We start from the raw sequence: 95,359 nt of genomic DNA, 5'->3' as shown, positions 1-95,359 counted from the left end.
GTAAGCGTCCGGTGAACCCACCTTGAATTGAAGTCTGGTATCTCGCAAGATCGTGTGCACGTAACTCATCGTGCACACCATGCTCAAAGAACCAGACCTTGCCAGATATTCGACCCGGCGTACCCACCGCACCTACACGCGCCAGTTCAAAGCCGAGTTGGTTGCGGCCTGCCAGCAACCGGGTGCTTCCATTGCCGCCATAGCCTTGCAACACGGCATGAATGCCAACGTATTGCACCGCTGGCTCAAGGAGCATGAGCGTGACGGGCGCCACCGACCTATCGGGCCAGCTCCGATGGGTGTCGCTGTCGTAACTTCACCTCGCCCCGCATTCATCCCCTTGAAGCTACCCACCGGTGGCATGCTAGAGCCCACAGCCTGCGACATCAAGGTAGAGCTTCGCAAAGGTGCAGTCTCGATGATCGTCACCTGGCCCATCAGCGACGCTGGCGACTTGGCGCAATGGACGCGGGCGATTCTCAAGTGATCCGCATCGATACCATCTGGCTGGCAACAGCCCCCATGGACATGCGAGCTGGCACCGATACCGCCTTGGCGCGTGTCGTATCCGTCTTTGGTGCTGCCCATCCGCACACAGCCTATCTATTCGCCAACAGAAGAGCAAACCGATTGAAGGTTCTGGTGCATGACGGTATCGGCATCTGGTTGGCGGCACGCCGACTGCACCAGGGCAAATTTTTCTGGCCAATGGGAAGTGCAAGCCAACAATTGAGTCTGAACCGTGTCCAATTCGACGCCTTGGTGCTCGGACTGCCCTGGCAGCGCATGGGCGCAGCAGGCATCATCGGCGTAGTTTGAATCATCAAAATATGTAGCGCACAAGTCAATAAGTAAAAGCACCAATGGTGCATTTCGTTCGCCAATGAGACACTGCGTTTCATGGTGATCGCTTCTGAGCAACTCCCCCACATGAGCGCAGACGAACTGCGCGAAGTGGTGCAGTCCCTGCTCAAGACGGTCACCTTCAAACAAGCCACCATCGACAAGCTCACGCATGAGAATGCCATGCTCAAACGCCTGAAGTTTGCCGCCCAGAGCGAGCGCTTTGGCGCCGAGCAAAGAAGCCTGCTGGAAGAAACCCTCGATGAAGACTTGCAGGCGGTGAACGACGAGATCGAACAACTCAGCTCCTGCGATGCGCCTGCGCCCCGCGTCAAGGAACAACCCAAACGCCAGCCGCTGCCCGCGAATCTGCCCCGCATCGAGATCCACCACGAGCCTGACGCCACCACCTGTCGCTGCGGCTGCCAGATGAAACGCATCGGTGAAGATGTCGCCGAGAAGCTGGACTACCAGCCCGGCGCCTTCAGTGTGGAACGTCACATCCGCGGCAAATGGGCATGCGCCAAGTGCGAAACGCTGATCCAGGCCCCGGTTGATGCGCACATCATCGACAAAGGCATTCCCACCACAGGTCTGCTGGCCCAGGTGCTGGTGGCCAAGTTTGCCGATCATCTGCCTCTGTACCGTCAGGAGGCCATCTTTGGTCGTGCCGGTTTGGCCATTGCCCGCTCCACGCTGGGAGCCTGGGTGGGCAGCTGTGGTGTGCAGTTGCAACCCCTGGTTGATGCACTGAAGGCCGACATCCTGCAGCACAGTGTCATTCATGCCGATGAGACTCCGGTGCAGATGCTCAAGCCCGGCAATGGCAAAACACACCGGGCCTACCTGTGGGCTTACGCTGCGGGTGCCTTTGAAGACACCAGGGCGGTGGTCTATGACTTCTGTGAAAGCCGTGCCGGTGAGAATGCAAAGACCTTTCTGGGTGACTGGCGCGGTAGCTTGGTCTGTGATGACTTCAGTGGCTACAAGCAACTGATGACCCAGGGGGTGACCGAAGTCGGTTGTCTGGCGCATGCCCGGCGCAAGTTCTTTGACTTACATGCCGCCAACAAGAGCCAGATCGCACACAGTGCGCTGGAGCAGATTGGCAGGATTTACGAGGTTGAGCGGGAAATCAAAGAACTGCTGCCCGATGAGCGAAGGCGGATGCGCCAGGAACGATCCAAACCACTGCTCGACACCTTGCACCAGTGGATGATCCTGAATCGGCAGAAGATCACGGATGGAACGGCTACGGCCAAGGCGCTGGATTACAGTCTGCGTCGCTGGGGCGCACTCACGCGCTTTGTCGGTGACGGTCAGCTGCCGGTGGACAACAACCATATTGAGAATCAGATCCGTCCGATTGCCATCGGTCGCAACAACTGGCTGTTTGCCGGTTCACTGCGTGCGGGCAAGCGTGGTGCTGCGGTGATGAGTCTGATCCAGAGTGCCAAACTCAATGGGCATGATCCATATGCCTATCTCAAGGATGTCCTGACGCGCCTGCCAACACAGCGGGCCAGTCAGATTCATGAGTTGTTGCCGCACCGCTGGCAACCACAAGTTCACGCTCTTTGATTCTCAGCCACAGTCGCTGCCCTGTGGTCAAGATGGGTTCGCTGCGCGCTTACCTTTGACGGAAAACGGGTGGTGATGCGCGGCAAGAAGGCGGCTTTGCTGGCTGCGGCGGCACAAAAAGAAAAGGGCACTGCGGGAGTGCCCATCTCTGCATCTAATTGGCTCCTCGACCTGGGCTCGAACCAGGGACCTACGGATTAACAGGGGATAAAACCCTTATTTATCAATGATTTAGGCTCGTCTTCGCTCGTCACGTTTCGTTGGGAATCGTCAAGATTGTCACGCTGATCCCTGTCGCTCTCGCAATTCGATCTTTTTGCGAAGGGCCTCAAAAAAATCGTTTTCGAAGCCACCTAAAATGTGAAGCGCCTTTACTCTGCTACTTGGGTTTTTCGAGTCTAGTGAGATGCCTTGTCGTTCTGCCTCTCGCTGATAGGCTTGTGAGATATCGCCAACAAGCTCCTGCATTTCCATTGCATACGCTTCATCATATGATTGCAAGGCTTTGTTAACTAAGAATTCTCGTACACGAGATGTCTCGTCAGATGGGGCTACTCCCCACAGTAGACCTACGGCTCCAAAGTATGATGGCTCGTAATCGGACACAAAGTCTACAAGTTCTGCCAGACCGAAATGACTAATCATTTGATCTGCTATTGCGTCAAATCGTGCAGCTACAAGTTTTTGCTTCAGCTTTTTATCCGCCGTTACCCAAATCGACCGGAGTCCTTTACTGGCCTCCCTTTCAAGTGCCGAAAGCTGAACGGCATCGTGTTCGATCAGGGTTGGGTTCTTTATCCGATCACCATCTTGAGCGTATGCTTTTGTCAATTCGAACGAAATCTCGCTATACCCGTCGCCAATGATTTCGTTCTTTTTAAGAGTTAGGATGTTGAGTTTCTTGATGTACTGCTCAAGCTCATTTTCTGTCCTATAGGGCGCATAACGTGCAAGAAATTCAGAGAAGTCAAGTGTTGGCTCTGACAATAGGTGCTGTGCAAATGCACCTATGTAAACGTTCATATTCTGAGGCCCATCCAACGTCGCTAGACGGATCGCGAAGTCATTAAATCCTTCTCCTTCCATTTCGTATTCTGAAACCGCCCGCCGGCGATGGCTGACCACCTCGTTCAGGTAGCCGTCATAAACAAGTACTGAAAACGTCCTTCCCACTTTGCGCGAAATCTTGTGCAATGCACGGATGGTCGACTGATATAGGTCGTGAAATTTATGACCAGGAACCAGGGCTGGAAGGAGGACACTCGCGTCTAAGTAGACACGTTCTGGAAGTAATGAGCCATGACTTATAGCGGTCCTTGGAGCGGCGAAAATTAGCGCAATTGAAAAGCTGACTCTCCCAATTTCTGCCAGTAACTTGGCTTCGGCCGGTGTCGGAGAAACAAGAAGGTGTTTCATCGCAGAGGTAATGTGGTTCAACTGCGCTTGCGTCAACAGACGGCACCCGTCTCGAACATGATGTTCAATATCGATGTCTGGTGGCGTCGAATTGTGTATGAACGCTGCACCTAGGTCCCATCCACGACTTTCAATTAATCCTTGAATAGTGTTCGCAATGCCTGTCCTCATGTCCGAAGTGGACCCGACGCCAAACATAACCTTAATTCGATCTACAACGGCCCGACCTAGGGATTCTGTTGCAACTTGAAGTGGGTTGACGACGACTTCATCCGATTTGAAAAATACATCGCCTCGATTTGGTTGTTTCTGTCGGGTGACTAGTTTTTCTCCACGCAACTTTTCAAGTGCGCTCTTTAGAATTTCGTTGGTGGTTTGCCGGTCCAATCCAAAGTGGGAATTAAGTCTTCCATGTAGTTCTTCCAGTGAGATTCCCTTTTCCTCATCAATAATTGTTCCAAGAATGACTCCTTCGAAAGTGACGTTTCGTAGAGTTTCTGCATCCTGTCGAAGATCCAATCTGGCAAAGGTGGCAGCCAAAAATCGCTTCATAGGATCAAGTGGTCCCACCATTTGTACTGTTGGTGGACTCAGCTCTTTGCTTGGCGATTTTGTGCCGTTCTTTGATGACACGAATTCATCGATTGCCTGCCACAACTCTGCGTGATTGTCAGCATGGGAATAAGTTATCTTGCGTATGTTGTATCGTGCCAGCTTTGAGACGAAGGAATCATCGGCATCCTCTGGTAACAGTGCAAGATGCTCCCCCATACTTCGTCCACCATACATTTTTTCGACAGCGGACAGGACTGCTTGAAGCGCAGGGTCCAAGAACGAAAATCCGACGATCAACAAAGTTCGTTGTGTGAATAGGTACCGAATTACATCTAGATAATGAGGATCTACCAAAGCATGTTGGTATTGTGAATCCGTGAATACTATTGGTTCCTGACCCTCTATACGGCCATGAATGCGACTTATAAAAAATTCCTGTTCCAAAGTCGTTGAGATGAACTCTGCGGATCCATAGTGATATTCGATTGCTGATTTTCCAAGTGCGGCTGCATAGGCATTAGACAAAGTACGATCAAAATTCGTCGTTGCGATCGCGCTGACCGGTAGGCTTGCCAATGAGCGCAAGCGATCTACATTTTCCTGGCTTAGTAATTTTCGCAAAATCTTTCGTTTTGCAACGGGGGTAAGCGCCGGATTCGCATCAAAAATAGTCGCTGCGTACAGTAGTTGATTAGATGCGACGGCTTGATCAATGTGGGCAGCAGCAAGGGGATCATCATCTCTTATTTGGTTGGCAATGTCTTTCAATAACTTGGGCCAACTTGGTAGCCCAACCCTCATAGAAACACCTGCACCAGCAAACAGTACAGGATTCTTTGCCGTCAGAAAGAACGCCTGTAGGGCTTCGGCCAATTTCATCATTCCCTCCCGTTTAATTGTTGTTGAACGTCATTTTGCGTGAAACAGTATTGCCATGCCCATTATTTTGATTCTAGAGGCACAAACCGCTGGCGAAGGGAGTTCGTGTGTGAGTGCGCTATCCTCCCCAGCAAATGGAAAAAGAATACGGAAAACTCACCGCCGATCAGTTTCACGAGTTGCTGCAATTCCTGCCCGAACTGTTGTCGATGTTGCGTGGCATGAATGCTCACCTCGCAAGTACCCCCGCTGCAAAATTCGACAGCGTCATGCCTGGGGACTATGGCCTTTACAGCAATGTGTACGAATTGTCATTCATTGATCACTTGAGCCTGGTAACTGTTGCCCTGAATCGGCACGAGGAAGTTCATGACATGGCGACCTCCCATGATCCCCAGGAAGCGGTCCTGGAACTGATCAGAAAACGGGATGATGTCGAAGATAAGCCGCATCATCCAGAGTTCGACAAAGAGGTTGTTATGGTTCTGGTGTACTCCCTGGGCCGTACCATTCAAAGTATGGCAACCTATGGCCGCAGCATTTCTAGCCTACTCCAGGACGTGCGCGAAAACAACAACCAGGATTCACTGTTGAAGGCCATCCGAATGGATCGCGCTGTCATCGGTTGTCCCACAGCCATGACGTTGATTGCCCGTGCTCAGATCAGGGATAACAAAGCCTTCTTCAAGAACTTGCGCAGCGCCCTGGCTGGCCCTGGGAACAAGCAACAGGCCGGGCTCGATCTGTTGCGGTACGCCATGCTCATCCTGCGCGAAATTGGCATCAAAGACATTCCCGAGGCTGAATTGGAAGCGCTCATTGTGGACAAGCTCGGCGTCTATCCCAAAAACCAGCCCAATGCCCGCAAGAACATCCGTGCCCACTACCAGTGGTCGCGGAAGCTGCCAACCATCTGAAATCGCGATTTGAGATGGTGGCCCAAAAGGGCCGACATGCATAACTTCGGTATCCAGCCCAGGTAGTCAATTCGACATGCTGGTATGGATGAAAGAAGTTTGTATGTCTTCCAAAAGCTCTCCAGCTAGCCGCGTTGCTGGCGGTGTTAACGACCCCAAGCCAACCGACCGGGATTCGCTGCGCGACGCGCCAGCGGCGCTCTGCGAATCCAGGCCGGAAGGTATTTCGGGTGCGCCGCCTAGTAACACAGCACCCCATAACAGCAATACAGCATTACCAGATGGTTTCAAGCTGCTGCGCCTGGCTGTTGACAGTCTGTACCTGTCCTTCCCTGGTGAACTCAATGATGCTTCGTTCTCAGCCCTGCAAAAGCTCAAGATCAATGCCCAATCTGAGAACCTGGAACAGTTAGCCAGTGCCCAATACCCGATTGGCTCCCACATCTTCGAGGTCAAGGATCGGGGGGCCGGATTGTTTCCCTTTGTCCTGGTGGATAACGCCTACCGGATACAGCTCTCCAGACCAGGCAAGAAGCTGCCCATGGCCTACGTCCAGGTGTCGGCCCACTACCTGGCCCACAAGACCCCCAGGAACATCCAAGAGGAGCTCCATGCGCTGCTCCTGGAATTGGGAGACCTGGAAGGTCATAACACCGTAAGCCGGATCGACCTGGCTGCCGATTTCAGCACGCCGGTGGTGATGGACTCCTGGCACCGTTCTGCCTGGGTGACCCGTGCCATGGAAATTCACAATTACGCCAAAGACCAACAGTTCACTGGCTGGACCATCGGCATGGGCGGTGTCATTGGTTGTCGTCTGTACAACAAGATTGCCGAAATCATTCACAGTGGCAAGACATGGGCCATGGACCTTTGGCTCCCCATGGGCTGGAAGCCTGGAGAAGACGTCTGGCGGCTCGAATTCGAGTTCAAGCGGGATTTCCTCAAGGAACGCGGTTTGGGCTCTCTGGACAGCGTTCTAGACAGCCAGAACAGCCTTTGGCGTTATGCCACAACCGAATGGCTTCGCCTGACCATTCCCAACGAGGCCGACAGCACGCGTTCACGTTGGCCAACGCATCACTTATGGTCATCGCTGGCCTCCGTCGATTGGGAAGGGCCACCAGGAGTCCCCTTGGACAAGTACAACAATACCCGCACCCCGACAGAGATTCGTTTGATCACGGTGGTCCTGGGCGCGTTGACCTCGTACATGGCCATGCACAAGATCGACAACCGGGCCGAGGCTATTGATCAAATCCTGGCCAAACTTTATGAGCACTATTCGCTGGTCGCGTCCAGGAAAGAACTCACCTTTGATGAATACCTGGCGCAACGGGTGGCAGTCAAGGGCCGGGAGTTCAACACTGCCGTCAACTCTCCAGGCCTTCCCGACAACTTGAAACAGGATTTTCTGGATCAAGGCGTGGATGCCTATCGCCGTGCCTCCAGGGGCTAACAGGACCAAGCAATGGAAGATCTCAGCCTGCCTTTGCCCCCTGTGCGTTGTCTGTCCAAAGAACAAGCGGCCATCTACCTGGGGATCGGAGTCACCCTCCTGGCTCAGTTGGAAGTGCCCCATGTTCGCCTGGGTCGGCGCTGTGTCTATGACCGTCTTGACTTGGATGCCTGGCTCGACGAACATAAGGGGGAGCGAAGGCGGGCCGGAAAGGAGAATTTATGGCCCGAAATGAAGGAATCTACAAGCGGCCCGATTCCGGCAACTGGTGGATTTGTGCAACGCTCCCCAACGGCAAAAGAGTACGCCAAAGCGCTGGGACTGAAATCAAAGAGGATGCCGCTGCCTATCTAGCCAAACTCAGGCTGGATGCGTACCGCGAAACCCACTTTGGCATCAAACCCCAACGCAGTTGGCAAGAAGCTGTGGTTCGGTATCTCGAACTGAAACGGAACTTGAGAAGTTTTTCGGATGTGCAGCGGATATGCCGCTTTCTTGATCCCTACCTGGGGTCGATGATGCTGAACCAGATCAATGGGGATGTCATCTGGTCCATCGTCCAGGGCGAGACCAAGCGCGGCAACAAACCTGCCACGGTGAATCGAACGCTGTCGACACTGCGTGCCCTGCTGAGAATGGCGCGTGATGAATGGCAGTGGATCGATACCTTTCCGAAAATTCGCATGTTGTCCGGTGAAGTCGAGCGGGATCGCTGGTTGTTGAAGGAAGAAGCAGAACGGTTGATCCGTGTCTGTCCTCCTCACTTAGCGGCCCTGGTACGGTATGCCCTGGCAACAGGCTGCCGCGCCTCCGAGATCACGGGCTTGGAGTGGAAGCGGGTGGACCTGGATCGAAAGACTGCCTGGTTAAACCACACCAAGAATGGAACGCCGCGGGGAGTGGCGTTAAATGAAGATGCGATTGAAGTATTGAGGGAGCAGATTGGCAAAAGCCTGACGCATTGTTTTACCTACGAAGGTAAACCGATACGCTGGCAAGTTACCAACACTGCATGGCATACCGCGTTAGCGGCTGCTGGCATCAAGGACTTTCGGTTTCACGATCTGCGCCATACCTGGGCATCGTGGCATCGCCAGGCGGGGACGTCTTGTGATGAACTCAAAGACCTTGGCGGCTGGAAGTCGCGGATCATGGTGGATCGGTATGCCAAGTTTTCGACGGAAAACCTGTTGTCTGCAGCGTCTCGAATTGAGCGCAATAGAGGGGAAGGGCGCAACGTGCTGGATTTGTCACGTTTTCGTCACGCTTAGAAAGACGAAAGGCCTGCACTTTCGTGCAAGCCTTTGTTTTTTATGGCTCCTCGACCTGGGCTCGAACCAGGGACCTACGGATTAACAGTCCGGCGCTCTACCAACTGAGCTATCGAGGAACAAGCCCTGAATTATAGGGGAGTTTTTTCGCTGTTTTGGCTGGCGTCGGCAAAATTTGCGAACTTTCAGTTGGTTTCAGTTGGGGCTGCCAGCTGGCTTAGATGCGAGTGGTCTGTCAAGGTGGGCGACTCGGTCATAATTTGAAGCCGTCAATAGCGCGTCACATGCCATGCCCCGAACCACTCAGCAACTTTTCGACATCACCGGCCAGACGGCCGTGATCACGGGCGGATCGCGCGGGCTGGGTCTGCAAATGGCGCACGCGCTGGGGGAGGCGGGTGCGCGCATTATGCTTTGCGCGCGCAATGCCGACGAACTTGAAATTGCCTGCGCCGACCTGCAGGATGCCGGTATTGACGCGCGCTGGGTGGCTGCCGATTGCGCGGTGGAGGCCGACCTGCAAAAGCTGGTGTCCGAGACCCTGCAGCGCATGGGCGATGTCGACATTTTGGTCAACAACGCCGGTGCCACCTGGGGTGCGCCGGCGCAAGACCACCCGGTAGCCGCCTGGGACAAGGTGATGGCACTGAACGTGCGTGGTTATTTTTTGCTCAGCCAGCTGGTGGGCAGGCACAGCATGATCGGGCGTGGCGGGCGCATCATCAATGTGGCCTCCATTGCCGGGCTGGGTGGCAACCCACTTGGCATGACCACCCTGGCCTACAACACCAGCAAAGGCGCAGTGATCAACTTCACGCGTGCGCTGGCCTGCGAGTGGGGTCGCTACGGCATCAACGTCAACGCCATTTGTCCGGGGATGTTTCACAGCAGGACGACCGCCAGCACGATTGCTGCGCTGGGTACCGACGCGCTGGCAGCCAGCGCACCGCTGCAACGACTGGGCGATGATGAAGACCTGAAAGGCGCCACGTTGCTGTTTGCCAGTGCGGCAGGCAAGCACATCACCGGCCAATGGCTGGCGGTGGATGGCGGTGTGAGCGCAGTCATTGGAGGCTGAATGACAACTTCACTGTCTTTTGGAAAAAGTCGGCGTGGTGCAGGTGCACTTTCTGCAAATTGACGATGCGCTTAAACAGGAGCTAAAACCATGACATTCAAACTTTGGTCGGTGGGATCATCAAGGTCTCGTGAAATGCACATCCCGGTGTGGCGCTTGATGTCGTTTGAGGATTTGCGTGTGGGCGAGCTGTACGAAGTATTGCGCCTGCGCAGTGAGGTGTTTGTGGTGGAGCAGCAATGCATTTACCAGGACATTGACGGCGCCGACCGTGAAGCCATGCATTTGCTGGGCGTGCAGGGGGAAGAGTTGAAGGCTTATGCGCGCTGCTTTGCGCCAGGAGTCAAGTTTCCCGAAGCCAGCATTGGCCGGGTCTTGATACGTCAGTGCGCCCGCGGCACCGGGCTCGGTCACACGTTGATGGAACAGGCGGTGGCTGCCATCAGCCAGGTGTGGGGGCCGCAGGCCATACGGATTGGGGCCCAGGCGCATTTGCAGGGGTTTTATGCCAGACACGGCTTCAAGGATGTCGGCAAGCCCTACATGGAAGACGGCATTGCGCACCTGGAAATGCTGCTGGAGGCATGATCGCCGGCACCCTGTGGCACACTCGCAGCCTTGTGTTTTTTCAGCCAGCCGGGCGTTGGCTTTTCATTGACCCATGCAAAAAATCATCGCTCAAATTGCGCAAGAAATCAAGGTGCAGGTGCATCAGGTCGTTGCTGCCGTGGAGTTGCTCGACGGTGGCGCCACCGTGCCTTTCATTGCCCGCTACCGCAAGGAAGTGACCGGTGGCCTCGACGACATCCAGCTGCGCGAACTGGAAGCCCGCCTGGGCTACCTGCGCGAATTGCGCGACCGCCTGCAGACGGTCATCAAGGCGATTGACGAGCAGGGCAAACTGACGCCTGCGCTGCTGGCCGCGCTGCACGCCGCAGCGACCAAGCAGGAGCTGGAAGACTTGTACCTGCCGTTCAAGCTCAAGCGCCGCACCAAAGGCCAACTGGCGCGCGAAGCCGGGCTGGAGCCGCTCGCCGATGCCTTGTTTGCCAACCCGGCCCTGGTGCCAGCCGATGAGGCGCTGACCTATGTGGTCCCCTTGCGCCCGGTGGTGGAGGGTGAAGACAAACAACCCGACTTTTCCACCGTGCCGGCGGTGCTCGACGGTGTGCGCGACCTGTTGAGTGAGCGCTGGGCCGAGACCCCGGCGCTGGTGCAGGACCTGCGCGAGTGGCTCTGGACCGAGGGCTTACTGCAAAGCAAATTGATGGCCGGCAAGGACGAGAACCACGTCGATGTCGCCAAGTTTCGCGACTATTTTGATTACGAAGAGCCAATTTGTCGGGTGCCCTCGCACCGGGCGCTGGCCGTGTTTCGCGGCCGTAGCCTCGACATCCTCGAAGCCAAGTTGGTGCTGCCCGAGCCGGATCTGCCCGCGCCTGCCCCCACTGCTGCGCTCAAATCCAGGGCCGCACCCGTCGTGTCGCTCGCCGAAGGCCGCATCGCCCTGAAACTGGGCTGGTGCCACCAGGGCCGCCCGGCCGACGACCTCATCCGTAAATGCGTGGCCTGGACCTGGCGCGTCAAGCTCAGCCTGTCCACCGAGCGCGACCTGTTTGCCCGGCTCCGGGAAGAAGCCGAACGCGTCGCCATCAAGGTCTTTGCCGACAACCTGCGCGACCTGTTGCTGGCTGCACCGGCCGGCCCGCGCGTGGTGCTGGGGCTCGACCCCGGCATTCGCACCGGGGTCAAGGTGGCGGTGGTCGATGCCACCGGCAAGCTGCTGGACACCACAACGGTCTACCCGCACGAGCCACGCAAGGATTGGGACGGCGCACTCCACATCCTGGCCACATTGTGCGAAAAAAACGGTGTCAACCTGATCGCCATTGGCAACGGCACGGCCAGCCGCGAGACCGACAAGCTGGCCGCCGACCTGATCAAGCTGATGGCCCGGTCCTCAGCGCGTCAGATGGAAAAAGTGGTGGTCAGCGAAGCCGGGGCGTCGGTGTATTCCGCCAGTGAATTTGCCTCGCAGGAAATGCCCGATGTCGACGTCAGCCTGCGTGGTGCCGCCAGCATTGCCCGGCGCTTGCAGGACCCGTTGGCCGAACTGGTCAAGATCGATCCCAAAAGCATTGGTGTCGGCCAGTACCAGCACGACGTGAACCAGAGCGATCTGGCCAAAACCCTCGACGCGGTGGTGGAAGACTGCGTCAATTCGGTCGGCGTCGACCTCAATATGGCCAGTGTGCCGTTGCTCAGCCGGGTCTCGGGCCTGAGTGCCAGCGTGGCCAAGGCGGTGGTGCGCTGGCGTGAAGCCAACGGTGCTTTTGCCAGCCGCCAGGAGCTGCTCAAGGTCACTGGCCTGGGCGCCAAGACCTTTGAGCAAAGCGCCGGTTTTCTGCGGATTCGTGGTGGTACCAACCCGCTCGACATGACCGGCGTGCACCCTGAAACCTACCCGGTGGTGGAGCAGATCATTGCCAAAACCGGCAAGCCGGTGACCGAACTCATGGGGCGCGCCGACATGCTGAAAGCCCTGCGTCCCGAGCTATTTGCCAACGCGCAATTTGGCGTCATCACGGTGAAAGACATTCTGGGCGAGCTGGAAAAACCCGGCCGTGACCCGCGTCCTGACTTCAAGGTGGCGCGTTTCAATGACGGCGTCGAAGACATCAAGGATTTGAAAGAAGGCATGGTGCTTGAAGGCACGGTCAGCAACGTGGCGGCTTTTGGTGCCTTTGTTGACCTGGGTGTGCACCAGGACGGCCTGGTGCATGTGAGCCAGCTCAGCCACAAGTTTGTTACCGACGCGCGCGAGGTCGTCAAGACCGGCGACATCGTCAGGGTGCAGGTAGTCGAAGTGGATGTGGCCCGCAAGCGCATTGCGCTCACCATGAAACTCGGTGCCGCCCCGGCGCGCAGCGGCAGTGCTGGTGACAATCGTTTCCAGGGTGCCAAATCGCAGCCGCGCGCGCATGCGCCACAATCCACAGCCATGTCTTCTGCATTTGCCAAGCTCAAAAACCTGGGTCACTAGCCGTTATGCAATTGGTTGACCTGCTGGCCCATCCAACCCCACTGCCGAGCAGCCCGCGGGTGCAGGCCTTGCTGTTGACTGAGCTCAGGCAGTTGCAACCTGACCTGCGCCGCATCGACCAGTTCATCAAGGCCGATCCAGTGCTGAGTTTGCGCGTATTGCAGGCGGCCAACGAGCCTTCCTTGGGACTGTGTGGCCAGGTGAGCAGTGTCTCGGAGGCCCTGGCGCTGCTGCATCTGGATCAGGTGCAAGGCATGGTCAATCGGGCCATTGGTCAGGCCTCTTTCAAGGTGGGCACCGGTTTGCCTTTGGCGCAGTTCTGGGACTACAGCCAGGACTGTGCGCGTGTGGCACGCGCTCTGGCCGGCTTGTTGCAGTACAACCAGCAGGCCGCCTACGTGGCCGGGCTGATCCATGCGCTGGGTGAGTTGACCATGCGCGCGGCCTTGCCGCAAATTGCCGAACTGGATGAAAGCTGTCCGCCGCTGGATCTCAACCGTGCCTTTGTTGAGCGCCAGGATTTCGGATTTTGTTATCTGGATGTCAGTTCGGCCCTGGCCAGTCAGGCGCAATTGCCGCAGATTCTGTGCGATTCGCTGGCCTATGCCGACGCACCCTTTGACAACGATGCCTGTGAGCCCCTGGCGGCAGTGATGCACCTGGCTCAATGGCGAGCCCGTGCCAACCAGTTGGGTTTGCAAAAGAACGCCCTGACGGTCACTTTTCCATCGCTTGTGGCTGAAATGCTGGGACTCGACATCGACATGGTGCTGCAGCAGGACCCCATTGACTGGTCGTCCCAGGCGGGCGGGCGCGTGGCCGCCGTTGCCCCAACCTGATCGACCGCGATGCGGGCGCTTGACATTGATGCCAGCCCGCATCTGCCCGCGTCGGAGGCTCGGTTTTCTGCCATTCATGGCCTGATACCTGCGCTGCTCGGCTGGTTGTTGGGCAACGCCTTGCAGTTGCAGCAGACCACGCTGATGCCGGCCGGTGATTACCTTCTCGGACTTTTGCTGGGCTTGCTGTTGCTGGGCATGAGTTTGCGCACACGCTGGCCGGCCTGGCGCTGGAGCCTGCTCGGGGCTGCGTTTGTCGTGTTGGCATTTGCCAGTACAGGCTGGCGCGCCCAGGTCTTTGGCAGCCAGGCCCTGGCCCCCGAGTTGGAAGGACGTGACATTGCCGTGACCGGGGTGGTGGCGGCGATGCCTCAGCACTTTGAAGGTGGCGTGCGCTTTCTGCTGGATCTGGAAAGCGCCAGCCTGGAGGGCGAGCAATTGCGCTTGCCACCGCGGCTGGAGCTGGGCTGGTATGCCGGTGTTTATGCCCGTGGCGAAGGCCCCGGCGAATCCCTGGGTGAATTGCAACGCCGGCCGGCACCGTTGCAGGCGGGAGAACGATGGCAAATGACGGTGCGCCTGAAGGCCCCGCACGGCACCATCAACCCGCATGGTTTTGATTACGAGTTGTGGCAGTGGGTGCAGGGCGTGCAGGCCACTGGCTATGTCCGAGCCGGCCCGCGTGATTCAGCGCCGATGCGGCTGGTAGTGACCTGGCAACGCCCGGTGCAATGGCTGCGCGGCCAGGTGCGCGATCAGATTTTGCTGCGACTCGCCGACTCGGATGCCGCCGGGCTGATCGCTGCGCTGGTGGTGGGCGATCAGGCCGCCATTGAGCGCGCCGACTGGGATGTTTTCAGGGCCACCGGGGTGGCCCATCTGATGAGCATTTCGGGCTTGCACATCACCATGTTTGCCTGGGCCGCGGCGCTGGCACTGGGCTGGTTGTGGCGGCGTTCGGCCTGGCTGTGCCTGCGCGTGTCCGCTCCCACGGCCGCCTTGCTTGGTGGCATGGTGCTGGCCACGGCCTATGCCTTGTTCAGCGGTTGGGGTGTACCTGCGCAACGCACCGTGCTGATGCTGGCCACGGTCGGTGCCTTGCGTCTGCTGGGCGTGCGCTGGCCGTGGCCGCAGGTCTGGTTGCTGGCCTGTGCGGTAGTGGTGGCGGTGGACCCATGGGCACTGCTGCAAGCGGGTTTCTGGTTGAGTTTTGTGGCGGTGGGCGTGCTGTTTGCGACCGATGCGGGTGTTTTCCAGGCCGGGCGCTCTGGCTTCAGGGTACGATTCCTGGTATTGATGCGGGAGCAATGGGTCATCACGCTGGCGCTCACCCCCTTGAGTTTGCTGCTGTTTGGTCAGGTGTCGCTGGTGGGCTTGCTGGCCAATGCACTGGCGATCCCGTGGGTCACCTTGGTGGTGACACCGCTGGCCATGCTGGGCGTGCTGCTGCATCCGCTGTGGGACCTTGCAGCCTGGTCCATCGGGCTGTTGGCGCAGGTGTTGCGCGGCCTGGCGCAATGGCCCTGGGCCAGCCTGAGTATGGCGCAGGCACCCTGGTGGGCCGGTGTGGCGGGTGTGCTGGGTGGTTTGGTACTGGCGCTGCGCCTGCCCTGGCCACTGCGCCTGGCCGGGGCACCGCTACTGCTACCGGTGCTGCTCTGGCAGGTGCCGCCGATCCCACAGGGTGAATTCGACCTGCTGGCGGCCGATGTCGGGCAGGGCAACGCGGTGCTGGTGCGCACCGCGCATCACGCCTTGCTTTATGACGCTGGTCCCATGTACAGCCGCGAAAGTGATGCCGGGCATCGGGTGCTGGTGCCATTGTTGCGATCCCTGGGGGTGCGGCTCGATACCCTGGTACTGAGCCACCGTGACAGCGACCACACCGGTGGTGCCATGGCGGTCTTGCAAATGCAGCCACAGACAGGTTTGTTGAGTTCGATCGAGTCGGAGCACGCGCTACAGGCCCTGCGGCCGGGCACGCGCTGCCTGGCGGGTCAGCGCTGGCAGTGGGATGGCGTGGACTTTGAAGTGCTGCATCCGCAGGCCGGCAACTATGACGATGTGCGCAAACCCAACGCACTGAGTTGTACCTTGCGCATTTCCAATGGTGCCCAGGCCGTGCTGCTGGCAGGCGACATCGAGCAGGCGCAGGAGGCGCAACTGGTGGCGCCGGTCCAGGACAGGCAAGCCATGCCAGGTCAGCCTTCAGGGCGCCTGCACGCCGATGTGCTGCTGGTGCCGCATCACGGCAGCAAAACCTCCAGCAGCGAGGCTTTTCTGGATGCGGTGCAACCGCGCTTTGCCATCGTGCAAGCGGGCTACAGAAATCGTTTTGGTCACCCTGCAGGCCCTGTTTTGGTGCGTTACGATGTACGTCACATCAAGCTGATTGACACGCCTCATTGTGGTGCGGCGAGTTGGCAGTCGTGGGTCCCGAATGAAGTGCAATGCGAACGCAAGGTGCAGAAACGTTATTGGCATCATGCGCTGCCATGAGGGGTCATGAACCCAGGAACATCGCGGCGAGGGCGCCGCTCCCACAGGGACCCCGATGGCCCTGTAGGAGGCCCGACCCCGAGCCGATGGATGTCGTGGGGCCGTGTTGTCGTGGCGCGCTGGCCCAAAGTTTGCTAAGTGAGTTACAGGAGTAATAGACGATGCAGAAATTCGACGAGATGTACACCAGGTTGCCCTATGAGTTTTTCACGCATGGAGCACAGATCCGGGACCATTACAAGATTTACGACGAATGGCTGGCGCGTCAGCCCGGCAACATGATGGCCAAGCGGCGCGAAGAGGCCGAAATGATCTTTCGCCGCGTCGGCATCACCTTTGCGGTCTACGGGGAAAAGGACGAGGACGGTGCCGGCACCGAGCGCCTGATTCCTTTCGACCTGATTCCCCGCATCATCCCGGCCCACGAATGGCGCAGCATGGAGCGCGGGCTGGAACAGCGTGTCACGGCCCTGAACCGTTTCCTGCACGACATCTACCACGACCAGGAGATCCTCAAGGCGGGGCTGATACCGCGTGAGCAAATCGAGCAAAACGCCCAGTTCCGCCCGCAAATGATGGGCGTGGACCTGCCCAACAGCGTTTATTCGCAAATATCGGGTATCGACATCGTGCGTGCGCCGGACGCCACGGGCCGTGGCGAGTACTACGTGCTTGAGGACAACCTGCGCGTGCCCAGCGGGGTCAGTTACATGCTGGAAGACCGCAAGATGATGATGCGGCTGTTTCCCGACCTGTTTTCTGCCCATCGCGTGGCGCCCATCGCCCATTATCCGGACCTGCTGCTTGACACTCTGCGGCAAAGCAGCCCAGCCACCACCGCCGAGCCCACCGTGGTGGTGCTTACGCCCGGCATGTACAACAGTGCCTATTTTGAGCATGCCTTTCTGGCGCAGCAAATGGGGGTGGAACTGGTCGAAGGCCAGGATTTGTTCGTCAAGGACAACTTTTGCTACATGCGCACCACCCGCGGACCGCAGCGCGTGGACGTGATCTACCGCCGTGTCGACGACGACTTTCTGGATCCCAAGGTATTCCGCCCCACGTCCACACTGGGCTGTGCCGGGTTGCTGGACGTCTACAAGGCGGGCCACATCAACATCTGCAACGGTGTCGGCACCGGCGTGGCCGATGACAAGTCGGTTTACCCCTACGTGCCCAAGATGATCGAGTTCTATCTGGGTGAAACCCCCATTTTGAACAACGTGCCGACCTACATGTGCCGTAACAAGGACGAGTTGTCTTATGTGATTGCCAACATGGAAGACCTGGTGGTCAAGGAGGTGCATGGCGCGGGCGGCTACGGCATGCTGGTGGGGCCTGCAGCCACCAAGGCCGAGGTCGAGGACTTCAAAAAGGCGGTGCTGGCCAACCCTGGCGGCTACATCGCCCAGCCCACGCTGAGCCTGTCAAGCTGCCCGACCTTTGTGGAAAGCGGCATTGCACCGCGCCACATTGACCTGCGACCGTATGTGTTGTCTGGCAAGACTGTGCAAATGGTGCCGGGTGGCCTGACCCGTGTGGCGCTCAAGGAGGGGTCGCTGGTGGTCAATTCGTCCCAGGGCGGCGGCACCAAGGACACCTGGATTCTGGAAGACGAAGCCTCGCCGGTGTTGGCCGCGCTGTCGCAGACCCAGGCCGAAGCGTCATAGTCACGGAGAATAAACATGCTTTCACGCACCGCCGACCACCTTTTCTGGATGAACCGTTACACCGAGCGTGCCGAAAACACGGCACGACTGCTCGATGTGAATTACCAGACCTCGCTGTTGCCGCAGTCCACTGCCACCGCGCAAGCTGGTTGGCAGGGCTTGTTGTCAATCAGTGAACTGCTGCCCGCCTACAAGGAAAAGCACGACGCGATTGTGGCCCGCGAGGTCATGGATTTCATGGTCAAGGATGAGCGCAATCCGTCGTCCATCGTGTCTTGCCTGAGCGCGGCGCGTGAAAACGCCCGGGCGGTGCGCGGCACGCTGACCACCGAAGTCTGGGAAACGCAGAACCAGACCTGGCTCGAAGTCAAACGCATGATCAAGCAGGGTGACTTCGAGGCCGACCCGTCGCAGTTTTTTGAGTGGGTCAAGTTCCGCTCGCACCTGTCGCGTGGTGTCACCGTGGGCACCATGCTGATGGATGAGGCGCTGCACTTCATGCGCCTGGGTACCTTTCTGGAGCGCGCCGACAACACCGCGCGTCTGGTCGATGTGAAATTTCATGCGGTCGAAAGTGACTTTTACGGCACGGCCAACAGCAAGGACCAGGAATACGACTTCTACCACTGGAGTGCCATCTTGCGCAGCGTCAGTGGTTTCGAGGTTTACCGCAAGGTCTACCGTGACGTGATCCGGCCCGAACGGGTGGCGGACCTGTTGATCCTGCGCTCCGACATGCCGCGCTCATTGCACGCCAGCCTCAACGAGGTGGTGAACAATCTGGCGCTGGTGGCCAATGACCAGTCGCATGAAACTCAGCGCCGCGCAGGCAAATTGCGCGCCGAACTGCAATATGGCCGTATCGACGAGATTCTGGCCACCGGCCTGCACGCTTACCTGACCCAGTTCCTGGACCGTGTCAACGACCTCGGGGCCCACATCAGCCGCGACTTCCTGGTGCCGGTGCCGGTCTGAGCGGCCGGGCTCAGGGCCGCATGGCCTGGGCCACGGCCTGGCCGAGCTCGATCACGGCCAGCGCGTAGTAGCTGCTCCAGTTGTAGCGGGTGATGGCGTAAAAATTGTCGGTGCCCGCCACATAGCTGGGCGCGGCATCGCCGTTCTGCAATTCGATCAGGGCCAGCTTGCCCGTGTGTTTGAGCGCCTCGCCACTGAGCACCACACCCTTGGCCTGGAAATTTTCCACGCTGAAGGTGGGCAGAATGTCGGGGGCCATGAGCGTGGCCATGTCGAGCCGGCTTTCATCGAAGCTCAGCGGAAAATGGGTCGGCAGGCCAGGTTGCCAGTTGAAGAACTTGAGGTAGTTGGCGACCGAGCCAATGGCATCAGCCGGACTGTTTTGCAAATCCACCAGGCCGTCGCCATCAAAGTCGACTGCGTATTTGACCCAGCTCGATGGCATGAACTGGGGCAGGCCCATGGCGCCCGCGTAGCTGCCTTTGAACGTCAGCGGGTCGCGCCCGCTGTTGAGCGTCCAGCTTAAAAACTGTTCAAGTTCGGTCCTGAAATAGGCGCTGCGTTCTGTTGCGCGTGGGTGGCTGGCCGGGAAATCAAACGCCAGCGTGGCCAGCGCATCGATCACCCGGAAGTTGCCCATCTGCTGGCCATAGATGGTTTCCACCCCCAGGATACCTACGATGATTTCAGTGGGCACGCCGGTCTCCTGCTCGGCGCGTCGCAGCGTGTCCCGGTGGGTCTGCCAGAAAGCCACGCCGGCACCAATGCGCAGTGGTTCAATAAAGCGGCTGCGGTAGAGCCGCCAGTTCTTGGCGACACCCACAGCCGGGGGTGTGACTGCCTTGGCAATGGCGGCCACATAACGCGCCTGGCCCAGCACCTCGCGCACCCGGTGGACGTCAATCTGGTGGCGCAGCGCGATGTCATCGGCGGTTTGCATGGCATCGAGCCGCTGACCGTAATCGGGACCGGGCAGGGCGGCTTGACTGGTTGCGGCCCGGACCGGCTTTTTACCCTGTTTTGCGGCTGTCGCAGTGATCGGAAGCATCGCAGCCGCCACCAGCAGCAAGCAGGCAAGGGGCACGTGCTGGGACCAATGTTTTGAAGTTGGGGGTGAATTCACTTGGGCCAGTGCAGGTGTTTAAGTTCGTCACGCAGTGTAGCGAGCTGGTGTTTGAAATGACCGGCCCGCCCGGGGTCTGGTGGGGCATAACGCAGGGCTTCCATCCGGTTCAGCCAGTCGTGCCAGGCTTGCAGCCCGGCGTCGTTTGTGCGTTCAGCAGTGCTGCACGCGGTCATGAGTTGTTGCCCGATTTGGCGCGGTGTGCGGTTGGGGGCGAGTAGCAGGCCGGAGGCGCGCAGTTTCAACATGGCCTGCTTCAACAGGCGCAGCCAGGGGTCTTGCTGATGCCGTTCCCAGGCGCTCCAGGCGGCACCGCCCAGGCTGGCTGCAACCACAAGGGCGCACAGCACATAAATGAGGTCTTGCCAGTTGGGTTCCTTGAAGCCAATGTTTTTCAACAGGTCGAGTTGCCGGGTCTGGGTGTAGTTCAACACCCACTGGTTCCAGCGGTTGTTGACGGCGTCCCAGGCGGCGCGCAGATTGAGCATCAGCGCAGGATTCACGGTGGCAAAAATGGCGTTGGCAATCACTCCGCGCGGCGGCGTCAGGCGCTGCAGTGTGCCGGTGCGACCCGGGGCGACGGCCGAGGTCGGGTCCACGCGCTGCCAGCCCCGGCCTTCCAGCCAGACCTCGGTCCAGGCGTGGGCATCGCTTTGGCGCACGGTCCAGAAACCATCGACGCTGTTTCTTTCGCCACCCTGGTAACCGGTGACGATGCGGGCCGGCACGTTGAGGGCCCGCATCAGGATGACAAAGCTCGAAGCAATGTGCTCGCAAAAACCCTGCTTGCGGTCAAACCAGAATTCGTCGGCGCTGTGCTGGCCATAGACGCCCGGCTCCAGCGTGTAGCTGTAGCCCCCGCTGCGCAGCCGTTGCATCGCCACGTCCACCCATTGGGCGTTGCTTGCGCCGGCATGGCGCGGGTCGCGCTGCCACTCGGCTGCCAGTTGCAGGGTACGCGGGTTGTAACCATTGGGCAGCGCCAGGTACTCTTCCAGGCCCGGCACGCGCTGGCGCGGACCGTGCTGGAAAGCAGGGTAGCTCAGGACGTCGTAGCGCAGCAGGTCGGTGACGGGCTGGTCAAGAATCCATTGCAGCTCGCGCGTCATGCGCGCTGTCTTGTCCGCCAGCACAGGGGCTTGCGGCGTGGCATCAAGTACCAGCAGCCAGGGCAGCCGGTTGGGCTCCAGCGTGATCTGGTAGCGAATCGGCGCGCCGCTGACCTGCAGGTCAGCGGGCAGCCGCAAACGGTGGGGGAGGGGCGATGGCCTGGCCTGCCAGGCGCGGCCGTCAAAGTGCGACAGCACCGGGCCGCGAAAGTAGAGCGCCGACTGCGGCGGAGGCGTGCCGTCAAAGTGCACCCGCATGGCGACACTGCCGTCCAGCGCCAGGCTGGCAATGTTGCCCACCGTCATGCTGGCCGACAGGCCGCTGCGTCCGGTCATGGCGTCGCTGGGCAAGCCCCACAGCGGTGCCATACGTGGAAACAGTACAAACAATATCACCATGATGGGCGCGCCCAGCAGCGCCATGCTGCCGGCCAGACGCGCCGCCTGCCACAGCGGGGGTTTGCCCACCGGCATGTGGGCGTTGACCAGCGCCGTTAGCAGGCCCAGCAGCGCCACCAGCATGGCGGCGGCGGTGAGCAGCGACTGAGAGTAGAAAAAATGGGTCAGTATTAAAAAGAAGCCCAGGAAAAACACCACAAAGGCATCCCGGCGGGCGCGCAATTCAAGCGTTTTGAGCGCCAGCAGGGCCACCACCATCGTCACGCCGGCGTCGCGGCCCAATAGCGTCTTGAAGCTGATCAGTGTTGCGCCCAGACAGAGGGCCAGCAAACCCAGCAGCCACCATCTGGAGGGCAGGGACTGGCCACGCCAAGCCAATACCCCGCGCCATGCCATGACGGCCATACTCAGCAGGCTGCACCAGAGCGGGAGTTCCGGGGTCAGCGGGGCGATCACCCAGGCGATGACCGCGAGCACAAACAAGGTGTCCCGGGTGTCGCGGGGCAGGTGGCTGCAGCTTGGCAAAGTCATGAGGGTGGTCAGGCCAGGGCCAGGGCGCGCAGGCAGCGTTGCTGGTGGACCAGGCCGCTGGCGGGCGCGATCTCCTGGTGTTTCAGGCGCAGTCCGTAGATCAGGCCCAGCTGGTCGGCTTGCAGCACCCAGGCGCACAGGCGGCTGAGTTGTGCTTCGGGCTGGTTCAGGCCGGTTTGTTGCTGGTCCAGCCACAGTGTTTGCTGCTGCAGAATCTGGCTGTCGCGGCTGACCAGTTCGCCAGTTTTGGCGGCCTTTTTCCAGACAATGGTTTTCAGCGCATCGCCGCGGCGGTAGGCGCGCAGGCCATCGGGCTCGCCCTGCACGCTGGTGGCGCTGGCATGGGCGCTGCCTTCATGGGCCTGGCCGGCAGGCAGGGGTGCTGCGGGCACTTCGGGCGCCGGGTAAACCAGTACTTGTGCGGCCGGGCGCCACAAGGTCCAGACCCGAAAAGTGCCCAGTGGAAAGTGCGTCTCGGCGGTCAGGGTCGGCAGCCGGTGCACGCCACGCCGTTCGGGCAGGTAGGCCAGTTGCACCGTACTGCTGGCCTGGCCGGCTACATCGGTCCAGGCCCATTGCCTGGTGTCCAGCACCGCCAGCCCGATGCCGTAGCGGGTGCGCTTGCGGGTGTTGTGCAAGTGGACGCTGAAAATGGCTTTGGCGCCTGCGTGGATGGCCTCGGGTGCTGTCAGGTTCAGGCTCAGCCCATGCAAGGTGCCGTGTCCCACATGCATGCCCACCAGGGCGCTGCCAGCCAGCAAAAAAGTCAGCAGATAGCCCAGGTTGAGCTGGTAGTTGATGGCGGCCACCAGCAGCACCAGCAGGGTCAGGCCCAGCATGAACCCGGCGCGGGTGGGCAGGATGTACACATTGCGCTGGGTCAGTGTGACGCTGTCGCTCAACGGCAGACGGTGCTGCCACCAGCGTGTCAGGCGGGCTTGCACATGGGCCAAGGGGTGGCGCAGCGGATGCGGCAAAAGGTTCACAGGGTAGGCATTTCGAGGGAGATCAAGGCAGTGGCACAGCATCGAGCATGGCGCGCACCTGTTCACTGGCGCCACGACCAGCCTGGCTCAGCGGCAGCAGCCGGTGGGCGATGGTTTGCGGCAGGATGGTCTGGACATCGTCAGGGGCCACATAGCTGCGCCCGTTCAGCAAGGCGCGGGCTTTGGCAGCGCGCAACACCGCGATGCCAGCGCGCGGGCTCAAGCCCTGCATGAACCACTCTCCCGAGCGGGTGGCCTGGATCAGGTCCTGCACATAGTCGAGCAGCGGCCCGGCGGCATGCACCGCCAGCACCTGACTTTGCAGTGCCTGCAGTTCTTCCAGACTCAGCAGGCTCGGCAGTGCTTCGACCAGTTCGCGCCGGTCATGTCCCATCAGCAATTCGCGCTCGGCACTGCGGTCGGGGTAGCCCAGCGAGATGCGCATCAAAAACCGGTCCAGTTGGGATTCTGGCAGCAGGTAAGTGCCCAGCTGGTCGTGCGGGTTTTGCGTGGCGATGACAAAGAAGGGCGCCGGCAGGGGCCGCGTTTCACCTTCGATCGTGACCTGTTTTTCTTCCATGGCCTCCAGCAAGGCGCTTTGTGTTTTGGGACTGGCCCGGTTGATTTCGTCGGCCAGCAGCACCTGGGCAAACAGCGGCCCGGGATGAAAGATAAATTGCTCCAGCCCACGGTCATAGATCGAAACGCCTGACAGGTCGCTGGGCATCAGGTCCGAGGTAAATTGCACGCGGGAAAACTGCAGGCCAAAAGTGCGGGCCAGGGCATGGGCGAGGGTGGTCTTGCCGACGCCCGGCACATCTTCGATCAGCAGGTGTCCGCCGGCCAGCAGGCAGGCGACACAATCTTGCGTTTGATCAGGCTTGCCAACAATGACCGTGTTAAGCTGATCAATAAGAGATTTAAGTTTGTGCTGTGTATCCATGGGCTGCACCATATCAAAAATTCAACGAGGAAACAGACGCATATGACGATGACCGGATACTTTACTCACCCAAGTTGCCGCCTGCATGAGATGATGCCGGGCCACCCCGAGTGCCCGGAACGGCTTGATGCCATTGAAGATCGCCTGCTGATCTCCGGCTTGGACGTGGCCCTGGACCGACGCGAAGCCACGGCGGCAGCGGTATCCGACATCGAGCTGGCGCATGACCGCATGTACGTGGCCGCCATTCGCGGCTTGCATGCCGAACTCAAAGAACAAATTGCGGCGGGGGGGCATGATTGGCTGCAGGTCGACCCCGATACCAGCATCAATGTCCACACCTGGGAGGCGGCACTCAATGCGGCTGGCGCCGCCATCGATGCCACCGATGCCGTGCTGGCGGGTGACTTTAAAACCGCTTTTTGTGCGGTGCGTCCGCCAGGTCACCACGCCACTCGCAACCAGGCGATGGGTTTTTGTTTTTTCAACAACGTGGCGATTGCCGCCAAGTACGCGCTGGAGCGGCACAACCTGCAGCGTGTGGCCATCGTTGACTTTGACGTGCACCACGGCAATGGCACCGAAGACATCGTGGCGGGTGATGACCGCATTTTGATGGTGAGCTTTTACCAACACCCGTTTTACCCGATGGACTGGGTGCATTCCAGTGCCAAAAACCTGATCAACCTGCCGGTGCCGGCTTACACCAAGGGCATGGACATCCGCGACATGATCGAGGCCGCCTGGATACCCCGGCTCGAAGAATTCAAGCCAGAAATGATCTTTATCAGCGCCGGCTTTGACGCGCACCGCGAAGACGACATGGGGCAACTCGGCCTGGTCGAGCAGGACTACGCCTGGATCACCAGCCGCATCGTGGATGTGGCACGGCGCCATGCCAGGGGTCGCATTGTGAGTTGCCTGGAAGGCGGTTATGTGATGAGTGCGCTGTCGCGTAGTGTGGAAGCGCATATCCGGGTGCTGGCCGATGTCTAAACCGGTGATTACTGACTTGCAGGACTGGCTGGCGGCCTTGAGCCAGACCAGTGTGTTGATCGAGTTGGGTGTACTGCTGGCTTGCGGACTGCTGGCCTGGTTGCTGGCGCGGCTGGTGTCCAAAGCCTTTGTTGAGCGTGAGCTCAACTCCATCATGTTCGGTCGCCGGATTGTCGACGGTGTGCTGTTCCCGGCGCTGTGGCTGTGTCTGGCTTATGCCGCCCGCAAGCTGCTGGCTTACAGCATGCCGCTGGCGCTGTTCAAGCTGGCCATTCCCGTGCTGATCTCCTTGCTGGTGATCCGGCTTGGCGTCAAGGTGTTGCAGGCAGCGTTCAACAACACGCCCGCGATCCGCTTGCTGGAGCGCAGTATTTCCTGGATCGCCTGGCTGGCCATGGTGTTGTGGGTCAGTGGCTTGCTGCCGCTGCTGATGGAGGAGCTCGACCAGATCAGCTGGACCGTGGGCGGCGCTTCTTTGTCCGTGCGAAAAATCATTGAAGGTACCTTGACAGCAGGGCTGGTACTGATCATCAGCTTGTGGATTTCGTCGGCCATCGAAACCAAGTTGCTGCGCAGCGCGAAGGGTGGCGAGTTGAGTCTGCGCAAGGCATTCAGCAATGCTGCCAGGGCGCTGCTGATGTTTGTCGGCCTGTTGCTCGCGTTGTCTGCGGTCGGCATTGACCTGACGGCTTTGTCTGTACTGGGAGGTGCCATTGGCGTCGGTATTGGTTTTGGCCTGCAGAAGCTGGCGGCCAACTATGTGTCTGGTTTTGTCATTCTGACCGAGCGCAGCATGCGCATTGGTGACAGTGTGCAGGTAGACAATTTCAGTGGCGTCATCACCCAGATCAATGCGCGCTATACCGTGATCCGTTCGCTGGCCGGGCGTGAATCCATTGTGCCCAACGAGATGCTGATCACCAGCCGGGTCGAAAACCTGTCCTTGGCCGACCCCAAGGTCTGGCAGTCCACCAACGTGTCGGTGGCATATGACAGCGATGTGGACCTTGTGTCGCGTTTGCTGTTGCAGGCGGCTGCGACGCAGGAGCGGGTGCTGGCTGATCCTGGTCCTTCGGTGGTGTTGCTGGCCTTTGGCGCCGACGGCCTGGAGTTCAGGCTGGGTTACTGGATGGGTGATCCCGAGAATGGCAGCGACAACCTGAGGTCATTCATCAATCTGGAAATCTTGCGGCTGTTGCGCGAGCATCGGGTTGAAATTCCGTTTCCGCAGCGTGTCATTCACACGCGCCAGGTTTGAGAGCAGCAGTGCAGCCATGTGTACAATAAAAGCACGATCGTTCTTTTATTGGTCTTTTCGGAAAATGTTGATGTGGCGATCTGGCTGACAGAAGTGGCCGCATACAATGCACAAGTTGACGTGAACGTCAATTGAATTGACGTTGTTGCAGTACGTATTTGCCTATTTTTTTAACCTCTGGAGAAAGAAAGTCATGAAAGTCCTGGTCGCAGTCAAACGCGTGGTGGACTACAACGTGAAGGTCCGGGTGAAGACGGACAACACGGGAGTAGACACCGCCAACGTCAAAATGAGCATGAACCCTTTTGACGAAATTGCCATCGAAGAAGCCGTGCGCCTGAAAGAAAAAGGCGTGGCCACCGAGATCATTGCGGTCTCCTGTGGTGTCACCCAATGCCAGGAAACCCTGCGCACGGCCATGGCCATCGGCGCGGACCGCGCCATCCTGGTCGAAACCGCTGAAGAACTGCAACCCCTGGCCGTGGCCAAACTGCTCAAGGCGCTGCTCGACAAGGAACAACCCGGCCTCATCATCCTGGGCAAACAGGCCATTGACGACGACTGCAACCAGACCGGCCAGATGCTGGCAGCCCTGGCCGACCTGCCGCAGGTCGCCTTTGCCAGCAAAATCGACGTGGCCGATGGCAAAGCCACCGTCTCGCGCGAAATCGACGGTGGCCTGGAAACCCTCTCGGTCAGCCTGCCGGCCGTGGTCACGGCCGACCTGCGCCTGAACGAACCCCGCTACGTCACCCTGCCCAACATCATGAAGGCCAAGAAAAAGCCACTCGACACCCTCAAGCCCGAAGACCTCGGTGTGGATGTGAGCCCGCGCATCAAGACGCTCAAAGTCAACGAGCCGCCCAAGCGCAGTGCCGGCATCAAGGTGCCCGACGTGGCCACCCTGGTGGCCAAACTCAAAACGGAAGCCAAGGTCATCTGAGACCTTGGGGTCGGATCCAGATGTGCGCAGCACATTGGCTCTGACTCCAACCGATCAAACAGTCAACCGATCAAAGGAATCCCCATGACATCTCTCGTCATCGCCGAACACGACAACGCTTCCCTCAAACCCGCCACCCTCCACACCGTCACCGCCGCCGTTCAATGCGGAGGCGACGTCCATGTGCTGGTGGCTGGCTTTAATGCCGGCGCGGCCGCCACTGCGGCGGCCCAGATTGCCGGCGTCAGCAAGGTGCTGCACATCGACGCTGAAACACTGGCCCACGGCATCGCAGAAAACGTGACCGTGCAAATCGTCGCCCTGGCTTCGGCCTACAGCCACCTGCTGTTCCCGGCCACCGCCTCGGGCAAGAACGTCGCGCCCCGCGTGGCCGCCAAGCTCGACGTCGGCCAGCTCTCGGATGTCACCAAGGTGCTCGGTGCCGACACCTTCGAGCGCCCCATTTATGCCGGCAACGCCATTGCCACGGTGCAAAGCACAGACGCCATCAAGGTGCTGACGGTGCGCACCACCGGCTTTGACGCCGCCGCACAAGGGGGCGCAGCGGCCATTGAAAGCGTGCCCGCGCTGGCCGTTGCCGGCAACACCACTTACCTGGGCTCGGAGATCGCCAGGAACGACCGCCCCGAGCTGACCGCCGCCAAGGTCATCGTCGCTGGTGGCCGGGCGCTGGGCTCGGCGGAGAAGTTTGCCGAACTGCTGACCCCGCTGGCCGACAAGCTCGGTGCGGCCATTGGCGCCAGCCGTGCTGCGGTGGATGCGGGTTATGCCGCCAATGACCTGCAAGTGGGCCAGACCGGCAAGATCGTGGCGCCCCAGCTCTACATTGCCGCGGGCATCAGTGGGGCCATCCAGCACCTGGCGGGCATGAAGGACTCCAAGGTGATCGTGGCCATCAACAAGGACCCCGAGGCACCGATCTTCAGTGTGGCCGACTACGGCCTGGAGGCCGATCTGTTTGTCGCCGTGCCCGAACTCACGGCTGCACTTTAAGCTGAAAAAGGCTGACGTCATTGCGAGGCGCATAGCGACGGGGTAATCCATTACCGCCTGGATGGCCGCGCTCCGCTCGCAATGACAGCCTGGTTCAGTTTCATGCGCCCATTTTTTTAAAATTCTGGAGACGTCCCATGAGCTACACCGCCCCCGTCAAAGACATGTTGTTCAACATCGAGCATCTGGCTGGCATTGACCGGATTGCCCAACTCCCCGGCATGGAAGATGCCGGTCTGGAAACTGCGCAAGCGGTACTTGAGGAAGCAGCCAAGTTTTGCGAGGGCGTGCTGGCTCCCCTGAACTGGGAGGGCGACAAAAATCCCAGCAGCTGGAAAGACGGCGTGGTCACCGCCACACCGGGTTTCAAGGACGCTTTCAAGCAGTACACCGAAGCCGGCTGGCAAGGCCTGCAACACCCCACCGACTTCGGTGGCCAGGGCCTGCCCAAGACCATTGGCTCGGCCGTCGGTGAAATGCAAAACTCGGCCAACCTGAGCTTTGCCCTGTGTCCGTTGCTGACCGATGGCGCCATTGAAGCTTTATTGACTGCAGGCTCACCTGAACTCAACGCCATCTACCTCGAAAAACTTGTCAGTGGCGAGTGGACCGGCACCATGAATCTGACCGAACCGCAAGCCGGCTCTGACCTGGCTGCGGTGCGCACCCGCGCCGAACCTCAGGCAGACGGCAGCTACAAGGTGTTTGGCACCAAGGTCTTCATCACCTGGGGTGAGCACGACATGGCCGGAAACATCGTCCATCTGGTGCTGGCCCGCGTTGCCGGTGCGCCCGAGGGCGTGAAGGGCATCAGTCTCTTTGTGGTGCCCAAATTCATGGTCAATGCTGACGGCTCGGTTGGCTTGCGCAATGACGTGCACTGCGTGTCCATCGAACACAAGATGGGCATCAAGGCCAGCCCCACGGCCGTGCTGCAATTTGGCGACCACGGTGGTGCTGTGGGCTACCTCGTCGGCCAGGAAAACCGCGGCTTGGAGTACATGTTCATCATGATGAATGCCGCGCGCTACGGCGTCGGTGTGCAGGGCATCGCCATTGCCGACCGGGCCTACCAAAAGGCGGTCGAATTTGCCAGGGAGCGTATTCAAAGCCGCCCGGTTGATGGCTCGCTGCCTGGCGCCGGCCCCATCATCCACCACCCCGATGTCAAGCGCATGCTCATGACCATGCGCGCCTACACCGAGGGTTGCCGCGCCTTGTCATCAGTGGCCGCTGCCGCCTATGACGCAGCGCACCATCACCAGGATGCAGACACACGCAAACAGAACCAGGCCTTCTATGAATTCATGGTGCCGCTGATCAAGGGTTACAGCACCGAGATGAGCCTCGAAGTCACCTCCCTTGGCGTGCAGGTGCATGGCGGCATGGGTTTCATTGAAGAAACCGGTTGCGCCCAGTATTACCGCGACGCCAAGATCCTGACCATCTACGAAGGCACCACGGCCATCCAGGCCAACGATCTGGTGGGCCGCAAGACTGCACGCGATGGCGGCCAGACCGCCAAAGGCATTGGCGCGCAGATTGAGGCCACCGAAGCTGCCCTGCTGCAAAACGGCAGCGACGATGCCCTGGCCGTGGCCAAACGCCTGAAAGTAGCACGGCTGGCGTTTCTTGACGTGGTGAACTTTGTTGCGGCCAACACCAAAACCAGGCCCAACGACGTCTTCGCCGGTAGTGTGCCTTACCTGATGCTGGCGGGTAACCTGATGGCGGGCTGGCAACTGGCGCGTGCCTTGCTGGTGGCCCAGGGGCTATTGGCCCAAGGGCAGGACGCGGCCTTCATGCAAGCCAAGATCACCACCGCACGCTTCTATGCCGACCACCTGCTGACCAAGGCCCCGGGCCTGCGCGACAGCATTGTGGAGGGGGCAGCCTGCGTCACGGAGTTGGCGCTGGAGGCGTTTTAGTTTCGTCTCGCTGTTGCCTCACGGCTCAAACACCAAGGTCTGCGGCTGCCCCGGCTGCCACGGTGGGTGTTTGACCATGACAATTTGAAACAGCGCCGAAGCCTCAAAGTCAGCCAGCCAGTTCTGCAGGTTCGGCCAGGGCTGGCTGGCAAACCAGGCGCTGTCGGTGTGCGCGCATTGGCGCACAAAGGGCCCAATGGCAGCATCTGCCAAGCCCCACTGGGTACCTGACAGGCAGGTGGTTTCAGTCAAACGCTGCTGCAGGTCAGCGAGGAACCGGGCGACTGCGTTGCGGGGCTCAGACCGATCAGCAAGCTCAAATCGGGTCGGGTATTTGTAGCGGTCCAACTGCGGCTTGAATTCATCGTCACAGCGCTTGATCCAATGCATGACGTCGGCCAGATGCTCCGGTTCTGGCAACCATTGCAAGGGGTCATGGCGTTGCAGCGCCCACAGCATGATGTCGAGACTTTCTTCCAGGACGCGCCCGTCTGTATCCACCAGCACCGGCACCGTGGCCTTGGCTGAGGCTTGGTGCAGTTCAGCCGGTTTGCGGCTCAGCACCACCTCGCGTAATTCGCAGGTTTGATGGCTGACCGCCAGCGCCAGGCGGGCGCGCATGGCGTACGGGCAGCGGCGAAACGAGTACAGAACCGGGTAAGCGTTTACTTGCACGCCCCAACCCAGTCCAGTCCGCGCGCTTTGGCCAGGCCCCATTGGCGCTTGCGTTCGCGGGCGCCGGCTTTTTGGCTGTCGCTGGTCACAGCGTGGCAGCGGGCGCAGCTGACGCCGTCCTCAAACAGCGGCGACAACTTGTCGGCCTCGCTGATCGGCATGCGGCAAGCACGGCACAGGCCATAGTCGCCTACTTCGAGTCCGTGACCGACTGACACACGTTCGTCAAAGACAAAGCAGGCTCCTTGCCATAGGCTTTGCTCCGGTGGCACCGTTTCTAGGTATTTCAGAATGCCGCCTTCAAGGTGGTAGACCTCATCGAAGCCCTGCGCACGCAGCAGCGCCGTGGATTTTTCGCAGCGGATGCCACCGGTGCAAAACATCGCCACTTTCGGTTTTTTGCCGCTGGCCGGGTTCAGTGCAGCCGTCTGTTCGACCCATTGCGGCAGTTCCGAAAAACTGTCGATGTGCGGATTGAGCGCGCCGGCGAAGCTGCCAATGTCCACCTCATAGTGGTTGCGGGTGTCAACTACCACCACCTCGGGGTCAGAAATGAGCTGGTTCCAGTCGGCTGGTTTGACATAGGTACCCGCCAGTTTGGCCGGGTTGGCCTCGGGTACCCCGAGCGTGACGATCTCACGTTTCAGGCGTACCTTCATGCGGTAGAACGGCGCCTTGTCCGACCAGGCTTCCTTGTGCTGCAGGTCGGCCAGTCGCGGATCCTGGCGCAAATAGGCCAGTACCGCGTGCACGCCTTCGGCCGGGCCGGCAATGGTGCTGTTGATACCCTCGGTGGCCAGCAAAATCATGCCTTTGACGCCGTGTTGCTGGCAAAACGCCAGCAGGGGTTCTTTCAGCGCTGTGTAGTCGGGCAGCTCGACAAATTTGTAAAAGGCGGCAGTCAGGAATTTCGACATGGATTTTTTTAGAGGAACTTGCGGGTCAGACCACTCGCGCAGCGATGTGCTCCCCAACATTATGATGGCCAGGTGGAGCCGTGCTCGGGCACCACGGCACGCCAGCCCAGTTCATGCTTGATGCGGCTGCGCATCGTATCGGCCGGACCCGCTTCGCCATGTACCACATAGACCTGGTCAGGTGGCTCGGGCATGGTGCGCAGCCAGGCCAGCAATTGGTTGGCATCGGCATGGGCTGAAGCGGATTCGAGTTGCACCACTTCGGCGTTCACCTCGACATCGCGCCCGTGGATGCGTACCGACTTGGCACCACTGGCCAGCGTGGCACCGCGTGTGCCGGGGGCCTGGTAGCCGGTCAGGATGATCATGTTGCGGTGGTTGCCGGCGTAGTGGGCGATGTGGTGCAGCACGCGCCCGCCGGTGGCCATGCCGCTGGCCGACAGGATCACCATGGGACCGTGACGACTGGCCAGGGCCTTGGATTCATCGGTGCTGTTGATCATGGTGGCGTTGCGCGTCAGCGCACGCGTGTCCTGGTGGCTCAGACGGTGCTCACCGGGGTGGTCTTCAAACAAACGGGTGGTGTGCACAGCCATCGGGCTGTCCAGGAAAACTGGCAGCGAGGTTGGCAACTCACCCTTGATTTTGAGCAGGTGAATGGCGTGCAGCAAGGCCTGGGCACGGCCCACGGCAAACACCGGCACCACGGCCACGCCACCACGTTTGGCGACACGCTGCAGGGCAGGCGACAATTCGGCAGGAATATCTTCCCTGGGGTGAATCCTGTCGCCGTAAGTGGACTCGATCAGCACGGTGTCGGCTTGTGGCGCGGCATCGGGCGGGCTCATGATGAGGTCGTCCGGTCGGCCCAGGTCGCCAGAGAACAGGATACGCCGGCCAGCCATTTCGAGCAGGATGCTGGAGGCACCCAGGATGTGCCCGGCCGGACTGAAAGTGGCCTTCCAGCCGGGCATAGGACTGAAGGTCTTGTCAAATTCAACCGCCTTCAACAACGGCAGCGCATCGAGCGCGTCCTGGCGCGTATACAGGGGCAGGGCAGGGGCGTGTCTGGAAAAGCCGTGACGGTTGGCAAACGCCGCGTCTTCTTCCTGGATGTGGCCGCTGTCGGGCCACAGGATGCGGCACAGGTCACGCGTGCCCCGGCTGGCGTACACATGGCCGGTAAAACCCTCCTTGGCCAGCAGGGGCAGGTAGCCGCTGTGGTCGAGGTGGGCATGGGTCAGCAACACCGCATGGATCTGATCGGGGGCTACCGGCAGCGGTGCCCAGTTGCGCAGGCGCAATTGCTTGTAGCCCTGGAACAGGCCGCAGTCCACCAGCAGGCGCTTGCCATCGTGCTGCACCAGGTACTTGGAGCCGGTCACGGTGCCGGCCCCGCCCAGGAAGGTGATGGTGACACTCATTATTCGCTCTCCTTGTGTTGTCCAAACAATAAAGCCACGCCGTTGTCACACAACTGCGTGGCTTTATTTTGAACTTTTTAAAGGTCGATCAGGCGATAAATATCAACTGAAAAAGCTTTTCAGCCGATCGGTCCAGGTGTCGCCAGTGGGCGAGTGCTTGCTGCCCCCCTTTTTGAAGGATTCGTCGAGCTCGCGCATCAGCTTGCGCTGGTGTTCGGTCAATTTGACAGGGGTTTCAACCAGAATGTGACAGTACAGGTCGCCGGGGTAGTTCGAGCGCACGCCCTTGATACCTTTGCCGCGCAAGCGGAACTGCTTGCCGGTCTGGGTGCCTTCAGGGATGTCGATGGCTGCCTTGCCTTCGAGCGTGGGCACGTCGATTTCTCCGCCCAGCGTGGCCGTGATGATGCTGATTGGTACCGAGCAGTGCAGGTCGTCGCCGTCGCGCTCGAAGATGTCGTGCTTTTTCAGGCGGATTTCAATGTACAGGTCACCTGGTGGCCCACCATTGGTACCGGGCTCGCCGTTGCCGGCACTGCGGATCCGCATGCCGTCGTCGATCCCCACCGGAATCTTGACTTCGAGGGTTTTCTGCTTCTTGATCTTGCCCTGGCCATGGCAGGCGGTGCAGGGCTCGGGAATGACCTTGCCTGCGCCGCGGCAGGTGGGGCAGGTTTGTTGCACACTGAAAAACCCCTGGCGCATTTGTACTGCGCCCGAGCCACCGCAGGTGCTACAGGACTTGACCTGGGTGCCTGGTTTGGCGCCGGTGCCATGGCAGGTGTCGCAGTTGTCCCAGCTGGGAATGCGGATTTGCGCGTCCTTGCCTTTGGCCGCTTCTTCCAGCGTGATCTCCATGGCGTAGCTCAGATCGGCGCCACGGTAGACCTGCCGGCCGCCGGCACGGCCGCCCCGTTGCTGGCCGAACATGTCACCAAAAATGTCACCAAATGCCTCGGCGAACCCGCCATAGGCTTCTCCGCCCGCGCCGCCGCGCATGTTGGGGTCGACCCCGGCAAAGCCGTGCTGGTCGTAGGCCGCCCGCTTTTGCGGGTCGGACAGCATTTCGTAGGCTTCCTTGGATTCCTTGAATTTTTCTTCGGCCACTTTGGCAGCATCACCCTGGTTGCGGTCAGGGTGATGCTTCATCGCGTGTTTGCGATAAGCCTTCTTGATTTCTTCGTCCGAGGCGTTTTTGGGAACACCCAGCACTTCGTAGTAATCTCTTTTGGACATGGTCTGGTCTTGCCTGATGTCAATGCAAACGCCGCGGTGAACTTTTCAAGGTTCAGCGCGGCGCACGCAGACGGTTTAAAAACAGCGTGAAAACAAGTGCTTAAGGCTTCTTGACTTCTTTCACTTCGGCGTCCACCACGTTGTCGTCGGCCTGGGTCGATCCACCCTGGGTGCCGGCTTGACCGGCGTCGCCGGCCTGCGCGCCTTCAGCCGCCTGCTTGGCTTGCATGTCGGCGTACATTTTTTCGCCGAGTTTCTGGCTTACCGTCATGAGGGCAGCGCTCTTTTCGTCAATGGCGGCCTTGTCGTCGGACTTGAGGGCATCTTCAAGCTGCTTGATGGCTTCCTCGATGCTGGCTTTCTCGGCAGCGTCGATCTTGTCACCGTATTCGGTCAGGCTTTTCTTGACGCTGTGCAAGCTGGCATCGGCCTGATTTTTGGCTTGCACCAGTTCCAGTTTGCGCTTGTCATCGGCCGAGTTGAGTTCAGCATCCTTGACCATTTGCTGGATTTCAGCTTCGGTCAGGCCGGTGTTGGCCTTGATGGTGATCTTGTTCTCTTTGCCGGTGCCCTTGTCCTTGGCGCCCACATGCAGGATACCGTTGGCGTCAATGTCAAAAGACACCTCGATTTGCGGTGTGCCGCGTGAAGCGGGCGGAATGCCTTCGAGGTTGAACTCGCCCAGCAGCTTGTTGCCGGCAGCGATTTCGCGCTCACCCTGGAACACCTTGATGGTCACGGCCGGCTGGTTGTCGTCGGCGGTCGAGAAAGTCTGGGCAAACTTGGTCGGAATGGTGGTGTTCTTGGTGATCATCTTGGTCATGACACCGCCCAGGGTCTCGATGCCCAGGCTCAAGGGGGTCACGTCGAGCAGCAACACGTCCTTGCGGTCACCACTGAGCACCTGGCCCTGGATGGCAGCACCCACAGCCACGGCTTCGTCGGGGTTGACGTCCTTGCGCGGCTCTTTGCCAAACAGCTCCTTGACCTTTTCCTGCACCTTGGGCATGCGGGTCATGCCGCCGACCAGAATCACGTCATTGATCTCGGAGGCAGTCACGCCGGCGTCCTTCAGGGCGATGCGGCAGGGCGCGATGGTGCGCTCGATCAGCTCTTCCACCAGGCTTTCCAGCTTGGCGCGGGTGAGTTTGATGTTCAGGTGTTTCGGGCCCGAGGCATCGGCGGTCACGTAGGGCAGGTTGATGTCGGTTTGCGAGCTGCTGGAGAGCTCGATCTTGGCTTTTTCGGCAGCTTCTTTCAGGCGCTGCAGGGCCAGCACGTCTTTGCTGAGGTCCACGCCTTGTTCTTTCTTGAACTCGGCAATGATGAAGTCGATGACGCGCTGGTCAAAGTCTTCGCCGCCCAGAAAGGTGTCGCCGTTGGTCGACAGCACTTCGAACTGCTTCTCGCCATCGACATCGGCGATCTCGATGATCGACACGTCAAAGGTGCCGCCGCCGAGGTCATACACCGCAATCTTGCGGTCGCCTTTTTCATTCTTGTCCATGCCAAAGGCCAGCGCGGCAGCGGTGGGCTCGTTGATGATGCGCTTGACGTCGAGGCCGGCAATGCGGCCGGCGTCCTTGGTGGCTTGGCGCTGGGCATCGTTGAAGTAGGCGGGGACGGTAATGACGGCTTCGGTCACGGTTTCGCCCAGGTAGTCTTCGGCGGTTTTCTTCATTTTGCGCAGAATGTCGGCGCTGACCTGCTGGGGTGCCATGCGGTTGCCGCGCACTTCGACCCAGGCGTCGCCGTTGTCGGCGGCGGCAATTTTGTAGGGCATCAGGTCAATGTCTTTTTGGACTTCTTTTTCAGTGAACTTGCGGCCAATCAGGCGCTTCACGGCATACAAGGTGTTCTTCGGGTTGGTCACCGATTGGCGCTTGGCCGAGGCCCCCACCAGCACTTCGCCATCTTCCTGATAGGCAATGATGGACGGTGTGGTGCGCGCACCCTCGGCGTTTTCAATCACTTTGGCGGTGTTGCCTTCCATGACGGCAACGCAGCTGTTGGTGGTGCCCAAGTCAATACCAATGATTCTTCCCATGATGCTTCCTTAAATGTTGAGGCAGGTGCCCAGCTGTCGTACAACCGGTGCAAGAGCCCGTGAGGGTTTTGAAATTCGAATGTGGATAAGGTGTGGCTGCCGGCTGCCATTTCAAGCCGGGCAGTCGTTTTATTTTGCGGCGGCCACGGTCACCAGGGCCGGACGCAGCACGCGCTCGGCAATCAGGTAGCCCTTTTGCAGCACCGAGACCACGGTGTTGGCCTCCTGCTCCGAGGGCACCACGCTGATGGCCTGGTGCTGGTGCGGGTCGAACTTGTCGCCTGCTGCCGGATTGATGGCAATAACCTTGTTGCGCTCCAGTGCTGCGATCAGCTGGCGCAGCGTGGCCTGTGAGCCTTCGCGCAATTGCTCCAGCGTCGCCTCCTTGATGGCCAGACCCGCCTCCAGACTGTCGACCACGGGCAGCAGGCTGTCGGCAAACGACTCCAGTGCAAACTTGCGTGCCTTGGAGATTTCGTCTTCGGCACGGCGCCGGGCATTTTCAGTGTCGGCCTTGGCGCGCAAATACTGGTCTGCCAGATCGTTGCACTTGGCTTGAAGCAGGACCAAGTCAGCCTGACAGCTTGCCAGGGTCTGCGTTTCCAGTTCAGGCAAGGCCGAATCGGTGCTGGGGGCGTCAACGGGGCTGGGCGTACCGGCCGTGGAAGGTTGGGAGCCGGGTGGGGTCGTGCTAGGGTGGGTCATGCAGGTGTGAATGGTTGTGAAACAACAAGTTTTTGAGAGATTGGGCTGAGAACCTCTTTTGCAAGGGCATCCGGGCAAAAAATGTGACAAACCTGTCAAGGCAGAAAAAAGCGGACCAAAAAAGCCCGCTGCTTCATTTGGCCGCCCGGGCGGCCGATCGCCCCGGCTTAACCGAGGTTTAGCAACTCAACGTCAAATTTGAGGGTGGCATTGGGCGGAATCACACCGCCAGCGCCGCGTGCACCGTAACCCAGTTCAGGGGGGATGATGAGGGTGCGTGCGCCACCCACTTGCATGCCGGCCACGCCTTCGTCCCAGCCCCTGATCACCATGCCGGCGCCCAGGCGGAACACAAACGGATCGCGGCGGTCCTTGCTGGAGTCAAATTTGGCGCCTTGTACGCCGTTCTGGTAAAGCCAGCCGGTGTAGTGGACGGTGACATTTTGGCCAGCTGTAGCCACGGCACCGCTGCCCAGAATGGTGTCTTCGATAGTGAGGCCAGAAGCAGTTGTAGTCATGGGATATGAAGGGTGGTTGAGAAAAAATGTATTTTAAGCCTTGGCCGGGGCTTGGCTGGCCACCCATTTATTGGCAAAAGCTGCCAGATCGCCCATGCGCTTGAGCAGATCAAGGCCCAGGGGCGTGGCCAGGTAGCCGTCGCTACCGTGGTCGAGGAATCCTGCGGCCCGCAATTCCTTGATGCGGGTGTTCAGCGTGTTGGGCGTGATGTTGCCGACGCTGTCCTGCAGGATGCGAAAGGTTTGCGGATGCCCGTCTTTCAAGGCCCACAACACCCGAATGGCGTAACGTGACTCCAGCAGGCTCAACAATTGACCAATGGCAATATTGTCTTTGGAAGTCATGAAACTTGTCTCCAGGAGGCGTGCGTAGTTGAAAGACCTGATGGGCCACAAAAGCAAACAGGAAATCAGGTATTTTGTTGCTTTTTACTCTAAAACTATAGCGTAAATTCGGCCTGTGCTACAGGTTTTACAGTTAAAAGGCAAAGGGACGGATCACGGGGTCTTACCCGGTTTGCACCGCTCGAAGACCGAGATGATCTCAATGAGGGTGACGAGCCTTGACCCCGGCACTGGCTCCACAGTTAGGGCTGCTTGGTTCCCCACCTGACCCGGTTGGCCGCTTCACCATGCGGGAAGGCTCGTCGTCGTCAATTGTAAAGCCTTATGCCCCTGTCAGATCGTTTGTGGGGGCTCCCGGGGCGTTGCTCTTGACGGAGGCAATGCCATTCTCGCGTGAGGCTTCTGAGGAATACATTTCGCTGCGTCCAATGACCTGGCCGTTGGCTGCCTTCAGGCTGAAATAAGGCTGACCGGAGGTGGACTCGGCACGGACAAAGCGCTCGTCCACGGCTGCGTTGGTTTTGCACGATTCAATACCCTGGGTGGCGTCGGTCTTGGATTCGTACATCTGGCTGGTCAGAATGACCTGGCCATTGCCCGCTTTCAGATTAAACAGAAACTTTCCATTTTTTGATTTGCTGATTTCAAATTTACCTGCCATGGTACTTCTCCTTCAAAGTTGTCAAATTGGATGGACTTACCGGTCAGGCATTTGACGACGCCTCCGGAACAAGGAGTTTACGGGTTATATGGCCCTTTAGAATCAGGAAATGTCATACCTTGTGCTCGCCCGCAAATACCGCCCTCGCAACTTTACCGAAATGGTCGGGCAGGACCACGTGGTGCAGGCCCTGACCAATGCGCTCATCACCCAGCGTTTGCACCACGCCTACCTGTTTACCGGTACGCGTGGCGTCGGCAAGACGACCGTCTCGCGCATTCTGGCCAAGTCACTCAACTGCCAGGGTGCGGACGGCCAGGGTGGCATCACAGCCACGCCTTGCGGTGTCTGCCAGGCCTGCACCGATATCGACAGTGGTCGTTTCGTCGACTACACCGAGCTCGATGCGGCCTCCAACCGGGGCGTGGACGAGGTCCAGGCGCTGCTGGAGCAGGCGGTGTACAAGCCGGTGCAGGGGCGCTTCAAAGTCTTCATGATCGACGAAGTGCACATGCTCACCAACACGGCGTTCAACGCCATGCTGAAAACGCTGGAAGAGCCGCCCGAGTATCTGAAGTTTGTTCTGGCCACCACCGACCCGCAAAAAGTGCCGGTGACGGTGTTGTCGCGCTGTCTGCAGTTCAATTTGCGACCGATGGCGCCAGAGACCATCCGTGAGCATTTGCAAAAGGTGCTGCACCAGGAGCAGGTCAGCTCCGACCTGCCGGCGCTGCGTTTGCTGGCCCGTGCCGCACGCGGCTCCATGCGCGATGCGCTCAGCTTGACCGACCAGGCCATTGCTTTTGGTTCGGGGGTTTTGCAGGAAGCTACGGTGCGCCAGATGCTGGGTAGTGTGGACCGCTCGTATGTGTTCCGTTTGCTGCAGGCGCTGGCTCAGGGCGATGGCAAAACGGTGGTGGAGACCTCGGAGGCCTTGCGCACCCACGGCTTGAGTGCCGCCTCGACGCTGGAAGAAATGAGCGGCGTGCTGCAGCGTATGGCGGTGTTGCAGGCCGTGCCTGACAGCGCCCAGGATGACAGTGACCCTGAACTTGCTGAAATCTCGCTATTGGCGACGCTGATGCCGGCCGATGAAACCCAATTGCTCTACAGCATCTGTCTGCACGGACGCAATGAACTGGGTTTGGCGCCCGATGAATATGCCGCCCTGACCATGGTCCTGCTGCGTCTGCTGGCGTTCAAACCCGCGGTGACCGGTGGCGCCACACAGGAAAAAAAAACGCTGAAAATTGCACCCCATTCCAGCGTTGAGCCGCCGGCCCAGCTGCCGAGATCCAGGTCAATGCCACCGCAAGCAACGCTGGTCGTTCCCGTAGCGCCGGTACCGGCTGTCACGCCGCTGGTCCCGCCCGCTGCCGTCACTCCCCATGGCCAGCGTTTACCGGTGCGCGACATGCCAGGAAGGCAGACGCCAGCTCCCGTCTCACCGGACCCTATCCCGCAGACCGCAAAGATTGAAGCCGTCATGGTGCATGAGCAGCCAGACTCCAGGCGCGATGTGCCGCTTGAACGCGTGGCGGCAGTGCCAGGCAGTCCGGAGGGCGATTTTTGGTACAGCACGGTGCAGGCCCTGATTGCATCCGAGGCCATTGGTGCCATGGTGCGGGAACTGGCTTTGCAGTCGCAACTGGTGGCGCGTGACAGTGACCAGTGGTTGTTGCGCGTGGAACGTGAGTCGCTCAACCAGCCGGGCAGCCGCGAGCGTTTGGCGGCGGCCCTGGCCACGGCAGGCTACCCGGTGAGTCTGGTGGCGGAGGTCGGGCGTGTCACCGACAGTCCGGCCAGGCGCAACGCCGCTATGGCGGCACAAGCCCAGCTGGTGGCTGAAAAAATCGTTTTCGATGACCCCTTGGTGCAGTCGCTGATGCGTGATTTTGGGGCGAAAATCGTTCCCGGCAGCATCAAACCGGTGTGAAGGATTGCTTCACACCGTGATCTTTATCTGTGCCGGCTGAGCAGGGCATGTGCCCCGGCACTTTTTCAATAGACGATTTAAATCAAACAAGGAAATCCCATGTTCAACAAAGGACAACTCGCCGGCCTCATGAAACAAGCGCAGGCGATGCAGGACAACATGAAAAAAGCCCAGGATGAATTGGGCAATATCGAGGTCACGGGCGAGTCGGGTGCGGGCCTGGTCAAAGTCACCATGACCTGCAAGCATGATGTGAAACGCGTCACCATCGACCCCAGCTTGCTGGCCGACGACAAGGACATGCTCGAAGACCTGGTGGCAGCGGCCTTCAACGCCGCGGTGCGCAAGGCCGAGGAAACTTCAGCTGAAAAAATGGGCAAGATCACCGCCGGCATGCCAGGCCTGCCCGGCGGCATGAAGTTTCCTTTTTGAGGTATTGTGGGAAAGACCGCAGTGACGCGAAGCGCACAAGCTCTGTCCCCAACTGATCAAGACGACGACCGAGCGAGCGTGATTTCGACTACCCATGGCTGACACCAATGCGCTAGAAGCACTGATCCAGGGACTGCGACGCCTGCCGGGCGTGGGGGTCAAGTCGGCGCAGCGCATGGCATTCCATTTGCTGCAGCATGACCGTGCCGGGGCACAAGCGCTGTCGATGGCATTGGCGCATGCGACACAGGCGGTGCAGCATTGCGAACGTTGCCATACCTTTACCGAAGCCTTGGTCTGCGCCACCTGTCAGGACATCCGCCGCGACGTTAGCAAATTGTGCGTGGTGGAAACCCCGGCCGATCAGTCAGCGATGGAACGCACCGGTGCCTACAAGGGGCTTTATTTTGTACTGATGGGCAAACTCAGCCCCTTGGATGGCATCGGCCCGCACGACATCGGCCTGAAAAAGCTGTTCGACCGGGCGCTGGACGGCAGCGTGCAAGAGGTCATTCTGGCGACCAATTTCACGGCCGAGGGCGAGGCCACGGCCCATGTCATCAGTGAAGGGCTCAAGGCCCGGGGTCTGCACCTGACGCGCCTGGCGCGCGGCGTGCCGGTGGGCAGCGAGCTTGAATACGTGGATCTGGGCACCATTGCCCATGCGCTGCTGGACCGCCGCTGAGTCGTTTACTGGCGAGCCAGCTTGACGGGTTTGTTTCGGGCTGCTGTCCTGGCTGGCGCGCGCTTGACCGTTTTGGCAACGGCCGTTTTGCTGCGCACCTTGGCGCTGCGCACAGGGCGGGCCTTGGCTGGCAAGTAAAGCACCACCGATTGACCCCGTTTGAACGTGGCCGACGTGCTCACCTTGTTCCAGTTTGCAAGTACCTGGGCACTCACGCTGAAGCGCCTGGCCATACTGGCCACATTGTCTTTTTTGCCCGCCTTGACCACGGTTCTTTTGAGTACCACGTCGGGCGCCAGGGTCAAATAGCCGTTGTTGGCGACATGGGCGGTGACATCATTGTTCATGCTTGCCGAGCGGCGCACCAGCAGGGTTGATCCGGCCCGAACCCGCATCCGCGGCGGAATCTTGTTGACGCTGCGCAATTCGGCTTCGCTCATGCCGACATGTTTGGCTGCATCCGCCGGACTGAGGGTGGTGGGGGCGACCCAGGCGGTCCAGTTGGCCAGACGGTCTCCGGTGTAAGCGGTCAGGTTATTTTGAAAGCGCTCGGCGTTGTCCCAGGGCAGCAGAATCTGGGAGTTGCTGGCTGCCAATAAAACCGGTTTGCTGGCCGATGGGTTGAGCGCCCGAAAGTCGTCCAGTGGCACCCCGGCGAGTTCGGCTGCGAGCGCGACGTCGATGTCGCGCTCAATCTCGACGCTCTGGAAATAGGGGTGGTTGCCGATCTCCGGCAGTACCACCCTGAAGGATTCAGGGTGGGCCACAATGTTTTTCACGGCCTGCAGTTTCGGCACGTACAAGCGGGTTTCCATGGGCATGACGAGATCGTCATAGCTGGTGCCCGTGCCGGTCTGTCTGGCTTTCTTGATGGCCCGCTGCACGCTGCCTTCGCCCCAGTTGTAGGCTGCCAGCGCCAGATGCCAGTCGCCAAACATGCGGTAAAGTTTTTGCATGTAGTCGAGCGCGGCGCGGGTGGATTCGATCACGTCGCGGCGGTCGTCGCGAAACATGTTCTGTGTGAGGTCAAAGTACTTTCCCGTGGCCGGCATGAACTGCCACATGCCGGCGGCCTTGGCGCTGGAGACGGCCTGTGGGTTGAATGCGCTCTCAATAAACGGCAACAGCGCCAGCTCACTGGGCATGTCGCGCCGCTCCAGTTCCTCGACGATATAGAACAGGTATTTGCTGCCGCGTTCGGTCATGCGCGCCACGTAATCGGGGCGGCTGCTGTACCAGAGTTCGCGTTCGCGCACCAGATCGTTGTCAAGGTCGGACATGGCGAAACCACGGCGCACACGTTCCCACAGGTCGGCCGGCGGCAAGAGGGACTGGACGGTGCGTGAGCGCAAGGCAGGGTCGCTGGCCAGCGGTTTGAGACCGCCGCCCGGATAGACCGCTGCGCTGCTGTCCGTGGCATAAGGCACGCTGGTGGTCGTGCTGCCAGCCGAAATGCTCGTGGTGACCGATGTGTTGTCGGCGGGAACGGACGTCGCACAGCCGGCCAGCCAGAGGCTTGACAGCAAGGCTAGCGCGTAAAAAAGTTGTTTCAAAATTTGTCTTTCCAGGTTCGCAGGGTGGCAAACACAGCGACAGGGTCGTCTGCATTGGGATCGATCTGCTGCACCGCATGGGCCACCTTGGGCAAATGGGTGCGTAAAAAGGGGTTCACGGCTTTTTCAAGACCGATCGAGGATGGCAGCGTGGGCAAAAGCTGCTGGCGCAGTGTCCTGGCACGTGCCTGGTAAGCCTGCAAGTCGGTATTGTCGGGCTCAACGGCAAGCGCAAAACGCAAACTGCCTAAAGTATATTCATGGGCGCAACACACGCGGGTGGCCTCCGGCAAGGCCGCCAGCCGTGTCAAGGAGGCCAGCATTTGCCCGGGTGTGCCTTCAAACAGGCGCCCGCAACCGGCGCTGAACAAGGTGTCACCACAGAACAGCACGGGGTCTGCATCAGGTATCTGGCCCCAGTAGGCAATGTGCCCGGCGGTATGGCCCGGCACCAGCAGCACCTCAAAACGCAGTCCGAGTGGTGTGATGGTGTCGCCGTCGCCCAGTCTCTGCAGCGGCTCGGGCATGCGCTCGGCCGCGGGGCCATACACTTGTGCGCCGGTGTTCTGGCGCAGGACCTCAACCCCGCCGGTGTGGTCGCCGTGATGGTGCGTGACTAAAATCGATTCCAGTGTCAGCCCATCTCGTGCCAGGGCAGCCAGCACGGGTTGGGCATCCCCAGGGTCCACCACCAGGGCCCGACGTTCGTCGTGCAACATCCAGATGTAGTTGTCGTTGAAAGCAGGTATTGGAATTAACTTCATGGCTGAACAAATTATAGGTTTGCACGAATGGATGACGACACCGCCCGGGGCTTACCTGCTGGCTTGGGAGCGTGCGCAAATGGCTGCGGTGGTGGCCAATGTGTTCGGTTTCCATGCCCTGCAACTGGGTTTGCCTGAACTCGATGCGCTGGCCGCCAACCGCATGCCGCACCGCTGGCTGGCCACTGAAACACCCCATGACAAAGCCGCTTTCGTCAGCGACTTTGCCGCACTGCCTTTTCCTGCCAACAGCCTCGATCTGGTGGTGCTGCCGCACGCCCTGGAACTCACCGCAGACCCGCATACCGCCTTGAATGAAGTGGCCCGGGTGCTGGTGCCCGAGGGGCGGGTGGTAATTTGCGGTTTTAATCCCTTGAGCCTGTGGGGCTTTCGCCAGCAACGGGCGCATCTTTACCGGCGTCTGAGCATGAATCGGCTGTTTTTGCCACAGGCGGGTGAATTCATTGGTTATCGGCGCTGCCGCGACTGGTTGCGCCTGCTGAGCTTTGAGATTGAGGCTGAACACTTTGGCTGTTACCGGCCGGCTTTTTCCAGCGCACCCTGGTTGCAGCGTTCTGCCTGGCTGGACCCGGTCGGAGCGCGTTGGTGGCCGTTCTTGGGCGCAGTGTATTGTTTGGTGGCGGTCAAGCGGGTGCGTGGCATGACATTGCTCAACCCGGCCTGGAAACCGGCACGGATTTTGGCCAATGCACCGGTGTCGATCGCCAACAGTTCTGGCGCCAGCAAATCCGAATATTTTTAACCCATGAAGGATGAGGTCAAGTTTTTGAATCCGATTGACATATACACCGATGGTGCCTGCAAAGGCAATCCGGGCCCGGGCGGTTGGGGCGTGCTGTTGAAATCTGCCGATGCCCAAAAAGAGCTCTTTGGTGGCGAAATGGGGACCACCAACAACCGCATGGAGATGATGGCCGTGATCGCGGCACTGTCCGCCTTGAAGCGTCCTTGCCGCGTCACGCTGCACGTTGACAGCCAGTACGTGCTCAAAGGCATGACCGAATGGCTGCCAGGCTGGAAGGCGCGCGGCTGGAAAACGGCCAACAAGGCACCGGTCAAGAATGTGGATCTGTGGCAACGCCTGGATGCGCTGGTCAACAACGGTACCCACCAGATCGAGTGGCGCTGGGTGCGCGGTCACAATGGCGACCCCGGTAACGAGCGCGCCGATGAATTGGCCAATCAGGGAGTGGCAATGGCACTGCGCCAGCGTTGACCATGCGCCAAGCTGCAGCAAGTGAAGTTTGGGTAAAAGGTGGCCCCTCGTCCGACCGGTTACCCTGTGTGCCGCTAAAGTACGCCACGTACATGTTCCAGTGGCTTTGATTAGAAAAATTTTATGGCTTCTAAATCTTCTTTCGCAGCAGTGGCTGTTGTGGGTATCGCTTTGGCCGGTGCTGCGGCCTGGTGGCTGCAGTCGCGCCCGCTGGCACCGACCACCATCTCGGGCGCCGGCAGCAGTGAGGCCAAGCCGTCTGGAACTGGCCCTGGCACATCACGGATTGTCGGGGTAGAAGTTGCCAAGGTGGTGAAGCAGGCGTTGCGCGACGATGCCCAGGCCGTGGGCAGCTTGCGCGCCCGCCATAGCGTGATGCTGCGTCCCGAATTGGTGGGGCGCATCATTGCGCTCAACTTCAAGGATGGCGGCCCGGTGCGCAAGGGGCAAATCCTGGTGCAGTTTGACGACCAGTTGCAGCAGGCTGAAGTGCAGCAAATGCAGGCCCAGCTGGCCATTGCCCAGGCCAGCTTCAAGCGCACCCAGGAACTGGTTGCCGAGAAATTTCTGGCTCAGCAAACGCTGGACACCAGCGCCGCCAATTTGAAGGTGGCGCAGGCCCAGCTGGCTCTGGCGCAGGCCCGGCTCAACCGCATGGCGGTGCGCGCACCGTTTGATGGCACGGCCGGCATCCGCCTGGTGAATGTGGGTGATTATGTGAAAGACGGTGCCGATCTGGTGGCGCTGGAAGACACGCGCCAGATGTTGGTTGACTTTCGCTTGCCCGAACGCGTGGGTAGCAAAGTCAGACCCGGTCAGACGGTCGAAATGACGCTGGATGCTTTGCCGGGAAGCAACTTGACGGCACAGGTGGAGGCCATTGACCCGCTGCTGGATGCCAGCGGGCGCTCGGTGGGGGTGCGTGCGGTGTTGCTCAACAGCGGCAAGGCGGGTCAGCCGCAGGCCTTGCGCTCGGGCATGTTTGCCCGGGTCACCACCGTGTTTTCCGTCAATGCATCGGCGTTGGTCGTGCCAGAAGAAGCCATCGTGCCCCAGGGTAACAAGCAGTTTGTCATCAAGCTGGTGGCGCCGCCGGACGCTAACGCCATGCCACCCGAGAGCAAGTTTGTCTCGCAACGGCAGGAAGTGACGCTGGGCGTGCGCCGCCAGGGCAAGGTGGAAATTGTGCAAGGTCTCGACCTGGGCGACACCGTGGTGGTGGCAGGCCAGCAGCGGTTGCAAAAAGACGGTTCACCGGTGCGCATTGTCGAGCTCGGCAAGCCGGCTGGCCAAGCGTTAGCTGCCGCCGCTCCCGTTGCGTCAGCCAGTCGCTGATTCGCCAGGAAGTCCAAGATGCAACTGGCTGAAACCTCCATCCGCCGCCCGGTCTTTGCCACCGTACTGTCACTGCTGATCGTGCTGATTGGCTCGGTGTCGTTCAATTCCCTGACGGTGCGCGAATACCCCAAAATTGACGAACCGGTGGTGTCTGTCACGACCACTTTTGCCGGTGCCTCCAGTGAGGTGATGGAAACCCAGGTGACCAAAGTGCTGGAAGACTCGCTCTCCGGCATTGAGGGTGTGGATGTCATCACCTCCAACAGCCGTCAGGAACGTAGCCAGATCTCGGTGCGTTTTGCCCTGAGCCGCGACGCCGATGCCGCCGCCGCCGATGTGCGTGACAAAGTGACCCGGGTGCGGCAACGCCTGCCGCAGGGCATTGACGAACCGGTCATTGCCAAGGTCGAGGCCGAGTCTTTTCCCGTGATCTTCCTGGCGCTCAGTTCCGACACCCACAATGCGCTGCAGTTGTCAGAGATGGCCAACACGCTGGTCAAGCCGGTGCTGCAAACTGCCCCCGGCGCGGCTGAAGTGAACGTCTATGGTGAACGCAAATTTTCCATGCGCATCTGGGTTGATCCCGACAAGCTGGCGGCCTACAAGCTCACGGTGCAAGACCTCGAAGATGCCCTGCGCCGTGCCAATCTGGAAGTACCTGCCGGACGCATCGAAAGCCAGCAACGCGAATTCAATGTCACCGCTGCCACGGACCTGCAGCGGCCGCAGGAATTTGCCCAGGTGGTGATTCGCAGCGTGGCGGGCCAGCCGATCCGCATTGGCGATGTCGCCCGCGTCCAGGAAGCGCCGGTGGATGAGCGCTCTTTTGTGCGCCTGAACGGCCGCGATGCCGTGGGCGTGGGCGTGGTCAAGCAAAGCACGGCCAACCCGCTTGACTTGTCCAAAGGCGTACAAGGATTGCTCGCAAAACTGCGCCGCGACTTGCCGCCCGGCGTGCAAATCGAGGTGGCCAACGACAACTCGGTGTTCATCGACCAGTCGATCAAAGCTGTGTTCACCACCATTGTCGAAGCCGCGGTGCTGGTGGCGCTGGTGATTTTTGTGTTTTTGCGCACGCTGCGCGCCTCGCTGATTCCGCTCATCACCATTCCGGTGTCGCTGATTGGCACCTTTGCCATGATGTCGCTGGCGGGCTTCAGCATCAACACGCTCACGCTGCTGGCCCTGGTGCTGGCGATTGGTCTGGTGGTGGACGATGCCATCGTCATGCTGGAAAACATTTATCGCCACATCGAAGAGGGCATGGCGCCATTCCAGGCTGCCATCAAGGGTGCGCGCGAGGTCGGTTTTGCCATTGTCGCCATGACCATGACACTGGTGGCGGTGTATGCGCCGCTGGCTTTTTCTCCAGGACGCACCGGTCGCCTGTTCACCGAATTTGCGCTGGCGCTGGCGGGCGCGGTGGTGATTTCCGGCATCGTGGCGCTCACCTTGTCACCGATGTTGTCGTCGCTGCTGCTCAGGCACAACCCGCACCCCACCTGGTTTGACTCGCACATGGAAAACCTGCTGGTCTGGGTGACCCGCACTTACGCCAGGCTGCTCGGCTGGTCGCTCAAACGACGTTATCTGGTGTTGCTGGTGATGCTGGCCAGTGGTGTTGTGACCTGGTGGACATTGGGCGACATCAAACGTGAACTCGCACCGCTGGAAGACCGTGGTGTGGTGTTGGCGCGCATCAATGCGCCGGATGGCGCAACGCTGACCTACACCGACCGTTATGCGCGCAGTATTGAGCGCATCGCTGAGGATTACCCCGAATTCGACCGTATTTTTTCCACTATTGGCAATCCCACGGTGTCGCAAGGCAACATCTTTTTCAGAGCCAAGCCATGGGATCAGCGCCAGCGTACCACGCTCGAAATGGCGCGCGCCATGACGCCGCGCGTGTCCAGCCTGTCAGGTGTCACGGCCACACCGATCACGCCGCCATCGTTGGGCCAGGGCTTCAGCAGCCGGCCGATCGAGTTCGTCATCATCACCTCCGAGAGCTACCAGAATCTGGCGCAAACCGTGCGTGCGTTTCAGGACGAATTGGCCAAGAATCCGGGCTTTGTCCAGGTGGACACGGACTTGCGTCTGAACAAGCCCGAGATCAAGCTGGAAGTGGACCGCGAACGTGCTGCCGACATGGGCGTGGGGGTGGACCTGATTGCACGTGCCATCGAAACGTTGCTCGGCGGGCGCAAGGTGACGCGCTACAAACGCGGTGGCGAGCAATACGACGTGATCGTGCAGACCACGCCGACGGGCCGGGACACACCCGACGACATCGAGAAAATATTTGTCCGTGGCAAAGGTGCCGAACTGATCCCGCTGTCCGCGCTGGTGACCATCCGCGAGGTGGTGGTGCCGCGTGAGCTGATCCACTTCGGCCAGCGCCGCTCGGCCACCATCACGTCCAATTTGTCGGCCACCTATTCGGTGGGCGAGGCCTTGCAGTTCATGGATGCCACCGCGCAAAAAGTGCTCCAACCTGGCTATGCCACCGACCTGAACGGCATCAGCCGGGAATTCAAAAAGTCGTCTGAATCGCTGACGCTGGTGTTTGCGCTGGCGCTGTTGTTCATCTTTCTGGTGCTGGCGGCACAGTTTGAGAGTTTTGTCGATCCGTTTGTGATTCTGTTCAGCGTGCCGCTGTCGATGGCGGGTGCGCTGCTGGCGCTCAAATGGTCGGGCGGCACCCTCAATGTGTTCAGCCAGATTGGCCTGATCACGCTGGTGGGCCTGATCACTAAACACGGCATTCTGATCGTTGAATTTGCCAATAAATTGCGCGAGCAGGGTCTGGACACGCTGGCTGCCATCCAGCAGTCGGCGACGCAGCGCCTGCGACCCATCATGATGACCACCGGCGCCATGGTGCTGGGCGCGGTGCCGCTGGCCATTGCCACCGGTGCCGGTGCCGAGAGCCGGCACCAGATTGGCTGGGTCATTGTGGGCGGCATGAGTCTGGGCACCCTGCTCACGGTGTTTGTGGTGCCCACCATGTACACCCTGCTGGCGCGCAAAAAAGTGCCAGGGCCCAAGAAAGAGCTCGTGCTGCAGCGGGTGATCAGCCCGGGTTGAGGGCCGGACAGCCCTCGGTCCAAGGGTCCGGTCATCCATCGACCTGGGGGCTGGCCTGCTGCAAATCGCCCGCTTGTGGGAGCGGCGCCCCCGCCGCCATGACAGCAGAGCGCTGTCTCCCATCAAGCCATGAAGTCCCTGTGTATGCCAGCGAACAGACTTCTCCGGACGAATCACCGATAACGCGATATGCCCAAAACATTTTCGTTTTGGCTGAACCGTTACAGGAATTCCATGATGAAGACAAACACCAGGGGCGGTCTTGCCCTGATTTCTGCCGCCACACTCGCGCTGACGCTGGGCTGCAGCAGTTTGAAGACTCCGGCTACGGCCGATGTGGCGGTGTCAAACGCCGCCGTGGCCAACGCGGCAGGTGCCGGTGGCGCCCAGTATGCGCCGCTCGAAATGACGGCCGCCCGCGAAAAACTGGCCCTGGCCAACCAAGCCATGTTGGCCAAGGACTACAAGCTGGCCATTGAAATGGCCAACCAGGCGCAAGCCGATGCCAAGCTGGCGCAAAGCAAAGCCAGTTCCGTCAAGGCACAGGCCGCTGCCGACGTGCTGCAGGAAGATATTCGCGTGCTGCGCGAAGAACTCAACCGCCCCCGCTAATTCATTCAACACCGTCAGGACACATCATGAAAAAAACCCAATTGGCCCCGATCGCTCTGGCGCTTGCCGCCCTCATGGCGGGCTGTAGCTCGACGCCTAAAACCACCTCGCTGCTGGATCAGGCCCGAACCGACTACCAGGTCGCACAAGGCAACCCCGACATTGCCACCTATGCGCCGCTGGAAATGAAACAGGCCACCCAGGCCATGGCACAGGCCAACGTGGAGGCCAATGAACGCGGCAGCGACGACATGATCAACAACCTGGCTTACCTGGCCAAACAAAAAATTGCCCTCACGCAAGAAGTGACCAAACGCAAAGTGGCCGAGGCCGAGATTGCCAACGCCGGCAAAGAGCGTGACCAGATGCGCCTGGACCAGCGCACCAACGAGGCCAATGTAGCCCGGATGCGTGCCGACAATGCCACCCAGGCCGCTCAACTGGCGCAAAGCGATGCTGCTCAGGCTCAGCGCCAGGCTCAACAAGCCCAGCTGGACGCGGCCAATGCCCAGCGCCAGACGCAAGAGGCGCAGGCCCATGCCGCGCAACTTGAAGCCCAACTGGCCGAGTTGGCCGCTAAAAAAACGGCGCGCGGCATGGTCATCACTTTGGGTGACGTGTTATTTGGCACCGACCTGTCACGCCTGACGGCTGACGGCATGCGCAGCGCCCAGAAGCTGGCCATCGTGTTGCAGCAAAACCCGGAGCGCAATGTGCTGATTGAAGGCTTTGCCGACAGTACCGGTGCCGCAGACTACAACCAGGGCCTGTCCGAGCGCCGTGCCAGCGCGGTACGCACCGCCTTGCTGGAGCTGGGTGTGGCGCGTGAGCGCATTGACATGCGCGGTTACGGCGAATCTTTCCCTGTGGCCGCCAACGACAGCGCTGCCAGCCGCCAGCTCAACCGCCGTGTCGAAATTGTTCTCTCGGACGACAGCGGCAAGATTGTTGCGCGTTAAGCCCCCCTTTTTTCAACTTCAGGAGCCATGACCATGACCGCCAAAAACACCTACATCGAAACCATGAAATCCCAACTCGATGCGCTCGATGCCAACATGAACAAGCTGGAGGCCAAGGCCGAGGAAGCCAAGGCCGATGCCCGCGACGCTTATTTGGAAGAAATGCGCAAGCTGCGTCACCAGTCCAAGCTGGCTAGCGCCAAGCTCGATGAACTTAAGGCAGCGAGTGAAGACACTTGGAAAGCCATGACGACGGAAATGGACAAGGTGCGTGAAGCCTTAGTGCATTCCTTCAACTACTTCAAATCGCAGGTTTAAGCGCTTCTCTGGAGCCAAACAAATTGGCATAAACCCAGGTGAATTCGGCCCTGATCAGCAAGGCGGTGAACAAGGCACCGGTCCAGACCTCTCGCCACAACACCCGGGCGCGTAGCATCACTTTGTAGATCAGTGCAAACATGGCCGTGTCCAGCACACCGAATTGAACAGCGTCCAGCAGAGTGGCGGGTTAAACGGCATCGTCAAGGCAATTGGCGCTCTGCGGTTTTGAACCAGCAGCAAGCGAATTTTCAACTTTCACGGCGGAACAGCCCCGGTCAAGGCTGGTGCACAAGGAGGCCGTCGATGATGTGCACCTTGTCGCCTGCCTTGAAGCCAGGCTCGGTGGCGTAGGTGACTGTTTGCAAGCTGCCATTTTGCATGCGCACGACCACCTCAAAGTGCTTGCTGCTGCGGCCATCGTCCGCCTGGTTGGTCAGCAAAGCGCCGAGCACGCTACCGCCAGGGTGGCCGCCTTGGCCCTGGGCCGCAATCAGGTTCACTGCCGCGACCGTACCGCAATAGCCGCAAAATCGGCTGTCAGCTTGCGGTATCTGGGCCGCCGTCGGTGCGGTCACCAGCACGAGGGGCAGTAACACCGAGCCAGTCAAGGCCAGTGCAAAAAATTTTTGATGAAGTCGCATGTGCAACGGCGGGCCTTGTTGTGCTGGTTCAAGCAGCGATCAAGCCCACGGCGACCTGCGCCGCAGGTCAAAGCGAGGCGCTTTTATTTGGTCACTTCGTGGCCAATGACACCACCCACGGCGGCACCGGCGGCTGTGCCCAGCAGGCCGCCACCAACGATGTTGCCCGCGACGCCGCCAATCACCGCACCGGTGGCCGTGCCCTTTTCCTGGTGGGTCATGCCGGCGCAGCCACCCAGGCCCAAGGCGGTCAATAACAGGACGGCAGCAGAAATACGTTGGGTAAAGTTCATGAGAGTTCTCCAAGTCAGTTAAGAATTAAATCGTGCAACGCAGAGCATGCTGGCACGGACGTGAATGCATTGTTGACTGCCCATGAGGACAGGTCTGTGCGCTTGCGTACACAAGCGCAATTGTTTTGGCTTCTGAATCGTGGGCCTATGTGTGCCAGCGCACAAACGTTGGCAGCCGACAACCGTATGCTGGCGACATGTCAATGAACGACCCTGTCAGGCAAGGCATGCTCTCCCGGGCGAGCGATACGTGTATAAAGGGCTACTGATGCGCGCTGCGTCGCAGACGCCTTGCGCGCATTCCCATTCATTTCGCGTCCGGTCAGTCCTGCATCACGAGTACCCACTTTGAAAACTATCCCCAAGACCCTGACCTGGCTGGCTGTTGCCTTGTTGCTGGTGGCGGGTGGCATTGCGTTCATGTTCTGGTCCTACCAGCAGATATCGGACGCCGCCATCCAGCGCCAGCACACCCGCAATGTCATCGGCATGGCCAACGACCTGCTCTCTGGCTTGAAAGACGCCGAAACCGGGCAGCGGGGCTATGCCTTGACGGGCAACGAGTCCTACCTGGAACCGTATCTGGCGGCACGTGATCGAGTCATTCCCGAGCTGAAAGCCTTGCGTGATGAAATTGGCAACGCCGATGCCAGGGCCAGTCTGGACGCCTTGGCGCCCTTGATCGAGGCCAAGATGGTCGAGCTTGCCAACGGCATCGCGCTGCGCAGCGCCGGCGACCAGAATGCCGTGCGTTTGCTGATAGAGGGCGGCAAGGGAGAGCAGCTGATGGGCCAGATCCGCCGCGGGATGGACAGCTTCATCCTCGCGCAGGCCACCGACCGCTTGCGCAACGAGGCAAGCTTTGATGCTGCCATGCGTCGTTTGCTGCTCATTCTGTTCGTGGTCGCCGCTCTGGCCTTGCTGTTTGCCTTGAATTTTGCCTATTTGATTTACCAAAGGTCCCAGCAGCGGGTGAAGAGCCAGGTGCACCTTGAGACCCTGCATTTGCTGCAGGCGCAGGAAACCAGCAACACGCTGCTGGCCCAGGCCAACCACCGCTTGCAAGAGGGTGAGCAACGGCTCTGGGTCACGCTCAATTCGATTGGCGACGGTGTCATCACCACCGATGCTGCCGCCTGCATCACCTTGCTCAATCCGGTGGCCGAAGCGCTGACTGGCTGGACGCAGGCGCAGGCGCTTGGCAAGCCGGTTGACGAGGTGTTTCATGTCATCAACAAGGACAGCCGCACCTTGGCCACGATCCCTGTGGCCGAGGCCCTGGCCCACGGCACGGTGCAGAACCTGACTGACCAGACGGTGCTGATTTCCCGTGATGCGCGTGAATTTGATATCGCCGAGAGTTGCGCCCCGATTCGCGCCTTTGACGGTCTGGTGGTGGGTGCGATTCTGGTGTTTCGCAATATTTCCGACGAATACGCAGCGCAACAGGCCCTGCGTGACAGTGCGGCCCTGTTGCAAACCATTCTTAACACGGTGGTGGATGGCCTGGTGACCATTCATGCCCAGGGCGGCATCATCGAAACCGTGAATCCGGCCATTGAACTTATGTTTGGTTACCGCGCAGCCGAGCTTGGCGGCAAACACCTGAGCCTGCTGATCCCCGAGCTGGATGAAGGTCATCACAATGGGTCGCTGGCTTATTACGGCGTCAGTGCCGAGGAGCGTGCCAATGGTCTGGGTCGTGAAGTGATGGGCCGGCGCCAGGATGGCAGTGCTTTTCCGCTGGAAATCGCCGTGAGCGAGATGACACTGCGCGGCCAGCGTTACTTCACCGGCATTTTGCGCGACATCAGCGCGCGCAAGGCCGCAGCAGAAGTCTTGCGCAAGGCGGGTGCCCTGCAAAAAGCGATTTTCGACAGCGCCAACTTTTCCAGCATTGCGACCGATGCCAAAGGCGTGATTCAGATTTTCAATGTGGGCGCCGAGCGCATGCTGGGCTACGCCGCCGCTGAGGTGATGAACAAAATCACCCCGGCCGACATTTCCGACCCGCAGGAGGTCATTGCCCGGGCCAAGTCCCTGAGCATTGAGCTTAATCGCAACATCAGCCCCGGTTTCGAGGCGCTGGTGTTCAAGGCCTCGCGCGGCATTGAAGACATTTACGAACTCACTTACATCCGCAAGGACGGCAGTCGCTTCCCGGCGGTGGTGTCGGTCACGGCGCTGCGCGACGACCAGGAAAACATCATTGGCTACCTGCTGATCGGCACCGACAACACGGCGCGCAAGCAGGTCGAGGCCGAGCGGGCCCGGCTTGACCTGGTGTTGCAAAACAAGAATGTTGAACTGGAGCGGGCGCGTCGACAGGCCGACCATGCCAACCAGGCCAAGTCAGACTTTCTTTCCAGCATGAGCCACGAACTGCGCTCGCCGCTCAACGCCATCCTGGGCTTTGCCCAGCTGCTGGAATCAGGCACCCCGCCACCGTCCGAAACACAAGCCGCCAGCGTCCGGCAAATTCTCACGGCGGGCTGGTACTTGCTGAAGTTGATCAATGAAATTCTGGACCTCGCCCTGATCGAATCGGGTCGTTTGTCGTTGTCGCTGGAGCCCACTTCCTTGCATGATGTGATGCAGGATTGCCAAGCCATGATTGCGCTGAAAGCCCAGCAAAAGGGTATTCGCATCAAGTTTCCAACGGGTGATGATGACTGTTTTGTCATTGCCGACCGCACCCGGCTCAAGCAGGTCCTGGTGAATTTGCTCTCCAACGCCATCAAATACAACCGCCCGGACGGGATCGCCGAAGTGAGCTACCGGCTGCAGTCTGCCGGGCGTCTGCGGATCAGCGTGCGCGACAGCGGCGAAGGGCTGCCGCCTCTGAAAATAGCGCAAATGTTCGAGCCCTTCAACCGTCTTGGGCAAGAGGCTGGTGTCGAGGAGGGGACCGGGATTGGTCTGGTGGTGAGCCGCCAGTTGGTGGAACTGATGGGCGGTGAAATTGGCGTGACCAGTACCGTGGGGGTTGGCAGTGTGTTCTGGTTTGAACTGAATGCGGCATCGGCACCCCAACTGGTACTGGATGAACTGCCACTGGAAGTCGCACCCGCCAGCGCGACCTCGCCAGCAGCGTCCTTGCGCACGCTGCTCTACGTGGAAGACAACAAGGCCAACATGGCACTGGTGGAACAGCTCATTGCGCGCCGCCCGGATATGCGCTTACTGGGGGCGCAAGATGCCATGCGCGGCATTGCCATGGCACGGGCGCACCAGCCCGACCTGATTTTGATGGATATCAACCTGCCTGGCATCAGTGGCATGCAGGCGCTCGCCATTTTGCAGGAAGACACCACCACCCAGCATATTCCGGTGATGGCGCTGAGCGCCAACGCCATGTCGCGTGACATCGAAAAAGGCCTGGCGGCGGGGTTTTTTCGTTATCTCACTAAACCCATCCGGGTGCCAGAGTTCATGGCGGCGCTGGATGAAGGGCTGGCTCTGGCCGACGCCAATGGACCCTGAGTGCGAATGTGCCGCAATCAGCGGCACGATCAGGCATTGATCTACCAGGCCATCAGAGCAACCGATGTCGATCCGACCACAACGGCCAGCTTCATCGTTTGGGCACCGTGCAAACCGCGCTTCGGTCCATCCATAAGGGAATGCGTCAGATGCGCCCCATCAACAGCAGCACGATGATGATGATCAGCACCAGCCCCAGGCCGCCGCTGGGTCCGTAACCCCAGCCCCGGCTATGCGGCCAGGCCGGGATGACGCCGACCAGCATCAGAATCAGCACAATCAGCACGATGGTTCCTAGACCCATGGAATACTCCTTTAAATGAAAAAATGTGACGCAGCAGAAATAAAAAATCTCTGCAGTTCAATCAATGACGCGCAAACGATCAGACGCTGCCACCCCGGTAGCTTCGTGATGTTGGCTATAAAGTTCTGTGCGATGGCGAACTGAACGCACCCATTCAGCTGGGTTGCGGGCCGAGCATGTGTTTCACGTCAACCCAGGCATCGAACTGCTCGGCGCTGACGGCGCCCAGCGCCAGCGCCGCGGCGCGCAGCGTGCAACCCTGGTTGTGGGCATACTTGGCAATTTGTGCGGCGCGGTCGTAACCAATATGCGGGGTCAAGGCCGTGACCAGCATCAGCGAGCTTTGCAACAGCGCCTGCACACGCGCGGCATCAACGGTGATGCCCGTCACGCAGTGCCGGGTAAAGCTGAGCATGGCGTCGGTCAGCAGGCGCAGGCTGTCAAGCGTGTCAAAAATGATCAGCGGTTTGTAAACATTGAGTTCAAACTGGCCCTGACTCGCGGCAAAACCAATGGCTGCGTCATGGCCCATCACTTGGGCGCACACCATGGTCAGTGCCTCAATTTGTGTGGGGTTCACCTTGCCGGGCATGATGGAGCTGCCGGGCTCGTTTTGCGGCAGTTGCAACTCGCCCAGGCCGGCGCGCGGCCCGCTGCCCATCAGGCGGATGTCGTTGGCGATCTTGGTCAGGGCAATGGCCAGCATTTTCAGGCTGGCATGCAAGGCCACCAGCGCCTCATGACCCGCCATGGCGGCAAACAGATTGTCCGCCTGTACCAGCGGCAGCTTGAGTTGTTGCGCCAGCCTGGCCGCCACCCGGGTGCCGAATTCCGGGTGCGTGTTCAGACCCGTGCCCACTGCCGTGCCGCCAATCGCCAACTGGTGCACGGCCAACAGGGTATGCTCGATGCTGCTGGCACACAGCGCGAGCTGGGCCGCATAAGCACCGAATTCCTGGCCGAGCGTGACGGGTGTGGCATCCTGCAGGTGTGTGCGGCCAATCTTGATGATCTCATCAAATGCGACGGCCTTGGCCACCAGCGCACAGCGCAAAGTTTCCAGCGCAGTCAGCAAGTCGGAGCGGGTTTGCAGCGCCACGGCAAGGTGCATGGCGCTGGGAAAAACATCGTTGGACGACTGGCCCAGGTTGACGTCGTCATTGGGGTGGCTGTTGTGCCCGGCCAGCTTGGCCACCACCTCATTGACGTTCATGTTGCTTTGCGTGCCAGAGCCGGTTTGCCAGACCGACAGCACAAACTCGGCATCGAATTCGCCGCTGGCCACACGCTGCGCTGCTTTGGCGATGGCTTGGGCTTTGTTGGCATCGAGCAAATTCAGCTCGCCATTCACCAGGGCCGCCGCCCACTTGATCCAGGCCAGTGCATGCATCACAGGCAGTGGCATGCGCTGCTCGCCAATGGCAAAAAAGCGCAGGCTGCGCGCCGTTTGGGCACCCCACAGGGCGGTTTCCGGGACTTCGATCGGGCCGAAGCTGTCGGTTTCAATGCGCGTATTGGACATGACGAACTTCCTTCAACAAGCCGTGCGGTGCGCCATCGTATGCGCGCATGATGAACAGCGCAATGCCTGGTTTTTGTTCGATCTCAGCAATTTCTGCAAGAACTAACGTCCACGCCTGCGCCCGGGCCGGGGGTGGTCGGCCAGTTGACAGGCCCGGCGGTAGGCCTGCAAGGTGTCCTGGGCGCGGCCCAGCACCGTGTCTGGCGCGTAGCCGCTTGCCGTGCCCGGCAGGCCGCTGGCACAGCCAGTCAACAGTTCAATGCCCTCGCGCACATGTTCGGCCGTGTACACATGAAAACGGCCTTGTGCCACGGCCTGCGCCACGTCGCTGCTCAACATCAGGTGACGTCGGTTGCGGTTTGGAATCAGCACGCCCTGTTCACCGGTGAGCCCGGCGGTATTGCAAATCCGGAAAAAACCTTCTATTTTTTCGTTGATACCACCCACCGGCAACACCTCGCCGTGCTGGTTGACGGCCCCTGTGACCGCAATGCCCTGCTTCAGCGGCAAGCCGGACAGACTCGACAGCAGGGCGTACAGCTCGGCGCACGAGGCCGAATCGCCTTCGATGCCGTTGTACTCCTGTTCGAACACCAGCGTGGCGTCGAGTGCCAGTGGCGCCTGGGCGGCGAACAGAATGGACAGGTAGCTGTGCAGGATCAGTACCCCCTTGTCGTGAATCGGGCCCGACAGCGCCACCTCGCGTTCAACGTTGACCAAGCCGTCCTTGCCGGCCGAGGTGCGCGCCGTGACCCGCACCGGAAAACCAAAACGGTAGTCGCCCAGGTCAATCTGGGTCAGGCCGTTGATCTGACCCGTTTTTTCTCCCTGCAGACTGATCAGCCGGTCACCGTCGGTGATGGTCTCCTGCAGCCGCTGGTCCGGGTAGTCGTGGCGCAGGCGTCGGGCCTGCAACGCGGCGCGCACATCGTCGCCCTCCACCCGAGCGCCGGACCGGGCGTGGCAAACCGCCGACGCCTCCATCACCAGCGCCTCCATGTGGGCGAACCCGGCACTCTGGCGCGTCTGGTCGTCGACCTCGCGGTGCGCATCTTCGAGCAAATGCGCCACCGCGGCGGCCGAGAAATGGGGTAAGCCCAGGCGCTGGCAGGTGTGTCCCACAAACACGGCCGAGGCCGCATAGGTTTGCGCACTGGCGATAAAGCTTTCGGCAAAATCCACCTTGACGCGAAAGCGCCGGGCAAACTCGGGGTCGGCCTCCTGCAGCAGGTAGTACTCCTCGGTGGCACCAATCAGGACGATCTTGACGTTAATGTCCAGTGCCTCCGGCAGCAGCGACACCGTGGCCATGGGGGCAAACATCTGCATGGGTTCTTCAATCTGCAGGCGGCCGGTGCGCGAAAAACGGCGCAATTTTTCCCACACCAGCTCGTCGGTCAGCAGTTCGCGCACATGCAGCATCAGGTAGCCGCCATGCGCCTTGAGCAGGCTGCCGGCCCGGATGCGCGAGAAATCGGTCAGCAGCACGTCCTCTTCGGCCTGGTACTCGACACTGCCAAACAGGCTGTGGTAGGAGGGGTTGTCTTCAATGATCACCGGTGCGCCGGTCAACCTTTCGTTGTCCACCACCAGGTTGACGCGGTAGCGTGCCAGCACCGCAGCCAGCTCTTCCTGGCGCAGTTCTTCATCAATGCCGGCATCGGCCTCTGCCGCGCGAAAGGCATCCAGGTTGTCCAGCACATCCTGCATCACGCGGTCCAGGTAATGGCCCAGCTTGAGCGTGTCCTTGATCTGTTTCTTGAGCTCCATCCGGATCTCCTGCAGTTCATGCTCCAGCAGGGGTTTGATGGTCTGGCGCCGCAGCGCGGCCAGACCTTCGTTCTTGAGGCGTTCAATGGGCCGGATTTTGTCAAGGTAGCGGACGATTTCGGCGCGCAGTTCCTGCTCGGCCTGTTCCACCTGGGCGCGTTGCTCCTTGGGTAGCGAGCGCGCCTCGCTTTCGGTCAGGGCCTTGCCTTTGGCACCCAGCAGGGTAAAGATCAGGTGGCCGTCTTCCCGGTACAGCGCAAAGTGGCGGGCTTCGGCAAAAGCGTCGAGTTCGGCGTAGGCCCCGGACTCTTCCAGCTTGTAGGTTTTTTCCAAGTGTGCACTTTCGGCCTTGAAATCGGGGCCATCAAGCCGTTGCGGAATTTCCTTTTGCAGCGTTTTGCTCATTTGTGCCATGAGCTGGCGCAACAGCCGTCCCTGGCCGGGCGGCATGCGCAGCGCGCGCGGTTTTTCGGGGGCGTCAAAGTTATGCAGATAGCACAGGTCGGGCGGCACGGCCTTGGTGGCAGCCACCTCGCGCATCAGTTGCTGCAGCAGCGTCGAGCGGCCGCTGCCCACTTCGCCCAGCACAAACAGGTTGTAGTCGGGCTGGTCCATGCTCAGCCCAAAGCGCGCTGCGGTCTCGGCCCGCGCCTGGCCGATCCAGGGCAAGGGCTGGTGCAGCAATTCGGAGGTATCGCTGAAGCCGAGGGCTTCAGGGGCGATGCTGAGGGCCAGCTCAGTGGGGGCCAGGTGGCAAAGGGTCATGCTGTTGCTCCAGGGAATGGTGCAGGTACCCGTTTCTACCAGATTCCCCCAACCTGTCTTGATATTGCGCATGCTGGCGGGCCCGTCGTAGTCAGCCCGGCCCTGTAACGAACGTGCCGCCTGGAGCGCCTATGTGTGTTGGCGTACCGATTTGCGGGGGGCGGTCAGGCATCATGGCGCCTTTGAAAAATACTGTTCCAATCGAGGTCAGTCAACCAGGAAAAGACCATGCCCATGACCGTCGCCATCCATCAAGCCAGCATCCTGATCGTGGATGATCAGCCCGCCAATGTGCAACTGCTGGAGCAAGTGCTGGCGGATGCCGGGTATACCCAGGTGAGCGCCACCACGAAGCCTGAGGAAGTCTGTGCGCTGCACCGAAAAAAAAGTTTTGACCTGATCCTGCTAGACCTACAAATGCCGGGCATGGACGGTTTTCAGGTGATGGAAGGCCTCAAGACCAACCTGACCGATGGCTACATGCCGGTGATTGTGCTGACCGCCCAGCCGGGCCACAAGCTGCGCGCCCTGGCGGCCGGGGCCAAGGACTTTATCAGCAAACCGTTTGATCTGGTCGAGGTCAAAACGCGCATCCACAACATGCTCGAAGTCCGCTTGCTGTACAAAAAACTCGCCGACTACAACAAAGAGCTGGAAGCCACGGTGGCCGAGCGCACCGCCGAACTGCGCGAGAGCGAGGCGCGCTACCGCAGCCTGACCGAACTGGCTTCGGACTGGTACTGGGAGCAGGATGAAAACGGCCACTTCAGCAAGGTGTCGGGCCCAGTGCTGGAGATGCTTGGCATTCAGGTGGCGCCTTTGGACGGGGAGGTCGCGGTCACGTCCTATGGCGGCTGGAACGAAGTTGAACGCACCAGATTGCGTGCCATCATCGACGAGCGCCAGCCCTTTCTTGACTTTGTATTTCACCGCGTCAATGCAGATGGCAGCAAGCAGAGTTTTCAAGTCAGCGGCGAACCCATGTTCAACCGGAACAGCCGCTTTATTGGCTACCGCGGCATTGGGATTGAACTGACCTCCAAGCTCAAATAAAAAAAACAGGGCCACCCATGACATTCCTACACAATCCCAATCAGAACCATCTGCTGGCGGCCTTGCCAACCCGGGACTTTGACGCCCTGGCCGCCGACCTGGAACTGGTGCCGCTGGCACTGGGCCAGATGCTCTACGACCCCGGCACGCAAATGCGCCATGCCTACTTTCCCACCACGGCCATCGTGTCGCTGCACTATGTGACCGAATCGGGCGCGTCAGCAGAAACCGCCGGTGTGGGCAACGAAGGGGTGGTGGGTGTCTCCCTGTTCATGGGGGGTGACACCACTTCCAGCTCGGCGGTGGTGCAAACCGCCGGTCACGCCTACCGGCTGGACCGTCATCTTTTGAAGCAGGCGTTTGATGTGGCCGGACCCTTGCAGCACCTGCTGCTGCGCTACACCCAGGCCCTGATGACGCAAATGGCCCAGACCGCCGCCTGCAACCGCCACCATTCGGTGGAGCAGCAACTGTGCCGCTGGCTACTGCTGACGCTGGACCGATTGCCCGAGCGTGAGCTGGTGATGACACAGGAGCTGGTGGCCAGCATGTTGGGCGTGCGCCGCGAAAGCGTGACTGACGCCGCCGGCCACTTGCAAAGCCTGGGTTACATCCGCTACCGCCGCGGCCACATTGGTGTGCTGGACCGGGCCGGCCTTGAATCACGCACCTGCGAATGCTACGGCGTGGTCAAAAAGGAGATCAACCGCCTGCTCAGTGACGTGCGTTTACGGCAGGAGAGTTGAAATTAGTTGGGGTCAGAGCACGTCGCTTTGCGAGTGGTCTGACCCGCAAGGTCTCAGTAACGCTGCGCCACGCCGTTGTCGATGCGCACTCTGTCACCCACCCGGATGTCGTTGCTGGTGGACTGCGTCAGGGTCTGGAGGCTGCCATTGTTCAGGCGAACCGTCAGCTGGTACACATTGCTTTGCTGGGCCTGGTTGCGTTTTTCCAGCTCATGGCCGGCGTACGCACCGCCCGCTGCCCCCAGCACGGTGGCGGCTGTTTTACCCGAGCCGCCGCCCACCTGGTTGCCAAGAATGCCACCCACCACCGCACCCGCGATGGCGCCTGCACCGATGCTGGTGCCGGTATTGTTCTGGGGCACCAGGGCGATCGACTGCACCACGCCATATTGCGTGTAGCTGCTGGTGTTCTGTTGCGGGTAGGTCGTGCCCACGTTGGTGTTGTTGAGTGGGGTCGTGCTGGCGCAGCCACCGAGAATCAGGGTGCTTGTCACAGCGGCAAGCGCTGTCAATTTGTTCAAGGTTTTCATTGTCATACTCCAGTTGATAAATCTTTGAAAGTCATGACACTGTCGCTGTATCGTAAGATTTTTTCTGTGCGATAGCGAACGCAGGTGGAAAAAAGCCTTAGCGTCCTGACTTCCGATGTGCTTGAAGTGTCCAGCATATCCAGTTTGCCCGACTTGCGTTGCAGACCGGCCAGGATGGCGCAACCGACTGCGCGAAACCCGCCAGCAGCACCCGCAACAATGGAGTGATCATTTTCAGCATCATTTTTTCCGCTGCAGCCATTGCGCACAATCGCTGTCCTGGCCCGGCCCGGCATCCACCAGCGGGATCAGCGCCAGCAGCGGGTTGATGACACCCAGCGTCAGCGCGCCCAGTGCGCGTGCCGCCACGCGGGTTTGGTCCACCCGGATGATGGGCTGGGCGAAATTGCCACTGATGTGGATCGGGCTGCGCAGTGCCAAAGGGCTGGTGTTCTTGGTTTTCTGGTTCAGGGTCAGGTCCAGCTTTTCCTGCGCCAGGTCGATGTGGCCGGTGCCCAGCAGTGTGGTCACTTCGGTGTCGAGCAGCAAGGTGTTGGTCTGCATGTCACCTGCCTTGACATCGAAGTTGGCCACCGCGCAGCGCAGTTTGATTTGTTTGTCGCCGGTGAGCGTCAGCTGGAAGATTTCCCATAGGTGCAAGCCGGCCTTTTCCATCGCCATCTGGCTGATCTGGCCGCCCGACACCAGCAGTGCAACCGAGCCATCGGCATGGGCCAGCATGCTGCCCACCGAATTGCCGCTGCCGGCCAGCTTGATCTGGCCACCGATCTGGCTGGTGCTGGCTATGCCTTTTTGATCGGCTGGCAGCAATTTGGCCAGCGCCAGCCGCTTCAGTTGCACCTGGGCTTCGGCCTGGATCGGGTTGTGACGACCATCCAGCCTGACCACGGCATTGATCTGACCACTTGCCACGCCAAACTGGAGCGGATTCAGTGTCAGCACCGAATCTTTCAGGCTCAACTGCGTGCTGAGCGCCTCCAGTGGCATGTAACTGGCTTGGCGCATGGATTGGGCGCTGAACTTGACCTCGGCATCGACGGAATCCCAATTCGCAAATTTAAAGGGCAAATCCGGCATGACCCGCTTGGAGGCTGGCGTCACGGCGCCGGCCGCCCCGCTTGTTTCAACGGCTTTGATCGCAGCTTGCAGTTTTCCCGTGCGTGCGCCAATGACCGGGCCCAGGTCTTCCAGGGTGAGTTGGTTCGAGACCAGATCAGCGCTGAGCAAAGGACGTTTACCGCCTGTTTTGACTTGCCACCAGCCGACCAGGTCGCTGCTGCCTACCCGCCCCGAGAAGGCGTCGTAGCGCAGCGTGTTGCCCTGGCGAACCAAGTGCCCTTGTGCAACATAGTCGCGCGTGGCGGGCAGGGCGATGCCGGTCAGGACAACCAGCTGGTTCAGGTTGTCGCCGCTGAGTGCCAACTGCATGTCCACCGAACTGAACTTCATCAGGCTGGTGACGTGACCCGCAGCCTGAATGCGGGTTTGACCGATGGTGGCGTCAAGGGTCAGGCCATAGGGTGTGCTCTCGTCCAGTAAGGCCAGCACCGAATCTCCCGAGCCCTTGGCAGCCAGCGGCAGGCCTTTGAATTTTCCCTTGGCGACAAAGTTCGCCCCGGAGCCGCCTGGGCCGCCTGCGGGCACCGGGACGGTTGAGAGTTCGGCGCGAAGGCTGGTTTTGGTTGCTGTGTCCTCATAGCCAATGACCCCCTGGTCGAGCGTGAGACGGTCGATGTCGATGCGGGCGTTGTCGTTTTGCTGGTTGAGGTCCAGCAGCCAGGTTTTGCGGCCATCGGCGTGGCGCTGCAGAAAAACAAGGGGCTTGACCAGGTGCAGGTCGGACAGCTTCAAACGCTGAACCAGCAATTGCGGCAAGTGGATGGAAAACGCCACTTCATCAGCCGTCAGCAGGTGGGCCTGTGCCGCCCAGACCGGATTGGCAAAAGAAACCTGCCGGGCAGACACACGCGGCCAGGGCCAGCCCAACTTCACATCAAGGTCGCCCTGTATCAGCAGCACCCGGCCGGTTTGGGCCAGCACCTGCCGCTCCAGCGGCGCCCGCAGCCAATTCCAGCCAAACAGGGCGATGAATAAAGCGGCCACGATGACGACGGCCAGCACCGAACTGGCCAGCCATTTGAGCGTACGGAGCATGATGATCGAAAGGGTTTGCAAAAGGAATGCCGCAAGGTTTGATGGATTGTCAAGGAATTTCCAGCCTACTGCCTGTCACCAGTGAAGTCAGTGTGCTGACGCACCGACCTGGCCAGTCCAAAGCACGAAGATGTCACTTTTAACCCCTGGAGAATTTGCAATGAAACACACAAACCTGCTTCGAACTTTGGTGCTGTCGCTGGCGCTGGCGGCGGGCACAAGCGCCTTTGCCCAGATCAACTTCAACATTGTGGTGGCACCACCCGAGCCGCTGCAAGAAGTTGCACCCATGCTGCAGCCTGGCCAGGTTTGGGCGCCGGGCTACTGGGCCTGGAACAACGACCGCCATGTCTGGGTGCGCGGCCGCACGATGGTGCAGCGCGACGGTTACCGCTGGACGCCCGATCGCTGGGTGCAGCAGGGCGCCGTCTATGTCCGCCAGCCGGGTCGCTGGGAGCGCAGCCTGGAGGCGAAACCCGTCAAGATGAAAAAACTCAAACATGACAACGGCCGCCGCAACCACGGCAAGAACGGCCACGGGAACTAAAAAGAAAGACGCCCCGTGATCCGATAGGCGGATCACGGGGCGACAAGCTTTTTGGTCCAGCTCAGGCGCAAGTAAATTTCACCACTAGGTCGTGCGGAACCACGTTGGCGTGGCCTTTGCGTCGTTGTAGATGTGATCTTGGTTCATGATGCGTTCTGATCAGGGGCGGACGACAATTTCGTTTCGGACAGATTTCACGTTGTTGACACCGCGGGCAATGTTTTCAGCAGCGGTCTTTTCTGTGAGGCTTTTGGCAAAACCCGACAGCATCACGGTGCCGTTCAGGGTTTCAACACTGATGGACGTGGCGCTGACCAGCTTGCTTTCCGCCATGCGGGCTTTGATCAGGGTGGTGATGCCGGTGTCGTCCACATAAGCGCCAACAGTTTCCTGGCCACGGCTGACGGCACAACCGGCGGTGGTGAGCAGGGCGACAGCCATCATGGCGGCTGCGAGAGTGGTTCGAATTTGCATATAAAACTCCATGGGTTATTGATGGTGTTAGCCCCACCACCTATGGGCGAAACGCCGGGTTGATCCCGGTCGGTGGTCTGACTTTATAACGCGGCCGCGCTGGCGTCGGTGCGCTGGCGCACCCAAGGTATTCAAAAATTCTTGCACGCAGCCCCGCGGCTCATGGGCTGTAGCGGACGGGCTGAGCAGAGCGCGCCCAAATGGTGTAACGTGAAAGGCCACATTGACGTGGTGGAACTTTGGCTCATTGCAAAACGTTGAGGAGGTAGACATGGCCTTGTTTGTGATTGAACGCAATTTCGCCGAGCAGTTGGCGCTCACCAAGGAAGACGCGCGACTGGTGCAGGAAATCAACGACGACGCCGGCGTGCACTGGCTGTTCTCTTTCTTGTCGGCCGACAAGAAAAAGACCTATTGCCTGTACGAGGCGTCCAATGCCGAGGCCATCCGTGAAGCCGCGCATCGTGCCGGATTGCCGGCCGACGTGATCGTCGAGGTCAGTGAAATACGTCCGGAAGCGTTCAACTGATCCCCTCAGCGGACGGGCTTGCGGGGACATGGAACACGTTCGCAGCTTCATTGGCAGGCAGCGCGAGCTTGACGCCTTGCAGGCGGCACTGGCGCGTGCCGTCGCCGGGCAACCCGGTGTCGTGCTGCTCACCGGGGAGCCCGGTATTGGCAAGACCCGTACCGCACAAGAGATGGTCGCCCATGCCGCTCGCCTGAATGTGCTGGCACTTTGGGGACGCTGCCCGGAAGAGCCGGGTGCGCCCCCCTATTGGCCATGGCTACAGATGATTCGACGCTACGTCTCGCTGCAGGACGAGGACGTGCTGGGGGCGATGCTTGGTTCCGCTGCCGCGTATGTGGCTGCGTTGGACCCTGAGCAGCTGGGCCGGCTTGGCCTTGACCAGCCCGTGCTGCCCGAGCTCGACGCGGCCAAAGCGCGTTTTCGGTTCTTCGATTCAATCGCGGGTTTTTGGCGGCGCGCCGCCGCACGCCAGCCGATCTTGCTGGTGATTGACGATTTGCATCGGGCTGACGTGCCGTCATTGCGTCTCCTCGAATTCATCATGGCTGAGGCTGAGACCAGTCGCCTGATGTTGCTGGGCACCTACCGCGACGCCGAAGTGACACGGCAGCACCCGCTGTCGGACACCTTGGCGGAGTTGCACCGGCATACCTCGGTCCAGCGTTTTCTGCTGGGCGGCTTCAGCCCGGCCGAGACCGCCCTGTTTGTTGCCACGGCCAACGCTGCAGCCTCGCCAGAGTTGGCCACGGCACTGCACGAGCAGACCGAAGGCCACCCCTTGTTCCTGACGGAACTGGTGCTTGACCGCAACCAGGTCAGCGCACCAGGTGTGTCAACGGTCCAAACTGGCATTTGGGCCGTTCCCAAAGGTGTACGCGAAGCGATTGGCGTGCGCCTGAACCGCCTGAGTCCCTCTTGTCTGGGCGTGCTCCAGCATGCCGCGGTGTTCGGCCGCGAGTTCCGGCTGGCGTTGTTGCAGCGGGTGCGGGCGGACCTTACCGAAGAGGACTGTCTGGCGGCCCTGACCGAGGCCCGGGCCGCCAGCCTGATCGAGGCGTTGGCCGAACCTGGTGGCTACCAGTTTGCCCATGCCCTGGTCCGGGACACCCTGTATGACGAGCTGCCTGCGGCACAACGGGCGCGCTGGCACCAGCGTATCGGGCAGGTGTTGGAGATGCAGTACCAGGACGACCTCACGCCCTGCCTTTCCGCGCTGGCTCACCACTACCACGCCGCCGGCACGGCCGGTGATGTCACCAGAGCCATCGAATACGCCACCCGGGCCGCCGAGCGTGCGGCGGCCATGCAGGCGCACGAGGAAGCATCGCGCCATTACCAGCGGGCCTGCGATTTGTTGCCGCTGAGCCCCGTTGCCGATGCCCAGCGCGGTCGCCTGCTGCTCGGTCTGGGCAACGCCCAGAACAGTGCCGGCGCCAGTGAATTGGCGCTCGCCACCTTTACGGCTGCGGCCGGTTGCGCGCGCCGCCTGGGTGATGCCTTGCTGCTGGCACGTGCGGCCATCGGCTTCGGCGATGCGCAGTGGCGTCTGGGCAGCGAGGGCTCGAAAGCGGTCGTGTTGATCCGCGAGGCACTGGTGCAGGTCGCGCCAGCCGATGTGCGCACACGCACGGGGCTATTGACCGCTTTGTGCCAGGCCTTGCTGTTTTCGAATCAAGCCGACGCGGCCGAGACGGTGTTTCGCGAGGCGGTTGCCCTCGGGCGCGAACTGGACGACCCGTGGATGCTGTTCCGGGCGCTGTGCGCCATCCTGCCCGGGCGCTGGTTCCCTGACCGCCTGGCGCTGCGCATCGAAGCCGCCCGCGAGGCGACTGAACTGGTACACCGCGCCGGTCACCCGGAATGGTTGACGCCCTACCTCTCGGGTTGGCACACCGGCGACCTGATGGAGTCGGGCGACACGGTGGCCGCAACGGCCACGGCCCGCTTTCATCTCGTCAGCGGCGAGACCATGCGTGAGCCCTTCAATCAGGCCGTGGCCCTGGCTGCGCTGGCGATGATCGCCACGCACGAAGGGCGCTTTGCCGACGCCGAAACGCTGGCCGTCCAGGCGCTGCGTTGCGGTCAACGCTTCGATCGTGCCAACGCAGCCGGTATTTTTGGTGTCCAGATGTTCACGCTGCGCCGCCATCAGGGCCGCCTGGGCGAGCTGGCACCTGTTCTCAGGCAGTTTCAGGGCAAGGCAGCGCCGGGTCTGACCTGGCAGCCGGGCCTGGCCGTTCTGCACTGTGAGCTCGGTGCCCGCGACGAAGCCCGCGCCGTCTTTGACAAGCTCGCTGCCAGTGGCTTTGCCGCCATGCCACATGACGCCATCCGGGTCGCCAGCCTGGCGTATCTGGCCGAAGTGTGCGTCTGGCTTGGCGACACGGTGCGCGCGGCCACGCTGTACGAGCTGTTGCTGCCCTATGCCGGGCGCAACCTCGTTTTTGGCGCCCACACCGCGTCGTTTGGCGCCGCTGCGCGCTTGCTCGGCATGCTGGCCACGACGCAGCAGCGCTGGGATGTGGCACAGCAGCAGTTTGAGGATGCCATTGAATTTGACCAGGGCAGTGGCGGTCGGCCGTGGCTGGCCCATTCGCGCCACGCGTATGCGGTGATGCTGTTGCGCAGAGGGGGCGGTGCTGACCGCCAGCAGGCCTTGCCATTGCTGGAGGCTGCGCTGGCTGAGGCTCGGCAACTGGGTATGGCGCGGCTGGAGCAGGCCGTGCTCAGTTTGCAGGCGGATATCGCCGGTGCCGCGCCCTTGCCGTCGGTGGCCGGCTTGTCACCCCGCGAGGTGCAAGTGCTGCGCTTGGTGGCTGCCGGCAAGACCAACCAGGAAATCGCGACGGTCCTGTTTCGCAGCCAGAACACGGTCGCCAACCATGTGCGCAACATCCTCGGCAAGACGCAGGCCGCCAACCGAACCGAAGCCTCCGCATTTGCCGTTCGTCATCGATTGCTGCCGCCGGAATAGTCATTTTTGACCATTGCACAAGAAGGCCCGACGTCGAACAATGACCGCATCACAACCCTGAAGGAGTCGCTGCCATGACGATCGAATTGAAGGCCGCCGACGGCGGCGTGGTGCAGGTTTCACCTGAAATCCTGCAGGCATTCAAGGCCGGCTTTGCCGGTGCCGTTTTGGCGCCGGACGATGTGGCCTTTGATGAAACCCGCAAGATATGGAACGCCATGATCGACCGCCGCCCTGGCCTCATCGTGCGTTGCAGCGGCACTGCGGACATTGTCCAGGCGGTGCGCTTTGCGCGTCAGCATCAGTTTCTGATTTCGGTGCGCGGCGGTGGCCACAACATCGCTGGATTGGCGGTTTGCGACGGCGGCCTGATGATCGACCTGTCGCTGATGAAGGGGGTATGGGTCGATCCGGTGGCGCGTACGGCACGGGCCCAGGCAGGCTGCACGCTTGGCAATCTGGATCGCGAAACCCAGCTGCATGGCCTGGCGGCGGTGCTCGGGTTCGTCTCGGCCACCGGCATCGCCGGTCTCACCGTGGGCGGCGGCTTCGGCTATTTGACGCGCCAGTACGGCTGGACCTGCGACAACCTGGTCTCGATGGAGGTTGTCACTGCCGATGGTGCGCTGGTGCGGACGGCGGCCGACGAGAACGCCGATCTGTTCTGGGCGCTACGCGGTGGTAGTGGCAATTTCGGCATCGTCACCTCGTTCGAGTACCGCCTGTTCCCGGTGGGCCCCGAGATTCTTGGCGGGGCGATTGCCTGGCGCGCCGAGGACGCCAAGGACGTGCTTGATTTCTATCGCCAGTTCACTGCCACGGCGCCACGCGAAACCACCTGCGTTGCTGTGCTGCGCATCGCACCGCCCGCGCCCTGGCTGCCCAAGGATATCCATGGCAAGCCGATCATCGCCATCTTTGTTTGCCACAGCGGCAGCATCGAAGCGGGCGAGGCCGTCATTGCGCCGCTGCGCAAATTGGGGCAGCCGGTGGCTGACATCATCACGCGCCGGCCCTACACCCAGATGCAGAGCCTGCTCGACGCCACCCAGCCCAAGGGGCGACGCTACTACTGGAAGTCGCACTACCTGGCGCGCATCGAAGCCCAGGCCGTTGACGTGCTGATCGCGCATGCGAAGCAATTGTGTTCCCCGTTTTCGGCGATCGTCCTGTTTCACCTGCAGGGGGCGCTGGGCGAGCTTCCCGCAGAACACTCGCCCGCTGGCAACCGCGATGCGGCCTATGTCCTCAACATCACCAGCGCGTGGGAGAGTGCCGCCGCCGACGCGGCCAACCTGCAGTGGGCCCGTGACTGCTTTGAGGCCACGCAAGGCTTTTCGACCGGTGGCACCTACATCAACTTCCTCACCGAGGAGGAGGGCTGCCAACGCATCGAGGCTGCTTACGGCAAACCGATTCTGGCCCGCCTCGCGGCGCTGAAGAAAAAGTACGACCCGGACAATCTGTTCCGGCACACCAAGAACATCACGGCTTGAGCGTCGGTGGTGGAAGAATGGTCAATTCTGGTCATGCGCATCGTTGCGCGCCGCGTTATGGTTGACCCCGAGGCTGGTGCAATCCGGCGCCGCCGACTACTGAAACTGAAGGAGTAACGCCATGTCTTCCACCCTTTATGAACGCTTGGGCGGTGTTGAACGCATCAGCAAACTCGCCTTGGACGTGGTTGCCTTGCACTACAGCAACCCGCTGTTCAAAACCCGTTTTGAACAGGTCAAGGACCGCGGGAAATTGGAAAAAAACCTGATCGACTTCATCTGTGCCGGCACGGGCGGACCGCAAACCTATACCGGCAAAGACGTGCTATCGGCCCACAAGCACATGAATATCGACGAACAGGAGCTGGTGTCGGCCATCGACGACGTGATGGCGGCGATGACCAAGAACGGTTATGAACAGGCCGAAAAGAACGACATTCTGGCCATCCTGTATTCCCTCAAGGGCGACGTGGTTCGCGTCTGATGAACGCCGGGTGTGCCGTCCGCTCGTGAGCTCTTGGAGATGACGGCAGACTTGATAACTCACAAGCCAGGCGGAGCAGGAACGGATTAAGCTGTGATGCCACTGGAGGTGCATCAATGCAGTCAAGCCACCCAACCGGGCTGTCACAACTGGTACGCATGCCGGTCGATCATGTGTTGATCGAAGGCATGCTGGAACTCCCCGCCAAACCCTCGGGGCTGGTTCTGTTTGCCCACGGCAGTGGCAGCAGTCGGCACAGCCCGCGCAACAATTTTGTCGCCAAGGTATTGCGTGAAACCGGCCTGGGGACGCTGTTGATGGACTTGCTGACTCCGGTGGAAGACATGGACTACCAGGTTCGTTTTGACATCGGGCTATTGACCAGACGCCTGCTGCTGGCCACCCAATGGGTACAGCAGAATCCTGAAACGGTCAGGCTTCCGATCGGCTACTTTGGTGCCAGCACCGGTGCGGCAGCGGCCTTGCGGGCTGCCGCCGCCCTGGGTGACAGGGTCCAGGCCGTGGTGTCGCGCGGTGGTCGCCCTGACTTGGCGGGACAGCAAGAGCTGGTGAAAGTCCGTGCCCCCACCCTGCTGCTGGTGGGTGGACTGGATGCCGATGTGCTTGAGCTCAACCAGGCTGCCTATGTCCTGTTGTCCTGCACCAAGAAGCTCAGCATCGTGCCCGGCGCCACCCATTTGTTCGAGGAGTCCGGCACGCTGGCGCAGGTGGCCAGCCAGGCCGCAGCCTGGTTTGGCCACCATCTGGCGGCTAAAACTTAACGTTGGCCGGTCACTTCAATGTCCACCCGGCGGTCGGGTTGCAAACAGGAAATCAGGGCAGGGGTGACTTTGGTACCCACGCAATCACCCGGCTTGGTCACCGGATCGGAGCCATTGACGCCCCTGGCATTGATCTTGTTGGCCGGAATGCCTGCCGAGGTCACGAGGTAGGTGCTGACCGCTTCGGCGCGCTGGGTTGACAACTTCTGGTTATAGGCTTGCCGGCCAATGCGGTCGGTGTGGCCGGTGACGTTGATCACGTCAAAGTCAACACCGCGCAGGTCAGCAGCCAATTTATCAAGCTCGGCGCGGCCCGTGGGTTTGACGGCGGCGCTGTCAAAGTCGAACAGTGAATCCGCTGAAAAGCTCACCTTTTGCGGCATGGGAGCAGGAGGAGGTGGTGGTGGTGGCGCCACGTACACGGGTGCCGGCGCCTGAGCGACGACCAAAGGTGCAGGCACGTAGGTCTGAGCCACCGACGTCGGTGTTTTGCCACCAAAACGGTACACCAGACCGATGGAGGCCATGTCGACATCGCCCTTGTTGCCCACGGCATCGTTGATGCGGTAGCGTTCGATCTCGGCGCGCAGGCTCAGGGCGTTGGTGAAGGCGTATTGCACACCCAGGCCGACCTTGAGGTTGGCGTCGCGCTCGCTCGGGTTGGGGTTGAGCACGTTGACAGCGCCGGTGCCGGCAAAGCTGCCCTTGGTGCGCGCATAAGTGACGCCGAGGCGGCCAAAGGCAGAAAACTTCTCGGTGATCGGCAGGATGCCGACCGCGTCGAGGTTGAGCCCCCTGACCTTGATGTCGCCGTTCAAGGTACCGGTGGGGGTGGTGTTGGCCACAAAACCAAACTGGCCCAGGTCGAAATAACCGGCTTCCACGGCGAAGTTCTTGTTGTACTGGTAGCCGCCAAACAACTTGTAACCGCGATCACGGTCATTGTCTTCAATCGAGGTGGTGCTGAGTCCACTGCCGAGCAAGCCACTGGTGATGCGGGCATCGTCAATGCTGGCTTGAGTGCGACCGATGTTGGCGCCGCCATACCAGCCGGTGTCTTGCGCTATGGCAAACGGGGCGGCCATGAGGACCATGGTCAGCAGGCTGAGTTTGCCTGCAGTGCTGATGGATTTGCGTGAGGTGTGGGTCATGTTGTTCTCCTGATTATTGGGCTGGCACGTTGATCACCGTGTTGACCATGGTGACCGAGGCGCCCAGGGACAAGGCCCGGCCGTTCAGTGTCATGATGGTCATGTTGTCGGCGGTCGAAATGTTGACTCCGGCTTGCGCAATGATGGTGCCGACCATGGTGCCGCCACCGGCTGCGTTGATGGTGGCCGTGGAGCCGACTTGCCAGAACACGTTTTTGGCCAGGGCGCCACCGGCGAGGATGATGCTTTGCGGAGCCGCTGCGCCCGGTCCGCCGACGGTGAGCGTGGTGGCCATCTGGAACACCCAGGTGGCGTTGGCATCACCCTGGGCATCGAGCGTCAGGTTGCCCCCTTCGATCAGGAACGAGCCACCGGGTGCCTTGTAGACACCTGGCTGCAAGGTGATACCGGCCAGATTGGCGCCAGGTGCCGGGCTTGCGCCACCGACGGGCTTGGCCACCAGGGCCAGGTAGGCCGTTTCGGCATCAAGCCGAGCCTGGGTCGCCAGGGCGCACTCGGGTGCACTTGGGCCGGCAGAATTAGCGCCTGTTGTCGAGTTGGTGCAGGTGTAGATCATGCCGTTGACTGCACCGCTGTTCAGCGTCGTTTCGGTGTAAATGTCATCACCGAAAGCCAGGGATTCATGGAAACCGGTGACCATGGAGGTGCCCGTGGCAATCGTGCCAATGTCACCATTGACGACGGTCAGCGTCCCCATGTTGGTCATGCCGGCGCTACCGCCAAAGGTGCCAAAGGGCTCTGCCAGGTTCAGGGCGATCAAGGGCTGCGTGGTTGCTGTGGCTGCTGTGGTAAAGGTCCATACCTTGTCGATAGCAAGCGGATTGGCGGCCTGATCAGTGACGCCCGTGGTGACTCTGGCCGTGTAAGTCGTGCTTGTTGCCAGATTGGCATTGGGTGTAAAAGTGGCTGCGTCGTTCAGAGGATTGATGCTGACCGTGCCTGCAACCGGTCCACCGACGCTGGTGAGCGTGAAGTTGGCGGTTTTGAGGGTGAGCGGGTCCATGGCTTCACTGAAGGTGGCTTTGACCGCCGTGTTGGTGGCAACACCCGTAGCTGCATCGATGGGGGCGACCAATGTCACGGTGGGAGCCGTCGTGTCGGTCGTTGCGCTGGTGGTGAATTGCCAAGTGTAGTTGCTGGCCAGGCTCACGCCGGTGCTGTCTTTGGCCGCAGTGGTCACGGTGGCGGTACAGACGGTGGCGCTGGGCAGGTCCGTGGACAGGGTGAGCGTGGCGATCTTGCTGTCAGCCAGGTAGCTGACCGTGCCGCCGGTGATGGCTGTTGCAGCCGGGCAAGCCAGGGTAAAGCTGGCACCCGTGAGCGTGGCGGGATCCATCGCCTTGCTGAAGGCTGCGGTGATGGTTTTGGTATTGGGCGCCACGTTGAGGGCGCCGGCGAACGGCGTCACGACCGTGACTGCAGGCGGTACCACGACCACCGGAGCGATGGCACCGGCACCCAGAATGGTGTCTTGTCCGCCACCGCCGCAAGCGGCCAGAACGACGCTCAGCGCTGTTGCCATAAGCCATGGCGTCAGCCTGAAATTAGCCTCGATGTTTTTCATTTGCCTACCTCTTGAGTTGATGCGAATACTTGTGATGGCCAAATCAACGCAGGGTTGACATTGGCACGCTTGCTTTGCATCACCGCGTGGGTTAGCTGCAATGCAGGTCTCAGTATCGGCAACTGGTTGTGGTGTGTCTGTGTGCCACACCACATAAGGACGTACCGGGCCTGGCATTGGTTCCGCCTGTCAGGTGGATTGATTATTCGCAATGCCATGGCACTGCGCATGGCTATTCTGGCAACCGATATTTGTTTATTTCTTGCCAGGAGCTGCCATGAAGACCGATTCCGAAATCAAGAAGGACGTCTTGTCCGAGTTGTTATGGGACCCACTGGTTGCCGAGACCAAAGTGGGTGTCACCGTGAATGAAGGGGTGGTGACCCTCACCGGTCACCTTGACACTTACGCCGAGAAAGTGGCGGCCAAGCGGGCTGCCGAGCGCGTTAGCGGAGTCAAGGCGATTGCCGTTGAGATTGACGTGATTCCGGTGGGCAGCCACCAGCGCAGCGATACCGAAATTGCGCTGGCGGTGGAACACGCGCTGAGCTGGAATACCTCGGTGCCGCAGGATCGGGTCAAGCTGACCGTGGAGAAGGGTTGGGTGACCCTGACGGGCGATCTCGACTGGAACTTCCAGCGCCGGGCGGTTGAGCGCATGGTGCGTCCGCTCAAGGGCGTGGTGGGCATCACGGACAACATCCAGCTCAAGACGCTGCCGATCCCGCTCAAACTCCAGGAGCGGATCCAGGAGGCGCTGACGCGTCAGGCCATGCGCGAAGCCCGCCGCATTGAGGTGTCCGTTGAGGGCAGCGAGGTGACCTTGCGCGGCCAGGTGCATTCCTGGGCCGAAAGAAATGCCGCCGAGGGTGCAACCTGGTCCGCCCCCGGCGTGGTCCGCGTCAACAACCAGTTGACGGTTGAGGCTTGAACTGCCATGCGTCAAGCCTTGCCCCATGCCTGGTTGTTGACCGAGGCCATTGAGTGGCTGCAGGGCGCAGGTCGGCTACAACGGCAGTTTTTCAAGCTGGGTCGTGCCGGTGATTTGCCCATTTGGGAGCCGCCGGTGGACATGTTTGGCAACGAGCAGGCACTGTGTCTGCTCATCGCGCTGCCGGGAGTCGCAGCGGAGTGCCTTGACGTCAGGCTGGAGCCACAGGCCGTTGTGGTGCGTGGCGACCGGTCTTTGGCTGGTCACTTCGCCGCTGGCACGATTCTTCAACTTGAAATCCCTTATGGTCGCTTCGAGCGCCGCGTTCCCTTACCCTATGACGACTACCGCGTGGCCGAAATGGTGCTGCAGAACGGTTGCCTGCGACTCACCCTTGAGCGAATGCCATGAACCAAATCAAACCTTTGCAGGATGCCGGGACGCCCGCTGACAGCGATCGACAGCCCGCGCCGCAGGCATTGCAGCGTGCGCTGCCTGACGATGCCATGGTGATCGTCCCGGTGCGCAACATGGTGCTGTTTCCCGGCATGGTCCTGCCCATCAGCATTGGCCGCGAGCGCTCCATCAATGCAGCCCAGTACGCTGTCAAGGCCGAGCGGCCGGTTGGCATCCTGATGCAGCGCAATCCGGAGGCCGACGACCCTGGGCCCGATGATTTGTCGGCCATGGGGACGGTCGCCGCCATCCTGCGCTACGTCACCACGCCGGATGGTTCGCACCACATCATTTGCCAGGGGCAACAGCGTTTTCGGGTGCTTGACTACCTGGGCGGCTTTGATTTCATGGTGGCGCGTGTCGAGCGCATCGTTGAGCCCGATGCTGGCGACGACAGCGCAATTGAAGCCCGTTTCTTTCAACTCAGGCAGCGCGCGGTGGAGGTGCTGCAACTGCTGCCCAAGGTACCCGAGGAGATGCTGCAGGCGGTACAGGACGTTGACAGCCCCGGCATGCTGGCCGACCTGGTGGCCGCTTACGTGGACATCAAACCTGCCGAAAAACAGGAACTGCTCGAAGAAGTCAAGCTGCGCCAGCGGCTTGACCGTGTCATTGACCTGCTGGTGCACCGCATCGAGGTGTTGAACCTGTCGCGCGACATCGACCAGCGCACCAAGGCCAGCATCGGCGAGCGCGAACGTGAGTTCCTGTTGCGCGCGCAGCTCAAGGAAATTCAGAAAAAACTTGGTGAAGACGGTGGCGACAATGCGGCCGAACTGGCTGATCTGCAGAAATTGATCGATGAGGCCGGCATGCCGGAGGATGTGGCCAAACAGGCCCAAAAAGAACTCAAGCGGCTGGAGCGCATGTCTGACAGCTCGGCTGAATATTCGATGGTGCGCACCTATCTGGACTGGCTGCTGGAAATTCCCTGGAAAGCACCGGAACCCGATGCCATCGATGTGGTTCAGGCGCGCCAGGTGCTCGATGACGACCACTTTGGCCTGGAGCAGGTCAAAAAACGCATTCTCGAATTTCTCGCGGTGCGCAAACTCAAACCGGGCAGCCATGGTCCGATCCTGTGCCTGGTGGGACCGCCGGGGGTTGGCAAGACGTCCTTGGGCCAGTCCATCGCGCGTGCGCTGGGGCGCAAGTTTGCCCGCGTCTCGCTGGGTGGCGTGCATGACGAGGCCGAGATCCGGGGCCACCGGCGCACCTACATTGGCGCCTTGCCCGGCAACATCATCCAGGCGCTCAAGAAGGCCGGCACCCGTGGCTGCGTCATGATGCTCGATGAAATTGACAAACTTGGTACCGGCGTGCACGGCGACCCGTCTGCGGCGCTGCTGGAGGTGCTGGACCCTGAGCAGAACAACACGTTTCGCGACAACTACCTGGCCGTGCCCTATGACCTGTCGCAGGTGCTTTTCATTGCCACGGCCAACGTGCTCGATACCATCCCCGGCCCGCTGCGCGACCGCATGGAGGTGTTGCACCTGGCCGGTTACACCCAGGAAGAAAAGTACGAGATTGCCCGGCGCTACCTGGTGCAGCGGCAACTGGAGACGACGGGTCTCACACCCGGACAATTCACGCTCACCGACGACGCCTTGATGGGCATCATCCGCCACTACACGCGCGAGGCCGGCGTGCGCAACCTGGAGCGCCAGATTGGCGCGGTCTGCCGTCATGTGGCGGTGCGCATTGCCGAGGGCAAAGTTCAGAGTCAGCGCATCGATGTGCCTGATCTGGACGACATTTTGGGGCAAGCGAAGTTCGAAAACGAAGTGGCCTTGCGAACCGGTATGACCGGGGTGGCCACGGGTCTGGCCTGGACCCCGGTGGGCGGTGACATTTTGTTCATCGAAGCCAGCCGGACCCCCGGCAGCGGCCGCCTGATCCTGACCGGTCAGCTCGGTGACGTGATGAAGGAGTCTGCGCAGGCAGCCCTGACGCTGGTGAAGTCACGGGTGCAGGTCCTCAGGTTGGCGCCGGACGCTTTTGAAAAAGTCGATATCCATATTCATGTGCCGGCCGGTGCCGTGCCCAAGGACGGCCCCAGCGCGGGGGTGGCCATGTTCATTGCGCTGGCCAGCCTGTTCATGGACCAACCGGTGCGCAGCCAGGTGGCGATGACTGGTGAGGTCAGTTTGCGCGGCCTGGTCTTGCCGGTTGGCGGCATCAAGGAAAAAGTACTCGCGGCACTGGCCGCGGGCATCCGCACCGTGATGTTGCCGGCGCGCAACCGCAAGGACCTTGAGGAGGTACCGGAGCAGGCCCGGGTGCAGCTTGAATTCATTTTTCTCGATGACGTGGAACAGGCCTTGCGCGGGGCCATCGAGATGGCTGCTGTGCAACAGCCCGCCCCATGAAGCGGTCTGCGTCACCGTGTTCGCCAGAGTGTTTAGCCGTGCAAAAACTGAATGGCCGCGTTGAGCAGGTACAGGGCCAGCAACGCCAGGCTCGACCAGGTGGCGAGACCTGCAACGCGCCGGGCCGGGCGGCTGGCCAGCGATACGATCACGATGGCGCTCATGACACAGGCCGCGAAAGCCGACGCCGCATGCACCGGTGAGACTTTCGCATAAATGGGCCCGGCCACATAGGCCAGGTCATCGACGGCCAGGATCAGCACATCAAACAGGTTGCTGCCCAGCAGATTGCCCAGGGCCATGTCCAGGGCGCCTATGCGGATGGCACCCCAGGTGGTCGCCAGTTCGGGCACCGAGGTGGCAAAGGCAATGAACAAGGTGCCGACAAAGGAGTGGGTCCAGCCCATCAGCCGGGCCAGTTCGACGCCAATGATGGGCAGCCAGATGCCGGCGCCCACAATCACGCTGGAAGCCATGCCGTAGCCCATCAGGGCGGCTTTGAGCGTCAAGGACGGTGGTGTGGTTTTCCCGGTGTGGACAGGGTGATGTTGCTCGATCAGGTAAATGGTCCGCATGGCCACCAGATAGACCACCAGCAACAGCAGGCTGGCCACGCTGATGTGGCCCATGACGGGCATGACGCCCTGGGCGGTCAACACCACGGCGAGCCCTGCAGCCGCCAGCAAAATGACACCGAATCCGGCAGAAACCACATGGCCGGGGCCGACCTCCCGGTACAGGCTGCCCGGGCGGTAAAAGATGTCGATCAGGGCCAGAATCATCAAGTTGAAGACACAACTGCCCAGCACATCGCCCACCGCAATATCAGGCGCTGCGGCCACCGTGACCGCGCTTAAGCCAGTGACCAGCTCCGGCAGCGAGGTCACAGTGGCCAACAAAATCAGCCCCACCCAGTTGCGCGACAGGCCGGTCAGCGCGGCAATGGCATCGCCATAACGACTCAGGCGCACACCGGCAAAGCCGATCAGGCCTGCGCACAGCGCAAACTCCAGCCAGATCAAGGCGATCGGATTCATGGCTCGGCAGCCAGGCTGGCCGGGCTTGGACCCCGGTGCCGACGCCAGGCTTTTTCCAGTTCCACGGCGACGCCCACAATCGCCGCGGCACCCAGGCAGATGGCCAGCTCGGCCAGGCTCAGCGGCTGGGTCTTGAAGATCGGGTTCAGCGCCGGCACGTAAATGGTCGCCATTTGCAGCACAAAGGTGAGCAGCACGGCGCCCAGCAAAGGCTTGTTGCTGCCCAGGCCGAGCTGCCAGAGTGCGTCGCGCTCGGAGCGGATGGCCATCACATGCGCCATTTGCGACAGCGTGAGCACGGTGAACACCATGGTTTGCCAGTGGGCGTGGCCTGTGGACAAAGCCCAGGCCTGCACGCCCAGGCACAGGCCGGCAATCAACAAGCCAATGCCCAGAATATGCTGCCACATGCCGTTGGCAAACAGGCTTTCGGTGTGGGCGCGGGGCGGACGCTGCATCACGCCGCGCTCGGCCGGTTCGGCCGCCAGCGCCAGCCCGGGCAGGCCATCGGTGACCAGGTTGACCCACAGGATGTGGATCGGCAGCAGCGGGATCGGCAGAAAAACCAGTGGCGCCAGAAACAGCGTCCAGATCTCGCCCGAGTTGCCGGTCATGGCGTAGCGCACGAATTTGCGGATGTTGTCGTAGATGCGCCGACCCTCGCGCACGGCTGCCACGATGGTGGCAAAGTTGTCATCCAGCAGCACCATGCTGGCCGCTTCCCGCGCCACGTCGGTGCCGCCCTTGCCCATGGCCACGCCGATGTCGGCGCGCTTCAGGGCAGGTGCATCGTTCACGCCATCGCCGGTCATGGCCACAATCTCGCCCTGTGCCTGCAGGGCTTCGACGATGCGGATTTTTTGCGCCGGATCGACCCGGGCATAAACCTGTACTTGCGAGACGCGCAACAGCAGCGCGGCATCGTCAAGCGCGCTCAGATCCTGGCCGGTCAGCACCTTGGCCTGCGCGTCGTCCACGATGCCCAGCCGCTGCGCAATGGCGCGTGCCGTGGCCGGGTGGTCGCCGGTGATCATGACCGGTGTGATGCCGGCGCTGATGCAGTCACGCACCGCGGCTTCAGCTTCAGCCCGCGGTGGGTCGATCAGCGCGATCAGGCCCAGGAATTGCAGCTGCTGTTCAACCTGCTCGGGTGCGTTCGTGTCCGGCAGTTCCAGGTGATCACGCCGCGCCAGTGCCAGCACCCGCAGGCCCTGGGCGGCCAGGCGGTCGGCATGCGCAATGACCGCACTGGAATCCAGGATCGCGGCGCCCCCCGTTGTCCATTGCGACGCGCAGCACAGCAGCACCGATTCGGGTGCGCCTTTGGTGTAAGCGACAAAACCCGTCGGGCCAGGATGCAGTGTGGTCATGCGCTTGCGTTCGGAGTCGAAGGGCAGTTCTTTCAAACGGGGCCATCGGGCCTCTTGGGCCGCCTTGTCAACGCCGCCGGATTGTGCGGCCACGACCAGCGCGGTCTCGGTGGGATCGCCCTGCCAGTCCTGTGCTGCGCTGGTGCCGCCGTTTTGGTGCGCGTCGTTGCACAGCGCGGCGGCACGCAGGGTCTCCAGCAGTGCGGGCCCCGGTGGCTCGTCGCCCGGCAACCAGGACTGGCCGTTGACCCACACCAGCTCGGCGTGCATTTTGTTTTGCGTCAGGGTGCCGGTTTTGTCAGAACAGATGGTGGTCACTGAGCCCAGCGTTTCCACCGAGGGCAAACGCCGCACCAGCGCGTGCACCGCCACCATGCGCCGCGCGCCCAGCGCCAGCAGCACCGAGACCACGGCCGGCAAGGCTTCGGGGATGGCAGCCACCGCCAGACTGATGGCCGTGAGCGCCATCAGCAGTGCCTGTTCGCCGCGCCAGATACCGGCCACAAAAATCACCACACAGATGCCCATCACCACCAGCGCCAGCCGTTTGCCGAAGGCTGCCAGCCGGCGTTGCAAGGGCGTGGTGCGGTCTTCGGGGCCCAGCAGTTGTGCCACTTTGCCGAGTTCGGTGGCCGAGCCGGTGGCCACCACCAGGCCGCGTGCCCGACCGTGGGTGGCGGTGGTGCCTTTGAAGGCCATGTTGAGGCGGTCACCCAGGGCGCTGTCAGCCGCATCGGGCAGCGCCGCGCTGTGCTTGGCCACGGTGACTGACTCGCCAGTGAGCGCCGACTCGTCGACATGCAGTTGTGCGGTGTGGATCAGCCGCAGGTCGGCGGGTACCTTGTTGCCGGCCTCCAGCAGCACAATGTCGCCCGGGACCAGCTTGTGCGCCGGTACTTCCTGCCTTTGGCTGCTGCGCAGCACGGTGGCTTGGGCGGCAGCGAGTTGTTTCAATGCCGCCATGGCCCGGTCGGCGCGCCAGCTTTGCATGAAACCAATCACGGCATTGAGCAGCACGATCACCAGAATGGCCACGGTGTCAATCAGTTCGCCAATGACGCCCGACACCAGCGCGGCTGCCAGCAGCACCAGCACCATGAAGTCGGTGAACTGGGCCGCCAGAATGGCCAGCGGACCGCGTTGCGCCACGCTGGGTAATTCGTTGGGGCCGTGAACGACCAGGCGCCGTTCCACTTCGTTCGCGTGTAGGCCGTGCTCCGGGTTGACGGCGTGCTCGGCGGCGAGCTCGTGCACCTCGCGCTGGTGCCAGCCGCGCGGGTCAGGATTTGCGCTCAGCGCTGCTTCATTGGTTTGCTGCATGCGCGTTGCATCACATCATGTCGGCCGCAAGCTGCCTGGCACCAGGGCCTGCAGCGACTGCACCTGGCGTTGCAAAAGCTCGATCTGGCGCAGCTTGTCAAGCAACATCGCCACGGTGAACAGATCCAGATCAAAGTCCATGCGCAATTTTGCTACCGTGCGCAGCGGCATCACCCAATGCGCACTGAAGGTGACATCGGGTGCGCTATCGGGCAGGGGCAGCAGGGCGTTGTAAGCCATCAATTCATCCAGCTCGGCCGGGCTCATGCCACAGAATTCGGCAAGCTCGGTCAGCGTGATGGCCTCGGTGGTGTCAAGACTGAAACTTTCGATCATTGAGGGTGTCATGGTGATTTCCCTGGGTCTAGGCAGCGCGGGGCTTGAAGCTTGAGACTTTGGCCAATTCCTGGAACAGCTCGCGTTCACGCGGCGACAGTGTGGCGGGCACGTCGATGTGGACGATGGCATAGAGGTCGCTGTGCCCGGGGTCCAGGCCCCGGCCGCGCAGACGCAGCTTGCGCCCCGCGCGCGTGCCCGGCGGCACTGTCAGCAGGACGGGATTCTCCAGTGTCGGTACTTCGACTTCGGCACCCAGGGCGGCCTCCCAGGGGCTCAGTACCAGGTCAAAGTACAGATCGTGGCGGTCCGGCCGAAACACCGCATGCGGTGCCAGATGGATGTGCAGATAAATGTCGCCATTGGGCCCGCCGTTGCGACCCTGGCCACCCTGGCCGCGCAAGCGCAATTTCTGATCCTGGCAGGCGCCTGGCGGGATGGTGACTTGCAGCGTGCGTTCGCCCGCGCCATCGGCCAAATTCAAATTGACGCTGGTGCCACGCCGTGCGTCTGGCAGCGTGATGGTGACCGAGCTCTCATAGTCTTGCCCCTTGATCGGCATGGCGTGCTGTGGTCCGGCTCTTTGACCCCGGCCCATGGCGGCCAGCAGATCGGCCAGATCCAAGTCGTCAAACGCCATGCCACCCGGCGCAAAATCCTGCTGCCATTGCGGTGGCGGTCTGAAGTCGGCACCGGCCGCGGGGTGACCCAGTTCGTCGTAGGCAGCGCGCTTGGCGCTGTCCCTGAGCGTGGCATAGGCCTCCGCGGCCTCCTTGAAGCGGGCCTCGGCATCGGGCGCCTTGGAGACATCCGGGTGGTGCGCGCGCGCCAGCTTGCGGTAGGCCTTCTTGATCTCATCAAGACTGGCATTGCGGGGCACGCCCAGGATGGCGTAGTAGTCTTTGTACTTCATGGTGTGACAAGTTTGCGAGCAGGCGCAACGCGCTGCGTTGCGTTTGCTCAAGCAATGTCAAGCTGTGTCGTCAAAAATATGCCAGACCGATAGGAACATGGCCGCAATCAGCGGGCCCAGAACAAAGCCATTGATGCCAAAAACCGCCATACCACCCACGGTCGTGATCATCACCACATAGTCGGGCATGCGGGTGTCCTTGCCCACCAGCACCGGGCGCAGCAGGTTGTCCACCAGGCCGATCACCAGGACCCCGTAAGCGGTCAGTGCCAGCCCCTGCCAAAGCGCACCTGTGACCAGAAAATAAAGCGCTACCGGTAGCCACACCAGGGCGGCGCCAATGGCCGGCAGCAGCGAGCAGGCCGCCATCATCACCGCCCACAACAAGGCGCCGCTGACGCCCAGGGCCCAGAAGGCCAGGCCACCCAAGGCGCCCTGAATCAGCGCCACCAGCAAATTGCCCTTGACGGTGGCACGCACCACCGTGGCAAACTTGTGCCAAAGCTTTTTCCGGTGGACAGGCGCTAGCGGAATCATGCGCCCAATGGCGCGCACCGTGGTGTCGCCATCACGGATCAGAAAGAACGCCAGGTAGAGCGCAATGCACAGGCTGACCACAAATTCAAAGGTACTCTGGCCAAGGGTGAAGACCTGGGTGGCGGCAAATTGGGAGCCTTGCGCCACCGCTGCCGTCAGCCGGCGTTGCAAGGTGGCAAAGTTGACCAGGCCAAAGCGATCCAGGATGGCGCCCACCCAATCCGGCAGCCGGTTGAAGGCGCGATGAAAATACAAGGCCGGGTTGATGTCGCCCGACTGCAAGCCCTGGTACAACCAGGCGGCTTCCTGTGCCAGCAGTAGCAATATCAGCGTCAACGGCAAAATCACAATGAGCAGCACAATGGCCAATGTGCACAGTGCGGATACCGTGGGCCGGTGCCCGACCCGCAGCAGCAGCCAGCGGTGAAACGGTGTAAATAACAGCGACAGGATCAGCCCCCACATGATGGCTGCATAAAACGGCAACAGGATGCTGCCCAATGCCAGGGATACCAGCACCAGCAAGGCCCCCAGCGTCCAGTTTTTACGGGATGTGGACGTCTCATCGGCCGCCACAGGTGCAGGATTGGACATCGGGGTCAGGCTGTTGGCTGAACGATCAGCGTTTCTTGATCAAGCCAAAGAGAAAACTGGCAATCGCCAGCACCAGAAATACAAAGAACAGTGTCTTGGCAATACTGACGGCCCCGGCGGCAATGCCGCCAAAGCCAAACAGGGCAGCAATCAGGGCGATGACAAAAAATACAACAGCGTAGTGCAGCATGGGAAGCTCCTGGGTATCAAGCCATGGGGCTTGGGAAACCTCAATTTAAAAGAATGCTGCGCTCTCGTCTGTTCGCTGTCGTACACAGCCGGCGTTTAAACCACCCCGTCAAACATCATCACGCTGACCGGGTCACCCACGGCCACGTTGCCCTGTGCATGGGGCAGTACGATCAGGCCGTTGGCACGCACCATGGAACTGAGCACGCCCGAGCCCTGGTTGCCGGTGGTACTGGCCTGCAGCGTGCCGTCGGGTGCCGTACTGACAATGCCGCGCTGGTACTCGGTGCGGCCGGGTTTCTTGCGGATGGCCTCCGTGCTGATGGCGGTGAGCAGCGAGGGCGTGCTGTGCGTACAACCCATCATGCGCAGCAGGGCCGGGCGCACAAAGGCCAGAAAAGTTACCATCACGGCGACCGGGTTGCCGGGCAGGCCAAATAGCACGGTGGGTTTGGGCGCAAGAATTCGGCCCACGGCCATGGGGCGGCCCGGCCGCATGGCAATTTTCCAGAAGGCCACGTCACCAAGTTGTTTCATCATGGCCTTGGTGTAGTCGGCTTCGCCCACGCTCACGCCGCCGCTGGTGATGATGGCGTCGGCCTCCAGGGCGGCCTGCACAAAAGCGGCATGGAGGGCTTCGGGCTGGTCGCGCACCACGCCCATGTCGATCACCTGGCAACCCAGCCGACTCAGCAGGCCAAACACGGTGTAGCGGTTGCTGTCATAAACCGCACCTTCGCGCGGCGGCTCGCCCAGGCTCAGGATCTCGTCACCGGTAGAAAAATAGGCCACCTTGAGGCGGCGCAACACCGGCACGGTGCTGATGCCCAGGCTGGCCACCAAGCCCAGCGCGGCAGGGGTGAGAAGTGCACCTTTTTGCAGCGCCGGCTGGCCTTGCAGCAGGTCTTCGCCGAGGCGACGGTGGTTGTCGCCGGCTTGCAGCACCCCAGCTGGAATGGTGACTTGGTCGCCCACGACGGTGCTGAGTTCTTGCGGCACTACCGTGTCCAGGCCTGCGGGCATGATGGCGCCGGTCATGATCCTGACGCATTCGCCCGGCTGCACCTGGCCGCTCCAGGCCTTGCCTGCCAACGCGGTGCCGATGACTTTCAGGCTCAGCGGCGCGCTGGCCGCAAGCTGCGCGCCGGCAAAGGCATAGCCGTCCATGGCCGAGTTGTCGTGCGGCGGCACGCTGATGGGGCTGATGATGTCGGCTGCCAGCACGCGTCCGAGTGCGTTGAAGATGACTGATTCTTCAATTTGGGTCACGGGTTCAACCAGTTTGGCCAGGAAATCATTCACCATGTCGGCGCTCAGCGCCTGCGGGTCGTAGCCCGCGAGTTCACTGGCTATTTGTTCCAGTGTTTTCATGTTGCACGGCTTTCCAGTTGTTGCAGCTCGGCCAGGGTGTTGGCATTGAAAAAGGCCTGCGGGTCGTCGCCGGGCGCATCAAATGCCACCACGGTGGTGCGGTGCAGGGCGGTCCAGGCGTCAATTTTGCGGCCACCGTCCTGGGTAAAGCGTACCAGGCTCTCCAGCAGACCAGTGCGCAGCAGGCAAAACACCGGCTGGGTGCGCACCTGCATGTGGCCGTCCTTGCCGGCCTCGGGGGCGGCGGCCATGGCGATGTCGGCGTCTTCGGCTTCCAGGGCCTGCGCCAGGCGCTGCGCCAGGTCGAGCGGCAGCAGCGGTGTGTCGCAGGGCACGGTCAGCAGATAAGGGGTTTCGCAGCGCTCCAGCCCGGTCAGGAAACCGGCCAGCGGGCCGGCGTAGTCGGCCAGCACGTCGGGCCAGACCGGCACGCCAAAGGACTCGTAGGCGGCCAGGTTGCGGTTGGCGTTGATCATGATCTGGCCCACCCCCCCGCCCATTTGCAGGCGGGTCAGCGTATGCAGCGCCAGCGGCAGCCCCATGAAGTTTTGCAGCCCCTTGTCAACCCCGCCCATGCGCGAGCCGCGCCCGCCCGCCAGGATCAGGGCGGTCATGTCTTGAGCAGAAATCAAATCAACCTCCGATGTAACTCATTTCAACGCGCTTCACCGGGGCACCCGAATCAAAGGGCAGGTGGCTGCGCTGTTCGGAGTAATTGTCATTCCGGGCTTGCCAGATGTGGCCGATGGCGCTGGCCAGGTCAGCATCAGATGCCTTGCCGCGGACCAGGCTGCGCAGGTCGTAGCCTTGCGATGCGAACAGACACAGGTACAACTGGCCTTCGGTAGACAGGCGGGCGCGGTTGCATTCGCCGCAAAAGGCCTGGGTGACACTGCTGATCACGCCAATTTCGCCCGCTGCCTTGTCATGCCGGCCCTGCGCGTCGGCATAACCCCAGCGCGAGGCGGTTTCGCCCGGGTTGGACGGCGCCAGCGGCACCAGTGGCAGCTCCGACCGGATCAGCCGGACCACTTCGGCAGATGGCATGACCTCGTTCATGCGCCAGCCGTTGGTGGCGCCCACGTCCATGTACTCGATAAAGCGCAGCACCATGCCGCTGCCCTTGAAATAGCGCGCCATCGGCAAGATTTCCTGCTCGTTGGTGCCGCGCTTGACCACCATGTTGATCTTGATCGGGCCCAGGCCCACTGCGCGTGCTGCCGCTATGCCTTCGAGCACGTCGGCCACCGGAAAATCAACGTCGTTCATGCTGCGAAAAACCGCATCGTCAAGCCCGTCCAGGCTCACCGTGACCCGCTGCAAACCGGCGTCCTTGAGCGAGCGGGCCTTGCGCGCCAGCAGCGAGCCGTTGGTGGTCAACGTCAAATCGAGTGGTTGCCCGTCAGGGGTGCGCAGGCTGGCGAGTTGTTCCACCAGGTGCTCGAGGTTTTTGCGCAGCAGCGGCTCGCCGCCGGTGAGGCGGATTTTTTGCACGCCCTGCGCCACAAAGACCTGGGCCAGGCGGGTGATTTCCTCGAAGCTCAGCAAGTCGGCGTGTTTCAGGTAGGGGTAATCCGTGCCAAAAATCTCTTTGGGCATGCAGTAGTTGCAGCGGAAGTTGCACCGGTCCGTGACGCTGATGCGCAGGTCGCGCAAAGACCGGCCGCGGGTGTCTGCCAGCAGGCCGTTGCCGCCTGAACCGGCGCTGGTGCCAAAGGCTGCTGTGGGCACGGTCAGGCCGCGGGGTCGCACATCCTTCAGGGGGATCACGCGGTGGGTGTCTCGATCAGTCATGGTGTTGATGCAGGCGGTTGCCTTGAGTAAGGGCGAATTTTGGCATGAATGAAAAAACCCGCCGGGGCGGGTTTTATTTGGACTTGAAGTAGTGCTTAACCGCCGTGGATTTTCATCATGACCGGAACGATCAGCAGTGCCACGATGTTGATGATCTTGATCAGCGGATTGATGGCCGGACCAGCCGTGTCCTTGTAGGGGTCGCCCACGGTGTCGCCGGTGACGGCGGCTTTGTGCGCCTCCGAGCCCTTGCCGCCAAAGTTGCCGTCTTCGATGTACTTCTTGGCATTGTCCCAGGCGCCGCCGCCGGTACACATCGAGATCGCCACAAACAGGCCGGTCACGATGGTGCCCATCAGCAAGCCACCCAAAGCCGCCGGGCCGAGCAGCAGGCCGACCAGGATCGGCACCACCACGGGCAGCAGGCTCGGGATCATCATTTCCTTGATGGCGGCGGTGGTCAGCATGTCAACCGCCGTGTCGTATTCGGGCTTGCCAGTGCCTTCCATGATGCCCTTGATGTCGCGGAACTGGCGTCGTACTTCCACCACCACGGCACCGGCAGCGCGGCCCACGGCCTCCATCGCCATGGCGCCAAACAGGTAGGGAATCAGGCCGCCGATAAAGAGACCGATGATGACCATCGGGTCGCTCAGGTCAAAGGTGATGTGCTTGCCATAAACATCCAGCTTGTGGGTGTAGTCGGCAAACAGCACCAGCGCGGCCAGGCCGGCAGAGCCGATCGCGTAGCCCTTGGTCACGGCCTTGGTCGTATTGCCCACGGCGTCCAGCGGGTCGGTGATGTCACGCACGCTCTTGGGCATCTCGGACATTTCGGCAATGCCGCCGGCGTTGTCGGTGATCGGGCCGTAAGCGTCCAAGGCCACCACAATACCGGCCATGCTGAGCATGGAGGTGGCGGCAATGGCAATGCCGTACAAGCCAGCCAGTGCATAGGCCGTGTAAATGGCCACACAGACAAACAGCACGGGCCAGGCAGTCGAGCGCATCGACACGCCCAGGCCTGCAATGATGTTGGTGCCGTGGCCGGTGGTCGAGGCTTCGGCGATATGTTTCACTGGCTGGTATTGTGTGCCGGTGTAGTACTCGGTGATCACCACCAGAGCGGCCGTCAGGATCAGGCCGACGGCGCAGGCGCCAAACAGCTTGATCTGGCTGCCACTGGCGGTAATGGCATTGTCAGGAATCAGCCATTGGGTGATGAAGAAGAAGGCAATCAGCGACAGGACGCCGGCTACAGCCAGGCCCTTGTACAGTGCCGGCATCACGTTTTTCATGCCGGGCGAGGCCTTGACGAAGAAGCAGCCAATGATGGAAGCCACGATGGATACGGCACCGAGTGCCAGCGGATACACCACGGCGCTCATGCCGGCGCCGGTGACCAGCAGGGCGCCGAGCACCATGGTGGCAATCAGCGTGACGGCGTAGGTCTCGAAAAGGTCGGCCGCCATGCCGGCGCAGTCGCCGACGTTGTCACCCACGTTGTCGGCGATCACGGCCGGGTTGCGCGGGTCGTCTTCCGGAATACCGGCCTCGACCTTGCCCACCAGATCAGCGCCGACGTCAGCACCCTTGGTGAAAATACCACCGCCAAGCCGGGCAAAGATGGAGATCAATGAGGAGCCAAAGGCAAAACCGATCAGCGGGTTGAGCATTTGCGCCAGGTTTTTGTCAGGTGTCAGGTTGCCGTTGCCGACCAGGAACCAGAAGAACCCGGTCACGCCCAGCAGGCCGAGGCCAACCACCAGCATGCCGGTGATGGCGCCGCCGCGGAAAGCCACGTCCAGCGCCGGGCCAATGCCTTTGGTGGCGGCCTGGGCGGTGCGCACGTTGGCCCGCACCGACACGTTCATGCCAATGAAGCCGCAAGCGCCCGAGAGCACTGCACCCACCACGAAGCCGACCGCGCTCAAGCCGTCCAGAAATACCGCAATCAGCACGGCCAGCACGACGCCGACCATGGCAATGGTTTTGTACTGTCGGGCCAGGTAGGCAGCCGCACCGGTTTGAATGGCGGCGGCAATTTCCTGCATGCGGGCGTTGCCCGCGTCCTGGGAAAGAATCCAGCTACGCGCCCAGAAGCCGTAGCCGACGGCGATCAAGCCGCAGATAAGCGCCAAGATCAGCGCTGAATTTCCTGTCATGAATAGTTCTCCTGTCTGTTGTTTCGCGAGGTAGTGATGCAACGCATGGTGCACCACCGCTGCGTTGCTTCCTCACTGTGTACATCTTGATGTACGACAAGAGTGATTGGCCAACCGGCGCACTGTAACGCGAAAACAGCCGGGTTTTGAAGCTCCGCAAGTGGCAAGTAAGTAAAATCAGGGTTAATCCCGACTGTTTCTGATTTAACTCAAACCCCAACTTCAAAATAAGGCGACAAGCATGTCTTTAGATAACGTCACTCCCGGTAAAAATGTGCCGGACCAGTTCAATGTGATCATCGAGATCCCGATGAACGCTGACCCGGTGAAATACGAGGTCGACCATGAAACCCATGCCATTTTTGTCGATCGCTTCATGAGCACGGCCATGCATTACCCGACCAACTACGGCTATGTGCCGCAGACCATCAGCGGTGACGGTGACCCGGTGGATGTTCTGGTCATTACCCCGGTGCCCTTGATTCCCGGTGTGGTGGTGACCTGCCGCGCCATCGGTATCCTGAAGATGGAAGACGAAGCCGGCATGGACGGCAAGGTGCTGGCGGTGCCCATCGACAAAATCCTGTCGCTCTACACCCGCTGGCAAAAGCCTGAAGACCTGAGCCCGGTGCGCCTGAAAACCATTGCCCACTTCTTTGAGCATTACAAAGACCTTGAAGAAAACAAATGGGTCAAGATCCTGGGTTGGGAAGGCCCCGAGGCTGCCCAGCAGGAAATCCTGGAAGGCATTGCCAATTACCAGGCAGCGCAAAAATAAGCAGCTTCAAGCCCACAAAAGAGAGCAGGAGCCGCGCCTTGTGGGAGCGGCGCCCTCGCTGCGATTGAATTTCAATAGCCATCCGCCCGAGGCGGGCTTCCTGCAAAGATGGGCGTCAATCGCCCCGGGCTGACTTGAATGGGCTGTGCTGCCTGAGGTCTTCCACATAAGTTTCGATGCCAGCGCGCTCGGCGCTTAAATAGCGGTCAACCGCTGCCAGAAATTGTGGCTGCGCCAGCCAGTGGGCGCTGGTGGTGGTGACCGGCAGCAGGGCGCGCGCCAGTTTGTGTTCGCCCTGGGCGCCGCCTTCAAAGCGCTGGTAGCCGTTGGCAATGCACCAGACCAGGGGCTGGTAATAACAGGCCTCGAAGTGCAGGCAATCCACCCGTTCCAGTGCCCCCCAATAGCGACCGTATGCCGCCCGCTCACCCGCGCAACTGGTGTTGATGGCGAGCAAGCTGGCGGCGATGGCCTGTCCGTTGCGTTCGGCCACAAACAGCAACCAGTCTTCGGGCATGGTGCGGGCCATGCGGCTGAAGAAGTCGCGGTTCAGGTAGGGCGCGTTGCCATGTTCCAGGTAGGTGTGTTCGTAACACTGGTAAAAAAAATCCCAGTCGGCTGCCCCGATCTGGCGGCCTTCACGTACGCGAAAGCGGATGCCAGCGTCAGCCACCTTGCGTCGTTCCTGACGAATTTTCTTGCGTTTTTCCGGTGTTAACTGCGCCAGAAAGGCATCAAAACCGACGTATGCCGGTGTCGTGTTATGCCAGTGAAATTGCACGGTGTGGCGCAGCAGCAGGCCTGATGTTTCAAAGGCGGCCAGGTCATCATCGCTGGCAAACAGGGCATGCAGACCGGACAGTTGCTGGTGCTTGCACCAGTCCAGCATGGCGCTGGCCAAATGCGCCCGGTCAGCTTGGCTGCGGGCCAGCAGGCGGACACCTGGTACCGGCGTGAAGGGTACCGCGCACAGGGCCTTGGGGTAGTAGGCCAGCCCATGCTGGGCGTAGGCATTGGCCCAGGCCCAGTCAAACACATACTCGCCGCGCGAATGTGTTTTCAGGTACAGCACACAGGCAGCGGCCAATTCGCCCTGGCGCTCAAGCAGAAAAAACTTCGGCGTCCAGCCGGTGTCCGCAGTGGCACAGCCACTGGCGTGCAGGGCATCCAGGTACTCGTGACGCATGAACGGGTTGGCTTGCGGCTGGCTGAAGAGCAGGGCATTCCATGTGCCGGCGCCCACCTCGGCAGGTGAATCAAGCACCCGAATGACATAATCGTTTGCAATTTCTGTCGTTTTCCTGTTGATCATTTTTTTGTACTTTTCATGACTCTCAAAATTTGTGTGGCCCAACTCAATCTGGTGGTGGGTGACATGGCCGGCAATGCCGAAAAAATTGTGGTGGCCGCCCGCACAGCCTACCAGCAGGGTGTGCGTCTGGTGCTGACCCCCGAGTTGTCCATTTGCGGCTATGCGGCAGAAGACCTGTTTTTGCGCCAGGCGTTCATACAGGCCTGTAATGATGCCGTGAAAGCCGTGGCGGCTGCGCTGGCAGATTTGAAAGACCTCAGTGTGGTGGTGGGACACCCCACAGGCGGTGATCAACGGACGCGCTCGGTGGCGGTGCAGAACCGTTTCAATGCGGCCAGCGTGCTGTGTGAAGGCCGGGTGGTCGCCACTTACGCCAAACGTGAGTTGCCCAATTACCAGGTGTTTGATGAGCGCCGTTATTTCACGCCGGGGCAGGGCGTGTGTGTGTTTGAGGCGGGTGAGCCGGGCGATCGGGTCAAGGTGGGTTTGCTGATTTGCGAGGATGCCTGGTTTGACCGCCCCGCCCGTGAGACGGCGCAGGCCGGCGCCGAGTTGCTGGCGGTCATCAACGCCTCCCCCTTTCATGTCGGCAAAGGCAACGAGCGCGAACAGATGATGCGCCAGCGCGTGCAGGCCTGCGGGCGGCCGCTGGTCTATGCGCATTTGGTGGGTGGGCAGGATGAAGTGGTGTTTGAAGGCCATTCATTTGCCCTCAATGTCGACGGCTCACTGGCGGGGCGTGCCCCCAGTTTTGTCGAGGACAGCCTGTTCATTGAGGCCAGCCGGACGCCAGCAGCGCTGCAGCTGCAGGCCACGGTGGCGCCCGACCGCACCCCCGAGGCCGATTTGTGGGACGCCCTGGTGTTGGGTGTGCGTGACTACATCGGCAAAAACGGCTTTCCCGGTGTGCTACTGGGTTTGTCGGGAGGCATTGATTCGGCTCTGGTGCTGGCCATTGCCGTGGATGCGCTGGGCAAAGACCGGGTGCGCGCGGTCATGATGCCCTCGCCGTACACCGCTGATATCAGCTGGATCGACGCGCGTGACATGGCGGCGCGCCTGGGGGTGCGCTATGACGAACTGTCGATCGTGCCGGAGTTCGAAGCGTTCAAGGCGACGCTGTCAAACGAGTTCAAGGGCCTGGCGGAAGATGCCACCGAAGAAAATATCCAGGCGCGCATTCGTGGAACCCTGCTGATGGCGCTTTCCAACAAGTTTGGCAGCATCGTGCTCACCACCGGCAACAAGTCAGAGATGGCCACCGGTTATTGCACCCTGTATGGCGACATGGCAGGTGGCTTTGCGGTGATCAAGGACCTGGCCAAAACCATCGTGTTTCGCCTCGCCCGCTGGCGCAATGCGCACGACCCGTACGACACGGGCCGTGCGCCAATTCCCGAACGCATCATCACGCGTCCACCCAGTGCCGAATTGCGTCCCGATCAGACCGACCAGGACAGTTTGCCCCCCTACGAGGTGCTGGATGCGATAGTGGAGCGTTACATGGAAAACGACGAAAGTATCGGGCAGATCATTGCCGCCGGATATGCACGCGCCGATGTCGAGCGGGTGACGCGCCTGATCAAAATCAACGAGTACAAGCGGCGCCAGTCGCCGGTGGGGATTCGTCTGACGCACCGCAGTTTTGGCAAGGATTGGCGTTATCCTATAACCAACCGTTTTCGGGCCTGAGGGTTTCGCTGCCTGCTGATTCCATTTTTAATTGAGGTACCTTATGAAACAAATCACCGCCATCGTCAAACCCTTCAAACTGGAAGAAGTGCGTGAAGCCCTGGCCGAATGTGGCGTGACGGGTCTGACCGTGACCGAAGTCAAGGGCTTTGGCCGTCAAAAAGGCCACACCGAGCTTTACCGCGGTGCGGAATACGTGGTCGATTTTTTGCCCAAAGTCAAAATCGAAGTGGTTGTGAGAACCGATGATCTCGACCGTTGCGTCGATGCCATTGTCAAGGCCGCCCACACGGGCAAGATTGGCGACGGCAAGATTTTTGTCACCGCCGTGGAGCGTGTGGTGCGTATCCGCACCGGTGAACTCGACGAAACAGCTATCTGAGCTGGATGTCTTGACTGTCCCGGTTCAGGGCTTGGGCAGGCTGGTGTCCACCAGTTGTGTGCCGGCCAGTGCGTCATGCCAGAACTGCTGGCGCGGGTGAAAGCGGCTGAGGATGGCCCAGATGGCGATCCAGCCGAGGATGATCACAAATGCTTCACCGCCCTTGAGTTCGAACACCCAGGATGCTGCCAGCGGCGGCAAAAACCACAGCCAGCTCCACAGGTAGCGCAGCAGGGCGCGGCCTTGGGTTAACGGCTGGCCGGTGCGGTCCAGTACCCGGATATGCCAGGTCTTCATGGCCAGGGTTTGGCCTTTGGACCAGAGCCAGACAAAGTAAATACCAAAGATCACAAACAAAAATGCCTGCAGGGCGTGACGGTTGTCCATGGCATTTCTGGTCTGGCTCAAAGTGCCAAACAGGTAGCCGGCAATAAAAACCACGCCAAATAACAACATGCCTTCGTAAAGCCAGCAGGCCATGCGCCTGAGCAGGCTGGGTGTGGTGGGGGGCAGGGGCATGGCGCGGGGACCTTGATGGCGTTTGAGGGCAATTTTTTTTGGTACATTGCGCGGTGGGGCAAAATCTATGCGACACCAAAAAAAGTGTCGAATTATTGCATTGCCTGGCTCCAGACCTCAAGTATGCGCTGACAAGTGCGATAATGCCGCTTGCAAATTAACGCAAACGGGTCAAGGTCCGGCGCACAAATCAATGCGCCCATGGTTTTGGCCTTAAGTTTCGATGCAACACCACAAGTGTTTGCAAAGAAGCACCCAAGGTATTTCGTTAGAG

At 60.6% G+C, this 95,359-nt stretch carries 83 protein-coding genes, 1 tRNA gene and 1 other RNA gene; 43 read left to right on the top strand and 42 right to left on the bottom strand.

What is annotated here, in order from left to right:
* Window positions 1-79: 79 nt before the first annotated feature.
* The 3 genes from NDJ10_RS11285 (at window position 80) to NDJ10_RS11275 (ending at window position 2,424) form a co-directional block, all read left to right on the top strand.
* The gene (locus tag NDJ10_RS11285) at window positions 80-487 is read left to right on the top strand and encodes a transposase (RefSeq protein WP_296162232.1); all 408 of its coding nucleotides are present in this window, start codon (window positions 80-82) and stop codon (window positions 485-487) included.
* Entirely contained in the window at window positions 463-819 is a 357-nt protein-coding gene (tnpB, locus tag NDJ10_RS11280; RefSeq protein ID WP_296162230.1) for an IS66 family insertion sequence element accessory protein TnpB, read from the top strand. Before NDJ10_RS11285 ends, tnpB begins: the two co-directional genes overlap by 25 nt.
* 111 nt (window positions 820-930) lie before the next feature.
* Window positions 931-2,424: an IS66 family transposase gene (locus tag NDJ10_RS11275; protein WP_296162242.1), complete on the top strand. Its 1,494-nt coding sequence runs from the start codon at window positions 931-933 to the stop codon at window positions 2,422-2,424.
* 279 nt (window positions 2,425-2,703) lie between these two features.
* On the opposite strand, the gene NDJ10_RS11270 is transcribed toward NDJ10_RS11275, so the two are convergent.
* On the bottom strand, window positions 2,704-5,274 hold the full coding sequence (locus NDJ10_RS11270; RefSeq protein ID WP_296162228.1) for an SIR2 family protein: 2,571 nt from the start codon (window positions 5,272-5,274) through the stop codon (window positions 2,704-2,706).
* Between the two features lie 134 nt (window positions 5,275-5,408).
* Between NDJ10_RS11270 and NDJ10_RS11265 the strand changes: the two genes are divergently transcribed.
* The 3 genes from NDJ10_RS11265 to NDJ10_RS11255 all read left to right on the top strand — a co-directional run bounded on the left by NDJ10_RS11265 (window position 5,409) and on the right by NDJ10_RS11255 (window position 8,921).
* Window positions 5,409-6,191 carry a hypothetical protein gene (locus tag NDJ10_RS11265; protein WP_296162226.1) on the top strand — a complete coding sequence of 261 codons (783 nt, stop codon included), beginning with the start codon at window positions 5,409-5,411 and terminating at the stop codon, window positions 6,189-6,191.
* A 103-nt stretch (window positions 6,192-6,294) separates the two neighbouring features.
* Window positions 6,295-7,650 (top strand): hypothetical protein, encoded by a 1,356-nt coding sequence (locus tag NDJ10_RS11260; protein ID WP_296162224.1) that lies wholly within the window; start codon window positions 6,295-6,297, stop codon window positions 7,648-7,650.
* 221 nt (window positions 7,651-7,871) lie between these two features.
* On the top strand, window positions 7,872-8,921 hold the full coding sequence (locus NDJ10_RS11255; RefSeq protein ID WP_296162223.1) for a site-specific integrase: 1,050 nt from the start codon (window positions 7,872-7,874) through the stop codon (window positions 8,919-8,921).
* A 43-nt stretch (window positions 8,922-8,964) separates the two neighbouring features.
* On the opposite strand, the gene NDJ10_RS11250 is transcribed toward NDJ10_RS11255, so the two are convergent.
* A tRNA-Asn gene (locus NDJ10_RS11250) sits at window positions 8,965-9,040 on the bottom strand.
* A 170-nt stretch (window positions 9,041-9,210) separates the two neighbouring features.
* On the opposite strand from NDJ10_RS11250, the gene NDJ10_RS11245 reads away from it, so the two are divergent.
* The 7 genes from NDJ10_RS11245 (at window position 9,211) to NDJ10_RS11215 (ending at window position 19,025) form a co-directional block, all read left to right on the top strand.
* A complete protein-coding gene (locus NDJ10_RS11245) occupies window positions 9,211-9,999 on the top strand; it encodes an SDR family oxidoreductase (protein WP_296162221.1) in 789 nt (262 codons plus the stop codon).
* 90 nt (window positions 10,000-10,089) lie between these two features.
* Entirely contained in the window at window positions 10,090-10,587 is a 498-nt protein-coding gene (locus NDJ10_RS11240; protein ID WP_296162218.1) for a GNAT family N-acetyltransferase, read from the top strand.
* A 73-nt stretch (window positions 10,588-10,660) separates the two neighbouring features.
* Entirely contained in the window at window positions 10,661-13,042 is a 2,382-nt protein-coding gene (locus NDJ10_RS11235) for a Tex family protein (RefSeq protein ID WP_296162216.1), read from the top strand.
* A gap of 5 nt (window positions 13,043-13,047) precedes the next feature.
* On the top strand, window positions 13,048-13,881 hold the full coding sequence (locus NDJ10_RS11230; protein ID WP_296162214.1) for an HDOD domain-containing protein: 834 nt from the start codon (window positions 13,048-13,050) through the stop codon (window positions 13,879-13,881).
* Between the two features lie 9 nt (window positions 13,882-13,890).
* Window positions 13,891-16,380: a DNA internalization-related competence protein ComEC/Rec2 gene (locus tag NDJ10_RS11225; protein WP_296162213.1), complete on the top strand. Its 2,490-nt coding sequence runs from the start codon at window positions 13,891-13,893 to the stop codon at window positions 16,378-16,380.
* Window positions 16,381-16,541: 161 nt separating this feature from the next.
* Window positions 16,542-18,050, top strand: coding sequence for a circularly permuted type 2 ATP-grasp protein (locus NDJ10_RS11220; protein WP_296162211.1), 1,509 nt, complete (start codon window positions 16,542-16,544; stop codon window positions 18,048-18,050).
* A gap of 15 nt (window positions 18,051-18,065) precedes the next feature.
* Complete coding sequence (locus NDJ10_RS11215; RefSeq protein ID WP_296162209.1) at window positions 18,066-19,025, top strand: alpha-E domain-containing protein; 960 nt, start codon at window positions 18,066-18,068, stop codon at window positions 19,023-19,025.
* Between the two features lie 10 nt (window positions 19,026-19,035).
* On the opposite strand, the gene mltB is transcribed toward NDJ10_RS11215, so the two are convergent.
* The 4 genes from mltB to NDJ10_RS11195 form a co-directional block, all read right to left on the bottom strand.
* Window positions 19,036-20,073 carry a lytic murein transglycosylase B gene (gene mltB / locus NDJ10_RS11210; RefSeq protein ID WP_296162208.1) on the bottom strand — a complete coding sequence of 346 codons (1,038 nt, stop codon included), beginning with the start codon at window positions 20,071-20,073 and terminating at the stop codon, window positions 19,036-19,038.
* A 71-nt stretch (window positions 20,074-20,144) separates the two neighbouring features.
* Window positions 20,145-22,187 carry a DUF3488 and transglutaminase-like domain-containing protein gene (locus NDJ10_RS11205; RefSeq protein ID WP_296162206.1) on the bottom strand — a complete coding sequence of 681 codons (2,043 nt, stop codon included), beginning with the start codon at window positions 22,185-22,187 and terminating at the stop codon, window positions 20,145-20,147.
* Between the two features lie 8 nt (window positions 22,188-22,195).
* Entirely contained in the window at window positions 22,196-23,173 is a 978-nt protein-coding gene (locus NDJ10_RS11200) for a DUF58 domain-containing protein (protein WP_296162204.1), read from the bottom strand.
* A gap of 22 nt (window positions 23,174-23,195) precedes the next feature.
* The gene (locus NDJ10_RS11195) at window positions 23,196-24,116 is read right to left on the bottom strand and encodes a MoxR family ATPase (RefSeq protein ID WP_296162202.1); all 921 of its coding nucleotides are present in this window, start codon (window positions 24,114-24,116) and stop codon (window positions 23,196-23,198) included.
* A 42-nt stretch (window positions 24,117-24,158) separates the two neighbouring features.
* Here NDJ10_RS11195 and NDJ10_RS11190 point away from each other — a divergent pair, with 42 nt between their 5' ends.
* The 5 genes from NDJ10_RS11190 (at window position 24,159) to NDJ10_RS11170 (ending at window position 30,255) form a co-directional block, all read left to right on the top strand.
* Window positions 24,159-25,112, top strand: coding sequence for a histone deacetylase family protein (locus NDJ10_RS11190; RefSeq protein ID WP_296162201.1), 954 nt, complete (start codon window positions 24,159-24,161; stop codon window positions 25,110-25,112).
* The gene (locus NDJ10_RS11185) at window positions 25,105-26,370 is read left to right on the top strand and encodes a mechanosensitive ion channel domain-containing protein (protein WP_296162199.1); all 1,266 of its coding nucleotides are present in this window, start codon (window positions 25,105-25,107) and stop codon (window positions 26,368-26,370) included. The genes NDJ10_RS11190 and NDJ10_RS11185 overlap by 8 nt, the downstream gene beginning before the upstream one ends.
* Window positions 26,371-26,563: 193 nt before the next feature.
* Window positions 26,564-27,313, top strand: a complete 750-nt coding sequence (locus NDJ10_RS11180; RefSeq protein ID WP_296162197.1) for an electron transfer flavoprotein subunit beta/FixA family protein — start codon at window positions 26,564-26,566, stop codon at window positions 27,311-27,313.
* A gap of 84 nt (window positions 27,314-27,397) precedes the next feature.
* Window positions 27,398-28,327, top strand: coding sequence for an electron transfer flavoprotein subunit alpha/FixB family protein (locus NDJ10_RS11175; RefSeq protein WP_296162195.1), 930 nt, complete (start codon window positions 27,398-27,400; stop codon window positions 28,325-28,327).
* A gap of 137 nt (window positions 28,328-28,464) precedes the next feature.
* Window positions 28,465-30,255 carry an acyl-CoA dehydrogenase gene (locus NDJ10_RS11170; protein WP_296162193.1) on the top strand — a complete coding sequence of 597 codons (1,791 nt, stop codon included), beginning with the start codon at window positions 28,465-28,467 and terminating at the stop codon, window positions 30,253-30,255.
* Between the two features lie 18 nt (window positions 30,256-30,273).
* On the opposite strand, the gene NDJ10_RS11165 is transcribed toward NDJ10_RS11170, so the two are convergent.
* The 10 genes from NDJ10_RS11165 to NDJ10_RS11120 form a co-directional block, all read right to left on the bottom strand.
* Entirely contained in the window at window positions 30,274-30,876 is a 603-nt protein-coding gene (locus tag NDJ10_RS11165) for a glutathione S-transferase (RefSeq protein ID WP_296162240.1), read from the bottom strand.
* A gap of 44 nt (window positions 30,877-30,920) precedes the next feature.
* Entirely contained in the window at window positions 30,921-31,847 is a 927-nt protein-coding gene (locus tag NDJ10_RS11160; protein ID WP_296162191.1) for a rhodanese-related sulfurtransferase, read from the bottom strand.
* A 59-nt stretch (window positions 31,848-31,906) separates the two neighbouring features.
* Window positions 31,907-33,271: an MBL fold metallo-hydrolase gene (locus NDJ10_RS11155; RefSeq protein ID WP_296162189.1), complete on the bottom strand. Its 1,365-nt coding sequence runs from the start codon at window positions 33,269-33,271 to the stop codon at window positions 31,907-31,909.
* Between the two features lie 102 nt (window positions 33,272-33,373).
* Window positions 33,374-34,507, bottom strand: coding sequence for a molecular chaperone DnaJ (gene dnaJ, locus NDJ10_RS11150; protein ID WP_296162187.1), 1,134 nt, complete (start codon window positions 34,505-34,507; stop codon window positions 33,374-33,376).
* A 100-nt stretch (window positions 34,508-34,607) separates the two neighbouring features.
* A complete protein-coding gene (dnaK, locus tag NDJ10_RS11145) occupies window positions 34,608-36,554 on the bottom strand; it encodes a molecular chaperone DnaK (RefSeq protein WP_296162185.1) in 1,947 nt (648 codons plus the stop codon).
* A 129-nt stretch (window positions 36,555-36,683) separates the two neighbouring features.
* Complete coding sequence (gene grpE, locus NDJ10_RS11140) at window positions 36,684-37,259, bottom strand: nucleotide exchange factor GrpE (protein ID WP_296162183.1); 576 nt, start codon at window positions 37,257-37,259, stop codon at window positions 36,684-36,686.
* A gap of 167 nt (window positions 37,260-37,426) precedes the next feature.
* Entirely contained in the window at window positions 37,427-37,777 is a 351-nt protein-coding gene (locus NDJ10_RS11135) for an FKBP-type peptidyl-prolyl cis-trans isomerase (protein ID WP_296162181.1), read from the bottom strand.
* A gap of 33 nt (window positions 37,778-37,810) precedes the next feature.
* Window positions 37,811-38,122, bottom strand: a complete 312-nt coding sequence (locus NDJ10_RS11130; RefSeq protein WP_296162179.1) for a winged helix-turn-helix transcriptional regulator — start codon at window positions 38,120-38,122, stop codon at window positions 37,811-37,813.
* Window positions 38,123-38,329: 207 nt separating this feature from the next.
* Window positions 38,330-38,426: signal recognition particle sRNA small type (ffs, locus tag NDJ10_RS11125), an RNA gene on the bottom strand.
* Window positions 38,427-38,444: 18 nt separating this feature from the next.
* Entirely contained in the window at window positions 38,445-38,783 is a 339-nt protein-coding gene (locus tag NDJ10_RS11120; protein ID WP_296162176.1) for a YegP family protein, read from the bottom strand.
* Window positions 38,784-38,892: 109 nt separating this feature from the next.
* Here NDJ10_RS11120 and dnaX point away from each other — a divergent pair, with 109 nt between their 5' ends.
* From dnaX to recR, 3 genes are all read left to right on the top strand, one after another.
* Window positions 38,893-40,719, top strand: coding sequence for a DNA polymerase III subunit gamma/tau (dnaX, locus tag NDJ10_RS11115; RefSeq protein ID WP_296162173.1), 1,827 nt, complete (start codon window positions 38,893-38,895; stop codon window positions 40,717-40,719).
* 99 nt (window positions 40,720-40,818) lie between these two features.
* The gene (locus NDJ10_RS11110; RefSeq protein WP_296162168.1) at window positions 40,819-41,151 is read left to right on the top strand and encodes a YbaB/EbfC family nucleoid-associated protein; all 333 of its coding nucleotides are present in this window, start codon (window positions 40,819-40,821) and stop codon (window positions 41,149-41,151) included.
* A gap of 94 nt (window positions 41,152-41,245) precedes the next feature.
* On the top strand, window positions 41,246-41,836 hold the full coding sequence (gene recR, locus NDJ10_RS11105) for a recombination mediator RecR (RefSeq protein ID WP_296162166.1): 591 nt from the start codon (window positions 41,246-41,248) through the stop codon (window positions 41,834-41,836).
* A gap of 5 nt (window positions 41,837-41,841) precedes the next feature.
* Here the strand turns inward: recR and NDJ10_RS11100 are convergent, their stop codons facing one another.
* Together NDJ10_RS11100 and gloB are read right to left on the bottom strand one after the other, a co-directional pair.
* The gene (locus NDJ10_RS11100) at window positions 41,842-43,389 is read right to left on the bottom strand and encodes a transglycosylase SLT domain-containing protein (protein ID WP_296162164.1); all 1,548 of its coding nucleotides are present in this window, start codon (window positions 43,387-43,389) and stop codon (window positions 41,842-41,844) included.
* Entirely contained in the window at window positions 43,386-44,153 is a 768-nt protein-coding gene (gene gloB, locus NDJ10_RS11095) for a hydroxyacylglutathione hydrolase (protein ID WP_296162162.1), read from the bottom strand. The genes NDJ10_RS11100 and gloB overlap by 4 nt, the downstream gene beginning before the upstream one ends.
* Between gloB and NDJ10_RS11090 the strand changes: the two genes are divergently transcribed.
* The 7 genes from NDJ10_RS11090 to NDJ10_RS11060 all read left to right on the top strand — a co-directional run bounded on the left by NDJ10_RS11090 (window position 44,152) and on the right by NDJ10_RS11060 (window position 51,707).
* On the top strand, window positions 44,152-44,916 hold the full coding sequence (locus NDJ10_RS11090; protein WP_296162160.1) for a methyltransferase domain-containing protein: 765 nt from the start codon (window positions 44,152-44,154) through the stop codon (window positions 44,914-44,916). The genes gloB and NDJ10_RS11090 overlap by 2 nt on opposite strands.
* A 24-nt stretch (window positions 44,917-44,940) precedes the next feature.
* A complete protein-coding gene (rnhA, locus tag NDJ10_RS11085; protein ID WP_296162239.1) occupies window positions 44,941-45,390 on the top strand; it encodes a ribonuclease HI in 450 nt (149 codons plus the stop codon).
* Window positions 45,391-45,513: 123 nt separating this feature from the next.
* A complete protein-coding gene (locus NDJ10_RS11080) occupies window positions 45,514-46,725 on the top strand; it encodes an efflux RND transporter periplasmic adaptor subunit (protein WP_296162158.1) in 1,212 nt (403 codons plus the stop codon).
* A gap of 18 nt (window positions 46,726-46,743) precedes the next feature.
* On the top strand, window positions 46,744-49,818 hold the full coding sequence (locus NDJ10_RS11075; RefSeq protein WP_296162155.1) for an efflux RND transporter permease subunit: 3,075 nt from the start codon (window positions 46,744-46,746) through the stop codon (window positions 49,816-49,818).
* A gap of 237 nt (window positions 49,819-50,055) precedes the next feature.
* On the top strand, window positions 50,056-50,430 hold the full coding sequence (locus NDJ10_RS11070; protein ID WP_296162152.1) for a DUF4398 domain-containing protein: 375 nt from the start codon (window positions 50,056-50,058) through the stop codon (window positions 50,428-50,430).
* A gap of 26 nt (window positions 50,431-50,456) precedes the next feature.
* Window positions 50,457-51,389, top strand: a complete 933-nt coding sequence (locus NDJ10_RS11065; RefSeq protein WP_296162150.1) for an OmpA family protein — start codon at window positions 50,457-50,459, stop codon at window positions 51,387-51,389.
* A 33-nt stretch (window positions 51,390-51,422) separates the two neighbouring features.
* Window positions 51,423-51,707 (top strand): hypothetical protein, encoded by a 285-nt coding sequence (locus NDJ10_RS11060; RefSeq protein ID WP_296162149.1) that lies wholly within the window; start codon window positions 51,423-51,425, stop codon window positions 51,705-51,707.
* On the opposite strand, the gene NDJ10_RS11055 is transcribed toward NDJ10_RS11060, so the two are convergent.
* From NDJ10_RS11055 to NDJ10_RS11045, 3 genes are all read right to left on the bottom strand, one after another.
* Complete coding sequence (locus NDJ10_RS11055) at window positions 51,691-51,849, bottom strand: hypothetical protein (RefSeq protein ID WP_296162147.1); 159 nt, start codon at window positions 51,847-51,849, stop codon at window positions 51,691-51,693. The genes NDJ10_RS11060 and NDJ10_RS11055 overlap by 17 nt on opposite strands.
* Window positions 51,850-51,985: 136 nt before the next feature.
* Complete coding sequence (locus NDJ10_RS11050; RefSeq protein ID WP_296162144.1) at window positions 51,986-52,351, bottom strand: hypothetical protein; 366 nt, start codon at window positions 52,349-52,351, stop codon at window positions 51,986-51,988.
* An 83-nt stretch (window positions 52,352-52,434) separates the two neighbouring features.
* A complete protein-coding gene (locus tag NDJ10_RS11045) occupies window positions 52,435-52,644 on the bottom strand; it encodes a glycine zipper 2TM domain-containing protein (protein WP_296162141.1) in 210 nt (69 codons plus the stop codon).
* A gap of 348 nt (window positions 52,645-52,992) precedes the next feature.
* On the opposite strand from NDJ10_RS11045, the gene NDJ10_RS11035 reads away from it, so the two are divergent.
* Complete coding sequence (locus NDJ10_RS11035) at window positions 52,993-56,127, top strand: PAS domain S-box protein (protein ID WP_363318705.1); 3,135 nt, start codon at window positions 52,993-52,995, stop codon at window positions 56,125-56,127.
* 145 nt (window positions 56,128-56,272) lie between these two features.
* Here the strand turns inward: NDJ10_RS11035 and NDJ10_RS11030 are convergent, their stop codons facing one another.
* The 3 genes from NDJ10_RS11030 to NDJ10_RS11020 all read right to left on the bottom strand — a co-directional run bounded on the left by NDJ10_RS11030 (window position 56,273) and on the right by NDJ10_RS11020 (window position 60,488).
* Window positions 56,273-56,431 (bottom strand): DUF3309 family protein, encoded by a 159-nt coding sequence (locus tag NDJ10_RS11030; RefSeq protein ID WP_296162140.1) that lies wholly within the window; start codon window positions 56,429-56,431, stop codon window positions 56,273-56,275.
* A gap of 154 nt (window positions 56,432-56,585) precedes the next feature.
* Window positions 56,586-57,953, bottom strand: a complete 1,368-nt coding sequence (locus NDJ10_RS11025; RefSeq protein WP_296162138.1) for a class II fumarate hydratase — start codon at window positions 57,951-57,953, stop codon at window positions 56,586-56,588.
* Between the two features lie 102 nt (window positions 57,954-58,055).
* Complete coding sequence (locus NDJ10_RS11020; RefSeq protein WP_296162137.1) at window positions 58,056-60,488, bottom strand: ATP-binding protein; 2,433 nt, start codon at window positions 60,486-60,488, stop codon at window positions 58,056-58,058.
* Window positions 60,489-60,716: 228 nt separating this feature from the next.
* Here NDJ10_RS11020 and NDJ10_RS11015 point away from each other — a divergent pair, with 228 nt between their 5' ends.
* Both NDJ10_RS11015 and NDJ10_RS11010 read left to right on the top strand, forming a co-directional pair.
* On the top strand, window positions 60,717-61,541 hold the full coding sequence (locus tag NDJ10_RS11015; protein ID WP_296162135.1) for a response regulator: 825 nt from the start codon (window positions 60,717-60,719) through the stop codon (window positions 61,539-61,541).
* A 17-nt stretch (window positions 61,542-61,558) separates the two neighbouring features.
* A complete protein-coding gene (locus NDJ10_RS11010; protein ID WP_296162132.1) occupies window positions 61,559-62,287 on the top strand; it encodes a Crp/Fnr family transcriptional regulator in 729 nt (242 codons plus the stop codon).
* 53 nt (window positions 62,288-62,340) lie between these two features.
* Here NDJ10_RS11010 and NDJ10_RS11005 read toward each other — a convergent pair whose 3' ends face one another.
* On the bottom strand, window positions 62,341-62,817 hold the full coding sequence (locus NDJ10_RS11005; protein WP_296162130.1) for a glycine zipper 2TM domain-containing protein: 477 nt from the start codon (window positions 62,815-62,817) through the stop codon (window positions 62,341-62,343).
* 240 nt (window positions 62,818-63,057) lie between these two features.
* Complete coding sequence (locus tag NDJ10_RS11000) at window positions 63,058-64,992, bottom strand: AsmA family protein (RefSeq protein WP_296162128.1); 1,935 nt, start codon at window positions 64,990-64,992, stop codon at window positions 63,058-63,060.
* Between the two features lie 160 nt (window positions 64,993-65,152).
* On the opposite strand from NDJ10_RS11000, the gene NDJ10_RS10995 reads away from it, so the two are divergent.
* Window positions 65,153-65,539: a YXWGXW repeat-containing protein gene (locus NDJ10_RS10995; protein WP_296162126.1), complete on the top strand. Its 387-nt coding sequence runs from the start codon at window positions 65,153-65,155 to the stop codon at window positions 65,537-65,539.
* 159 nt (window positions 65,540-65,698) lie between these two features.
* Here the strand turns inward: NDJ10_RS10995 and NDJ10_RS10990 are convergent, their stop codons facing one another.
* On the bottom strand, window positions 65,699-66,013 hold the full coding sequence (locus tag NDJ10_RS10990) for a BON domain-containing protein (protein ID WP_296162124.1): 315 nt from the start codon (window positions 66,011-66,013) through the stop codon (window positions 65,699-65,701).
* Window positions 66,014-66,284: 271 nt separating this feature from the next.
* Here NDJ10_RS10990 and NDJ10_RS10985 point away from each other — a divergent pair, with 271 nt between their 5' ends.
* From NDJ10_RS10985 to NDJ10_RS10965, 5 genes are all read left to right on the top strand, one after another.
* Window positions 66,285-66,542 (top strand): DUF4242 domain-containing protein, encoded by a 258-nt coding sequence (locus NDJ10_RS10985; protein WP_296162122.1) that lies wholly within the window; start codon window positions 66,285-66,287, stop codon window positions 66,540-66,542.
* 28 nt (window positions 66,543-66,570) lie between these two features.
* A complete protein-coding gene (locus tag NDJ10_RS10980; protein WP_296162121.1) occupies window positions 66,571-69,519 on the top strand; it encodes a helix-turn-helix transcriptional regulator in 2,949 nt (982 codons plus the stop codon).
* Between the two features lie 74 nt (window positions 69,520-69,593).
* Window positions 69,594-71,015, top strand: coding sequence for an FAD-binding oxidoreductase (locus NDJ10_RS10975; RefSeq protein ID WP_296162117.1), 1,422 nt, complete (start codon window positions 69,594-69,596; stop codon window positions 71,013-71,015).
* 121 nt (window positions 71,016-71,136) lie between these two features.
* A complete protein-coding gene (locus NDJ10_RS10970) occupies window positions 71,137-71,499 on the top strand; it encodes a group 1 truncated hemoglobin (RefSeq protein WP_296162116.1) in 363 nt (120 codons plus the stop codon).
* A gap of 116 nt (window positions 71,500-71,615) precedes the next feature.
* Complete coding sequence (locus tag NDJ10_RS10965; protein ID WP_296162115.1) at window positions 71,616-72,281, top strand: alpha/beta hydrolase; 666 nt, start codon at window positions 71,616-71,618, stop codon at window positions 72,279-72,281.
* On the opposite strand, the gene NDJ10_RS10960 is transcribed toward NDJ10_RS10965, so the two are convergent.
* Entirely contained in the window at window positions 72,278-73,432 is a 1,155-nt protein-coding gene (locus tag NDJ10_RS10960; RefSeq protein WP_296162114.1) for an outer membrane beta-barrel protein, read from the bottom strand. The genes NDJ10_RS10965 and NDJ10_RS10960 overlap by 4 nt on opposite strands.
* Before the next feature lie 13 nt (window positions 73,433-73,445).
* A complete protein-coding gene (locus NDJ10_RS10955) occupies window positions 73,446-75,017 on the bottom strand; it encodes an ice-binding family protein (RefSeq protein ID WP_296162111.1) in 1,572 nt (523 codons plus the stop codon).
* A 277-nt stretch (window positions 75,018-75,294) separates the two neighbouring features.
* Between NDJ10_RS10955 and NDJ10_RS10950 the strand changes: the two genes are divergently transcribed.
* The 3 genes from NDJ10_RS10950 (at window position 75,295) to lon (ending at window position 78,776) form a co-directional block, all read left to right on the top strand.
* Window positions 75,295-75,948 carry a BON domain-containing protein gene (locus NDJ10_RS10950; protein ID WP_296162109.1) on the top strand — a complete coding sequence of 218 codons (654 nt, stop codon included), beginning with the start codon at window positions 75,295-75,297 and terminating at the stop codon, window positions 75,946-75,948.
* A 6-nt stretch (window positions 75,949-75,954) separates the two neighbouring features.
* Window positions 75,955-76,359 carry an Hsp20/alpha crystallin family protein gene (locus NDJ10_RS10945; protein WP_296162106.1) on the top strand — a complete coding sequence of 135 codons (405 nt, stop codon included), beginning with the start codon at window positions 75,955-75,957 and terminating at the stop codon, window positions 76,357-76,359.
* A gap of 95 nt (window positions 76,360-76,454) precedes the next feature.
* Window positions 76,455-78,776, top strand: a complete 2,322-nt coding sequence (gene lon, locus NDJ10_RS10940) for an endopeptidase La (RefSeq protein ID WP_296162235.1) — start codon at window positions 76,455-76,457, stop codon at window positions 78,774-78,776.
* Window positions 78,777-78,808: 32 nt separating this feature from the next.
* Here the strand turns inward: lon and NDJ10_RS10935 are convergent, their stop codons facing one another.
* From NDJ10_RS10935 to NDJ10_RS10890, 10 genes are all read right to left on the bottom strand, one after another.
* Entirely contained in the window at window positions 78,809-79,813 is a 1,005-nt protein-coding gene (locus NDJ10_RS10935; RefSeq protein ID WP_296162105.1) for a sodium:calcium antiporter, read from the bottom strand.
* Window positions 79,810-82,503, bottom strand: coding sequence for a cation-translocating P-type ATPase (locus NDJ10_RS10930; RefSeq protein ID WP_296162104.1), 2,694 nt, complete (start codon window positions 82,501-82,503; stop codon window positions 79,810-79,812). Before NDJ10_RS10930 ends, NDJ10_RS10935 begins: the two co-directional genes overlap by 4 nt.
* Before the next feature lie 15 nt (window positions 82,504-82,518).
* Window positions 82,519-82,851 carry a chaperone modulator CbpM gene (locus NDJ10_RS10925; protein WP_296162101.1) on the bottom strand — a complete coding sequence of 111 codons (333 nt, stop codon included), beginning with the start codon at window positions 82,849-82,851 and terminating at the stop codon, window positions 82,519-82,521.
* Window positions 82,852-82,867: 16 nt separating this feature from the next.
* Window positions 82,868-83,752 (bottom strand): DnaJ C-terminal domain-containing protein, encoded by an 885-nt coding sequence (locus NDJ10_RS10920; protein WP_296162098.1) that lies wholly within the window; start codon window positions 83,750-83,752, stop codon window positions 82,868-82,870.
* Between the two features lie 57 nt (window positions 83,753-83,809).
* Window positions 83,810-84,883, bottom strand: a complete 1,074-nt coding sequence (locus NDJ10_RS10915) for an AI-2E family transporter (protein ID WP_296162096.1) — start codon at window positions 84,881-84,883, stop codon at window positions 83,810-83,812.
* A gap of 25 nt (window positions 84,884-84,908) precedes the next feature.
* A complete protein-coding gene (locus NDJ10_RS10910) occupies window positions 84,909-85,073 on the bottom strand; it encodes a DUF1328 domain-containing protein (protein ID WP_296162094.1) in 165 nt (54 codons plus the stop codon).
* 95 nt (window positions 85,074-85,168) lie between these two features.
* Window positions 85,169-86,443, bottom strand: coding sequence for a gephyrin-like molybdotransferase Glp (gene glp / locus NDJ10_RS10905; RefSeq protein WP_296162092.1), 1,275 nt, complete (start codon window positions 86,441-86,443; stop codon window positions 85,169-85,171).
* A complete protein-coding gene (gene mobA, locus NDJ10_RS10900; protein ID WP_296162090.1) occupies window positions 86,440-87,075 on the bottom strand; it encodes a molybdenum cofactor guanylyltransferase MobA in 636 nt (211 codons plus the stop codon). Before mobA ends, glp begins: the two co-directional genes overlap by 4 nt.
* A gap of 1 nt (window position 87,076) precedes the next feature.
* On the bottom strand, window positions 87,077-88,237 hold the full coding sequence (gene moaA / locus NDJ10_RS10895) for a GTP 3',8-cyclase MoaA (protein ID WP_296162088.1): 1,161 nt from the start codon (window positions 88,235-88,237) through the stop codon (window positions 87,077-87,079).
* Between the two features lie 95 nt (window positions 88,238-88,332).
* A complete protein-coding gene (locus NDJ10_RS10890) occupies window positions 88,333-90,402 on the bottom strand; it encodes a sodium-translocating pyrophosphatase (RefSeq protein WP_296162086.1) in 2,070 nt (689 codons plus the stop codon).
* 241 nt (window positions 90,403-90,643) lie between these two features.
* On the opposite strand from NDJ10_RS10890, the gene ppa reads away from it, so the two are divergent.
* The gene (ppa, locus tag NDJ10_RS10885; protein WP_296162084.1) at window positions 90,644-91,180 is read left to right on the top strand and encodes an inorganic diphosphatase; all 537 of its coding nucleotides are present in this window, start codon (window positions 90,644-90,646) and stop codon (window positions 91,178-91,180) included.
* A gap of 115 nt (window positions 91,181-91,295) precedes the next feature.
* On the opposite strand, the gene NDJ10_RS10880 is transcribed toward ppa, so the two are convergent.
* On the bottom strand, window positions 91,296-92,492 hold the full coding sequence (locus tag NDJ10_RS10880; RefSeq protein WP_296162082.1) for a GNAT family N-acetyltransferase: 1,197 nt from the start codon (window positions 92,490-92,492) through the stop codon (window positions 91,296-91,298).
* 15 nt (window positions 92,493-92,507) lie between these two features.
* Here NDJ10_RS10880 and NDJ10_RS10875 point away from each other — a divergent pair, with 15 nt between their 5' ends.
* Together NDJ10_RS10875 and NDJ10_RS10870 are read left to right on the top strand one after the other, a co-directional pair.
* The gene (locus NDJ10_RS10875) at window positions 92,508-94,184 is read left to right on the top strand and encodes an NAD+ synthase (protein WP_296162081.1); all 1,677 of its coding nucleotides are present in this window, start codon (window positions 92,508-92,510) and stop codon (window positions 94,182-94,184) included.
* Between the two features lie 43 nt (window positions 94,185-94,227).
* Window positions 94,228-94,566: a P-II family nitrogen regulator gene (locus NDJ10_RS10870; protein ID WP_296162080.1), complete on the top strand. Its 339-nt coding sequence runs from the start codon at window positions 94,228-94,230 to the stop codon at window positions 94,564-94,566.
* A gap of 24 nt (window positions 94,567-94,590) precedes the next feature.
* Here NDJ10_RS10870 and NDJ10_RS10865 read toward each other — a convergent pair whose 3' ends face one another.
* Entirely contained in the window at window positions 94,591-95,085 is a 495-nt protein-coding gene (locus tag NDJ10_RS10865) for an RDD family protein (RefSeq protein ID WP_296162078.1), read from the bottom strand.
* A 92-nt stretch (window positions 95,086-95,177) separates the two neighbouring features.
* Window positions 95,178-95,359, bottom strand: a 182-nt coding sequence (locus NDJ10_RS10860; protein ID WP_296162076.1) for a hypothetical protein, incomplete at its 5' end; no start/stop codon positions are given.

The sequence above is a fragment of the Rhodoferax sp. genome, from assembly GCF_023700745.1.
Taxonomy (GTDB): domain Bacteria; phylum Pseudomonadota; class Gammaproteobacteria; order Burkholderiales; family Burkholderiaceae_C; genus Rhodoferax.
Note: the sequence above shows the minus strand (reverse complement) of the source record. Positions and strands in the feature narration are given on the sequence as shown.

Bases quoted from the DNA above. Each gene is read 5' to 3' on its own strand.
- NDJ10_RS11285 (WP_296162232.1), top strand. From the start codon at position 80: ATGCTCAAAGAACCAGACCTTGCCAGATATTCGACCCGGCGTACCCAC.
- tnpB (WP_296162230.1), top strand. From the start codon at position 463: ATGGACGCGGGCGATTCTCAAGTGATCCGCATCGATACCATCTGGCTG.
- NDJ10_RS11275 (WP_296162242.1), top strand. From the start codon at position 931: ATGAGCGCAGACGAACTGCGCGAAGTGGTGCAGTCCCTGCTCAAGACG.
- NDJ10_RS11270 (WP_296162228.1), bottom strand. From the start codon at position 5,274: ATGAAATTGGCCGAAGCCCTACAGGCGTTCTTTCTGACGGCAAAGAAT.
- NDJ10_RS11265 (WP_296162226.1), top strand. From the start codon at position 5,409: ATGGAAAAAGAATACGGAAAACTCACCGCCGATCAGTTTCACGAGTTG.
- NDJ10_RS11260 (WP_296162224.1), top strand. From the start codon at position 6,295: ATGTCTTCCAAAAGCTCTCCAGCTAGCCGCGTTGCTGGCGGTGTTAAC.
- NDJ10_RS11255 (WP_296162223.1), top strand. From the start codon at position 7,872: ATGGCCCGAAATGAAGGAATCTACAAGCGGCCCGATTCCGGCAACTGG.
- NDJ10_RS11245 (WP_296162221.1), top strand. From the start codon at position 9,211: ATGCCCCGAACCACTCAGCAACTTTTCGACATCACCGGCCAGACGGCC.
- NDJ10_RS11240 (WP_296162218.1), top strand. From the start codon at position 10,090: ATGACATTCAAACTTTGGTCGGTGGGATCATCAAGGTCTCGTGAAATG.
- NDJ10_RS11235 (WP_296162216.1), top strand. From the start codon at position 10,661: ATGCAAAAAATCATCGCTCAAATTGCGCAAGAAATCAAGGTGCAGGTG.
- NDJ10_RS11230 (WP_296162214.1), top strand. From the start codon at position 13,048: ATGCAATTGGTTGACCTGCTGGCCCATCCAACCCCACTGCCGAGCAGC.
- NDJ10_RS11225 (WP_296162213.1), top strand. From the start codon at position 13,891: ATGCGGGCGCTTGACATTGATGCCAGCCCGCATCTGCCCGCGTCGGAG.
- NDJ10_RS11220 (WP_296162211.1), top strand. From the start codon at position 16,542: ATGCAGAAATTCGACGAGATGTACACCAGGTTGCCCTATGAGTTTTTC.
- NDJ10_RS11215 (WP_296162209.1), top strand. From the start codon at position 18,066: ATGCTTTCACGCACCGCCGACCACCTTTTCTGGATGAACCGTTACACC.
- mltB (WP_296162208.1), bottom strand. From the start codon at position 20,073: ATGCTTCCGATCACTGCGACAGCCGCAAAACAGGGTAAAAAGCCGGTC.
- NDJ10_RS11205 (WP_296162206.1), bottom strand. From the start codon at position 22,187: ATGACTTTGCCAAGCTGCAGCCACCTGCCCCGCGACACCCGGGACACC.
- NDJ10_RS11195 (WP_296162202.1), bottom strand. From the start codon at position 24,116: ATGGATACACAGCACAAACTTAAATCTCTTATTGATCAGCTTAACACG.
- NDJ10_RS11190 (WP_296162201.1), top strand. From the start codon at position 24,159: ATGACGATGACCGGATACTTTACTCACCCAAGTTGCCGCCTGCATGAG.
- NDJ10_RS11185 (WP_296162199.1), top strand. From the start codon at position 25,105: ATGTCTAAACCGGTGATTACTGACTTGCAGGACTGGCTGGCGGCCTTG.
- NDJ10_RS11180 (WP_296162197.1), top strand. From the start codon at position 26,564: ATGAAAGTCCTGGTCGCAGTCAAACGCGTGGTGGACTACAACGTGAAG.
- NDJ10_RS11175 (WP_296162195.1), top strand. From the start codon at position 27,398: ATGACATCTCTCGTCATCGCCGAACACGACAACGCTTCCCTCAAACCC.
- NDJ10_RS11170 (WP_296162193.1), top strand. From the start codon at position 28,465: ATGAGCTACACCGCCCCCGTCAAAGACATGTTGTTCAACATCGAGCAT.
- NDJ10_RS11165 (WP_296162240.1), bottom strand. From the start codon at position 30,876: ATGCGCGCCCGCCTGGCGCTGGCGGTCAGCCATCAAACCTGCGAATTA.
- NDJ10_RS11160 (WP_296162191.1), bottom strand. From the start codon at position 31,847: ATGTCGAAATTCCTGACTGCCGCCTTTTACAAATTTGTCGAGCTGCCC.
- NDJ10_RS11155 (WP_296162189.1), bottom strand. From the start codon at position 33,271: ATGAGTGTCACCATCACCTTCCTGGGCGGGGCCGGCACCGTGACCGGC.
- dnaJ (WP_296162187.1), bottom strand. From the start codon at position 34,507: ATGTCCAAAAGAGATTACTACGAAGTGCTGGGTGTTCCCAAAAACGCC.
- dnaK (WP_296162185.1), bottom strand. From the start codon at position 36,554: ATGGGAAGAATCATTGGTATTGACTTGGGCACCACCAACAGCTGCGTT.
- grpE (WP_296162183.1), bottom strand. From the start codon at position 37,259: ATGACCCACCCTAGCACGACCCCACCCGGCTCCCAACCTTCCACGGCC.
- NDJ10_RS11135 (WP_296162181.1), bottom strand. From the start codon at position 37,777: ATGACTACAACTGCTTCTGGCCTCACTATCGAAGACACCATTCTGGGC.
- NDJ10_RS11130 (WP_296162179.1), bottom strand. From the start codon at position 38,122: ATGACTTCCAAAGACAATATTGCCATTGGTCAATTGTTGAGCCTGCTG.
- NDJ10_RS11120 (WP_296162176.1), bottom strand. From the start codon at position 38,783: ATGGCAGGTAAATTTGAAATCAGCAAATCAAAAAATGGAAAGTTTCTG.
- dnaX (WP_296162173.1), top strand. From the start codon at position 38,893: ATGTCATACCTTGTGCTCGCCCGCAAATACCGCCCTCGCAACTTTACC.
- NDJ10_RS11110 (WP_296162168.1), top strand. From the start codon at position 40,819: ATGTTCAACAAAGGACAACTCGCCGGCCTCATGAAACAAGCGCAGGCG.
- recR (WP_296162166.1), top strand. From the start codon at position 41,246: ATGGCTGACACCAATGCGCTAGAAGCACTGATCCAGGGACTGCGACGC.
- NDJ10_RS11090 (WP_296162160.1), top strand. From the start codon at position 44,152: ATGGCTGAACAAATTATAGGTTTGCACGAATGGATGACGACACCGCCC.
- gloB (WP_296162162.1), bottom strand. From the start codon at position 44,153: ATGAAGTTAATTCCAATACCTGCTTTCAACGACAACTACATCTGGATG.
- NDJ10_RS11080 (WP_296162158.1), top strand. From the start codon at position 45,514: ATGGCTTCTAAATCTTCTTTCGCAGCAGTGGCTGTTGTGGGTATCGCT.
- NDJ10_RS11075 (WP_296162155.1), top strand. From the start codon at position 46,744: ATGCAACTGGCTGAAACCTCCATCCGCCGCCCGGTCTTTGCCACCGTA.
- NDJ10_RS11070 (WP_296162152.1), top strand. From the start codon at position 50,056: ATGAAGACAAACACCAGGGGCGGTCTTGCCCTGATTTCTGCCGCCACA.
- NDJ10_RS11065 (WP_296162150.1), top strand. From the start codon at position 50,457: ATGAAAAAAACCCAATTGGCCCCGATCGCTCTGGCGCTTGCCGCCCTC.
- NDJ10_RS11060 (WP_296162149.1), top strand. From the start codon at position 51,423: ATGACCGCCAAAAACACCTACATCGAAACCATGAAATCCCAACTCGAT.
- NDJ10_RS11055 (WP_296162147.1), bottom strand. From the start codon at position 51,849: ATGTTTGCACTGATCTACAAAGTGATGCTACGCGCCCGGGTGTTGTGG.
- NDJ10_RS11050 (WP_296162144.1), bottom strand. From the start codon at position 52,351: ATGCGACTTCATCAAAAATTTTTTGCACTGGCCTTGACTGGCTCGGTG.
- NDJ10_RS11045 (WP_296162141.1), bottom strand. From the start codon at position 52,644: ATGAACTTTACCCAACGTATTTCTGCTGCCGTCCTGTTATTGACCGCC.
- NDJ10_RS11030 (WP_296162140.1), bottom strand. From the start codon at position 56,431: ATGGGTCTAGGAACCATCGTGCTGATTGTGCTGATTCTGATGCTGGTC.
- NDJ10_RS11025 (WP_296162138.1), bottom strand. From the start codon at position 57,953: ATGTCCAATACGCGCATTGAAACCGACAGCTTCGGCCCGATCGAAGTC.
- NDJ10_RS11020 (WP_296162137.1), bottom strand. From the start codon at position 60,488: ATGACCCTTTGCCACCTGGCCCCCACTGAGCTGGCCCTCAGCATCGCC.
- NDJ10_RS11015 (WP_296162135.1), top strand. From the start codon at position 60,717: ATGCCCATGACCGTCGCCATCCATCAAGCCAGCATCCTGATCGTGGAT.
- NDJ10_RS11010 (WP_296162132.1), top strand. From the start codon at position 61,559: ATGACATTCCTACACAATCCCAATCAGAACCATCTGCTGGCGGCCTTG.
- NDJ10_RS11005 (WP_296162130.1), bottom strand. From the start codon at position 62,817: ATGAAAACCTTGAACAAATTGACAGCGCTTGCCGCTGTGACAAGCACC.
- NDJ10_RS11000 (WP_296162128.1), bottom strand. From the start codon at position 64,992: ATGCTCCGTACGCTCAAATGGCTGGCCAGTTCGGTGCTGGCCGTCGTC.
- NDJ10_RS10995 (WP_296162126.1), top strand. From the start codon at position 65,153: ATGAAACACACAAACCTGCTTCGAACTTTGGTGCTGTCGCTGGCGCTG.
- NDJ10_RS10990 (WP_296162124.1), bottom strand. From the start codon at position 66,013: ATGCAAATTCGAACCACTCTCGCAGCCGCCATGATGGCTGTCGCCCTG.
- NDJ10_RS10985 (WP_296162122.1), top strand. From the start codon at position 66,285: ATGGCCTTGTTTGTGATTGAACGCAATTTCGCCGAGCAGTTGGCGCTC.
- NDJ10_RS10980 (WP_296162121.1), top strand. From the start codon at position 66,571: ATGGAACACGTTCGCAGCTTCATTGGCAGGCAGCGCGAGCTTGACGCC.
- NDJ10_RS10975 (WP_296162117.1), top strand. From the start codon at position 69,594: ATGACGATCGAATTGAAGGCCGCCGACGGCGGCGTGGTGCAGGTTTCA.
- NDJ10_RS10970 (WP_296162116.1), top strand. From the start codon at position 71,137: ATGTCTTCCACCCTTTATGAACGCTTGGGCGGTGTTGAACGCATCAGC.
- NDJ10_RS10965 (WP_296162115.1), top strand. From the start codon at position 71,616: ATGCAGTCAAGCCACCCAACCGGGCTGTCACAACTGGTACGCATGCCG.
- NDJ10_RS10960 (WP_296162114.1), bottom strand. From the start codon at position 73,432: ATGACCCACACCTCACGCAAATCCATCAGCACTGCAGGCAAACTCAGC.
- NDJ10_RS10955 (WP_296162111.1), bottom strand. From the start codon at position 75,017: ATGAAAAACATCGAGGCTAATTTCAGGCTGACGCCATGGCTTATGGCA.
- NDJ10_RS10950 (WP_296162109.1), top strand. From the start codon at position 75,295: ATGAAGACCGATTCCGAAATCAAGAAGGACGTCTTGTCCGAGTTGTTA.
- NDJ10_RS10945 (WP_296162106.1), top strand. From the start codon at position 75,955: ATGCGTCAAGCCTTGCCCCATGCCTGGTTGTTGACCGAGGCCATTGAG.
- lon (WP_296162235.1), top strand. From the start codon at position 76,455: ATGGTGATCGTCCCGGTGCGCAACATGGTGCTGTTTCCCGGCATGGTC.
- NDJ10_RS10935 (WP_296162105.1), bottom strand. From the start codon at position 79,813: ATGAATCCGATCGCCTTGATCTGGCTGGAGTTTGCGCTGTGCGCAGGC.
- NDJ10_RS10930 (WP_296162104.1), bottom strand. From the start codon at position 82,503: ATGCAGCAAACCAATGAAGCAGCGCTGAGCGCAAATCCTGACCCGCGC.
- NDJ10_RS10925 (WP_296162101.1), bottom strand. From the start codon at position 82,851: ATGACACCCTCAATGATCGAAAGTTTCAGTCTTGACACCACCGAGGCC.
- NDJ10_RS10920 (WP_296162098.1), bottom strand. From the start codon at position 83,752: ATGAAGTACAAAGACTACTACGCCATCCTGGGCGTGCCCCGCAATGCC.
- NDJ10_RS10915 (WP_296162096.1), bottom strand. From the start codon at position 84,883: ATGTCCAATCCTGCACCTGTGGCGGCCGATGAGACGTCCACATCCCGT.
- NDJ10_RS10910 (WP_296162094.1), bottom strand. From the start codon at position 85,073: ATGCTGCACTACGCTGTTGTATTTTTTGTCATCGCCCTGATTGCTGCC.
- glp (WP_296162092.1), bottom strand. From the start codon at position 86,443: ATGAAAACACTGGAACAAATAGCCAGTGAACTCGCGGGCTACGACCCG.
- moaA (WP_296162088.1), bottom strand. From the start codon at position 88,237: ATGACTGATCGAGACACCCACCGCGTGATCCCCCTGAAGGATGTGCGA.
- NDJ10_RS10890 (WP_296162086.1), bottom strand. From the start codon at position 90,402: ATGACAGGAAATTCAGCGCTGATCTTGGCGCTTATCTGCGGCTTGATC.
- ppa (WP_296162084.1), top strand. From the start codon at position 90,644: ATGTCTTTAGATAACGTCACTCCCGGTAAAAATGTGCCGGACCAGTTC.
- NDJ10_RS10880 (WP_296162082.1), bottom strand. From the start codon at position 92,492: ATGATCAACAGGAAAACGACAGAAATTGCAAACGATTATGTCATTCGG.
- NDJ10_RS10875 (WP_296162081.1), top strand. From the start codon at position 92,508: ATGACTCTCAAAATTTGTGTGGCCCAACTCAATCTGGTGGTGGGTGAC.
- NDJ10_RS10870 (WP_296162080.1), top strand. From the start codon at position 94,228: ATGAAACAAATCACCGCCATCGTCAAACCCTTCAAACTGGAAGAAGTG.
- NDJ10_RS10865 (WP_296162078.1), bottom strand. From the start codon at position 95,085: ATGCCCCTGCCCCCCACCACACCCAGCCTGCTCAGGCGCATGGCCTGC.